Annotated in this window: 82 protein-coding genes and 1 pseudogene (1 of these 83 cut by a window edge); 53 read left to right on the top strand and 30 right to left on the bottom strand. The window is 70.7% G+C overall.

All coding sequences use genetic code 11. The features are described 5' to 3' along the window. Window positions 1-805: 805 nt before the first annotated feature. Window positions 806-1588, top strand: a complete 783-nt coding sequence (locus tag QSK32_RS14430; RefSeq protein WP_285472197.1) for a hypothetical protein — start codon at window positions 806-808, stop codon at window positions 1586-1588. 24 nt (window positions 1589-1612) lie between these two features. Here the strand turns inward: QSK32_RS14430 and QSK32_RS14425 are convergent, their stop codons facing one another. The 3 genes from QSK32_RS14425 to QSK32_RS14415 all read right to left on the bottom strand — a co-directional run bounded on the left by QSK32_RS14425 (window position 1613) and on the right by QSK32_RS14415 (window position 6543). Next, window positions 1613-3058, bottom strand: a complete 1446-nt coding sequence (locus QSK32_RS14425) for a flavin-containing monooxygenase (protein WP_285472196.1) — start codon at window positions 3056-3058, stop codon at window positions 1613-1615. A gap of 51 nt (window positions 3059-3109) precedes the next feature. After that, window positions 3110-5143, bottom strand: a complete 2034-nt coding sequence (locus QSK32_RS14420) for an alkaline phosphatase family protein (protein ID WP_157410658.1) — start codon at window positions 5141-5143, stop codon at window positions 3110-3112. A gap of 449 nt (window positions 5144-5592) precedes the next feature. Next, window positions 5593-6543: a saccharopine dehydrogenase NADP-binding domain-containing protein gene (locus tag QSK32_RS14415; RefSeq protein ID WP_285472195.1), complete on the bottom strand. Its 951-nt coding sequence runs from the start codon at window positions 6541-6543 to the stop codon at window positions 5593-5595. A 40-nt stretch (window positions 6544-6583) separates the two neighbouring features. On the opposite strand from QSK32_RS14415, the gene QSK32_RS14410 reads away from it, so the two are divergent. Genes QSK32_RS14410 through QSK32_RS14390 form a run of 5 tightly spaced genes read left to right on the top strand, consistent with a single transcriptional unit; the run spans window position 6584 to window position 10346 of the window. Then, window positions 6584-7204 (top strand): TetR/AcrR family transcriptional regulator, encoded by a 621-nt coding sequence (locus QSK32_RS14410; RefSeq protein ID WP_045739607.1) that lies wholly within the window; start codon window positions 6584-6586, stop codon window positions 7202-7204. Beyond that, window positions 7201-8139, top strand: a complete 939-nt coding sequence (locus QSK32_RS14405; protein ID WP_285472194.1) for an FtsK/SpoIIIE domain-containing protein — start codon at window positions 7201-7203, stop codon at window positions 8137-8139. The genes QSK32_RS14410 and QSK32_RS14405 overlap by 4 nt, the downstream gene beginning before the upstream one ends. Before the next feature lie 10 nt (window positions 8140-8149). Continuing rightward, entirely contained in the window at window positions 8150-8785 is a 636-nt protein-coding gene (locus QSK32_RS14400) for a GntR family transcriptional regulator (protein WP_045739609.1), read from the top strand. Window positions 8786-8795: 10 nt separating this feature from the next. Next, complete coding sequence (locus QSK32_RS14395) at window positions 8796-9800, top strand: 1-aminocyclopropane-1-carboxylate deaminase (protein ID WP_045739610.1); 1005 nt, start codon at window positions 8796-8798, stop codon at window positions 9798-9800. Window positions 9801-9818: 18 nt separating this feature from the next. Next, window positions 9819-10346 (top strand): GNAT family N-acetyltransferase, encoded by a 528-nt coding sequence (locus QSK32_RS14390; RefSeq protein WP_052720042.1) that lies wholly within the window; start codon window positions 9819-9821, stop codon window positions 10344-10346. On the opposite strand, the gene QSK32_RS14385 is transcribed toward QSK32_RS14390, so the two are convergent. Beyond that, complete coding sequence (locus QSK32_RS14385; protein ID WP_285472193.1) at window positions 10319-11134, bottom strand: SAM-dependent methyltransferase; 816 nt, start codon at window positions 11132-11134, stop codon at window positions 10319-10321. The genes QSK32_RS14390 and QSK32_RS14385 overlap by 28 nt on opposite strands. A 207-nt stretch (window positions 11135-11341) precedes the next feature. On the opposite strand from QSK32_RS14385, the gene QSK32_RS14380 reads away from it, so the two are divergent. Both QSK32_RS14380 and QSK32_RS14375 read left to right on the top strand, forming a co-directional pair. Beyond that, window positions 11342-12031: a GH12 family glycosyl hydrolase domain-containing protein gene (locus tag QSK32_RS14380; RefSeq protein ID WP_045739613.1), complete on the top strand. Its 690-nt coding sequence runs from the start codon at window positions 11342-11344 to the stop codon at window positions 12029-12031. Window positions 12032-12180: 149 nt separating this feature from the next. Next, window positions 12181-13209, top strand: coding sequence for an intradiol ring-cleavage dioxygenase (locus QSK32_RS14375; RefSeq protein ID WP_045739614.1), 1029 nt, complete (start codon window positions 12181-12183; stop codon window positions 13207-13209). Between the two features lie 58 nt (window positions 13210-13267). Here QSK32_RS14375 and QSK32_RS14370 read toward each other — a convergent pair whose 3' ends face one another. Beyond that, window positions 13268-14269: an alpha/beta hydrolase gene (locus QSK32_RS14370; RefSeq protein ID WP_211275242.1), complete on the bottom strand. Its 1002-nt coding sequence runs from the start codon at window positions 14267-14269 to the stop codon at window positions 13268-13270. Between the two features lie 190 nt (window positions 14270-14459). Here QSK32_RS14370 and QSK32_RS14365 point away from each other — a divergent pair, with 190 nt between their 5' ends. The 5 genes from QSK32_RS14365 (at window position 14460) to QSK32_RS14345 (ending at window position 21880) form a co-directional block, all read left to right on the top strand. Beyond that, entirely contained in the window at window positions 14460-15608 is a 1149-nt protein-coding gene (locus QSK32_RS14365; RefSeq protein WP_285472192.1) for a GDSL-type esterase/lipase family protein, read from the top strand. A 96-nt stretch (window positions 15609-15704) separates the two neighbouring features. Next, window positions 15705-15881: a hypothetical protein gene (locus tag QSK32_RS14360; protein ID WP_285472191.1), complete on the top strand. Its 177-nt coding sequence runs from the start codon at window positions 15705-15707 to the stop codon at window positions 15879-15881. Between the two features lie 23 nt (window positions 15882-15904). Then, the gene (locus QSK32_RS14355) at window positions 15905-16276 is read left to right on the top strand and encodes a hypothetical protein (RefSeq protein ID WP_285472190.1); all 372 of its coding nucleotides are present in this window, start codon (window positions 15905-15907) and stop codon (window positions 16274-16276) included. Window positions 16277-16452: 176 nt separating this feature from the next. Then, the gene (locus QSK32_RS14350; RefSeq protein ID WP_285472189.1) at window positions 16453-19248 is read left to right on the top strand and encodes an AbfB domain-containing protein; all 2796 of its coding nucleotides are present in this window, start codon (window positions 16453-16455) and stop codon (window positions 19246-19248) included. 139 nt (window positions 19249-19387) lie between these two features. Continuing rightward, window positions 19388-21880 carry a glycoside hydrolase family 94 protein gene (locus QSK32_RS14345; protein ID WP_285472188.1) on the top strand — a complete coding sequence of 831 codons (2493 nt, stop codon included), beginning with the start codon at window positions 19388-19390 and terminating at the stop codon, window positions 21878-21880. A 105-nt stretch (window positions 21881-21985) separates the two neighbouring features. On the opposite strand, the gene QSK32_RS14340 is transcribed toward QSK32_RS14345, so the two are convergent. After that, a complete protein-coding gene (locus QSK32_RS14340; RefSeq protein WP_045739618.1) occupies window positions 21986-22642 on the bottom strand; it encodes a hypothetical protein in 657 nt (218 codons plus the stop codon). Between the two features lie 195 nt (window positions 22643-22837). On the opposite strand from QSK32_RS14340, the gene QSK32_RS14335 reads away from it, so the two are divergent. From QSK32_RS14335 to QSK32_RS14325, 3 genes are all read left to right on the top strand, one after another. Beyond that, window positions 22838-23554, top strand: a complete 717-nt coding sequence (locus tag QSK32_RS14335; RefSeq protein WP_083448703.1) for a TetR/AcrR family transcriptional regulator — start codon at window positions 22838-22840, stop codon at window positions 23552-23554. A gap of 186 nt (window positions 23555-23740) precedes the next feature. Continuing rightward, window positions 23741-24355: a DUF6230 family protein gene (locus QSK32_RS14330; protein WP_052720043.1), complete on the top strand. Its 615-nt coding sequence runs from the start codon at window positions 23741-23743 to the stop codon at window positions 24353-24355. A gap of 4 nt (window positions 24356-24359) precedes the next feature. Then, window positions 24360-24791, top strand: a complete 432-nt coding sequence (locus tag QSK32_RS14325; protein ID WP_063775447.1) for a DUF6114 domain-containing protein — start codon at window positions 24360-24362, stop codon at window positions 24789-24791. A gap of 38 nt (window positions 24792-24829) precedes the next feature. Here QSK32_RS14325 and QSK32_RS14320 read toward each other — a convergent pair whose 3' ends face one another. Genes QSK32_RS14320 through QSK32_RS14300 form a run of 5 tightly spaced genes read right to left on the bottom strand, consistent with a single transcriptional unit; the run spans window position 24830 to window position 29433 of the window. Next, complete coding sequence (locus QSK32_RS14320) at window positions 24830-25567, bottom strand: SDR family NAD(P)-dependent oxidoreductase (protein ID WP_045739621.1); 738 nt, start codon at window positions 25565-25567, stop codon at window positions 24830-24832. Next, window positions 25558-26829, bottom strand: a complete 1272-nt coding sequence (locus QSK32_RS14315; RefSeq protein WP_045739622.1) for an enolase C-terminal domain-like protein — start codon at window positions 26827-26829, stop codon at window positions 25558-25560. Before QSK32_RS14315 ends, QSK32_RS14320 begins: the two co-directional genes overlap by 10 nt. After that, window positions 26826-27650 carry a fumarylacetoacetate hydrolase family protein gene (locus QSK32_RS14310; protein ID WP_285472187.1) on the bottom strand — a complete coding sequence of 275 codons (825 nt, stop codon included), beginning with the start codon at window positions 27648-27650 and terminating at the stop codon, window positions 26826-26828. The genes QSK32_RS14315 and QSK32_RS14310 overlap by 4 nt, the downstream gene beginning before the upstream one ends. Then, window positions 27647-28450 carry an amidohydrolase family protein gene (locus tag QSK32_RS14305; protein ID WP_285472186.1) on the bottom strand — a complete coding sequence of 268 codons (804 nt, stop codon included), beginning with the start codon at window positions 28448-28450 and terminating at the stop codon, window positions 27647-27649. Before QSK32_RS14305 ends, QSK32_RS14310 begins: the two co-directional genes overlap by 4 nt. Beyond that, a complete protein-coding gene (locus tag QSK32_RS14300; RefSeq protein ID WP_285472185.1) occupies window positions 28447-29433 on the bottom strand; it encodes an aldo/keto reductase in 987 nt (328 codons plus the stop codon). Before QSK32_RS14300 ends, QSK32_RS14305 begins: the two co-directional genes overlap by 4 nt. A gap of 75 nt (window positions 29434-29508) precedes the next feature. Here QSK32_RS14300 and QSK32_RS14295 point away from each other — a divergent pair, with 75 nt between their 5' ends. Further along, on the top strand, window positions 29509-30162 hold the full coding sequence (locus tag QSK32_RS14295; protein WP_045739626.1) for a GntR family transcriptional regulator: 654 nt from the start codon (window positions 29509-29511) through the stop codon (window positions 30160-30162). A gap of 792 nt (window positions 30163-30954) precedes the next feature. Here the strand turns inward: QSK32_RS14295 and QSK32_RS14290 are convergent. Together QSK32_RS14290 and QSK32_RS14285 are read right to left on the bottom strand one after the other, a co-directional pair. After that, on the bottom strand, window positions 30955-32052 hold the full coding sequence (locus tag QSK32_RS14290; protein WP_285472184.1) for a cation diffusion facilitator family transporter: 1098 nt from the start codon (window positions 32050-32052) through the stop codon (window positions 30955-30957). A gap of 71 nt (window positions 32053-32123) precedes the next feature. Next, the gene (locus QSK32_RS14285; RefSeq protein WP_285472183.1) at window positions 32124-33170 is read right to left on the bottom strand and encodes an LLM class flavin-dependent oxidoreductase; all 1047 of its coding nucleotides are present in this window, start codon (window positions 33168-33170) and stop codon (window positions 32124-32126) included. A 92-nt stretch (window positions 33171-33262) separates the two neighbouring features. Between QSK32_RS14285 and QSK32_RS14280 the strand changes: the two genes are divergently transcribed. From QSK32_RS14280 to QSK32_RS14230, 11 genes are read left to right on the top strand one after another with little or no spacing between them, the layout of a single operon-like run. Next, complete coding sequence (locus QSK32_RS14280; RefSeq protein ID WP_285472182.1) at window positions 33263-34999, top strand: ABC transporter substrate-binding protein; 1737 nt, start codon at window positions 33263-33265, stop codon at window positions 34997-34999. Beyond that, on the top strand, window positions 34996-35958 hold the full coding sequence (locus QSK32_RS14275) for an ABC transporter permease (protein ID WP_045739628.1): 963 nt from the start codon (window positions 34996-34998) through the stop codon (window positions 35956-35958). The genes QSK32_RS14280 and QSK32_RS14275 overlap by 4 nt, the downstream gene beginning before the upstream one ends. Further along, window positions 35955-36743: an ABC transporter permease gene (locus tag QSK32_RS14270; protein ID WP_045739629.1), complete on the top strand. Its 789-nt coding sequence runs from the start codon at window positions 35955-35957 to the stop codon at window positions 36741-36743. Before QSK32_RS14275 ends, QSK32_RS14270 begins: the two co-directional genes overlap by 4 nt. Next, entirely contained in the window at window positions 36740-38254 is a 1515-nt protein-coding gene (nikE, locus tag QSK32_RS14265; RefSeq protein WP_285472181.1) for a nickel ABC transporter ATP-binding protein NikE, read from the top strand. The genes QSK32_RS14270 and nikE overlap by 4 nt, the downstream gene beginning before the upstream one ends. Before the next feature lie 9 nt (window positions 38255-38263). Beyond that, the gene (locus QSK32_RS14260) at window positions 38264-39466 is read left to right on the top strand and encodes an LLM class flavin-dependent oxidoreductase (protein ID WP_285472180.1); all 1203 of its coding nucleotides are present in this window, start codon (window positions 38264-38266) and stop codon (window positions 39464-39466) included. After that, entirely contained in the window at window positions 39463-40317 is an 855-nt protein-coding gene (locus QSK32_RS14255; protein ID WP_285472179.1) for an LLM class flavin-dependent oxidoreductase, read from the top strand. The genes QSK32_RS14260 and QSK32_RS14255 overlap by 4 nt, the downstream gene beginning before the upstream one ends. Beyond that, window positions 40314-41492, top strand: coding sequence for an acyl-CoA dehydrogenase family protein (locus tag QSK32_RS14250; RefSeq protein WP_045739633.1), 1179 nt, complete (start codon window positions 40314-40316; stop codon window positions 41490-41492). Before QSK32_RS14255 ends, QSK32_RS14250 begins: the two co-directional genes overlap by 4 nt. 11 nt (window positions 41493-41503) lie before the next feature. Beyond that, window positions 41504-42523, top strand: a complete 1020-nt coding sequence (locus tag QSK32_RS14245) for an aldo/keto reductase (RefSeq protein WP_285472178.1) — start codon at window positions 41504-41506, stop codon at window positions 42521-42523. Then, window positions 42524-43507, top strand: coding sequence for an aldo/keto reductase (locus QSK32_RS14240; protein ID WP_285472177.1), 984 nt, complete (start codon window positions 42524-42526; stop codon window positions 43505-43507). A 1-nt stretch (window position 43508) separates the two neighbouring features. Further along, on the top strand, window positions 43509-44534 hold the full coding sequence (locus tag QSK32_RS14235; protein WP_285472176.1) for an LLM class flavin-dependent oxidoreductase: 1026 nt from the start codon (window positions 43509-43511) through the stop codon (window positions 44532-44534). After that, on the top strand, window positions 44534-45331 hold the full coding sequence (locus QSK32_RS14230; protein WP_285472175.1) for an NADPH-dependent oxidoreductase: 798 nt from the start codon (window positions 44534-44536) through the stop codon (window positions 45329-45331). Before QSK32_RS14235 ends, QSK32_RS14230 begins: the two co-directional genes overlap by 1 nt. Window positions 45332-45482: 151 nt before the next feature. On the opposite strand, the gene QSK32_RS14225 is transcribed toward QSK32_RS14230, so the two are convergent. Next, on the bottom strand, window positions 45483-45761 hold the full coding sequence (locus QSK32_RS14225) for a hypothetical protein (RefSeq protein WP_045739638.1): 279 nt from the start codon (window positions 45759-45761) through the stop codon (window positions 45483-45485). A 121-nt stretch (window positions 45762-45882) separates the two neighbouring features. Beyond that, window positions 45883-46581 (bottom strand): PilZ domain-containing protein, encoded by a 699-nt coding sequence (locus QSK32_RS14220; protein ID WP_083448683.1) that lies wholly within the window; start codon window positions 46579-46581, stop codon window positions 45883-45885. 127 nt (window positions 46582-46708) lie between these two features. Here QSK32_RS14220 and QSK32_RS14215 point away from each other — a divergent pair, with 127 nt between their 5' ends. Beyond that, window positions 46709-47830, top strand: a complete 1122-nt coding sequence (locus tag QSK32_RS14215; protein ID WP_285472174.1) for a 5-methyltetrahydropteroyltriglutamate--homocysteine S-methyltransferase — start codon at window positions 46709-46711, stop codon at window positions 47828-47830. A gap of 65 nt (window positions 47831-47895) precedes the next feature. On the opposite strand, the gene QSK32_RS14210 is transcribed toward QSK32_RS14215, so the two are convergent. Together QSK32_RS14210 and QSK32_RS14205 are read right to left on the bottom strand one after the other, a co-directional pair. Continuing rightward, window positions 47896-48852 (bottom strand): TIGR03885 family FMN-dependent LLM class oxidoreductase, encoded by a 957-nt coding sequence (locus QSK32_RS14210; RefSeq protein WP_045739640.1) that lies wholly within the window; start codon window positions 48850-48852, stop codon window positions 47896-47898. Between the two features lie 54 nt (window positions 48853-48906). Beyond that, window positions 48907-49545 (bottom strand): GNAT family N-acetyltransferase, encoded by a 639-nt coding sequence (locus tag QSK32_RS14205; RefSeq protein ID WP_285472173.1) that lies wholly within the window; start codon window positions 49543-49545, stop codon window positions 48907-48909. Window positions 49546-49673: 128 nt separating this feature from the next. Between QSK32_RS14205 and efeU the strand changes: the two genes are divergently transcribed. From efeU to QSK32_RS14180, 5 genes are all read left to right on the top strand, one after another. Further along, window positions 49674-50516, top strand: coding sequence for an iron uptake transporter permease EfeU (gene efeU / locus QSK32_RS14200; RefSeq protein ID WP_285472172.1), 843 nt, complete (start codon window positions 49674-49676; stop codon window positions 50514-50516). 7 nt (window positions 50517-50523) lie between these two features. Further along, window positions 50524-51654, top strand: coding sequence for an iron uptake system protein EfeO (gene efeO / locus QSK32_RS14195; protein ID WP_285472171.1), 1131 nt, complete (start codon window positions 50524-50526; stop codon window positions 51652-51654). Between the two features lie 13 nt (window positions 51655-51667). Then, complete coding sequence (gene efeB / locus QSK32_RS14190; RefSeq protein ID WP_285472170.1) at window positions 51668-52933, top strand: iron uptake transporter deferrochelatase/peroxidase subunit; 1266 nt, start codon at window positions 51668-51670, stop codon at window positions 52931-52933. Window positions 52934-53106: 173 nt separating this feature from the next. After that, window positions 53107-53514 carry a MerR family transcriptional regulator gene (locus QSK32_RS14185; RefSeq protein ID WP_285472169.1) on the top strand — a complete coding sequence of 136 codons (408 nt, stop codon included), beginning with the start codon at window positions 53107-53109 and terminating at the stop codon, window positions 53512-53514. Between the two features lie 53 nt (window positions 53515-53567). Further along, window positions 53568-53900: a hypothetical protein gene (locus QSK32_RS14180; RefSeq protein ID WP_045739644.1), complete on the top strand. Its 333-nt coding sequence runs from the start codon at window positions 53568-53570 to the stop codon at window positions 53898-53900. 151 nt (window positions 53901-54051) lie between these two features. Here the strand turns inward: QSK32_RS14180 and QSK32_RS14175 are convergent, their stop codons facing one another. Then, window positions 54052-54438, bottom strand: coding sequence for a BlaI/MecI/CopY family transcriptional regulator (locus tag QSK32_RS14175; protein ID WP_285472168.1), 387 nt, complete (start codon window positions 54436-54438; stop codon window positions 54052-54054). 128 nt (window positions 54439-54566) lie between these two features. On the opposite strand from QSK32_RS14175, the gene QSK32_RS14170 reads away from it, so the two are divergent. The 3 genes from QSK32_RS14170 (at window position 54567) to QSK32_RS14160 (ending at window position 56824) form a co-directional block, all read left to right on the top strand. Next, on the top strand, window positions 54567-55472 hold the full coding sequence (locus QSK32_RS14170) for a M48 family metalloprotease (protein ID WP_285472167.1): 906 nt from the start codon (window positions 54567-54569) through the stop codon (window positions 55470-55472). Window positions 55473-55566: 94 nt separating this feature from the next. Further along, window positions 55567-56220 (top strand): PadR family transcriptional regulator, encoded by a 654-nt coding sequence (locus QSK32_RS14165; protein WP_285472166.1) that lies wholly within the window; start codon window positions 55567-55569, stop codon window positions 56218-56220. Continuing rightward, window positions 56207-56824, top strand: a complete 618-nt coding sequence (locus QSK32_RS14160; protein ID WP_052720047.1) for an HAAS signaling domain-containing protein — start codon at window positions 56207-56209, stop codon at window positions 56822-56824. The genes QSK32_RS14165 and QSK32_RS14160 overlap by 14 nt, the downstream gene beginning before the upstream one ends. Window positions 56825-56882: 58 nt before the next feature. Here QSK32_RS14160 and QSK32_RS14155 read toward each other — a convergent pair whose 3' ends face one another. Then, a complete protein-coding gene (locus tag QSK32_RS14155) occupies window positions 56883-57662 on the bottom strand; it encodes an ATP-binding protein (protein WP_045739646.1) in 780 nt (259 codons plus the stop codon). A gap of 46 nt (window positions 57663-57708) precedes the next feature. Further along, window positions 57709-59859, bottom strand: a complete 2151-nt coding sequence (locus QSK32_RS14150; protein ID WP_285472165.1) for an MMPL family transporter — start codon at window positions 59857-59859, stop codon at window positions 57709-57711. 142 nt (window positions 59860-60001) lie between these two features. On the opposite strand from QSK32_RS14150, the gene QSK32_RS14145 reads away from it, so the two are divergent. Together QSK32_RS14145 and QSK32_RS14140 are read left to right on the top strand one after the other, a co-directional pair. Further along, entirely contained in the window at window positions 60002-61141 is a 1140-nt protein-coding gene (locus tag QSK32_RS14145) for a sensor histidine kinase (protein WP_285472164.1), read from the top strand. Then, the gene (locus tag QSK32_RS14140) at window positions 61138-61815 is read left to right on the top strand and encodes a response regulator (protein WP_285472163.1); all 678 of its coding nucleotides are present in this window, start codon (window positions 61138-61140) and stop codon (window positions 61813-61815) included. Before QSK32_RS14145 ends, QSK32_RS14140 begins: the two co-directional genes overlap by 4 nt. Here the strand turns inward: QSK32_RS14140 and QSK32_RS14135 are convergent. From QSK32_RS14135 to QSK32_RS14115, 5 genes and pseudogenes are all read right to left on the bottom strand, one after another. Beyond that, complete coding sequence (locus tag QSK32_RS14135) at window positions 61812-62498, bottom strand: alpha/beta fold hydrolase (RefSeq protein ID WP_045739743.1); 687 nt, start codon at window positions 62496-62498, stop codon at window positions 61812-61814. The two genes, QSK32_RS14140 and QSK32_RS14135, sit on opposite strands and share 4 nt — an antisense overlap. Before the next feature lie 122 nt (window positions 62499-62620). After that, window positions 62621-63424: a S1 family peptidase gene (locus tag QSK32_RS14130; RefSeq protein ID WP_083448686.1), complete on the bottom strand. Its 804-nt coding sequence runs from the start codon at window positions 63422-63424 to the stop codon at window positions 62621-62623. Between the two features lie 92 nt (window positions 63425-63516). Beyond that, a complete protein-coding gene (locus QSK32_RS14125) occupies window positions 63517-64386 on the bottom strand; it encodes an aminoglycoside phosphotransferase family protein (protein ID WP_045739650.1) in 870 nt (289 codons plus the stop codon). A gap of 24 nt (window positions 64387-64410) precedes the next feature. Continuing rightward, window positions 64411-65733, bottom strand: a pseudogene (locus QSK32_RS14120) (M14 family metallopeptidase); the annotation flags it as partial. 163 nt (window positions 65734-65896) lie between these two features. Then, a complete protein-coding gene (locus tag QSK32_RS14115) occupies window positions 65897-66157 on the bottom strand; it encodes a hypothetical protein (RefSeq protein ID WP_285472162.1) in 261 nt (86 codons plus the stop codon). Between the two features lie 282 nt (window positions 66158-66439). Here QSK32_RS14115 and QSK32_RS14110 point away from each other — a divergent pair, with 282 nt between their 5' ends. Continuing rightward, on the top strand, window positions 66440-66763 hold the full coding sequence (locus tag QSK32_RS14110) for a hypothetical protein (RefSeq protein ID WP_285472161.1): 324 nt from the start codon (window positions 66440-66442) through the stop codon (window positions 66761-66763). An 18-nt stretch (window positions 66764-66781) separates the two neighbouring features. Further along, window positions 66782-67654 (top strand): helix-turn-helix domain-containing protein, encoded by an 873-nt coding sequence (locus QSK32_RS14105; protein WP_353050971.1) that lies wholly within the window; start codon window positions 66782-66784, stop codon window positions 67652-67654. 7 nt (window positions 67655-67661) lie between these two features. On the opposite strand, the gene QSK32_RS14100 is transcribed toward QSK32_RS14105, so the two are convergent. From QSK32_RS14100 to QSK32_RS14090, 3 genes are read right to left on the bottom strand one after another with little or no spacing between them, the layout of a single operon-like run. After that, on the bottom strand, window positions 67662-67820 hold the full coding sequence (locus tag QSK32_RS14100; protein WP_285472159.1) for a hypothetical protein: 159 nt from the start codon (window positions 67818-67820) through the stop codon (window positions 67662-67664). Beyond that, window positions 67813-68739 (bottom strand): oxygenase MpaB family protein, encoded by a 927-nt coding sequence (locus QSK32_RS14095; protein ID WP_285472158.1) that lies wholly within the window; start codon window positions 68737-68739, stop codon window positions 67813-67815. The genes QSK32_RS14100 and QSK32_RS14095 overlap by 8 nt, the downstream gene beginning before the upstream one ends. Then, window positions 68739-69740 carry an LLM class F420-dependent oxidoreductase gene (locus tag QSK32_RS14090; RefSeq protein ID WP_285472157.1) on the bottom strand — a complete coding sequence of 334 codons (1002 nt, stop codon included), beginning with the start codon at window positions 69738-69740 and terminating at the stop codon, window positions 68739-68741. The genes QSK32_RS14095 and QSK32_RS14090 overlap by 1 nt, the downstream gene beginning before the upstream one ends. 41 nt (window positions 69741-69781) lie before the next feature. On the opposite strand from QSK32_RS14090, the gene QSK32_RS14085 reads away from it, so the two are divergent. Next, a complete protein-coding gene (locus QSK32_RS14085; protein WP_285472156.1) occupies window positions 69782-70432 on the top strand; it encodes a GntR family transcriptional regulator in 651 nt (216 codons plus the stop codon). Between the two features lie 6 nt (window positions 70433-70438). On the opposite strand, the gene QSK32_RS14080 is transcribed toward QSK32_RS14085, so the two are convergent. Then, window positions 70439-71878 (bottom strand): aldehyde dehydrogenase family protein, encoded by a 1440-nt coding sequence (locus QSK32_RS14080; protein WP_285472155.1) that lies wholly within the window; start codon window positions 71876-71878, stop codon window positions 70439-70441. 86 nt (window positions 71879-71964) lie between these two features. Here QSK32_RS14080 and QSK32_RS14075 point away from each other — a divergent pair, with 86 nt between their 5' ends. Together QSK32_RS14075 and QSK32_RS14070 are read left to right on the top strand one after the other, a co-directional pair. Next, entirely contained in the window at window positions 71965-73089 is a 1125-nt protein-coding gene (locus tag QSK32_RS14075; protein WP_285472154.1) for an acyl-CoA dehydrogenase family protein, read from the top strand. 446 nt (window positions 73090-73535) lie between these two features. Continuing rightward, window positions 73536-74534, top strand: a complete 999-nt coding sequence (locus QSK32_RS14070) for a phosphotransferase family protein (protein WP_285472153.1) — start codon at window positions 73536-73538, stop codon at window positions 74532-74534. Window positions 74535-74545: 11 nt separating this feature from the next. Here the strand turns inward: QSK32_RS14070 and QSK32_RS14065 are convergent, their stop codons facing one another. Next, a complete protein-coding gene (locus QSK32_RS14065) occupies window positions 74546-75508 on the bottom strand; it encodes an NADP-dependent oxidoreductase (protein ID WP_285472152.1) in 963 nt (320 codons plus the stop codon). 91 nt (window positions 75509-75599) lie between these two features. Here QSK32_RS14065 and QSK32_RS14060 point away from each other — a divergent pair, with 91 nt between their 5' ends. The 9 genes from QSK32_RS14060 to QSK32_RS14020 form a co-directional block, all read left to right on the top strand. Further along, complete coding sequence (locus QSK32_RS14060) at window positions 75600-76208, top strand: TetR/AcrR family transcriptional regulator (RefSeq protein ID WP_045739659.1); 609 nt, start codon at window positions 75600-75602, stop codon at window positions 76206-76208. 63 nt (window positions 76209-76271) lie between these two features. Beyond that, the gene (locus QSK32_RS14055; RefSeq protein ID WP_285472151.1) at window positions 76272-77183 is read left to right on the top strand and encodes an LLM class flavin-dependent oxidoreductase; all 912 of its coding nucleotides are present in this window, start codon (window positions 76272-76274) and stop codon (window positions 77181-77183) included. Between the two features lie 33 nt (window positions 77184-77216). Next, window positions 77217-78113 (top strand): DMT family transporter, encoded by an 897-nt coding sequence (locus tag QSK32_RS14050; RefSeq protein ID WP_285472150.1) that lies wholly within the window; start codon window positions 77217-77219, stop codon window positions 78111-78113. Next, window positions 78110-79309, top strand: a complete 1200-nt coding sequence (locus QSK32_RS14045) for an MFS transporter (RefSeq protein WP_285472149.1) — start codon at window positions 78110-78112, stop codon at window positions 79307-79309. The genes QSK32_RS14050 and QSK32_RS14045 overlap by 4 nt, the downstream gene beginning before the upstream one ends. After that, window positions 79302-80294 (top strand): alpha/beta hydrolase, encoded by a 993-nt coding sequence (locus QSK32_RS14040; RefSeq protein ID WP_285472148.1) that lies wholly within the window; start codon window positions 79302-79304, stop codon window positions 80292-80294. The genes QSK32_RS14045 and QSK32_RS14040 overlap by 8 nt, the downstream gene beginning before the upstream one ends. A gap of 80 nt (window positions 80295-80374) precedes the next feature. Further along, window positions 80375-81034, top strand: a complete 660-nt coding sequence (locus QSK32_RS14035; RefSeq protein ID WP_045739663.1) for a GTP cyclohydrolase II — start codon at window positions 80375-80377, stop codon at window positions 81032-81034. Window position 81035: 1 nt separating this feature from the next. Beyond that, a complete protein-coding gene (locus QSK32_RS14030; protein ID WP_052720049.1) occupies window positions 81036-81518 on the top strand; it encodes a deaminase in 483 nt (160 codons plus the stop codon). Then, entirely contained in the window at window positions 81515-81967 is a 453-nt protein-coding gene (locus QSK32_RS14025) for a MarR family winged helix-turn-helix transcriptional regulator (RefSeq protein WP_052720050.1), read from the top strand. Before QSK32_RS14030 ends, QSK32_RS14025 begins: the two co-directional genes overlap by 4 nt. 22 nt (window positions 81968-81989) lie before the next feature. Next, a protein-coding gene (locus QSK32_RS14020) for a dipeptidase (RefSeq protein ID WP_285472253.1) crosses the window boundary here: on the top strand, window positions 81990-82400 show its beginning. Its footprint extends 525 nt past the window's final position; 411 of the gene's 936 nt are visible here — the first part of the coding sequence; its start codon is at window positions 81990-81992; the stop codon falls past the right edge of the window.

The following is an 82400-nucleotide window of genomic DNA, read 5'->3' as shown; positions in this document are numbered from 1 at the left end:
TCGGCCGCGGTGATCGGGTGCGCTCGCAGTCTCGGGGGCCGGTGGTAGCGCCCGATCACGCCGCCGTGTGTGCTCACCCTCCCGAATCGGACGGTGAGCGCACCCAATCCCGTGGTCGGGTGCGCTCGCCGTTTCGGCCGCGGTGATCGGGTGCGCTCGCAGTCTCGGGGGCCGGTGGTAGCGCCCGATCACGCCGCCGTGTGTGCTCACCCTCCCGAATCGGACGGTGAGCGCACCCAATCCCGTGGTCGGGTGCGCTCACCGTCTCGGCCGTGGTGATCGGGTGCGCTCACCGTCTCGAGGTCCGGTGGTCGTACCCGGTCAAGGCGTTGGGTGCGGCCGCCGGCCTGAAGCGGAGGGTCTGTGTACCCGATCACGTCATTGAGTGCGCCCGCCATCCCGAAGCGGAGGGTCAGTGCATCCGATCGTGGGATCGGGTGCACTCACCGTCTTGGTGGGCGTGAACGCGTGCGGCCGCCGTCCTGCGTTGGCGTGATCGGCGCCGGCGCGCCTCGGGGTGATCGGCGCACCCGATCAAGGGGTCGGGTGCAGAGGCCGGCCTGAAGCGGAGGGTCTATGCGCCCAATGCCTTGATCGGGTGCTGTCGCCGGCCTGGTGGGTTGATCGGGTGCGGGCGCCGTCTCGGGTGGCGTTGACGGGTGGGACTGGTGCTGTTGCTGTTGCGGACGAGGGCTTGCCACTGGGGCGGATGGGGCTCCTGAACTGGGAAGACGTTGCGGAAACGGGGGCTTGCCGGGTCAGCCGGAATTATCGTGAAGTAATGGGACGAACCAAGAAAGAAGCCATGAAGATATCGGCAGGGTTCCCGGTGGCCGTTTCGCTGGGGCTCTGTCTGTCGGTGACTGCCGCGGGGATGGCGGGTACGGCGAGCGCCGCCTACGCCAAGTCGCCCGGGTCGGTGACGGCTGCCGTGAGCGGGGTGGGCCTCGGGGCGGAGGTCGGGGGGAAGCCGCTCAAGGACGGTCTGCTCGTCGAGAAGGAGCTGCCGGAAGGCTACAAGGCGACGAGTGATCTCGACTCGCTGCGGGAGACGCTCACCCCCCTCTACGAGAAGGGGCCGTCCGGGGATCCCTGCGCCGGTCAGGGCGCCGAGGACCCGATCGCGTCCACCAAGCCGGTCGTTCCACCGGTGATGCACCGGCTGGCCGAGGTGTTGCGGGGCAAGGCGACGAAACCGAAGTCCGAGTTCGCCTCGTTCCTCAAGGGCCCCGAAGGCCCGGTCGTGCTGCAGGTTCTCGTCGACACCGGCGCCACGACCGCCCGCGCCATCGTCAGCTCCAACGAGGATGTGCTCAAGCGGTGCCCGGAGTTCGAGGCCAACGGCATGAAGATCTCGATGTCGCGGGCGAAGCTGTCCGCTCTCGGTGACGCCTCGGTCGGCATCGCGATGGACCTGACCCTGCCGAATCCGAGCGGCGGTTCGATGACCGTGCACGGCAAGCTGGCCGTCGTCGCGTACAAGAATGTTTCCATGACCGTGGGTCTGATGGGCTTCCAGGATGCGCCGGACGCCGAGTTCAAGAAGATCAGCAAGACGGCCGCGCACAAGTTGACGCAGACTCTCTGAGGTTCGTGGTGGCCGGTCCGGGGCTCAGGCGGTGAACCGCAGCTCCGGGTCGGCGACCGTGGCGGCGCGCAGCAGGCGCACGTCGTCGCGGTAGTTCATCGAGGTCAGCCAGGGCATCCGGTCGCCTTGGCGGGGCAGTTCGTCCACCGCCCGGCGGATGTATCCGGCGCCGAAGTCGAGGAACGGCCGGGTCGTCATGCCGGGTGCGGCGGGTTCCGGGCGGCAGACGCGGTGCCCGTGGGCGTCCATGTGGGCGAGCAGGCGGCAGAAGTGTTCGCAGAGCAGGCCGATCTTCAGGGTCCACGACGAGTTGGTGTAGCCGATGGCGTACGCGAAATTCGGCACCCCGGACAGCATCATGCCCTTGTACGCGATGGTGTCCGCCAGCGTGACCGGTGTCCCGTCGACGGTCAGCGCGGCCCCGCCGAACGCCTGGACGCGCAGTCCGGTGGCGGTGACGATGATGTCGGCGTCGAGGGTGCGGCCGGATTCCAGGAGCAGCCCGGTCTCGGTGAACGTGGTGATCCGGTCGGTGACGACCGAGGCCGTCCCGGAGCGGATGGCGGCGAACAGGTCGCCGTCTGGGGAGATGCACAGCCGCTGGTCCCAGGGCGGGTACGGCGGGTTGAAGTGTTCGTCGACCGGATATCCGGGTGGCAGCTGCCGGGCGGTGATCCGGCGCAGGATGCGGCGGGCCAGGCCGGGGTGGCGGCGGCAGAACTTCCAGACGGCCCGCTGCTGGGTGATGTTCTTGTGCCGGGTGAGGGTGTGGCCGCGGTCCGGACCGAAGATCCGGGTGAGTGCGGCGGCGATCGGATCGTGCGTTCCCATCGGGAGTACGTACGAGGGCGTGCGCTGGAGCATCGTGACGTGACTCGCGGTCGCCGCCATGGCCGGGACGACCGTGACCGCGGTGGCGCCGCTGCCGATCACGACGACCCGTCGGCCGGTGTGGTCCAGTCCGCCCGGCCACTGTTGGGTGTGCACGATCGGCCCGGGGAACCGGTCGCGTCCGGGGAATTCGGGGGTGTGCCCCTGGTCGTAGCGGTAGTACCCGCCGGCCGCGAAGATCCAGTTGGCGGTGACGGTCCGGCGCTGCCCGTCGTGGTCCACGTCGAGGGTCCAGCGGGCGTCGGTGCTTGACCAGGCGGCGCCGACGACGCGGTGCCGGTACCGGATGTGTTCGTCCAGGCCGTTCTCGGCGATCGTCTCGTGGAGGTATTCCAGGATCCGGGGTGCGGTGGCGATCGACTCGCGGTGGCGCCACGGTTTGAACGCGTACCCGAAGGTGTGCAGGTCGGAGTCGGAGCGCACGCCGGGGTAGCGGAAGAGGTCCCACGTTCCGCCGGAGGCGGACCGGGCCTCCAGGATGGCGAAGGTCTTCGCCGGGAGTTCGGTGCGCAGGTATCGTCCGGCGCCGATGCCGGAGATGCCGGCGCCGATGACGGCGACGTCCAGGTGTTCGGCCATGGCGTTCAGGATCGTGGTCGGAGCGCCTCCATGCCAGCGCGAAATGCCTCTTTATCGTGAAAAATCCCGTAACCCGGCTCGTTCCAGCCAGCGGATCAGCTGTCGGTGCACCGCGTCGGCCCCGTACAACTCCCCGTCATCGAGGAGCTCCTCGTCGACGGTCCAGCCGGCAGGGTGCACCAGCACCGCCTGGTTCTGCCAGCCGCCCAGTCCACCGTGGCAGCCGACCAGCTCCTCGAACGCGTGCACCTCGTCGGTGCCGGTGTCGAGCGTGCTGTGCACGTACAGATCAGGATGGTTCGTCCCGGTCGCCACCCGCAGCAGATCGCGGGCCGCGCGGGGCCCGAAGGGACCCAGCGGATCCTCACCCTGGACGGTGTCCTCGGCCAGCAGGTGCACGCCGCGCGGCCCGATCGCCAGCGGTCCGCGGGCGCTGCCGGCCACCACGAACCCGATGCCCGGCTCACCGAGCAGCCCCGGGATCAGCGCCGGGAAGCGTTCCTGCAGGTCCTCCAGCGTGACGTGGTCACCGAGGCGCGGGAACCAGATCAGGCCCAGGTTGCCGGAGCCGACCACGACCAGGTCGGTGCGATCACCGCCCGGCCCGGCGTCCGGCGGTCCGACCAGCATGCCGGCGCTCTCCCCGGTGGATCGCCGGGCGGCCCATCGGCCCACCGGTCCGCCGGTGCCGAGAAGGTCGGCGAGCAGGGCGTTGACCGGTCCCCACCCCTCCACGTCGCTGGTCGCGGCGAGGGTGACCGGCGCGGGGAGAGCCAGGTGGGCACGGACGGCCTCTTCCAGGGTACGCCCGGAAAGCTGACGAAATGTCGGACCTTGACTCTGCCCGTGATCGGAGAGGACCACGAACCGGTAGTCCCGGGGTGCCGCCGCGGCGAGCTGTTCGAGCGTCCCGAGGACCCGGTCGACGCCCGCGAGCGCGTCCATCGACTCCGGCCGTGCCACCCCCGCATGGTGGGCGATCTCGTCGTAGTCGACGAAGTCCACGAAGATCACCGGTGCGCCACGCATCATGTGCTCGGCGACCAGCGCCACGTTGAGGTCCCGCAGCAGCACGTTGGTCAGGCCGCGCAGCAGCGGGTACGCCCCGTGCCGGTGGATCCGCGGCTCGACGCCCCGCATCCGCTGCTGGCGCCCCTGATGCAGCTCCTTGACGATCTCGCCGGCGGTCAGCACCAGTGACCGGACCAGGATGAACGGGCGGGCGAAGAACCGCAGGTAGTCGCCGCCCGGCCCGAGACCGCCGCGCCGCCCGGCCCGGCTCATCACCATCAGGGCGGTGTCCGCGTCCCCGCTGAACATGTTGGCGATGCTCACCCCGCCGCCGGCGAGCAGACCCCGGCCGTCGGAGACCCGCTCCTCGATCAGGGCGGCGTCGGCCGGCCGGTTGGACACCACGAGGCGGCCGAGGGCCTGCTCGTACCAGCGGAACGCCGGGATCCCGTCGTTGGAGCCGTGCAGCAGGGCGGCCTGGCTGGCCGGGGTGGTGGACGGGACGCGGGCCCACCAGCCGACGGCGTCGTGACTGCCGGACCGGACCCAGCGGGCGAGCGTGGGCAGTACCCCGCTGTGGATGCCGTGCCGCAGCAGCGGGAACGGCAGGCCGTCCACCTGCACGATCACCAGTCCCGCGGGTGCGCCGGCGGCCGGTGCGGCACGGACCCGGCGGGCCCGCCGGAGCAGGTCCGCGACCAGGTAGGAGCTGTCGTTCACCCCGAGCAGCCAGTGCACCACCACGGAGACCACACCGACCACGGCGAACGTGGTGAGCACGGTGACCCAGCTGTGCACGCGTACCCACGGCAGGCCGATCAGCACCAGACCGACGATCAGGACCTGGGTGACCACGCCCAGGATCAGCGCGGCGACCGCACCCCACCAGCGGGCCAGCACCCGCAGCACCGGACGGGACAGCCCGTCGGCCACCGCCACCACGGCGGCCACCGCCAGACCCACCCACCACTGGCCCAGGGACAGTCCGGTGAGCAGCCAGGACGCCGCGGTCAGGGCGCCCGCGGTGGGCAACAGGCCGAGCACCGCGTCCCGGACGTCGCGATGGGTCACCACGGCGCCACCTCGCATCACTCGATCATCCGGGTCCTTCGGCCCTGTCGTACGCGTATCGCCGCTGGTTGAGTGGTCCCCGGAGCCACCGACCGGTGGTTCCGCAGTGGGAAGCAAGATTCAGCAGGTGATCCCGCGTCGTGGCCGCCGCAGCGTTGCGGCCACGGCACTCTCCCGGCCCGGGGGCCGCGCTCCGGGCCGGGAACACCCGCAGCGGTGCGAAGACCCGCCCGTGTGGTGATTTCGGGCGCGTTGGACGCCCGAAGTCAACACGCCCGTGTGGGTGTGGTGATTACGGGCGCGTTGGACGCCCGAAGTCAACACACCTGTGGTGGGTGTGGTGATTACGGGCGCGCTGGACGCCCGAAGTCAACACGCCTGTGGTGGGTGTGGTGATTACGGGCGGGAGGGGCGGCTGAAGTCGCCATGCGGATCCCGATGGCGAAACGTGTCTAATCGAGCTCCAGATGGAAGCCCTGGGCCGCCAGTGCGGTCAGGAAGGTGGCCGGGTCGACCAGCTGGTCGATGTGTGCCACGCCCGCGGGCATCGTGTCCAGCATCCGGATCGCCTGCGCGGCGAACAGCCCGGTGGCCCGGCTCTGCCGGTTGCCGGTGAACCCGGCCGTGACCGATCCGGCCCGCACCGACACCGCGAAACCGTCACCGCCGAGGTGCACCGCGTCCAGCAGGCCGGCCGCGAACCGGCGGGCGGCGGGGCGGCGCAGCAGCAGGGCGACCGCGGGCCGGTTGAGCGCGCCGAGCAGGGCCGTCATCGGCCGGGAGTCCAGGGCCAGACCGTGCCGGGTGCCGGCCGGCCCGGCGAACGGGAAGGCGTGCACGGTCCGCCTGCCGTACGGGGCGGGGAACACCGCGGGCCATGATCCGGCGATCTGGCCCAGGCCCTCCAGGGTCCAGTCGATCGCCGCGGCGCCGTGCCGTTCGCCGGAGCCGAGCAGCACGCCGATGTCGACCGGGGTGCCGGGAGCACGTGCGGCGGCGTACCCGGCAAGAAGTGTCGTCACGCCGGGCGCGAGACCGACGCTCAGGATCGCGGTGGCGCCGTGCCGGGCGGCGAGGGGGCCGAGGGGTTCGATCGCGGCCAGCACCGAGGGCGTCGCGGAGATGTCCAGGTAGTGGATGCCGCGTCCCAGAGCGGCTCGGGCCAGGTCGGCGTTGCCGGTCTCGGCGCACATCAGGACCACGTCCACGCCGTCGAGGGCGGCTTCGACCTGCGCCGGGTCGGCCAGGTCGAGGCGGACCGCGGTGGTGCCCGGGACCGGCCGGGCCTTCTCCGGGTGGCGGCCGGCGACCTGGACGGTGAAGTCGCCGGCCAGAGCGGTGGCGGCCTCCCGGCCGACCGCGCCGTAGCCGCCGATGATGAGGACGCGAATTTTTGTAGTCACACTCCAAGAATGTTTCTGTAGTGCCGCTATAGTCAACACGGTGAGTGATAGCGCACAGAAGCCCGACGGGCGAGCCGCCAGGTCACGGGCGACCCGCAACAAGATCGCCGAGGCGGCCATCCCCCTCTTCGTCACCAGTGGTTATCAGGCGACGAGTGTCGGCTCGATCGCAGCGGCCGCCGGGGTCGGCGAGCAGACGATCTACTACGCGTTCGGCACCAAGCGGGCGGTGCTGGTCGCCGCCCTGGACCGGGCCATCGCCGGCGACGACGAACCGATCCCCACCCTGGACCGGCCCTGGGTTCGTGCGGCGCTCGCCGACCCGGACCCGCACGGCCAGATCCAGCGCCAGGTGGCCGGCGTCGGCGAGGTGCTGCGCCGGGCCGCGCCGCTGCTGGACATCGTGCGCGGCGCGGCGTCCGACCCGGAGCTGGCCGAGGTCTGCGCCACCAGCATCGCCCACCACCGCGAGGTGCAGGGCGTGTTCGCCGCGGCGCTGGCCACCAAGGCGACCCTGCGCGACATCGACGCGGCGGACACCGCGGTGGCGCTGCTGTCCCCGGAGACCTACCTGCTGATGGTCGACCACCTGGGCTGGAGCCACGAGAAGTGGCGGATCTGGGCGACCGACTGCCTGGCCCGGACACTGGTGGCGCCATGACGGAGATCGTCGGTCTGCTGGACCTGCTCGGCCTCGACGATCCGGAGTCGATCGACCCGGAGGTGAACTGGCGGCCGCGGCGCTGGCCCGACCGGCTGCGGGTGCCGATCGGCCGGACGGCGTACGGTGCCGTCGTCGAGCTCGACCTCAAGGAGGCGGCTGAGGGCGGCATGGGCCCGCACGGCGTGATCGGCGGGGCGAGTGCGTCCGGCAAGACCGAGTTGATCCGGACGCTGCTGACCACGCTGGCGATCACCCATGCCCCGGCCGACGTCGGCTTCGCCGGTATCGAGGCGCGCGGTGGTGACACCTTCCACGGTCTGGCCCGGTTGCCGCACGCCTTCGTGACCATGGGCGACATCGCCGCCGAGTGGCCGGGGTCGCCCCGCCTCGACCGGTTCGTGACGACCCTCACCGCCGAGATCGCCCGCCGTCAGGAGCTGCTGCGGTCCGAGGGGCACCGGTCACACACGGCCTACACGAAGGCGGTCCGGGCCGGCGCGCCGCTGATGCCGCTCCCGCATCTCCTGATCGTGATCGACGAGTTGAGCCTGATCAAGGACTCGTCCCCGGGCCTGGTCCCGCTGCTCCGGCGGGTCGCCCGCCTCGGGCGGGCGCTCGGCCTGCACCTGCTGATCGCCGATCAGACGGTTGCGGACTGGATCGACGACTTCGACCGGCACCTCTCCTACCGGGTGGTCCTCCGGACGTTCACGCAGTCGGACAGCACCCGGCTCCTGGGCATCCCGTCGGCCTGGAACGAGCTGCCGCGGGAGCCCGGGAACGGGTTCCTCAAGCGGGACAGCGACCCGGTGACCCGGTTCCGGGCGGCCTACCTGCCCCTGCTGGACCGGGTCGTCGATCAGCTGGCCGGCTGGCCGGGTGTGGAGAAGGAACTGTGGGAACCATTGCGGGACTCCACCACTGGTATCTAACATTTCAGTTGTGGAGAGCATCGGGCGTAACCTGCTGCGGGACGCCGCCTACGGGCGGATCCGCAGCGCCATCATCGACGGCACACTGCCGCCCGGATCCGCGCTGCGCCCCGACGACCTTGCCGAACGCCTCGGTCTGTCCCGCGCGCCGATCCGGGAGGCGCTGGCCCGGCTGGCCGCCGACGGGCTCGTCGAGACCAAGCCGCAGAGCTGGACCCGGGTCACCGAGGTGGTCGCCAAGCAGGTCGAGGACGCCGCCGCGGTGCTCGGCGCCATGCACGACCTTGCCGTCCGCCACGTCGCCGGGAGCCTCGACGACCACCTGGTGACCGCGATGCGCGAGGCCAACACCCGGTTCGCCGCCGCCGTCGCGACCGGTGACGTCGAGGCCGCTCTCGACGCCGACGACGAGGTGCACGCGATCCCCCTGCTGGCTTACGGCAATGCCGCGGCCATCAGCACCGTCGATCGGCACACCCCGGTGGTACGCCGTGCCGAGCGCCTGTTGTTCACCTCGGCCCAGGCGTCCCGCTCCGTGCGGCTGCACGACGACCTCATCTCGGCCCTGGCCGCGCGCGACGAGGCGCGGGCCGTCCGGATCAACACGGAGATCTGGGGCCACCTGCACCACAGCGTCGACCTATAGGAGCCCCCGCATGCCGCTCGCCGATTTCCCCCGCCATCCGCTGCTGTTCGGCCCGTCCCCGGTGCACCGCCTCGACCGGCTCACCGCCCACCTGGGCGGCGCCGCGATCTGGGCGAAGCGCGAGGACGTCAACTCCGGCATCGCGTACGGCGGTAACAAGACCCGCAAGCTGGAATACCTGGTGGCCGACGCCATCGCCGCCGGCGCGGACACCCTGGTGTCGATCGGTGGCGTGCAGTCCAACCACACCCGCCAGGTCGCCGCGGTCGCCGCCGCCACCGGCCTCAAGTGTGTGCTGGTGCAGGAGAGCTGGGTGGACTGGCCGGACGCGGTCTACGACAAGGTCGGCAACATCCTGATCAGCCGGCTGGCCGGGGCGGACGTGCGGCTGGTCAAGGCCGGTTTCGGCATCGGTTTCAAGGAGAGCTGGGACGCGGCGATCGCCGAGGTCGAGGAGCGCGGGGGCACGCCCTACGCGATCCCGGCCGGTGCCAGCGACCACCGGCTCGGTGGTCTCGGCTTCGCGAACTGGGCGCACGAGGTGATCGCCCAGGAGCAGGAGCTGGGCGTCTTCTTCGACACGATCATCGTCTGCTCGGTCACCGGCAGCACCCAGGCCGGCATGATCGCCGGGTTCGCCGACGCCGGTGGCCGCCCGCGCCGGGTGATCGGGATCGACGGCTCCGCGAAGCCGGCCGAGACGCACGCCCAGGTGGCCCGGATCGCGCGTGCCACGGCGTCCCTGATCGGCGCCCGCGACCTGACCGACGACGAGATCATCCTCGACGACCGGTACCACGCCGGGATCTACGGCATCCCGGACGAGACCACTCTGGACGCGATGCGACTCGCCGCGCGGACCGAGGGCATGGTCACCGACCCGGTGTACGAGGGCAAGTCCATGGCCGGACTGATCGACCTGGTGCGGCGGGGTGAGATCGACAGCGGATCGACGGTTCTGTACGCCCATCTGGGTGGTCAGCCGGCGCTCAACGCGTACTCCGCGCTGTTCTGACATGAAACGATGCCGGATGTGACGATCCGGAGAGCGACCATCGCCGATGCCGCCGCGCTCGCGCACGTGCACGTGCGCGGCTGGCAGGCCGCCTATCACGGGCTGATGCCGCAGGACCATCTGGACGGACTCGACGTCGCCGAACGGGAGGTCCGCTGGCGGGGCTGGCTGGCCGGTGACCACCCGTCGATCGCCGTGCTGGTCTGGGAGGACGCCGACGGCGTGGTGGGCGGTTTCGTCAACGTCGCCGCCGGCCCGGACGCCACCGGCGAGGTGAACGCGCTCTACCTGCTCCCGGAGCACTGGGACCGCGGCGCGGGCCGGCGCCTGCTGGCGGACGGCCTGCGCGTGCTCGCCGCAGCGGGCTGCGACACGGCGACGCTGTGGGTGCTGGACACCAACCGGCGGGCGCGGCGTTTCTACGAGATCGGCGGCTGGCGCCCGGACGGCGCCACCCGCATCGACGACAGTCTGGGACTGTCGCTGCCGGAGACCCGCTATCGCCGGGAGCTCGACGGTCAGGGTTTGCGGCCGACCGCGGCGTAGATGCCGATCTGTTCGGGGGTCGGGCGCTCGTCGTCCGGCACCTCGGGGAACCAGTCGGCGACCGGGACGATGCCGGGTCCGATCAGGCCGAGGCCGGTGAAGAAGTCGCCGAACTCCTTCTTGGTGCGCGGGTGGGCGTCCGACCGGCCCTGCTCGATCATCTGCCGGGCGACGGCGGCGAGCCGTGGGCTGCTGTGGTCGAGGGTGAAGTTGGTGGCGGCGAGGTAACTGCCGGCGGGCAGGGCGTCGACGAGCTCACGGACGACCGCGGTGGCCTGCGCGTGGTCGGGCAGGAAGTGCAGCACGGCGACGAGCATCAGGCCGATCGGGCGGCCGAAGTCGAGGGTCTCCTTGAGCTGCGGGTTGCCCAGGATCGCGCCGGGCGACCGCAGGTCCTCCTGGAGATAGACGGTGCGGCCCTCGGGGTTGCTGGTGAGCAGGGCCCGGGCGTGCACGCCGACCATCGGGTCGTTGTCGACGTAGACCACCCGGGTGTGCGGGTGGATGCGCTGGGCGACCTCGTGGACGTTGTCGGCGGTGGGCAGGCCGGTGCCGATGTCGAGGAACTGGTCGATGCCGGCCTCGCTCGCCAGGAAGCGGACGGACCGTTGCAGGAACGCCCGGTTCTCCCGGACGGAGAGCCGGACCGTCGGGTGCACGCTCTCGATCAGGTCGCCGGAGGCCCGGTCGGCGGGGAAGTGGTCCTTGCCGCCGAGCCAGTAGTTGTAGCGGCGGGCCGGATGCGACGTGGAGGTGTCCAGCCCCGGCGGCGCGAATTCCTCAGCCACTGTTCGTCTCCCCGTGGTCAGGCCTGCGGATGGCACCGAGAGTAACGCATCCCCGCCGATCCGTGATCCATTGTGGACGACGGATCGAGAAACATTTCCGCAACGTGATCGTCACGCGGCTGTTAGGGTGCGAGTGTCAGGCATCGATCCCCGGCGATGTCCGGCCGCTGTCGAAGCGCTTCGACGAATCCCCGTAAGGAGCTACGCATGCGGAAACTACGTGTCCTGTTCTCCCTGGTCGTCGCGGCGGTGCTGATCGCCGTCGGCCAGGCGCCGGCCCGGGCCGCCACCTGGGGGTCCTCCGACCAGTGGGCCACCTGGACCAACGGTGGCTACACCCTCTACAACAACATCTGGGGCTCGGGCGCCGGGCCGCAGAGCATCTGGGCCAACTCGTACAGCAACTGGGGTGTCTGGGCCAACCACCCGAACACCGGCGGCGTGAAGTCGTACCCGAACGCCAGCAGGAGCGTGAACATCAAGCTCAGCTCGCTCAGGTCGGCGAGCAGCAGCTTCAACGTGACGGTGCCGTCCAGCGGGGCGTACGCCACCGCCTACGACATCTGGGCGAACGGCACCACGTACGAGATCATGCTGTGGATGAACAAGACCGGCGCGGTCGGCCCGCTCGGCAGTCTGCAGACCACCGCCACGGTCGGCGGGCACACCTGGAACGTCTACTCCGGGTCCAACGGCGCCAACCAGGTGTTCTCCTTCGTCCGGACCGGCAACACCAGTGCCGGCACGGTCGACATCAAGGCGGTCCTGGACTGGATCCGCACCCGCGGCTGGTACGGCGACGTCACGCTGAGCACGATCCAGTTCGGCTACGAGATCACCTCGTCGAGCGGCGGCCTGAACTTCGTCACCAACAGTTACTCGGCCTCGGCGTCCTGACGGTTCATGCCGGGTGCACAGCCCGGCACAGGGCATCCATAGCCTTCGGTGTTTGCATAGTGCCGTACCGCGGTTCAAACGCGGTCGAAGTTGGCAATCGGCACATTGCGAACCGGCGATACCGCACGGTATCGCCGATCGGAGGACACGTGGCATCACGACAGAACGAACCGACGTACCAGGGGCGGCGCCTTCCCAAACCGCACGAGGAGGTGTTCGATCAGGGTCTCGGGTTCGACCTGGGGACCCTGATGGGACGCCGTCAGGTCCTGCGGGCGTTCGGGATCGGTGCCGCCACCCTGGGGCTCGCCGCCTGCAGCGACGGCTCCTCGACGACGGACTCCACGACGTCCTCGGCCTCGACCGGATCGTCCACCTCGACCGGCGAGATCCCGGACGAGACCGCCGGGCCGTACCCGGGCGACGGCTCCAACGGGCCGAACGTCCTGCAGGAGAGCGGCATCGTCCGCAGCGACATCCGGTCCAGCTTCGGTGACGCGAGCGGCACCGCCGAGGGCGTGCCGATGACGCTGGAACTCACCATCACCGACATGGCCAACGATGACGCCCCGTTCGCCGGGGTGGCCGTCTACGTCTGGCACTGCGACCGGGCCGGCCTCTACTCGATGTACTCCGACGGGGTCACCGAGGAGAACTACCTGCGCGGCGTGCAGGTCGCCGACGATTCCGGCAAGGTGACGTTCACCAGCATCTTCCCGGCCTGCTACACGGGCCGGTGGCCGCACATCCACTTCGAGGTGTACCCGGACCAGGCGAGCATCACCGACGCGACGAACGCCATCGCCACCTCGCAGGTCGCCATCCCGCAGGAGTACTGCGACACCGTCTACAAGGAGACCGGCTACGAGGCCTCGGTCGCCAACCTGGCACAGCTCACCCTGGCGACCGACAACGTCTTCGGTGACGACGCCGGCGCCAGCCAGCTCGCCACCGTGACCGGCGACGTGAGCGGCGGATACACCGTGAAGCTGACCGCAGCGGTGGACACCACCACGACCCCGACCGCCGGCGCCGCTCCCGCCGGTGGCGGCGGCGAGGGTGGCACCCCGCCGTCCGGTGCTCCCGGTGGTGGCGGCCCCGGCGGCACGCCCCCGTCGGGCGCGCCGGGTGGCGGCGGCCCGGGCGGCACCCCGCCCTCGGGAGCTCCCGCCCAGTGACGAGCATTGTTGTGTGAGTAGCGATGGCCCGGGGCTTCGGCTCCGGGCCATCGCGTGTTCAGTCGCCGTTGGTGAACAGCGCCAGCCAGGACTGGGCGGCCTGGATGTGTTCCCGGCTCACCGCGGCGTTCGGCGCCCAGCCCTCGAAGCCGTGCGGGGCGCCCGCGACGGTGTGCACCACGGCCGGCACCCCGGCGTCGCGCAGGCGTCGCGCGTACGCCAGGCACTCGTCGTGGAACAGGTCGACGTCGCCGACGCCGATCCACGCCGGGGGCAGCCCGCTGAGATCCTCCCGGCGGGCCGGGGACGCGTGCTCCGGAACGTCCGGCCCGCCCGGCTCGTACCCCAGATAGGCCGCCCAGGCGTAGTGGTTGAGCCGGTTGTTCCACACCAGATGACCGAGGTCGTCCAGGTCCCGGCGGGCCGCGGTGCGGTCGTCGAGCATCGGGCAGAACAGCCACTGCGCCACCGGCCGCACCCCGCCCTCGTCGTGCAGGAGCTGCACCAGTCCGGCAGCCAGATTGCCGCCCGCGCTGGCACCGCCGACGATCACCCGGTCCGGATCGACGCCCAGGCGGGGCGCATGCTTCTGCAGCCAGGTCCAGGCCGTCCGTCCGTCGTCGAGACCGCGGGGGTACGGGTGACGCGGCGCCAACCGGTAATCCACGCTGATCACGACCGTGCCCAGTTCGGCGGCGGTGGCCCCGCAGAGCCGGTCGTCCTGGGAGGCGCGCCCGATCACGTGGCCGCCGCCGTGGAACCAGAGCACCGCGGCGTCCGAACGCTGCCGGGCCGGCCGGTGCACCCGGATTCCCGGCGTCCCGCGCACGGCCTGCTCGATCGACACCCCGGGGGTCCGGACGGTCGGCATCAGGCGGACGGCCGTCTGCGCCGCCCAGCGGACCGCTGCCCGCTGGATCGGGGGAACCCGCACCCGGCGGGCCGCCCGGCGCAGCTCGGGATGGATCCGGTCCGGATCGATGGTGCCCTCCGTGGTCGCTCGTCGCGCCGGTGAACCCCGGCCGGTGACCTGGCCACTACTGATCTTGAAGGGATTCACGGGCACAGTGTGTCTGAAAACGGTCACTCTTTCGTGGCGGCGCGCTGCCGATCGTCAACTCCAGTACAGCCGTCCGGTTGTTGTCCTGCCCGCTTTTGCCCCGGATCATCGGAAACGATGCTGGTGGATCGCGGTTGTTAACCTGCGGCTCCCGGCGGAGATGCGGCCGGTACGCACGCGGGGAGAACTGGTGGCGGATCGTCGGACCTTCATCCGGGCAGGTGGCGCGCTCGCCGCGACGATGGCGGTGACCGGCGCGACGCCGCCGTCGGTGGCCCGGGCCGGTGCCGGACTCGGGCTGCCCCTGCTGACATGGCACGCCGCCCTCGCCGACCGGCGATACGCCCCCGCCGTGATCGCCGTCATCGGCTCGTCCAGCAGCGAGGGCGTCGGCGTCACCGGGTACGACCGGGGATACGTCCCGGTCCTCGCCCAGAACCTGCGCACCCGGTTCCCGGTGCCCGGCGCGGCCGGCGGCGACAACTACACGGCGGCGTGGGGCCGGCCCGGCCGCGGATACACCTGGCCGGTGACCGGGTCCGGTGGCACCCCGGGCGCGAAGGCCGGCTGGGGGATGAAGACGCTCACCCTGACGGCCGCCGGGCAGACCGTGTCGCACCGGTTCACCGGCACCGGCGTCCAGGTGTGGCACTCGGCGCAGCCCGGCGGCGGTACCTTCGCGGTCGCCGTCGACGGCGTGACGGTGGCCGCCGCGGTCACCACCGGCGCTCCCCTCGCCGACCGGGACGCCACCTGGTCGTCCGGGCCGCTCCCGGCCGGGGCCCACACCGTCACGGTCACCTGCCTGACCCCCGGCGTCGAACTGCACGGCTTCGCCACCTTCGACGGCGACGAGAGCCGCGGCATCCAGATCTACAACGGCGGCCACGGCGGCTTCACCAGCGGCGACTTCGCCCGGGGCGCCGACGCGTGGGCGCCCCGCCTGGCCTCGATCCGCCCCCACCTGGTCCTGCTCCAGCTGGGCGTCAACGACTGGCGCTCCGGTGTCCCCGCCGCGACTATTAAGGCCGACCTGCGCTCGATCATCGCCACCGTCCGCGAGAACACCCCGACCGACCCGTCGTTCGTCGTCTACGGCTCACCGCGGGTCGCCCCGACCGCGAAGGCCCAGGAGTACGCGTGGCTGAACAAGGCCTGGCGGGAGGTCGCCACCGAGGACGAGCGGGGCGCGGTCGCCTTCTTCGACCTGTCCACCCGGCAGCCCGCCCCGTCACAGGACAACACGCTGCGCTTCTACAACGACGACCTGGTCCACATGACCGACCGCGGCGCCGCCTTCACCGCCGATGCCCTCACCGCTTTCCTCTCTCCCACCTGACCGGGTGTACGGGCATGGACATCTGTCATCGCCCCCGGGCGTGATCCGGTTCCTTCAACCTGTACCCGGCCCCGGCCACCTGGTTACGCTCGGACGATGGAGCAGGACACCAGCCCCGGCGTGACCTTGGAAGAGATCCACGCGCGGATGGGCATCGCCGTCACCGCCGAGGGCAAGGCCCGCGCACGGCGACGGCTCGAGGACGCCGACACTCGCCGCGACCACGACGCTCGCGCGGCTTTCCTGGCACAGCTCCGCACCCGCTCGGCGTGACCCGGGAACGCACGATTCGGCTCGTGCTCGATACGTCCGCCATCGCGGCGTGGGTTCGCGGTTCCCTGTCCGTCGGCGAACTCCTCGCCGAGGTCGACGAGGAGGGCGGCGCGGTGCTCGTGCCGCTCTGGTGCCTGGTGGAGGCGGGGCATCACACGGCCACCGTCGACCGGGAGCGTCTGGAACTGCTGCTCGCCCACCCCGCCACCTTTCTGATCACCGACGACGCCGCTGACTGGGAGCTGCTGATTCCGTTGCGGGCTCTGACCGGCAGGGCGGACTGCACGTCGGCGGCGATGCTGGCGCTGGACGCGGGCGTGGACGTGATGACCCGGGACGCCCGCTGGTACGAGCGGGTGGCCGGCGGCGGTCTCGCGCTGGAGTTCGAGGACTGACCGGGGGCGCTGCTGTACGGCGTACCCGTGAAGGAAGGTCTGGGGGTTGGTTCCGGGAACTGTTCGGAGTCTTGACAGATGACGAATGTCGATGGGTGAATGTGTGCGACCCGAGTGTTTCCCCAGCATTCCGGCTCGATTTCCTTCCTTCGCGTCCCGTCCTTCGAAGGAGTCCGATGCGCCGCACCCTCGCCCGTGTCCTGGCCGCTCTCAGCATCGCCGCCGTTGGTGTGGTGGCCGCGGCCGCACCAGCCACGGCGGTCGAACCGAAGACGCCGCCGCTCACCACGCCCTGGACCGGTCAGGTCTCCACCACGAACCCGCTTCCGGAGTATCCGCGGCCGCAGATGACCCGGCCCGACTGGCAGTCGCTGAACGGCGAATGGCAGTTCCTCAATCCGGCCGTCGGCGCGGGCGGCGCGGTGGACCGCAATGCGGCGCCGCCGATCGGGCAGACGCTTCCGGAACGCATCCTGGTGCCCTACCCGGTGGAGTCCGCGCTCTCCGGGATCATGCGCAACGACAACCGGGACCTGATGTTCTACCGGCGGACGTTCACCGTCCCGTCCGGATGGGCCGGGCGGCGGGTGCAGCTGCACTTCGGCGCGGTCGACTACGAGGCCACGGTCTGGGTCAACGGTGTCCAGGTGACCACCCACCGGGGCGGCTACGACCGGTTCGAGGTGGACGTCACGCCGCAGCTCAACGGCGGCACCAACGAGATCGTGGTGCGGGTGTACGACCCGACCGACGGCCGCGGCGAGAAGCAGCCGGTCGGCAAGCAGACGAACAGTCCCAGCGGCATCTTCTACACGCCGACGTCGGGCATCTGGCAGACGGTGTGGCTGGAGCCGACCCCGGCGTCGTCGATCTACTCGGTCGACATCTATCCGGATCTGGCCGCGGGAAACGTGCGGGTGCGGGTGTTCACCCGCGGCGACGTCAGTGGGCACAGCGTGCTGGCCTCGGCGGTGTCCGGGACGACGGTGGTGGGCAGCGCGGTCGGCGGGTTCACCGAGTTCCGGGTGCCGGTGCCGAACGCGCGACTCTGGTCACCCGATGACCCGTTCCTCTATGACTTGAGGGTGTCTCTGCGGAATTCCGGTGGAGTGGCGGTCGATGAGGTGACCGGCTACTTCGGGATGCGCGAGGTCGGCACCAAGGTCGTCAACGGCGTGCTGCGGCCCACCCTCAACGGCGAGTTCGTCTTCCAGGCCGGCACCCTCGACCAGGGCTTCTGGCCGGACGGGCTGTACACCGCGCCGACCGATGCGGCCCGCGCCTTCGACATCCAGAAGCACAAGGACCTGGGCTTCAACATGGTCCGCAAGCACATCAAGGTGGAACCGGCCCGCTGGTACTACTGGGCGGACCGCCTCGGCCTGCTGGTCTGGCAGGACATCCCGTCCACGCCGCCGTTCGACGCGAACCGGACGGCCGCGCAGATCGCCCAGTTCGAGACCGAGGCCCGCGAGATCATCGACGAGCACCGGTTCTCCCCGGCGGTGATCACGTACGTGCCGTTCAACGAGGGCTGGGGCGAGTGGAACCTGGCCGACACGCAGCGGGTCACCACTTCTTTGAAATCCTATGATCCGACACGGCTGGTCAACGCGCACAGCGGCTTCAACTGCTGCGCGTCGAAGGGCGACCCGGGCACCGGCGACATGATCGACTGGCATGTCTACACCGGGCCGGACGCGCCGTCGCCGTCAGGCACGCGGGTGTCGATCCTGGGCGAGTTCGGTGGGCTCGGGCTGCGGACGCCGGGACACGAGTACAGCCCGGACGGGCAGTACTTCGCCTACGAGCAGATGGCGAGCGCGGCGCAGCTCAACGACCGGTTCACCGGCATGATCCGGGACTCGCAGCGGCTGATGACCGGCAAGGGCCTGTCCGGTTTCGTGTACACCGAGATCACCGATGTGGAGGGCGAGTACAACGGCCTGTTCACGTACGACCGGCAGGTCCAGAAGGTCGACACGGCACAGGTGCGGACGGCCCTGACGAACCTGATCCGGGCGTCCCGCAACGAGAACGCCGCCGTGCCGCTGAGCCTCGGGCACGTACGGTCGTTCCAGGTCACCACGGCCGGCTACACGGACCGGTTCCTGCGGCATCAGGACTCGCTGGCGCGTACCGACGTGATCAGTGGAGATCTCGCCCGGCAGGACGCGTCGTTCCGGACGGTCGCCGGGCTCGCCGACCCGCGCTGCTACTCCTTCGAGTCGGTCAACCTTCCGGGCCGGTTCCTGCGGCACGCCTCGGGACGGGTCCGGCTCGACGCGGACACCGGCGGCACGTTCGCCGCCGACGCCACCTGGTGTACGCGTGCCGGACTGGCCGCCGGCGGCATCTCGCTGGCGTCGTTCAACCATCCGGGGCAGTACCTGCGGCACCAGTCGGAGGCCGTGTACCTGGCGGCCCCGGACGGCTCCGCGTCCTTCGCGGCGGACGCGACCTGGAACCTGTCCGGGACGGCACAGTGGCGCAGCTCGGTGATCCTGCCGTTCGACGTGCGGCGGTCGCTGCAGGTCACCACCGGGAACTACACCGACCGGTACCTGCGGCACGCGGACAGTCTGGGGTGGACCGAGGTGGTGACCGCGTCCAGTAGTGCCCTTCTGAAGGGCGATGCGACGTTCACGCTGCGGCACGGTCTGGCCGACTCGTCCTGCTACTCGTTCGAATCGGTGAACTATCCGGGGCAGTATCTGCGGCACGCTTCCAGCCGGATCCGGTTGGCGGCGCCGGACTCCTCGGCGCTGTTCGCGGCGGACGCCACGTTCTGCACCCGGCCGGGGCTGAGCGGGGCCGGGGTGACGTTCGAGTCGTACAACTTCCCGGGCCGGTTCCTGCGGCACTTCGACGCGCAGGCGTGGATCGCGGCGGGCACGGGCAGCGGCTTCGACCGGCCGCTGACGCTCACCGCGGACAGCAGCTGGAACGTCGCCGCTCCCTGGGCGCCCTGACGGTTGCCGCCGCCGGGCTTTCGGGCCCTGATCGCCCGGCGGACCGGAAGCCTCTGGGGTGCAGGGCCGAAAGTTCCGGGCTTGAACCGAACTGTTCGACTGGTTCCCCGCACGTGTCCGATAGGTAAAATGGTCACGTTTGGGAGCGCTCCCAAGCACACTTCCACCCCGGGAGGACCTGTTGCGTTACGGGCACTTCGACGACGAGCAGCGCGAATATGTGATCGACCGGCCGGACACCCCGCTGCCGTGGATCAACTATCTGGGCACGGAGTCCTACTTCGGGATCATCTCGAACACCGCCGGTGGCTACTCGTTCTACCGCGACGCGCGGCTGCGCCGGCTGACCCGGTACCGCTACAACAACGCCCCTCTCGACGTCGGCGGGCGATATCTGTACGTCCGTGACGACGCGACCGGCGACTACTGGTCGCCGAGCTGGCAGCCGACACCGGAGCGCGACCTCGACGAGTACGAGTGCCGGCACGGCCTGTCCTACACGAAGATCACCGGGGCGCGTGGTGGCGTGCGGGCCGAGATGCTCTACTTCGCGCCGCTGGACGAGACGCTCGAGGTGTGGCGGGCCCGGATCACCAACACCCGGGACACCGCGGCCGAGTTGTCGCTGTTCTCCTCGGTCGAGTTCTGCCTGTGGGACGCGCAGGACGACGCGACCAACTACCAGCGGAACTTCAACACCGGCCAGGTCGAGGTGGTCGACGGGACGATCTACCACAAGACCGAGTACCGCGAGCGGCGCGACCACTTCGCCTACTTCGCGACAAATCGTGAAATATCGGGATTCGATACGCAGCGCGAAGCGTTTCTCGGCCCGTACCGCGGCTATGACCGCCCGGCCGCGGTGGAGACGGGTCAAGCGACCGACAGCATCGCCCACGGCTGGCAGCCGATCGGCTCCCATCACGTGAAAATCACGGTGAATCCGGGCGAGACCGAGGAGGTGCTCTTCGTTCTGGGCTACGCCGAGAACCCGAGAGACGCCAAGTTCGACCCGCCCGGCTCCCAGACGATCAACAAGGTGACCGTCGAACCCACCATCGACCGCTGGCTCGACCCGGCCACCGTCGAGCAGGGCTTCGCCGATCTCCGGGCCCACTGGGACGCGCTGCTCGGCACGGTCACCGTCACGACCCCGGACGACGACACCAACCGGATGGTCAACATCTGGAACGCGTACCAGAACATGGTCACGTTCAATCTGAGCCGCTCGACCAGCCTGTACGAGGCCGGCATCGGCCGCGGCATGGGATTCCGCGACTCCAACCAGGACCTTCTCGGATTCGTCCACATGATTCCGGCGCGGGCCAGGGAACGGATCCTGGACATCGCCGCGACCCAGAAGACGACCGGCGGCGCGTACCACCAATATCAACCACTCACGAAGCGCGGCAACAACGACATCGGCGAGGGTTTCAACGACGATCCGCTCTGGCTGATCCTGGGCGTGGCCGCCTACCTGAAGGAGACCGGCGACCAGTCGATCCTCGACGAGCCGGTCCCGTTCGACAACGCCGCCGGCTCCGAGGTGTCCCTCTATGAGCACCTGCGCCGTTCCCTGCGCTACACCCTGGACCGGCTCGGCCCGCACGGCCTGCCGCTGATCGGCCGCGCCGACTGGAACGACTGCCTCAACCTGAACTGTTTCTCCGACACTCCCGGCGAGCCGTTCCAGACCACCGAGAACGCCTCCGGCGGGGTGGCCGAGTCGGTCTTCATCGCCGGCCAGTTCGTGCTGGCCGCCAAGGAACTGGCCGGCATCGCCGCGCTGCGGGAGCAGGAGGGTGAGGCGGTCGTCTACCGGGCGGCCGCGGAGAAGATGTCCGGCACCATCGCCGAGCACGGCTGGGACGGCGCCTGGTTCCGGCGGGCCTACGACTTCCACGGCACGGTGATCGGGTCGGGGGAGAACGACGAGGGGCAGATCTTCGTCGAACCGCAGGGCATGTGTGTCCTCGGCGGGGTCGGTCTGGAGGACGGCCTGGCGGTGAAGGCGCTGGACAGCGTCGCCGCGCGGCTGGCCACCCCGCACGGCATCGTGCTGCAGCAGCCGGCCTACTCGAGCTACCGCATCGAACTCGGGGAGATCTCCTCGTACCCGCCGGGTTACAAGGAGAACGGCGGGATCTTCTGCCACACCAACCCTTGGATCATGATCGCCGAGACGATGGTGGGCAACGGTGACCGGGCGTTCGACTACTACCGGCGGATCAACCCGTCGGCGCGGGAGGACCTCGGCGAGGTGCACCGGTGCGAGCCCTACGTCTACGCCCAGATGATCGCCGGACGGGACGCGCCGACCCACGGCGAGGCCAAGAACTCCTGGTTGACCGGCACCGCGGCCTGGAACTTCGCGGCGATCACCCAGTGGATCCTGGGCCTGCGCCCCGACTTCGACGGCCTGCGCGTCGACCCGGTGCTGCCGGCCGACTGGACCGGCTTCACCGCGACCCGGCGGTTCCGCGGCGCCACCTACGAGATCACCGTCCGCAAACCGGCCGGGGTGCGGGGGCGGGTCACGCACCTTCTCGTCGAGGGTGAGCGGGTCGAGGGCTCGTTGGTCCCGCTCGCCACCGAGGGCGGCGTCGTCCGTGTCGAGGCGATAGTGGAATAGCCGCGGGCACGGCGGTCCCTCCCGGTCACGTGGCGGCGCGAGCCGGGAGGGGCGTCGATCCTCTTCGCGGTACGGGACTGCTTCGTCCCGTACCCGATGAGGGTCTCAGTTGACGAACACGGCAGCGCCGGAGGCGTCGGTGACCGGGGCGTACTTCGCGGTGAAGAAGACGTTGGCGCTGCACAGCGACGACCCGCTGGTCCGGTTGAACTGCTGGTTGCTGAACGCGATCGAGTTGTCGGCGTTGCTGCTGGTCCCGCTGATCGCGTTGTTGTTCGCCTGGAACACGCAGGTGATCGTGCCGAGCAGGGTCCGCAGCACCAGGGTCGCCTGGATCGGCGCCGCGGTGGTGCCGGAGACGGCGACCGTGCCGTCGCTGTCGATGGTGGTGGCGTAGGGCTGGTTGTTGATCGCCACGCTGTTGACGCCCAGCACACCGACGATGCCGCTGACCGTGCAGCCGGAGAGGCCGAGTGTGGCGGCGGCGGACGCGCTGCCCGGCGCGGCAGGGTTGTCGCCGACCGTGGCGCCCAGGCTGGAACCGGTGCAGCTCATGCCGGCGGTGCCGGTGGTGGCGTTGTAGAACGTGGCGTTGGTGCCGGTCGCCAGCGTGGACGAGATGGTGCTGCCGGTTGCGACCGCGGTGCCGCCGGCGCTGCCGGTGGTGAGGACGTTGCCGTCCGCGGCGAGGGCGGGGCCCGCGGTGAGCAGCGGCACCATGACGGCGGTGGTCAGGACGGCGGGGATCCAGTGCTTGCGCATGGGGAGACCTTCCGGAGAGCGGTGGGGACGCGGCGGGGAGGACACCACGCCGGCGCGAACCCGGTCGTCTCCGCAGGGGACCGGGGGTCGGGCGGAGGGTGACAAGCGCACCCCGGGCCCAGCACCATCGAGAGAGAAACCTGCCGATGTTCTAATCCCGACGGCGACCGGATGTCAAGACATTGGGGGATGACGATGAATGATCCGGCTTTCGCCACTCCGCTTCCCGGCTCCCGGGCCGGCCGCGATCCCGAACGGGCGATCAAGCGCGGCCCGCGCCGGGTCCCGGCCGAGGTGGTGGCGGCCACCCAGCGCGAACGCCTGTGGGACGCGCTGGTGCACACGGTGGCCGCGAAGGGCTACCCGAACGCCCGGGTCAGCGACATCTGCGCGGCGGCCGGAGTGACTCGTCCGGCGTTCTACGCGATCTTCGCCGGCAAGGAGGACGCGTTCCTGGACACCTACCGGCACGGCACCGCGGTGCTGCTGCGGATGATGGACGACGCGTACGCGGCCCGGCCGGACTGGCGGGCCGGCGCCCGTGCCGCGCTCGGTGTGCTACTGGACGTGCTGGCCAGTGTGCCCGCGTTCGCGACGATGGCGGTCGTGGAGATCGACGCCGCCGGCCCGGCCGCCCGCGCCGAGCGTGCCGCACTGCTGGAACGGTTCGCCCGGTTCTTCGCCGAGGCGCCCGCCCCGGACGGCGTGGTGGCCGCCGTGGTCGGGGGTGTCTACGCGACGATCTACGACTACGTGGCGAGTGGACGGCTCGCCGAACTCCCGGACGCCCGCCCGGTATTGAGTTTCTTCATGATGGCGCCATTTCTGGGACGCGACGCCGCCCTCGCCGAGCTGGCCGCCCCGGCCGTGTTCCCGCAGGCCAGCGCACCCTGCGCGGAGCCGGGCCGATAGTCGGACACCTCCGGGGTTTTTCACCACCCATCGAGGGCGGTCGCGGTCTTGACGATCGGGGTTACTGGGGCGTAACTTCGCCGAAATCATCGAGATGCTTCAATCGCGGGCGGTGGTCCGCGGCCCGCATCCGCAGTGCGGAGCCGAGGGACCACCGCGCCGACCGTCGCTGCAAGGAGTGCGCGCATGACCACCGTCTCCGTCACCGCAGGCCGGACACGCTGGCGCCGATTCGGCGTCATGATGTTCGGCGTCACCCTGGCGGCCCTCGGGCTGGTCCTGGTCACCGCCAAGGGTGTGCTCGCGGTGTCCTTCTCCATCTCCGGCATGCCCTTCACGGTCACCTCGCCCCGGCTCTACGGCGACGGGTTCGAGCAGTTCGCGACGCTCGATCACATGCCGGAGGGCAGCCCGAACGCGGACCCCGAGACCGGCCTCGAGAAACTGCTGATCGTCTCCGCGATCGACGACGCCAAGCTGTACGGCCTGTGCCAGGCGATCAACCTCGGCGGCACCAACCTGGTGATCCGCGCCGGCAGCGAGAGCAACCCGGTGACCGCCGACCGCCTGATCGTCGACTCCGACCTGATCACCGGTGACGCCGAGTTCAACAACATCTCGGTCGGTCAGGACGCCAGCACCCTGACCGAGGTGCCCGGCGTGACCGGTCCACTCGGCATGTTCAGCCAGCAGGCCGAGAGCGTGACCATCCGCAACCTCAAGCAGAACAACTACTCCACCACGGCGGCCACGTTCCGCCTGCCCAACCTGAACATGGGCTTCAAGTCGTCGGGCTGCTGAGCCGATGACGGGTTTCAAACACTGGCGCCGGGCCCGGCCGTTCTGGGGCGGGCTCCTCGTGCTGCTGGGCGGCGCCGAGATCATCCTGACCGTCTGGGCGCCGCTGCCGGTGGTGATGCACGTCGGGATGCAGAACTTCCTCGGCTACCTGATGCCGATCCTGATCCTGCTCAGCGGGCTGCTGCTGATGTTCCACCCGGTGCAGCGGGTGTTCTACTCGCTGCTCGCGATCATCCTGGCCTTCAGCTCGTGGATCACGTCGAACATGGGCGGATTCTTCATCGGCATGATCCTGGTGCTGGTCGGCGGCTCGCTGGCGTTCGCGTGGGCGCCGGTGGAGGAGGAGGTGGCCGTGCCGTCGGCGCCCTCGCCGGACCCGGATGATCACCACGAGGAGAAACCGTTCCCCATGGGGTTCACCGAGGAGGCTCGTTGAGGTGGTGCGGTGCCGGAGGACGTCCGGCACCGCCCTTTCTATCGGGGCAGGCGCAGCCCGGACATCCCGCCGTCGACGGCCAGTGACATCCCGGTGGTGGCCCCGGACGACGGGCTCGCCAGGTAGACGATCGCCGCGGCCACCTCGTCGGCGGTGACCAGCCGGCCGGTCGGCTGACGGGCGGCCAGCCGGGCCTTCTCGCCCGCCGGGTCGTCGGTCCGTGCCAGTAGCCGCGCCACCCACGGGGTGTCGACGGTTCCCGGTGCCACACAGCACACCCGGATCCCGTCGCCGACCAGGTCCGCCGCCATCGCCAGGGTGAGGGCGTGCACCGCGCCCTTCGACGCGGAATACAGTGCCCGCTGCACCAGGCCGGCCGTCGCCGCGATCGACGACAGGTTCACGATCACCGGGTGCGCGCTGCGCCGCAGGTACGGCAGGGCGGCCCGGCTGGCCCGGGCCACCCCGGTGACGTTCACGTCGAGGACACGCGTCCACTCCGCGTCGTCGTTGCCCTCCACCGGGCCGACCGCGCTGATCCCGGCACTGTTGATCAGGATGTCGATGCCGCCGAACCGGTCGGCCAGCTCGGCCATCGCGGCGTTCAGCGAGGACGCGTCGCTGACGTCGGCCCGGATGGCGAAACCGGGGGAGTGGCCCGGGTCCAGGTCGAGGATGCCGACCTCGGCGCCGGCGGTGGCGAGCCGGGCTGCGGTGGCGGCGCCGATGCCCGAGCCGCCGCCGGTGATCGCCGCTGTCAGGCCTTTCAGCTCCATGCCTCTCCTTCGGGGAACGCGTACCGCTTCAGGGACTCCGGGCGCATCTCGGTGGAGAAACCGGGCCGGGTGGGCGCGCGGTAGACACCGCCCTCGACGACGACCGGGTCGACGAAATGGTCGTGCAGGTGGTCGACGTACTCGATGACCCGGTCCTGGAGGCTTCCGGAGACGGCGACGTAGTCGAAGAAGGACAGGTGCTGGACCGCCTCGCAGAGTCCGACGCCGCCGGCGTGCGGGCAGACCGGCTTGCCGAACTTGGCGGCCAGCAGCAGGATCGCGATGTTCTCGTTGACGCCGGCCACCCGGCAGGCGTCGAGTTGGACGAAGTCGACGGCGTCGGCCTGCAGCAGTTGTTTGAAGACGACCCGGTTGGCGACGTGTTCGCCGGTCGCGACCCGGATGCCGGCCGGCTGGAGGGCGCGGCGGATGGCGGCGTGGCCGAGGATGTCGTCGGGGCTGGTCGGTTCCTCGATCCACCACGGGTCGTACGGGGCGAGCGCGGTCATCCAGTCGACGGCCTGCCCGACGTCCCAGCGCTGGTTGGCGTCGACGGCGATCCGGATGCCGGGGCCGACGGCTTCGCGGGCCCGGGCGAAACGGCGGATGTCGTCGTCGAGGTCGGCGCCGACCTTCAGTTTGATCTGCCGGAATCCGTCGTCGACGGCCTGCCGTGCGAGCCGGGTGACCTTCTCGTCGTCGTAGCCGAGCCAGCCGGCGGACGTGGTGTAGGCCGGGTACCCGACCTCTCGGATTCGTCGGATCCGTTCTCTGCGGCCGGAGGCGGCGGCGGTGAGGAGGTCGCGAGCCTCGTCCGGAGTCAGCGCGTCGGACAGGTAACGCCAATCAACCAAGTCGACAAGTTGATCGGGCGACATTTCCGATAAATGCTCCCAAAGCGGCAGTCCGGCCCGCCGTGCGGACAGGTCCCAGGCGGCGTTGACCAGTGCGGCCGCCGCCAGGTGCATGACGCCCTTCTCCGGCCCGAGCCAGCGGATCTGGGAATCGTGCACGAGCCGCCGATAGAAGTCGCCCAGGTCTGACAGATCCGCGTTCACGACCATCGGAGCCAGCGCGTCCAGGGCGGCCCGGACCACCTCGTTCCCCCGCCCGATGGTGAACGTGAACCCGTGCCCCTCAACCCCGTCATCGTCCTCGACCACCACGTAGGCCGCCGAGTAGTCCGGATCCGGGTTCATCGCGTCCGACCCGTCCAACTCCCGCGAGGTGGGGAACCGGACGTCATGGGTGCGGATCCTCATCCCGCCACCACGCTGCGCTGCCGGCCGAGCCCGTCGATCTCCAGCTCCACGACGTCCCCCGCCTTCAGGTAGGGGAACCGTCCGGACAACGCGACGCCTTCCGGCGTACCCGTGTTGATCAGATCTCCGGGGTCGAGAACGGTGAACTGGGACAGATGCCAGATCAGGAAACCCACGTCGAAGATCATGTCGGCGGTCGTGGAGTCCTGCCGGGGCGAGCCGTCGACCCACGACCGCAGGCGCAGCGGGAACGTGACCTCGTCCGGGCTGACCAGCCACGGCCCGAGCGGGTTGAACGTCTCGCACGACTTGCCCTTGGACCACTGTCCGCCGGACCGTTCCAGCTGGAAGTCCCGTTCGGACACATCGTTGGAGATCACGTACCCGGCGACGTGGTCCAGGGCCTCCTCCGGCGAGGACAGGTACCGGGCACGCTTCCCGATGACGACACCCAATTCCACTTCCCAGTCGGTACGCACCGCGTCGCGCGGCAGCACGATGTCGTCCTCCGGCCCGACGATCGTGTTCGGCGCCTTGTAGAAGAGGATCGGCTCCTTGGGCGGCGTGGCCCCCGACTCGGCCGCGTGTGCCGCGTAGTTCTGCCCGATGCAGAGCACCGCGCCCGGCCGGGCGATCGGCGGGCCGATCCGGCTGCCGTCCACCCCGGCCGGAGGCAGACCGTCCGGGTCGCCGTGGAAGCCGCCCCCGGCGAGGAAGGCGGCGTCGATGTCGGGGGTGACGGCCGACAGGTCGCGCAGTACCCCGTCGGCGTACAGCACCGGGCGTTCCTCGCCGGGCGGTCCGACGCGCAGATATCTCACAGGGGCTCCAATCCGTAGACCCGGGTGGCGGTGTCCCCGAAGACCGCCGCGGGGCGGCCGCCGAGAATCTCGGTCAGGGCGTCGATGACCTGCTCGTACGTGGCGACCAGTTCGCACACCGGCCAGTCGGAGCCGAACATCAGCCGGTCCGGCCCGAACAACTCCAGCGCGGTCTGGACCCAGGGGCGCAGCGCGTCGGCGGTCCAGTCCGGTCCGGCCTCGGTGACCAGGCCGGACAGCTTGGCGGTCACGTTCGGGCACTCAGCGATCGGGGCGATCATCGACCGCCAGACGGCGAGACCGTCCGGGTCGGCGATCGGTGGTTTGCCCAGGTGATCGAGGACGAAGCGCGCGTCGGGGAGTGCGGCGGCGGCGCGTGCCACCGAGGGCAGTTGGGGTGTCCGCACGACCAGTTCGTTGACCAGTCCGGCGGCGGCGACGGTGGCGAGTCCGGGATGCAGGTGATCCAGGAGGTCGTCGGGCCCGGCCTGGACCTGATCGCGGATGCCGACGAGCCATTCACTGTCCGGCAATGCTGATATATCGGATAAATCCGATAGTGACGCCCACCCGACCACTCCCGCAATCGCCGGAGTCGCGGCCGCCAACGACAGGAACCAAGCCGTCTCCGCCGACTCGCACCGCCCACCCTCGACCAGGATCGAAGCGTCCACCCCGGAGGCCGCCAGATGGGGGAGCAGATCGTCCACCCCGTAGTCGCGGCGAATGGGCTCCAACGACGGATCGGCCAGCCACGCGTAGTCCGCCGTCCAGAAATGCTGATGCGCGTCGACGATCACGGCACCGGAACCTCCGGGTCGAGCAGCCACGCCCCGACGAGATCCCGCCAGAGCTTGTCCGGGATCTCCACCGCCGCCATCGCCGCCGCGTCCGCCGCCTCGGCCGGGGACCGCATCCCGATCAGCACCGACGCCACCGCCGGATGCGCGAGCGGGAACTGCAGTGCCGCCGCCCGCAACGGCACCCCGTGCCGCGAGCAGATCCGGGCCATCGCCTGCGCCCGGGCGAGCACCCGCGACGGCGCCGGCCGGTAGTCGAACGTCGCCCCCGGCACCGGCGCCGCCAGCACCCCGGAGTTGTAGACCCCGCCGACGATCACCGAGATGCCCCGCCGCTCGCACTCCGGCAGCAGGTCGGCAAGCCCGGACTGATCCAACAGCGAATAGCGCCCGGCCAGCAGGAAACAGTCGAACTGCCCGGTCCGTGCGAACTCGGTCAGCATCGCCGACTGGTTCATCCCGGCGGAGACCGCGCCGATCGTGCCCTCGCGGCGCATCGCGGCCAGCGCCGGAAGCGCGCCGGCGACCACCTCGGCGTAGTGCTCGTCCGGGTCGTGCAGGTGCAGCACGTCCACCCGGTCCAGGCCCAGGCGCTCCAGGCTCTCGGCGTGCGAGGCACGGACGCCCTCGGCGGAGAAGTCCCAGGCGGTGACCGTGCGGGTCGGCTCGGCCCACATCCCGGACGGGTCGTGCGACCCGGCGACCAGCCGCCGCCCGACCTTGGTGGCCAGCGTGTAGTCGCCGCGGTCCCGCCCGCGCAGTGCGGCCCCGGCCCGCCGCTCGGACAGCCCCGCGCCGTAGAGCGGTGCGGTGTCGAACAGCCGCACCCCCTGCCGCCAGGCCTCGTCGATCGCGGTGACCGCCTCGACGTCGCCGACGGCCGCGTAGAGCCCGCCGATCGGGGCCAGGCCCATGCCGAGCCGGGTCACCGTGACATCGGTGCTGCCCAGCGGCACTCTTGCGAACGGGTCCACGAGCGGCATCCTTTCGTAGATCCTATAGGATCTACGAAACTGTTTAGCGTCTGTCGATGTCTCCGTCAACCCGGGGGTGGTGGCATGTCGGGGCCGATCCGCCGCTCCGTCCTCAGCGACGACGTCCACGAGTCGCTCAAATCCCTGATCCTCGAGCACCGTCTCGCCCCCGAGGAACGCCTCAACATCGACGCCCTCGCCCGCTCACTCGACGTCTCCCCGACCCCGGTCCGCGAGGCCCTGGCCCGCCTGGAGTCCGAGGGCCTGGTCCGCAAACGCCCCCTGGCCGGTTACACGGTCAGCCCGCTGCTCACCCGCGACGAGTTCACCGACATGTTCGACATGCGCCTGGTGCTGGAGTGCGCCGCCGCCCGCTGGGCCGCCACCCGCTCCTCCGCCGAGACCCGCGCGGCGCTCGTCACCGAGGCCGCCCTCCCGGTCCCGGTCGACACCACGTCACACACCCTGTTCACGACCATGGACGCCCGCTTCCACGACGCGATAGCCGAGGCCGCCGCGAACCCGCTGCTCCGCGAATCGGTCACCCGCCTGCACGCCCACCTGCACATCCACCGGTTGTACTTCCCCTACACCGAGACCGGCACCACCACGTCCGAGCACCGCGCCCTGGCCGCCGCCATCGCCGCCGCCGACCCCGACGCCGCCGAGGCAACCATGCGCCACCACCTCACCGAGGCCCGCCGCCGGCATTTGAGAGCCTTCGACGGGTACGCGTAAAGCCCCGTCCCGGCTTGCCGACATCCCCCACCCGCCCGTGCTGGCTCGATGCTCGTTCAGCGCGGCTCGTCGGCTGCCAACCGTCGCAGCCATAGCCGACGGCCCGATCGCCTCAGCCGTCGCCCGTGGTCGTTCCCCGTTGCTGGCGGAGCCGTGGACGACGGCTGAGTGACGTCGGGCCGTCACTCACGGTCCGTCCGCGTGCCGAAAACGACCCTGGACGGCGGCTGGGTGACCCTGAGCCGTCGCTGACGGCTGATTTCGGCCTCCCGGGCAGCCGTGATTGACGGCTTGGTCGGCACAGCCGTCGTTCACGGTCCACCTGCGCGCCGAAAACGACCACAGGCGACGGCCGGTGGCTCGGTAATGCCACTCAACTTGAGTCGATCATGATTCTGGCCAGGGGATCTGTCTCTTCCGGGCGCTTCGGACGTCGGCGCAGTTCAGCCACTCGGAGTCCCTGTGACCGCTGCCAAGATCAAACGGAGTGAACCGGACCGCCGTGCACGGTCTTTCGCTTGATCAGGCAGCTGTGGCCCACGGCCGGCGACTGCAGGCCGCTGTCAACGGTTGCACGGTGTCGCCGAGGAGCCCTGAAGACGCTGGATCGGTTTGCGGGCTCGGGCACCGGGCGCCCAACCGGTTCAACGACGACGGGATGCGGGCGGACGGGAGGGCCCTCGAGAAGGCGATCGCCACCCGCGCTGATCCCGGGCCGACGCTCGTCGCGAGACGCCTCGGTGTGGCGGACATCTGGTTGTGGAACGGCGGCTCCGACGTGGTGCAGCCCGGTCAGTGGGTGTGGGCATGGTGCCCGGCCGGGGTGCTGTCCGCATGGTGGTGGGCGTGATGTCCGGCCGGGGCGGGGCTGGTGTGGGCGAGGTCGGTGTGGGCCAGGGCGGCGTGGTGGGTGGGGCCCGGGTGGGTGCTGGGGTCGACGTGGACGGTGGCGGAGAGCAGCCGCGGGATGTCGTGGGTCAGGCGGTGTTCGGCCTCGGCGGCCAGCGCGTGGGCGGCCAGCAGCGACAGGTCGGCGTCGACGACGATGCCGGCCTCGGCGTGCAGGCGGTGGCCGATCCAGCGCAGGCGCAGGCCGGCCACGTCGCGGATGCCGGGCACCGCACGCAGGGCCGCCTCGGCCCGGTCGACCAGGGCGGGGTCGACCCGGTCCATCAGGCGGTGGTGGACCTCGCGGGCGGCGTCCTTCAGGACCAGGGTGATCGCCACCGTGATCAGGAGGCCGATCACCGGGTCGGCCCAGGTCCAGCCGAGCCAGGCGCCGGCGGCGGCCAGCACGACGGCCAGCGAGGTGAAGCCGTCGGTGCGGGCGTGCAGGCCGTCGGCGATCAGGGCGGCGGAGCCGATGCGGCGGCCGACCCGGATGCGATAGCGGGCGACCAGTTCGTTGCCGGCGAAACCGATGAGGCCGGCGGCGAAGACCCACGGCAGGTGGGTCATGGTCTGCGGGTTGAGCAGGCGGTCGACGGCGAACCAGGCGGAGGCCAGGGCGGACGCGGCGATCACCAGGACGATGACGACGCCGGCCAGGTCCTCGGCGCGGCCGAATCCGTAGGTGTAGGCGCGGGTGGCGGCGCGGCGGCCCAGCCAGAAGGCGACGCCGAGCGGGACGGCGGTCAGGGCGTCGGCGACGTTGTGCACGGTGTCGCCGAGCAGGGCCACCGACCCGGAGAGCGCCACGATCAGGGCCTGGGCGGCAGCGGTCACGCCGAGGACGGCCAGTGAGATCCACAGGGCGCGCATGCCCTCGTCGGAGGCTTCCAGGGCGGTGTCGACCTTGTCGGCGCTGTCGTGGGAGTGCGGCGTGACGAGGTGTCGTAGGCGATGTCCGAGTCCGTCGCCGTGATCATGCCCGTGCGAAGAGTCGTTCACTCGGCCACCATAGGCGACGGACTAGACGTGCGACAACGTTGCAAACGCCAATGAGCTGCAGAAACGTACAATCAGAAAGAGCGTAGGAGGGGCAGTAGGTCTCGACCTTGGCGTTGGATCTCAGGCAGGTACGGGGTGTCGGAGAGGACCAGGTGGCTGATGCCGAGCGCCTGGTACTTGCGCAGGGACGACGCGACGTCCTCGGCCGAGCCGACCAGCCACGTGGTGCCGGCGCCGCCCCCGCCGACCTTGCCGGGCGCGGTGTAGAGGTTGTCGTCGAGGACGTCGCCGCGGGCCGCCAGGTCGAGGAGCCGTTGCTGGCCGACGGCGGTGAACCGGTTCGGGTCGCGGGCGAATCGGCCCTGACCCTCGGCCATCAGGGCGACCCGTTCCTCGGCGGCGGCCCACGCCTGTTCGGCGGTGTCCCGGACGACGGTGGTGATCCGCAGGCCGAACTCCAGTGGCGCGTGTTCCCGGCCCAGCCGCGTGCTGAGGGTGCGCAGCCGGTCGATGCGTTCGGCGATGTCGTCGTAGGGTTCGCCCCAGAAGAGCTGCACGTCGGCCTCGGTGGCGGCCACCTTTTCGGCGGCGGGGGAGGCGCCGCCGAAGTAGAGGCGCGGTGGAGCCGCGAGGCGGGGCACGACGGTCGAGCCGGTCACCTGGAAGTACTCGCCCTGGTAGGTGACGTTCTCTTCGCGCCACAGCTTGCGCACGATCTGGAGGAACTCCCGGGTGCGGCCGTAGCGGGCGGCCTGGTCACCTTCGCTGTCGCCGTACGCGGCCAGGTCGTCCTTTCCGGACACGATGTTGACGAGGACGCGCCCGCCGCTGAGGTGGTGCAGGGTGGCGGCGGCGGAGGCGAAGTTGGCAGGCCGCCAGTACCCGGGGCGGACCGCGATCAGCGGCTGGAAGGTCGTGGTGCGCGCGGTCAGGGCGGTGGCCACGGTGAACGTGTCGGGGCGTCCCCAGCCGGTGCCGAGCAGGGCGCCGCCCCAGCCGTGTTCCTCCAGGGCGAGGGCCTGTTCGGTGAGGGTGTCGAGGCTGTTGTGCCCGTCGACGACGTCGTCACCGCGGTGGCCGGGCTGCGCCTGGTTGGGGATGTACCACAGTGGTTTCATTCGGCGTCTCCTATGTCGCAGGTCACATTCTAATCCTACTGTGCCTATAGGGTTTATATTCTAACCCTCCACCAGGCGATCGGGAGAAGCTGATGTCCGACCTTCGTGAATCCATCGAGAGAGCCGAGTCAGGCCGCCGCAAGTGGCCCTGGATATCCGGCGCCGCGGTGCTCGGCGTCCTGCTCGCCGCGGGCATCGGGCTGGCCGTCACCCGCGGCAGCGAGGACTCGGCGTCGGCCGCGTCCGGCGAGCCGGTCCGCGGCGGAACACTGCAGTTCGCGCTGATCGACTACCAGCGCAGCCCCGACCCGCAGTGGGGCACCAACTACGCCGAATCGCTGATCGGCAACAACATCACCGACAAGCTGACCTGGCAGGACCCGGACACCGGCGAGATCACGCCGTGGCTGGCCGAGTCGTGGTCCTACAACACCGACCTGACCGCATTCACCTTCAAGCTCCGCCAGGACGTCACGTTCAGCGACGGGACACCGTTCGACGCGGCGGCGGTCAAAGCCAACTTCGACCAGTACGTGCACGGCGACCAGACGCTCGGCATCAACCCGAACGGCGCGACGCTGCTGCCGGGGTACATCGAGACGCGGACACCGGACGCGTACACCGCGGTGGTCCGGTTCGAGAAGCCCCTGGCCAGTTTCCTGCAGGCGTCGGCGTTCACCGCGAACGCGCAGCCCGGCTTCCTGTCGCTGAACACGCTCAAGCTCAGCGCCGAGCAGCGCACCGACCCGACGAAGGTGATCGGGACCGGGCCGTTCGTCTACGAGTCGTGGGAGGAGCAGGTCAAGACGGTCCTGGTCCGGCGGCAGGGCTATCACTGGTCGCCGCCGTCACTGCGGCACAGCGGTGAGGCGTACCTCGACAGGGTCGTCTTCAACACGATCCCGGAGGCCAGCGTCCGGACCGGGTCGCTCACGTCCGGCGCCGTCGACGCCACCCTGGACGTCGGCACCACCGACGAGCAGCCGCTCAAGGACCAGGGCTTCGCGATCGTCTCGCGGAGCGTCTCCGGCACCTCGATCTTCTTCAACCTCAACTCGCAGCTGTTCCCGACCAACGACCTCGCCGTCCGCAAGGCGATCCAGCTCGGCTGGGACCGGTCGGCGGTGGCGAAGACGGTGCTGACCGACTCGTACTCGATCGCCACCTCGGTCCTGAACACGTCGGTGCAGGGGTACGCGGACTACAGCGGCTCGGCGCTCAGGTACGACCCCGATCAGGCGAAGGCGCTGCTGGACCAGGCCGGTTGGGTTCCGGGAACGGACGGGATCCGGGTCAAGGACGGCAAGCGGCTCGAGGTGAAGCTGCTCGGCATCAGCAACCTGGTGGTCAACAAGCCGGCGTACGAGTCGGTGCAGCAGGACCTGCAGAAGATCGGCATCGACCTGCAGTTGACCGTGGTGCCGATCCCGGACTACGCGGCGCAGGTGGCCAAGGCGAAGACGGACTGGAACATCACCGCCGCGAACCGGTCCCGCAACGACCCGGCGGTCCTGAACCTCAGCTACAGCCCGGCGCTCGGCAACGGCTCGTTCCTGGAACAGGGCGTCTCGACCGGCGTCGACGTGGCCGAGGTGACCGACGCGCTCGGCAAGCTGGAGACCACGCTCGACCCGGTGCAGCGGGCCGCGTACGCCAAGACCGCCCAGGACCTGCTGCTGGACAAGTACGCCCTGGTCAGCCCGATCTACAACCCGTCGCAGGTGATCGCGCACGCCGACTACGTGCACGGGATCGTCTTCGACGCCCAGTCCCGCAACCACTTCGTGGACGCCTGGAAGAGCGACGCCGGGAAGAGCGCCGGACGATGACCGGGGTCGCGCGGTACACGGCACTCAAGGTGGGCCGGGCCTTGTTCGTGGTCTGGGCCGCGTTCACCGTCACGTTCGTCCTGCTGTTCGTCCTCCCGGCCGACCCGGTGGACCTGCTCTTCGACCCCGCCGAACTGAACGCGATCCCGCCGGAGGTCAAGGAGCAGGTCGCCGCGAACTACGGCTTCAACGAGCCGGTGATCCTGCAGTACCTGAACCGGCTCGGGCACGCCCTGACCGGCGACTTCGGCAGCTCGGTCCAGTCCGGCAAACCGGTCACCGGCGCGATTCTCGAGGTGCTGCCCAGCACCCTGGTGCTGGCGTCGGCGGCCCTGGTCCTGGCCACTCTGATCGCGTTCGGGATCGCACTGGCCGCCACCGCCACCCGGCGGACCTGGCTGCGTGACCTGCTGGAGTCGCTGCCCTCCGGTGCGGTCTCGGTGCCGGTGTTCCTCTCCGGGATCCTGGTCCTGCAGGTGTTCTCGTTCCAGCTGGGCTGGTTCCCGGCGTTCGGCGACCAGGGCTGGCGCAGCCTGGTGCTGCCGCTGATCACCCTGGCGATCCCGGTGGCCGGGCCGATCGCGCAGCTGCTGGTGCGCAGCTTCACCACCGAGTTCGCCGCCGGCTACGTCACCACCGGCTGGGCGAAGGGCGGCACCCGCGGCGGCATCATCGTCCGCGACGTGCTGCGCAACGCCAGCCTGCCGGCGCTGACCATCGCCGGTGTCACCTTCGGCAACCTGATCGCCGGTTCGGTCATCACCGAGACGGTCTTCGCCCGCAGAGGGCTGGGCCGGATGACCCAGACCGCGATCAACACCCTGGACGTGCCGCTGGTCGCCGGGATCGTGGTGCTGGTCGCGGCCACCTTCGCCGTGATCAACCTGATCGTCGACCTGATCTACCCGCTGCTCGACCCGCGGCTGCGGGCGTCGCTGACCGCGGGCGTCGCGCCGTGAGGGCCGGCCGGGTGCTGTCCTGGGCCGTGGTGCTGCTGGCCGTCGGCTGGGCGGTCGCGCCGCACCTGTTCACGTCGTACAGCCCGTTCGCCGGGGACGCCACGGCCAGCTTCGCCCCGCCCAGCGCCGACCACTGGTTCGGCACCGACCGGCTGGGCCGCGACCTGTACGCCCGCAGCGTCTACGGCGCCCGCACCACCCTGACCGCCACCCTGCTCGCGGTGCTGATCGCGTTCGGCGCGGGTGCCGGAGTCGGGCTGATCGCCGGGTTCGCCGGCGGCGTCGTGGACACCGCGATCATGCGGGTGGTCGACGTGTTCCTGGCCATCCCCAGCCTGCTGCTGGCCATGGTGCTGGTCTCGGTCCTGGGCTACTCGACGAACAACATCGCCCTCGCGGTCGGGGTCTCGTCGATCGCCTCGTTCGCCCGGGTGATGCGGTCCCAGGTGCTGACCGTGGTCCACCAGGACTACGTGCGGGCCGCGTACGGCCTGGGCGTCAGCCGTCTCGGCGTGCTGGCCCGGCACGTGGTCCCCAACTCGCTGAGTTCCGTGGTCGCCCTCGCCGCCCTGGAGGTGGGCGCCGGGGTGCTGGCGGTCGCGTCGCTCGGCTTCCTCGGCTACGGGGCTCCCCCTCCGCAGCCGGAGTGGGGGCTGTTGGTCGCCGAGGGCCGCGACTACGTGGCCGTGCACCCGTGGGCGTCGATCCTGCCCGGCCTGGCCCTGGCGACCGTGGTGATCGCCACCCACCGGATCAGCACGTCGTTGCGAAGGGAGAACCGGTGACCGAGTCCCTGCTGGAGATCACCGACCTGGCCGTCGACTACCGCACCGGCCGTCGCACCTGGACACCGGCCGTCGACGGGGTGAGCCTGCACGTCGATCCGGGCGAGTTCGTCTCGCTGGTCGGCGAGTCCGGTTCCGGCAAGACCACCCTGATCCAGGGCGCGCTCGGACTGCTCCCGGTCGCGGCCCGGATCCGCTCCGGCGCGGTCGCCTATTCCGGCGTGGACGTGACCGGATTCAACGACCGGCGGATGGCGCTGGTCCGCGGCACCTACGTGGGGTTCGTGCCCCAGGACCCGAACACCTCCCTCAACCCGGTACGCCGAGTCGGGGCACAGGTGCAGGAGGCCGTACCCGAGAAGAAGCGGGAGGCGGCCCTGGAGAGCCTGCGCCTCGCGGGTCTCGAGGATGTCGAACGGGTGTTCCGCAGCTATCCGCACGAGCTGAGCGGCGGCATGAAACAGCGCGCGCTGATCGCGATCGCGCTGGCCGGCCAACCGAAGATCATCGTCGCGGACGAGCCGACCAGCGCCCTGGACGTGACCGTGCAGAAGCGGATCCTGGACCACCTGGTCAGCCTGCGGGAGACGCTCGGCATCGGGATCCTGCTGGTCACCCACGACCTGGGGGTGGCGCAGGACCGGTCGGACCGGATCCTGGTGATGAACAAGGGCCGGATCGTCGACGAGGACCACGAGTACACCCGGCGGCTGTTCGCGGCGAACCCGGCCCGGCAACCCGCCCGGGAACCCCGGCCTGCGGGCGGCCGGGTGGTGCTGCGGGCGACCGGTCTGACCAAGGAGTACGGCACGCTGCGGGCGCTGGACGGCGTCGACCTGGCAGTCCGCGAGGGCACCACGCACGCCGTGGTCGGCGAGTCCGGCGCGGGCAAGTCGACGCTGGCGGGCATCCTGGCCGGTTTCGCGAAGCCCGGCGCCGGGACGGTGCACGTCGGTGACCGGGAGCTGACCGGACTGAGCCGCAAGCAGCTGCGCGAGGTGCGCCGGGATCTGCAGTACGTCTTCCAGAACCCGTTCACCTCCCTGGACCCACGGTTCACGGTCCGCAGGCTGATCGCCGAACCGCTGCGGGCATACCAGCTGCCGGTTCGTGACCGGGTGACCGAGCTGCTGGCGGCGGTGTCACTGGACGAGAGCTTCCTGGACCGGCTCCCGGCCCAGCTCTCCGGCGGCCAGCGGCAGCGGGTCGCCATCGCCCGCGCCCTGGCGCTGCGGCCGAAGATCCTGGTGCTCGACGAGGCGGTCAGCGCCCTGGACGTGTCGGTGCAGGACCAGATCCTGAAACTGCTCACCCGCCTGCAGGACGAGCGGGGCCTCAGCTACGTCTTCGTCACCCACGACCTGGGCGTGGTCCGGCTGGTCGCCGACGACGTGACGGTGATGAAGGACGGCGCGGTGGTCGAGAGCGGCCCCGCAGCCCGGGTGCTGCGCGACCCGGAGCACGACTACACCCGCCACCTGCTGGACGCGATCCCCGGCGTGAAGCTTTAAGGAGCGACCGTGCTGCACATCAACGTCAACATCCTCAACGCCGGAGTCTTCGGCGGGTCCTGGCGGTTCCCCGGCACCGACCCGGCCGGCAGCTTCACCGTCGAGCATTACACCGCGATCGCCCGCAAGGCGGAGCAGGCCAGACTGGACGCGGTGTTCCTCGCCGACGGTCCGGTCCTGGACCCGGGCATCCGGCACCGGCCGGGACAGAACCTGGAACCGACCACGGTCCTCGCGCGGATCGCGGCGCAGACCGAACGGATCGGGCTGATCGGGACGCTGTCGTCGTCGTACAACGATCCGGTCGAGCTGGCCCGGCGCACCGGTGACCTGGACTTCGTCAGCGGCGGCCGGTTCGGGTGGAACGTGGTCACCACGGCCGGCCCGGCCGCGGCCCGCAACTTCGGCCGGACCAGCGAGCCGGAGCACGCGTTCCGCTACCAGCGGGCCGCGGTCGTCACCGGGCAGGTGGTGGACGCCTGGAAATCCCGGCGCGAGCTGGCCTCCCCGCAGGGCCGGCCGGTGGTCGTGCAGGCCGGCGGCTCCACCGACGGACGGCGGCTGGCCAGCCAGGTCGGCGAGGTGATCTTCTCCGCCGACCAGGACCTGGAACACGCCCGCCGGTTCCGGGCCGAGATCCGGGACGGGGCCGCGGCGTTCGGCCGCCGGCCCGAGGAGATCGTGGTGCTGCCCGGGCTGTCCACCGTGGTGGGTTCCACCGAGGCCGAGGCGCGGGCCCGGCGCGAGCTCCTCGACGAGCTCCTTCCGGATGCGTACGCCCGCCGGCGCCTCGCCGGCCAGTTGGGCATCTCCCTCGACGGCCTCTCCGACGACGAGCCGATCCCGGACGAGTTGCTCGTCGACCCGGACGAGGCGGGCGGCTCGCAGACCTTCTACCGGGTGGTCAAGTCGATCATCGACCGGGACCGGCCCACGCTCGGGCAGCTGCTCAAACGGCTCTCCGGCGGCGGCGGGCACCGGATCGTGGCCGGCACCCCGGAGCAGATCGCCGACGACATCGAGACCTGGCACCGGGCCGGCGCCGCCGACGGCTTCAACGTGATGCCGGACGTGCTGCCGTCGGGCTTCGACGACTTCGCCGACCACGTGATCCCCGAACTGCAGCGCCGCGGCCTGTTCCGCACCGAGTACGAGGGCGCCACCCTGCGCTCGCATCTCGGGCTGCCCGCCAACCAGGAGGTGCCGTCATGAGTGTGCCCGTGCAGATCGCTCTGTCCGTCGGGGGAGCGGGACTGGTGTCGCCGGCCGACGCGGTCCGGATCGCCGCAGCCGCCGAAGCGGCAGGGGTCGTGGCCCTGCGACTGACCGACACCGGCGCCGCGCTCGACCCGACGGTCGTCGCGGCATACCTCGCCGGGATCCACGGCGGCATCGGTTACCTGCCGGAGTTGCCGACCACCGGGAACGCGCCGTTCAACGCGGCACGCCGGATCCTGTCGCTGGACCGGGCCACCGGCGGCCGGGCCGGGGTGGTGCTGCGCCCGGGACGCGGGGACGCGGTGAGCGAGCTGACCGCCCCCGAACCCGGCCTGACCGACCCGGTACGCCGCTGGGGCGAGTACGCCCACATCCTCACCCGTCTCTGGGAGTCGTTCCCCCGCGAGGCCCTGATCGGCGACCGCGACGCCGGGGTGCTCGTCGACGACGCGCTGATCCGGCCGATCGGCCACGAGGGCGCCCACTACCGGGTCGCCGGCCCGCTGGACGGCCCGTCGTCGGTGCAGGGCCGCCCGGTCCTCGTCGCCGATCTGGGCGTGCTCGACCTGGCGACGGTCGCCGCGGTCGCCGACGTGGTGGTGGTCGACCTTGCGCACGCCGCGGAAGTGGACGCGGCGCTGCGCACGGCCGGCCGGGCCCGCGACGACATCACGCTGATCGGCCGGGTCACCGAGATTCCGGACCCGGCGTGGCGCGGACCGCTCGACGGCTTCGAGCTGGCGGTGACCGGCGGCGCCGACGAGATACTGGCGGCGATCGCGGCCCTGGAACCACGGCCACCCGCGGCCACCCTGCGCGGCGCGTACCAGACGGTGGCGGCATGACCCCGGCCGGCATCCGCGCCGCGATCGCCCCGATCCTGGCCCGCCTCCAGGACAGCGCGGCCTCCCGCGAGCAGAAACGCGACTACGCCTTCGACGACGTCCGGGAACTCGCCGGCCGGCGGATCACGCTGACCGGCATCGCGACGGCCGACGGCGGCGCGGGCGGCACGGTCCGCGACATCGCCGAGCTGATCATCGCGATCGCCCGGGCCGACTCCAGCGTCGCCCAGGCGCTGCGATCCAGCTTCCTCACCGCCAACCAGGTGGCCACCCGGCCGGACCTGCCGCACCGGGACGTCACCCTGGCCCGGCTGCGGGCCGGCGACCTGTTCGCCGGAAGCGGCAACGAACGCAGCGGCGGCGCCAGCGGCACGGTGCACACCACGCTGCGCCGCGACGGCGAGGCCGGTGGCTGGGTGATCGACGGCGAGAAGTACTACTCGACCGGTGGGCTCTACGCCTCCTGGTTCAGCGGATCGGCGAAGACCGAGGACGGCAAGCTCTACGGCTTCACGGTCCCGGTCGACCGGGAGGGCGTCCAGCGCCTCGACGACTTCGACGCGGTCGGCCAGCGGCTCACCGCCAGCGGAACCACCCGGCTGTGGAACGTCCGGGTGTCCGACGACGAGATCGTGTACCGCGACGACTCGATCGTGGAGAACCCGTGGCTCGGGTCGTTCGCGCAGCTCTACCTGGCGGCGGTGCAGGCCGGGATCGCCGCGGCGGCGCTCGACGACGCGGTCCGGTTCACCCGGGAACGGGCCCGCCCGATCAAGCACAGTTCGGCGGAGAAGAGCGTCGACGACCCCTACGTGCGGCAGACGGTGGGGGAGATCTCGGCGCGCAGCCATGCGGCCCGGTCGGTGGTCCTTCTCGCTGCCGAGGAGCTTCATCGCGTACGCGACAAGCACGGTGACGAAGCGCGGGCCGCGGGGGCCGCAGCGTCGGTGACCGTCGCGCAGACCGGCGTGATCGCCATCGAGAGTGCCCTGCGCGCCGCCGAGCTGCTGTTCGACGTAGCCGGCGGATCGATCACCGACCGGGAACTCGGTTTCGACCGGCACTGGCGCAACGCCCGCACCGCCGCCAACCACAACCCGCGGCAGTGGAAGGCGTCGGTCGCCGGCGCCCACCTGCTGACCGGGCAGGAACCACCCACCACCGGCCTCTTCTGAAAGGGCTTCTTGTGACCGCACGGGTATTGGGACGCACCGGGGTACTGATCTCCCCGCTCACCCTCGGCGCGATGAATTTCGGTCGCCACCAGGACGAGGACACCAGCATCGGGATCATCCACGCGGCTCTGGACGCGGGGATCACCGCTATCGACACCGCCGACGTGTACGAGCAGGGCGAATCCGAGCGGATCGTCGGGCGCGCGTTGCGGGACCGCCGCGACGACGTCTTCCTGGCGACGAAGTTCCACGGGAAGATCGGTGACGACCCACGGCACGCCGGGAACTCGCGGCGCTGGATCACCCGGGCGGTGGAGGGTTCGCTGCGCCGCCTCGGCACCGACCATATCGACCTCTACCAGGCACACCGGCCGGACCCGGACACGGATCTGCTGGAGACGCTGCGGACCTTGGACGGGCTGGTCCGGTCCGGGAAGATCCTCTACTACGGCACCTCGGTGTTCCCGGCCCACCAGCAGGTCGAGGCGCACTGGCTCGCCGCTCAGCACGGGCTGATCGCGCCGCACACCCAGCAGCTGCCCTACTCACTGCTGGTCCGCTCCGCCGAACGTGAGGTCTTCCCGGTCGTCCGGAAGTACGGCGTCGGCGTCCTCGGCTACGGGCCCCTCGCCGCCGGCTGGCTGTCCGGGAAGTACCGCCTCGGCGCCGCACAGCCGGAATCGGCCCGCGCCGACCTGATCCCCGGCCGGTTCGACATCGGCGCCGACCACAACCAGCGCAAACTCGCCGCCGCGGACGCGCTCGCCGCGCTGGCCGAGGAGAACGGTCTCAGCCTGATCGAGCTGGCGGTGGCGTTCGCGCTGAACCACCCGGCGGTCAGCAGCGTGATCATCGGGCCGCGGACGGCCGAGCATCTGGACGCCTACGTCAAGGCGTCGCAGGTCGTCCTCGACGCCGCCGTCCTGGACCGGATCGACGCGATCGTCGACCCGGGCACGCACTTCCTCGAACGCGACACCGGCGTGGACACGCCGTCCCTGCAAGCCTCTTCTCTCAGGAGGACCGCTTAGATGACCACGATTCCGTTCCGCCGCTCCGGACGTTCCGGGCTCGACCTGCCGGTGTTCTCGTTCGGGCTGTGGCAGAAGTTCGGCACCGACTACGCGTACGACACCCAGCGGGCCATCCTGCTGCGCGCCTTCGACCTGGGCATCGTGCACTTCGACAACGCCGACCGGTACGGGCCGCCGCACCGGGCCGCCCAGCAGGTCTTCGGCAAGGTGCTGCGCCGCGACCTCGCCCGTCACCGCGACGAGATCGTCCTGTCGACCAAGGCCGGCAACCCGATCGGGACCAGCCCGTACCAGCAGGGCGGATCCCGCAAGTCGCTGCTCGGCTCGCTCGACCAGAGCCTGCGCGACCTGTCGGTGGACTACGTGGACGTGTTCTACCACCATCGGGCCGACCCGAGCACCCCGCTGGAGGAGACGGTCAGCGCCCTGGCCGGCGCGGTCACCAGCGGCAAGGCGCTCTACGTCGGCGTCTCCAACTACCCGGCGACCCGGGCCCGGGAGGTGGCGAAGCTGCTGCGCGAGGCGGGCGTGCCGCTGCTGGTGCACCAGCCCCGGTACTCGATCTTCGACCGGACGCCGGAGACCAGCGGACTCCTCGACGCCGCCGACGAGGAGGGCTTCGGTCTGGTGGTGTACTCACCGCTGGCCCAGGGACTGCTCACCGACAAGTACCTCGACGGAATTCCGGTCGGAGCGCGCGCGACCGCCAGTGACTTCCTGAAACCGGAGGTCATCGACGACACGTACCGTCGACGGGCCCGCGCCCTGAACGAGCTGGCCGCGCGCCGCGGCCAGTCCCTCGCCCAGCTCGCGCTGCAGTGGGTTCTGCACCGTCCGCAGGTGACGTCGGCGCTGATCGGGGCCAGCTCGGTCGCCCAGCTCGACCACAACGTCCGGGCCCTCGACTTCGACCCGCTGTCCGAAACGGATCTGGCGGTCATCGACGAGCACGGTGTGCACGGCACCGGGCTGAGGATCTGACGTGCCCCGGCTGGGATTCCTGCTGCACCTCGACCGGGACCTGTCGCCGGCCGAGTCCTACCGGCACGCGATCGAGCTGTTCCAGCTGGCCGAGGAGCTGGGCTACGACTCCGGCTGGGTGATCCAGCGGCACTTCCGGCAGGGGAAGGAGCACGTCTCCGCCCCGCTGGTGCTGCTCGCCGCGATCGCCCAGCACACGTCCCGGATCCGGCTCGGCACCGGCGTGCTCGTGCTGCCGCTGGAGGATCCGCTGGTGGTGGCGGAACAGGCGACGACGCTCGACGCACTCAGCGGCGGCCGGCTCGAACTCGGCGTCGGGTCGGGGCCGTTCCCGGGAGCGTGGGAGGCGTTCGGGAAGGACCTCGCCGACCGGCACCGGCTGTGGGATGCCTCGGTGGCCCGGCTGCACGAGATCCTCGAGGGGAAAGCCCTGAACAGCCTCGGTGAGGTGCTGCACCCGCCGGGCGCCGGCGTGCGGGACCGCCTCTGGCAGGCGACCACGAGCGACCCCCGGCTGGCACACGCGGCGGCGATCGCGGCCGCCCGCGCCGGCGACGGCCTGCAGCTGTCCCGGGCCACCTCGTGGCGGTCCAGCTCGCCGTTCGCGGACCAGGCCTCGTGGATCTCCGCCTATCTGGCTGCGTTGCCCGCCGGCACCCCGCCGCGTATCCAGGTGTCCCGGGCCGTCTACCCGCACCCCTCGCCGTCAGCGGCTCTGGAGGCGGTCACACCGGGAGTACGCCGATGGCAGAGCTGGCAGGCGTCCGCCGCCGGACTGCCGGTGCCGGAATACCTGGCGAAGGATCACGCGCTGCTCGGGCCGGCCGCCGGGATCGCCGCCGCGCTGAACGCCGACCCGGCCCTGCGACATGTCACGGATCTGCTGGTCAGCTTCGTGCCCGGAGTTCCGGACCTGGCCGAACACCGGAGGTTGCTCACATCCACGGCACGGGACCTGGCACCCCTGCTGACCTTCGGCGGATCATGGGCTTCACCTTCGAGCCCTCCTGAGGAGGCGGCCGCCTGATGTCCGTAACCGCCCGCTACGGCGACCCCGCCGCGACCCTCGGCGTCACCAACGACGTCCTCGCCGTCCAACTCGCCCACCGGTCGGTCCGCGCGTTCGGCCCCCGCCCGGTCGGCGACGACGAACTGGCCGCGCTGATCGCCGCCGCCCAGTCCGCGCCCACCTCGTCGAACCTGCAGCCGTGGAGCGTGGTGGCGGTCCGTGACCCGGACCGCAAGAAACGCCTCGCCGCCCTCGCCGGTGAACAGGACTTCGTGGCCCGGGCACCACTGTTCCTGGTGTGGGTGGCCGACCTGGGCCGGGCCCGCCGGCTGGCCCTGCGGGCGGGCGTCGCCCTCGACGCCGCCGACTACCTGGAGTCGACGATCATCGGGTTCGTCGACACGGCCCTGGCCGCCCAGAACGCGGTGGTGGCGGCCGAGTCGCTGGGACTGGGCACGGTCTTCGTGGGCGCGATCCGCAACCATCCGGAGAAGGTGGCCGCGGAACTGGGCCTGCCGTCGCATGCGGTGGCGGCGTTCGGCCTGGCGGTCGGCGAACCCGACCCGTCCGAGCGGGCCGGGGTGAAACCTCGCCTGCCCCAGGCGGCGGTCCTGCACCACGAGGTGTACGACGCTGCGGCCGCGGACGCGTACATCGAGGTGTACGACGAGCGGCTGGCGGCCTACAACAGCAGGTACGGTCTGGCCGGCGGCTGGAGCGAGCGCGTCCTGTCCCGCCTCCGAGGGCCGTCGTCGATGGCCGGCCGGCACGTGCTGCGGGCGGCCCTGGAACGCCTCGGCCTGCCCAGCCGCTGATCCCGGCCGGCCTTCAGCGAACTCCCGGCCATGGTGGGGTGCTCGCCGGGAACTGGCGATTGCGGGAGGTGTGGGGTGGTGGGAAGGGTCTTTACGCGTACAAGAAAAGGAAGAGTGCGGGGGAGATCCTGGATCTCCCCCGGCGGGGTGCTCAGAGGACGGCGCGGAACTCCGGCCAGGTGCCCCAGAAACGCTCGACCTCTTCGATGATCGGCTGGAGGGTGGCGACGATGTCGTGCGGGACCGGCGTGCCGTCGTCCCAGCGTGGGGTGGCGGGAAGGTAGTAGAGGCCGCCGCGGACGCCTGGGTCGACACCCAGCGTCAGCACGTGTCCGTCCATCTCGAACTGGCGGGCGAAGCGACCGTGACCGCGCAGGATCGCGCCGGTGTGGTGCCGGGCCTGCCGGCGGTCCAGAGCGAGGACTGTCATCGTGGTTCCTCCTGACTAGCCGATGACAGACAGTACGCTCCGGACGGTTCAACCGTTCACTGTGAACGTGCCAGATCCTGCATCGATCTCCCTGAGTGACCGATTCTCGGGTCACTGTGTGTTACTGTTTGGCCTCTCGCTGCTTCCGGCGGCGTTCGCCGATCTCCCAGGCGACGACGTATTGGCGGATCAGGTGCGCCAGTTCGTCGCGGGTGTCGAAGACGACGACCACATGCTGACCGGGCCCGTCGGGCGAGTCGCGGACCGCATGGACCGTGCCGCCGAGGTCGGCCTCGCTGGTGCCGAGCCAGAGGACCGCGCGCATCCGGTCGCCGGCCTTGATGCCCAGGGGCTCGGTGACCCAGCAGCGCATGCCGCCCTCGCTGATGTCGAGCAGCCGCGCGTCGACCGGGTCGTTGCCGGTGGCGGTGTGCACCCGGACGGTGGTGACCGCGCCGCCGCGTGAGTACTGCCGCCGGTTGCGGACCTCCGGGGTGGCGGTCGGTGCCAGCGTCCACTGGTAGGGGGCCTCGCCGGATATCTCGACCAGCCGGCAGGACAGCACCACGCGGGTCGTCGGCGTCACCTCGGGTATCCAGAAGATGTCGAACTCGCCGCCGGGTTCGATCCCGGCAGCCTGGCCCTCCACCGGGGCGGAGACGGTGAACGATTCGGTGCCGGCCGCCTCGAGGCGGGAGCGGAAGTTCACCCCCTCGCCGATCTCCAGGAAGATGTCGGCGCCGATGTCCGGGAGTTCGGCGAGGGCTGTTTTCAGCTTGGCCCTGGAGATGCCTACCGTGCCGGCGCGCCCCTTCGCCATGATTTATCCCCTTATGCCGGATCCATGAGTTCTCGCTCCCTCGTCTGTTCGGCGCGCGGCGGGCCGACATGAGGTCCGAGTCTGGCTGGGTCGTCGTTCTCAGATCGTCATCGGAGGGAGCCCCGTCGTGACGAAACGCGCAACGCCGCCGTTCCGGGCGGATCATGTCGGAAGTCTGCTGCGCCCCGCCCGCCTGCTGGAGGCCCGGCGCAGCCGCGCACTGGGGGAGATCACCGCGGCGGAGCTGCGGGCCGTCGAGGACGAGGCGGTGGCCGAGATCGTACGCATGCAGCGTGACGTCGGCCTGCAGTCTGCGACGGATGGCGAGTTCCGGCGCACCTCCTGGCACATGGACTTCATCTACCGCCTCGGCGGGATCCGCCCCACCGACGAGAAGATCAAAGTGCACTTCCGGAACGCCTCCGGAGAGCTGGACTTCGAATCGGCGGCGCTCGCCGTCGACGGCCCGGTACGCCTCACCGAAACCATCTTCGGCGACGACTACCGCTACCTGTCGTCGATCGTCGACCCGGACGTGACGGCGAAACTGACCATCCCGTCGCCGAGCATGGTCCACTACCGCGGTGGCCGGGCGGCGATCGATCCGGCGGTCTACCCGGAGCAGGAAGCGTTCTGGGAGGATCTGTCGGCCGCCTACGCCGAGCAGGTGCGGCGGGTCGCGGCCCTGGGCTGCCGCTACCTGCAGCTGGACGACACGAGTCTGGCGTACCTGAACGATCCCGCCCAGCGCAGCCTGCTGTCGGCGCGCGGCGACGACGCCGACCACCAGCACCTGCGCTACATCCGGCAGATCAACGCGGCGATCGCGGACCGCCCGGCCGACCTGAAGGTGACGACCCACATGTGCCGGGGCAACTTCCGCTCCTCGTGGGCAGCCGAGGGCGGCTACGACTTCGTGGCGGAGGCCCTGTTCGGCTCGCTGGAGGTGGACGGCTTCTTCCTGGAGTACGACGACGCCAGATCGGGAGACTTCGCGCCCCTGCGGTTCGTGCCCAAGGGCAAAATGGTGGTGCTGGGCCTGGTGACGACCAAACGCGGCACGCTGGAGTCGAAGGACGACCTGAAGAGGCGCATCGACGAGGCGGCGCGCTACGTCCCGTTGGAGCAGATCTGCCTGTCACCGCAGTGCGGCTTCTCCTCGACGGTGGAGGGCAACGAACTGACCTACCAGGAGCAGATGGCCAAGTTGCGCCTGATCGTCGAAACAGCCGCAGAGGTGTGGGGCTGATCCCTCTCCCGGGTCGCGGCCGTCTTCCTGCTGGTCGCGACCCGAGGCAGGCTGGGGCTGCCGGCTCAGCGCAGCCGGGGCAGGACCTTGGCGCCGAAGGTCTCGATGAACGGGCCGAGGTCCTGGCCGACATGGTGCAGATAGATCCGCTCGAAGCCGAGGTCGGCGTACCCGCGAAGCAGCTCGATGTGCCGTTCGAGGTCGGCGGAGATGTTCACTACCTCACCGATCTGATCGATGCCGACCCGCTCGGACACCACGTCGAACTCCTCGGCGGTGGCGGTGTCCCAGCAGACCGGCGGCGGGAAGATGTTGCTGCGCCACTGGTCCAGCGCGATCTCCTCGGCCTCTGCCTGGGTCGGCGCCCAGCTCAGGTGGACCTGCAGGCAGACCGGCCCGCGGCCGCCGGCGTCCCGGTATGCCGCGATCATCTCGCGCAGCCGGTCCTCCGGGGCGTTGACCGTGACCAGGCCGTCCGCCCACTCGGCGCACCAGCGGGCGGTGGCCGGGCTGACCGCGGCGCCGATGAGCGGCGGCGGGGTGTCCGGCCGGGTCCACACCCGGGCCCGGTCCACGGTGACCAGGCCGTCGCGCGACACCTCGTGGCCGTCGAGCAGTTCCCGGATCACGTCGACGCATTCGCGCAGGCGGGCGCTGCGGACGTCCTTACGCGGCCACGGGTCGCCGGTGATGTGCTCGTTGCTGAACTCGCCCGTGCCCAGGGCGGCCCAGAACCGTCCCGGATACATCGAGCTGAGCGTGCCGATCGCCTGCGCGATGATCGCCGGGTGGTACCGCTGGCCCGGAGCGTTCACCACCCCGAACGACAGGTTGGTGGCCTGCAGCGCGGCGCCGAGCCAGGACCAGGCGAAACCCGACTCGCCCTGGCGTTCGCTCCACGGCGAGAAGTGGTCGGAGCACATGGCGGCGTCGAAACCGGCGCGTTCGGCGGCGATCACCGCCTTGAGGAGGTCGCCGGGCGGGATCTGTTCGTGCGAGGCGTGGATGCCGTACTCGGTCATGTCCTATCTGGTACCCACTCCGGCGCTTCCTGTCACCGCACCGTCCGCGGAGACTCAGGCGGGATCCTCCGGGACGTGGGCGGCCGCGATCGGTCCGTGGTCGGACCAGCCGAGGGTGCGGTAGAGACTGCGGCCCTCATCGGTGGCGACCAGTACTCCGGTGGTGATGCCGTGGTCGAGCGCATGGGTGGCGAGCGCGCCCATGACGACGCGGCCGAGTCCCCGGCGGCGGTGCCGGGGTTCGGTCACCACCTTGTCGATCACCGCGATGTCGCCGGTGGGGCCGTATTGGGCGGTTGCCGCGAGGTCACCGGCATGGTCGTGCACGGTGGCGATCACGACCGGGCCGTGCAGGGCGGTCCGCAGGGTGTAGGGCGCCGGCGGCTCGGCGGCCTTCGCGGTGAGGCTGGTGCTCATCAGATAGCAGGTCTCGGTCATCTGCCACACGTCCGGCAGGGCGGCCCGTAACGCCTCGTCAGTGTCGGCGATCTTGATCCAGGTGCCCGGCTCGGCGGCGGTTCTGCCGAGGTGGGCCGCCGTCGCGGTCTCGCCGGACCGGAGCACGTACCGGATCCGGTGGCCGGGGAGTCCCACCCGCGCACGAAGACCGCCCGTGACCTCCTCGGGCTCGGGGACCTCCCGGGACACGGCCCAGCCTCGTACCCACGACATGACGAACTCATCCATGGCCATGGAGTGATCTTCCACCATCGTCAAGGGTGAGGCGCGTCGCTGGAGGTGGGTGGTGAGTTGACTTCTACAACGCAATAAAAGAAAGTGGGGGCGGCCTTGTTAGGTTTGCCTTACCTTAGGAGTGGTCGGTGGCCGCTATCTACCTGATCGGTCTCCGCGAAGGCCTCGAGATCACCCTGGTCGTGTCGATCCTGGTCGCGTTCCTGGTCCGAAGCGGGCGGAAACCGTTGCTGCGCCTGGTCTGGGCCGGCGTCGCGATCGCCGCGGCGCTGTCGATCGGAGCCGCCGTCCTGCTGCAGGTCGGCGTCGCCCGGCTGTCGTTCACGCAGCAGGAGCTGTTCGAGGCCATAGCGTCGTTCGTCGCCGTCGGCTTCGTCACGTGGATGATCTTCTGGATGCGGCGGATGGCCCGGCACATCGGGGCTGAACTGCGCGGACGGCTCGAGGGTGCGATCCAGGTCGGACCGGTCGCCGTCGCCGGGGTCGCGTTCCTCGCGGTCATCCGCGAAGGCCTCGAGACCGCGATCCTGTTCTACGCCGCCGCCCAGGGCGCCGCCGACAGCACCCGGCCGATCATCGGGGTCACGCTCGGGCTGCTCACGGCGGTCGCCCTCGGCTGGCTGCTCTACCTCAGCGCCGTCCGCATCGACCTCGGACGCTTCTTCACCTGGACCGGGGCACTGCTCGTGCTGGTCGCCGCCGGGATCACCAAGTACGGCGTCCACGATCTGCAGGAGTCCGGCGTCCTGCCCGGACTCGACGACCTGGCCTTCGACGTGAGCGCCGCGTTCCCGCCCGACACGTGGTACGCCGAACTGCTCCGCGGAATGGTCAACTTCACCCCCGCTCCGACGGTGCTGGAGACCGTGGCCTGGCTCGCGTACGGCATCCCCGTTCTCGTCCTCTTCCTGAACCCGGCGGGCAGGCCCGCGTCGCGGCTCGAGAAGAACACCCCCGAACCCGCGTCCTAGGAGAACCATGCGCACCGCACGGATACTGACCGCCGCCACCGCGGCCGCCCTGCTGCTCACCGCCTGCGGCGACAACGACGGCGGCACCACCGGCGACGAGGATGCCGCCATCGCCGTGTCCGCCTCGGACACCGCCTGCGACGTCGCCGAGGGCGAGTCGGCGGCGGGCACGGTCACCTTCACCATCGCCAACAAGGGCAGCAAGGTCACCGAGTTCTACGTGTACGCCGACGGCGACCGGGTGATGGGCGAGGTGGAGAACATCGCCCCCGGTCTGTCCCGGGAACTGATCGTCGAGCTGGCCGCGGGCACGTACGAGACCGCCTGCAAGCCGGGCATGATCGGCAAGGGGATCCGCAACGGGTTCACCGTCACCGGCTCCAGCGCGCCGCTCACCGAGGACGCCAAGCTCGCCCAGGCCACCACCGACTACCAGCGGTACGTGAAGAGCCAGACCGGCGCGCTGATCGACAAGACCACCGAGTTCGTGACCGCGGTCAAGGCCGGCAAGGTGGACGAGGCGAAGGCGCTGTTCCCGGTCGCCCGGACGTACTGGGAGCGCATCGAGCCGGTCGCTGAGATCTTCGGCGACCTGGACCCGGCGATCGACGGCAGGGAGGGCGACCAGGAGGAGGGCCAGGAGTTCACCGGTTTCCACCGGATCGAGAAGGACCTCTGGACCACCGGCGACATCAGCCAGGACGGGCCGGTCGCCGACAAGCTGCTCGTCGACGTCCAGAAGATCGTCGACCTGGCGAACAGCACCACGCTCTCCCCGCTGCAGCTGGCCAACGGGGCGAAGGAACTGCTCGACGAGGTCGCCACCGGCAAGATCACCGGTGAGGAGGACCGCTACTCGCACACCGACCTGTGGGACTTCGCGGCCAACGTGGAGGGTTCGCAGGCCGCCGTGTCGGCGCTGCGCCCGGCGCTCGAGGAGAAGGACGCCGCGCTGGTCACCACGCTCGACGAGCGGTTCGCGTCGGTCGAGGCAGCCCTGGAGAAGCACCGCGACGGCGACGGCTGGAAACTGCACACCGCTCTGACCGAAGCCGATCTGAAGACACTCAGCGACGAGATCAACGCCCTGGCCGAGCCGATCAGCAGGATCGCCGCGCTGGTGGCGTCCGGCAAATAGGGGACACATCAGCATGCAACGCCGGAAGGTGATCGGGCTGGCGGGCGTCGGCGCGGCGGGTGTCGCCGCCGGTGCCCTCGCCCTGAGCAGCGACGACCCGGGCCGCGGTGCCGGTGGTGCCGGCGCCGGTGGTGACGGGTCGAGGGGGAACGCCGCCGCGGACGCGATCTCGTTCTGGGGTGACCGCCAGGCCGGCATCGTCACGTCCGCTCAGGACCGGCTGCACTTCATGGCCTTCGACGTGATCACCGACGACCGGGCAGCGCTGGTCGGCATGCTGGAGGCGTGGACGGCCGCCGCCGCCCGGATGACCGCCGGCCTCGACGCGGGCACCCGCGGCGCGGTCGGCGGCATCCCGGAGGCGCCGCCGGACGACACCGGCGAGGCGCTGGGGCTGCCCGCGTCGGGGCTCACCCTGACGATCGGATTCGGTCCCGGGCTGTTCCGCGATGCGACCGGCAAGGACCGGTTCGGCATCGCGGACCGGCGGCCCGAGGCGCTCGCCGACCTGCCCGCGTTCCCCGGCGACGCCCTCGACGCGAAGATCTCCGGCGGTGACATCTGCGTGCAGGCGTGCGCGCACGATCCGCAGGTCGCGGTCCACGCGATCCGCAACCTGGCCCGGCTCGGCATGGGCGTGGTGAGCGTGCGGTGGTCGCAGCTCGGCTTCGGCCGCACCTCCTCCACGTCGACCAGCCAGGACACGCCCCGCAACCTGTTCGGCTTCAAGGACGGCACCGCCAACCTGAAGGCCGAGGAGACCGCGCTGCTCGACGAACACCTGTGGGTCCGCGACGGTGACGGGCCGGACTGGATGACCGGCGGGTCGTACCTGGTGACCCGGAAGATCCGCATGATCATCGAGACGTGGGACCGGACACCGCTCGGCGAGCAGGAGACCATTTTCGGACGAGCCAAGGGTTCCGGGGCGCCGCTGACCGGGACCGCCGAGTTCGACGAGCCCGACCTGACCGGCGACCGCATCGACGTCGGCGCGCACGTGCGGCTCGCCCACCCGACGGTCAACGGCGGGGCGCGGCTGCTGCGGCGCGGCTACAACTACGTCGACGGGTCGGACGGGCTCGGGCGACTCGATGCGGGACTGTTCTTCATCGCCTACCAGCGGGACCCGCGAAAACAGTTCGTTCCGGTACAGACCCGGCTGTCCCGGCACGATCTGCTCAACGAGTACATCCGGCACGTCTCCAGCGGCGTCTTCGCCTGCCCACCCGGCCTGCTCGCCGCCGACGACCACTGGGGGCGGTCACTGCTCGCCTGACTCCCACGGCGGGTCGTGGAGTGGGCGCCGGCTCTGGTCGTCGCGGTGTTCACGGAGGCGCGCCCGGATGAGGCGGTCATCACCCGGCCGGTTCTCGCTGCGGTTGTGCCGGCTGCGCTTTCACGACGCGAGCCATGATGGGACGGCACCTCACCAACGGAAAGGTCGCACCCGTGGAAGCATCAGCGCTCTCCGTCGGCGCGCTGGCTGATGCCACCGGCGTCAGCACGCGCTCCCTTCGCTATTACGAGGAGCAGGGGCTGCTGGTGCCCGATCGCAACTCCGCTGGGCACCGCCGATACTCCTCGCGTTCCGTGGACTGTGTGCGGTTCATCCAGAGCCTCTACGCCGCCGGAATCCCGAGCACTCTGATCCGCGAGATCGCTCGCGACTGGGATCGTCCCGGCGGCATGGCGAGGATCGAGGTGGTCCTGGCGGCTCGCCACGCTGAACTACTCGCCGGCATCTCGGCCCAACAGGCGGCCGTGAGTCACCTCAAGGAGACGATGAGCATCGTGCGCGCTCGTCGCGACGCCGGCGAATCGGCGCCGACCAAGGGCTTGCACTTCACACCAGCGTGAACTCCTAGGTTCATGAGTGCCCCACTTCGAGGGCGGGAACAAGGAGGAATCAGATGAAGAGCTACATGCTCGCCCAACTTCAGCTCAAGTACGGTTTTGCGAACCTGGCCCGCTACGACGCGGCGATGACGACAGTCCGGGGATTGTTCGAGTCGCAGGGCATCATGCTGGTCGCCGGAGCCGTGACGCAGGTGGGGCCGCTCTACGAGAGCTGGAACCTGTGGTCCGTCGACGACCAGGGTCACCTCGAGCGTGCTCTCGCGCAGATGGCGCTCGACGACCCCGAGACGCAGGCCGCGCTCGGTGAGCTCAACGACACCGTCGTTCACGAGCAGACCCGGTTTCTCGGGTCGCTCGGCTTCGCGGCAGACCACGAGACCGCGTAGTTCTCCTCGCGTTCGGTCGGGACTGGGAACAGCGGTTCGGCATCGGGACCCTGATCAGCCGGGACCCTGATCAGCCGGGACCCTGATCAGCCGGGACCCTGATCAGCCGGGACCCTGATCAGCCCGCCCACCGCGGCGCGCCGACAAGCGGTCACGGGGCGTCGGGTTCTCGAAGCAGGTCGCGAAGGACGCGCTCGTCCGAATCGGTCAGCGTGCTCACGAAGCGGCGCAGCACCGACGCGCGGTCGGCCTCCACCGCCAGCAGGCGGCTCATCCGATCGGCCACCAGTCCCGCCGGATCGCTCAGGGCGCCGTACCGGAACGCTCGACCGTCCCGGCTCCGGGTGACCGAGCCCTTCTCGTGCAGGCGGGTGAGCGTGGTGACCACCGTGCTGTAGGACAATGACCCGGTCGGGTCCACGATGTCACGGACCTCACCGGGGGTCAGCGGGCCGGACGCGGCGCCGAGCACGGTCACGATCTCGGTCTCCAGTTGACCGGGGCGTCGCCGTCGGCCCGGCGGCTGTGCGGTGCTCACCACCCGACTGTATCGATCGGCGACGGTGCCCGCTGCGGCCCGGCCCGGTCGGATCGGCGAGGCCGCCGCGCCGGGCGGGGGTGCCGCCGGCCGGGAGTGCGGCCGGTGCGAGGAGGGCGGGCGGGGCGATGTTCGATCACTTCGTCTGGTCGGTTCTCGTGGTACCCCCGATGATCGTCGTGGTGGTGCGTCTCGTGGTCGACCGGCTCGCCCCGGGGCGTGCGGCGGTGGCGGTGGTGTGGTCGGCGGTGACGGTCGCGGTGGCGAGCACGATCAATCTGGTGTTGCTGTCCGCGCACGCGCTTGCGGAGATTCCGGCGGTGGGGCGTGGATTCGGGTGGTCGGCCCGGGTGGTTGCGGACGACACCGCCTACGTCGCCTGGGTGCCGTGGCTCAGCGTGGGATTGACGGTGGCGGCCGCGGTGTCGGTGACGATGCGGGTACGCCGGCATCGGCAGGTCCTCGCCCTGGCGCCGCCGGGACCGGGTGGCCTGGTCATGGTCGACGAGGCGGATGCGCGGGCGTTCGCCGTTCCCGGGGAGCCGGGGCACGTGGTGGTGACCACCGGGATGCGGGACGCCCTCAGCGGACCGCAGTTCCGGGCGCTGCTCGCCCACGAGAACGCGCATCTGGAAGGCCGGCATCACCGGCTGGTCCGGGCGGCCGAGGTGGCGGTGGCCGCGCATCCGGCACTGTGGTGGGTGGGGCGGCACGTGGACTACCTGATCGAGCGGGCGGCGGACGAACGCGCGGCGGAACAGGTGGGGGACCGGCGGCTCGTCGCCCATGCGATCGGGGCGGCCGCACTCGCGGGTGCAGGCGGAAGAGCCGATGGAGGGGCGGGGCTGCATCTTGCGGACCGGCCCGGCGTGGTGCCGCGGCGGGTGGCCAGGTTGCTGCGGCCGGAGCCGGCCCGGGTGCGGCGAGGACTGTACGCCCTGCCGGTAGCGGTGGCGGCGGCTTCCGTGGTGTGGACCGGTGAGGCGGCCTGGGACCTGGTCGAGTTGTTGATCCGCGCCTGCCGCGCCGTCTGAGGTCGCTCACTCCGGCGGCCGTCGGAGGCTGTTCTTCATTGATCGTCGGCCACCTGCTCTGGCTCTATATTGCAGTGCAAGGTACCTTGTTGGCGTGAGTGACGACGCGACACTGACCACGGCACTGCGCCGGGGGACGATCGAGTTCTGTGTGCTCGCGCTGCTCGACAGGCGTGAGCTCTACGGGGTCGAGCTGGTGCGACAGCTCGGCGAGACGCTCGGGATGCCCACCAGCGAGGGCACCATGTATCCACTGCTCTCCCGGCTGCGACGCCACGGCCGGATCGCCACCACCTGGCGGGAGGCTCCAGCCGGTCCGCCCCGGCGCTACTACACGTTGACCCCGGACGGGGAGGCGGCGCTGTCCCGGTTCCGGGCGGAGTGGGTCGTCTTCCGGGCCGGCGTCGACCGGGCGCTGGGCATCGAAGTGGTTCCGGCCACCGAGGGCGGAGTCGTCGGGGCGGCGACGGGCCCGGCGCGGGGTGCCGCATCAGCCCCGATGGGTGCGATGGAAGCCACCGGTGTGGCGAAGGGTGCCGCACCCGTGGTGGTGGCCTCGGAGCGGCGAGCGCTGGGAGTCGCACCCGTCCGGACCGTCGGCGGAGACGGGCATGCCGGACGAGGGGGCGCCGCCGGGACGGGTTCCGGCAAGCCGGACGGCGACGCGACGAATGACGACAAGACACCGGACTCGGTGCGGGTGACGAGCGGGACTACCGAGGGAGCGGGAGACGATGACCGAGACTGATCACCTCATCGAGGGTTATCTGGCGCGGGTCGAGTTGGCTGCGGCGGGGCTGCCGGTGGTTCGGCGGCAGGAGTTGTTGCGCGATCTGCGGGAACACATCGAGATCGCGCGGGCCGAGTCCGAGGACGGTTCGGGGGCGGCCACCGTGGCCATCCTGGACCGGCTCGGCGAGCCGCGGGACATCGCGGCGGCGGCCGAGGCCCAGGACACCGGCCGTCTGGCGGCCATCGCGGCGATCGCGGCGGGATCCGGCTACGAGGGATCCGAGGCCGCCGGGCGGGGCTCCGACGCGGCATTCGGCCCGGCGCCCATGACTCACGGCCCGGCGCCGGTGATGCCCGCGAAACGCGGTGGCCTTCCCGGCTGGGGCTGGGGGCTCGTCGGCGGCGGGGTGCTGGTCGTGCTGTTCCTGCTGTGCGGCGCCTTCGCGTTCACTGGTGCGGAGGTCAACCGGCCGGTCCCCGCGACCACGGCCTACCTGCCGGGCGGGGAGGCCGAGCCGGTGGAGGAGGCGCCGACCACTACAGAGCCGACCACGACAGCACCGGCCACGGACCCGGCCACCGTGCAACCGACGACCACGGGACCGACGCCCGCAGAGTAGACCCGGCGCCGAAGGCCCCGCCGTCCCCGGGAGCAGTGGCTGCTCCCGGGGGCTGCTTTTACGCGTACCCCACAGGGCTCTGGATCGTGGCCCAGACGAGCTTGCCGCCGGGCACCGGCATCGCGCCCCACGCCGCCGCGGCAGCCTGGATGATCTGGAGTCCGCGGCCGCCGGACGGTCCGGGCCGGACGCCGGTGCGGGGCAGTTCGCGGCTGGCGTCGGCCACCGACAGACGCAGGCCGGAGCCGCGGCGGGTGATCGCGACGCGGGCCGGTCCGGTGGTGTGTTCGACCGCGTTGGAGACCAGTTCGGAGATCACCAGGCGGGCCGGGGCGAGCAGGTCCGGAAGCCCCCAACCGGTGCACGCCTGTTCGGCGAGCCGGCGGGCCAGGCCGGGAGCGGACCGGTCGTTGGTGAGGCGGTCGCTGATCCGGGGGACCGCCGGCAGGCGCTCCTCCAGTGCGCGCCGCGCCTCGTCGACGCTGCCGCGGGTGACCAGCGCGGGACGCAGATGCGCCGCGAGGGACATGCCGGGCGGGACGGCGAGGGCGAGCGGCACCGGCGGGTCCAGGGCTCCGGCGCGTCGTCGGGCGGCGACCCAGGTCGGGACGCCGCGGCCGGTCGGGTCGTCGAGGGATGTGAGGTCGAGCAGCAGTCCGGCGGGCTGCCCGATCAGGCATCGTCGCAGGGTCACCGAGGTCTGCCGGCGCAGGGCCGCACTCCAGCGACCGTGCACCGAGACGACGGTGATGTCCGCGTGGAGATCGCCCTGCACGGCGACGGTGCCCGTCGCGGCCATGGCGTCGTGGGCGAAGAGGAACGGTGGGTGTACCTCCATACCCGACAGTGTCCCCCATGGCCTCGCGGACGTGAAAGTTGCACTTTTAGTACCGCGCCGAGGAGGAGATCTCGTCCGCTTTCGGTACGGTTTCGGGGTCTTCCGCGGAGCCTTCGACGTCCACGTTCGGAAGCAGACGGTTCAGCCGGCGAGGCAGCCACCATGCGGACCGGCCCAGCATCGAGAGGACGGCGGGCACGATCGTCATGCGTACCAGGAAGGCATCGACGGCGACGCCGAAGGCAAGCCCGAAACCGAGCATCTTGATGATCGGATCGTCGGCCATGATGAAACCGGCGAAGACGCTGATCATGATGAGGGCCGCGGCGGTGACCACCCGCGCGCCGTGGCTCATGCCGGTGACGATCGCCGCGTCGGGCTCCGCGCCGTGCACGAACTCCTCCCGGGTCCGGGTCACCAGGAACACCTCGTAGTCCATGGCCAGGCCGAACAGGATGCCGATCAGGAAGATCGGCATGATGCTGATCAGCGGCCCGGTGCTGTCCACGCCGAGCAGACCGGCCAGGTGGCCCTGCTGGAAGACGAAGACCATCGCGCCGAGGGCGGCAGCCACGCTGAGCAGGAATCCGGCGGTCGCCTTCAACGGCACCAGCAGACTGCGGAACACCAGCATGAGCAGGACGAAGGCAAGACCGACCACGATCATCAGGTACGGGACCAGAGCATCGGTGAGTGTCTGTGAAACGTCGATGTTCACCGCGGTGGCGCCGGTGACCGCGATGCTCGCACCGGAGACCGTCGCCGCGTGGTCCCGGATGTCCTGCACCAGGTCCTCGGTGGCCTCGCTGGTCGGCGCGCTCGCCGGGATCACGGTGAGCATCGCGGTGTCCCCGGCCGCGTTCACCGTCGGCGGGGTGACCAGGGCGACGTCGTCGAGTTTCGCGATCACCCGCTGGGCCTGCGCGGCGGAGTCCTGTGCCGCGCCGGCGCCGGCCGACACCACGACGATCAGCGGACCGTTGAAGCCCGGCCCGAAACCCTCGGCGAGCTGGTCGTAGGCCTTGCGCTGGGTGGAGTCCACCGCCGCGGTGCCGTCGTCGGGCAGGGAGAGCCGCAGGTCGGTGGCGGGCAGCGCGATCACCGTGAGGAGGGCGAGCGAGCCGACCAGGACGAGCCACCGGTGCCGCAACACGATCCGGGCCCAGCGCTCACCGAACGGAACAGTCCTCCTCTTCAGGGTACGAGGCAGAATCCGGTCACCCGCGAATCCCAGGATCGCCGGGACCAGAGTGAGCGTGACCAGCACAGCGATCGCCACGGTGCCGGCCGCGGCGACCCCCATCGCGGTCAGGAACGGGATGCCGGTGACGGCGAGCGCGGCCAGTGCGATGACCACGGTCAGGCCGGCGAACACCACGGCCGACCCGGCGGTCCGGTTCGCCCGCCCGGCGGCCTCCTCCCCGTCGCCGTCGCGCTGCAGTTCGTGGCGGTACCGGGAGACGACGAACAGGGCGTAGTCGATGCCGACCGCGAGACCGAGCATGGTGGCCAGCGCCGACGTGGAGCCGGACAGGTCGAGGAAACCGGTGGCGATCTGGATGGCGAACATGCCGGCGCCCACCCCGACCAGCGCGGTCAGCAACGGCAGGCCGGCCGCGACCAGGGAACCGAACGTGAGCAGCAGGACCAGGGCGGCGAACGCGATGCCGACGGCCTCACTGGTGTGGTTCTGCTCGGCGGCCGCGGTGACCGCACCGGAGTACTCGACGCCGACCCCGGCGTCGCGGGCACCGTCCCCGGCGGCCATCAGCGCGTCACGGGCCTCGTCGGTCACGTCCGCGGCGGCCACGTCGTAGGTGACGGTTGCGTACGCGGTCCGCAGATCCGCCGCCACCGTCTGCGCCTCGAAGGGGTCGGCCACCGCCGCCACCTGCGGCGACGCCTCCAGGGTGGCGATCACCCGTTCGACCGCGGCCTTGGTGGCGGTGCCGGTGAGGTCGGTGTCCGCGGTGAAGACGACAGTGGCGGTGGCGTTGCCGGAACCGCCGAACTTCTCCGCCATCACCTCCAGGGCCTGTGTCGACTCGGCACCCGGGATGGAGAACGTGTCGTCGGTCGGCCCGGCGAGGGTGAGCGCGCCGATGCCGAACAGGGCCAGCACGGTGACCCAGGCGGCCAGGGTGAGCCGGCGGCGCCGGTACGAGAACCGGCCGAGCCGGTACAGGAGTGATGCCATGCCCACCACGATCTCGGCGTCCCGGTCCGGTGGCGTCCGGCCGGCGCAGGCAGCCGTGTACCGCGGATGCGGTACGGACGGTGGTGACGGTTACTGCCGGAACAGGACGAGGTTCCCCGCTCGGCCGCATAGGTTCGGTGGCGTGCTGGAGAATCGCAGGGCCCTCGCGGGTGACGTGCTGCTCGCGGTCACGGCGTTCGTGCTGGTGCTGCGGCTCAACTACGAACTGGCGACCACCTGGACGCCGGGGCTGGCGGTGGGCGCGGCGGTACTGATGCTGCTGCGCCGGCACCGTCCGATCGGGGTGCTGGTCGTCGACGTCGCCGTCACGGCGGTGTGCATCCTGCTCGACCGTGCTCCGGCCGGCATGTTCATCACGGCCGGGGTGCTGGCCTACAACGCCGCGCTCTACAGTGCGCGGCGCCGGCCGTGGCATCTTGCGGCGGTCGCGTACGGGACATTCTGCATCTGTGGCACCATTTCCGTGGGTAACGCCTGGTGGACGTCCGCGCAGTTCGGACTGTTCGCGTTCGTCTTCGGGGGTGCGGGCGCGGGCGACTCGATCCGGATGCGCCGCGCCTACATCGCCGAGGTCACCGAACGCGCCCGGCAGGCCGAACTGACCCGCGAACAGGAGGCCCGCCGCCGGGTCATGGACGAACGCCTGCGCATCGCCCGGGAACTCCACGACGTCGTCGCCCACCACATCGCGGTGATCAGCGTGCACGCCGGGGCCGCCGACCACGCGCTGCGCGGCCAGCCGGACAAGGTGTGGCCGGTGCTGGCGCACATCCGGACCGCCGCGGACACCGTCCTCGAGGAGATCAAAGCGGTGATCAGTGTGCTCCGCGACGAGAACGAGATGGACAGCACCGAACCGGCCCCCGGCCTGGAACGCCTGCCCGAACTGCTCGACGCGTTGCGCGCCACCGGCTTCGAGATCCGCCACGAGCAGCGCGGACCGGAGCGGGAACTGCCGGCGGTGGCTGATCTGGCCGCGTACCGCATCGTGCAGGAGGCCCTCACCAATGCGCACCGCTACGGCACCGGCAGCGCCGTCCTCGACGTCGAATTCACCCCGTCGGCGGTCAGCCTGGAGATCACCAACCGGGTCGCGGCGCCGAGGCCCGAACGCGCCGGCTCCGGATTCGGCCTGCTCGGCATGCGCGAACGGGCCGCCGCCGCCCACGGCACCATCACCGCCGGCCCCCTACCCGGGGGACGTTTCCGGGTACGCGCCACGCTGCCGGCCGTGCCGGTCCTCTCCGAAAGGCCGTCATGACGATCCGGGTACTGCTCGCCGACGATCAGGCGCTCATCCGCGCCGGCTTCAAAATGATCATCGACGCCGAGCCGGGAATGGAGGTGGCGGGCGAGGCCGGCGACGGTCGCGAGGCGGTCACCCTCGCCCACACCAACCGGGTCGACGTGGTGCTGATGGACATCCGCATGCCGCACATGGACGGCATCGAGGCCACCCGGCTGATCTGCGACGATCAAAATCTTGCGGGGGTACGCGTACTGGTGCTCACCACCTTCGACAACGACGACAACGTGGTGCTCTGCCTGCAGGCCGGTGCAAGCGGTTTCCTGGGCAAGAACGTCGCACCCACCGACCTGGTCAACGCCATCCGGGTGGTGGCCGCCGGCGAGGCCCTGCTGTCGCCGAAGGCCACGAGAGGCCTGGTCAGCCGGTTCGTCGAGCAGGCCCGGACACCGTCGGCACCCCGGATGCCGGAACTCGACCTGGTCACCGACCGCGAGTCGGAGATCCTGGTGCTGGTCGCCCACGGCCTGTCCAACGACGACATAGCCCGCCGCCTGCACCTCTCACCGTTGACCGTGAAGACCCACGTCAACCGCACCATGATCAAGCTGAACGCCCGCGACCGCGCCCAGCTGGTCGTCATCGCCTACCGCAACGCCCTGCTCCACCCCGGCGACGCGCTGCCCTAGAGGAACTCGGTCACCGCGGCGAGGAAGTCGGCGGGCCGGGTGGCGTGGATCAGGTGGCCGGCGTTGATGGTGGTCAGGCGGGCGTCGCGGAGACGGGCGGCCAGCTCGGCCACGTCCGGCTGGGGGATCGGGCTGGCCGGGCCGCCGCCGATCACCAGGGTGGGGGCGGCGATGGCGGCCACCGTCGCGGACCAGAGGGCGTCGTCCGGGGAGTCCAGCTCGGGGCGGACCTGCTCCACCATCCGCCAGTCGAACGGCAGGTCGCCGGCCGGGCGGGCCGGGGGCGCGGCCGGCCGCGGGTGCGGGAACGGGATGTCCTCCACGACCAGGCGCCGGACCGTGGCGGGACGGGCCGCGGCGACCAGGCAGGCGACGAAGCCGCCCACTGAGTGCCCGATCAGGTCGAACTCGCCGATGTCGAGGACGTCGAGGAGCCCGATCACGTCGCGGGCCATCAACTCCACCGCATAGTCGCCGGGCCAGTCGCTCGCGCCGTGGCCGCGCAGGTCGACCGCGTACACCGTGCGCTCGGCCGACAACGGTGCAGCGATCGTGTCCCAGTCCGCGGCGGTCTTGCCGGTCGCCGGCAGCAGCACCGCGGGGACAGCGTTCCGGGAGGCGGCGGGCCACACCCGCAGCGCGAGAGTGAGAGAGTCGAGCGGGATCTTCCTGAGTTCCGGCATGATGCGATCGTCGACGGCGACCGCGCCGGGAACCAAGCGTTTAGGCCGACAGCAGACCGGGGGAGACATGACGCGGGTGTGGCGCCGGCAGCGGCACCACACCCGCGGAGTGGCGTGAGGCGTCAGCCGCCGAGGCTGGTGGCCGCCGAGCGGATCGCCGACGAGAAGTAGCTGACCTGGGTGTAGACGCCGGGCTTGTTCGGGCGGGCGCACCCGTCGCCCCAGCTGACGATGCCGACCTGGACCAAGCCGCTCGCACCGGTCCGGAACATCGGGCCGCCGGAGTCGCCCTGGCAGGTGTCGACGCCACCGGCCGTGTAGCCGGCGCAGATCTCCTCGGCGGCGATCACGTCACCGCCGTACATGCTGCTGGAGTTGCAGGTGGTGTCGCTGACGAACGGGACGGTGGCCTTGCGCAGGTAACGCTGCTGCGAGCCGCCCTCGGTGGCCGCGCCCCAGCCGGCGATGGTGAAGGTGCCCGAGTCGTACGCGGTGCTCGTCGCGATCGGCAGCGTGGCCAGCGTGGTGACCGGGCTGGACAGGCGGATGAACGCCCAGTCGTCGCCGTTGCCGTTGTAGCCGGGCGCCCGGTACACGTAGTTCGAGGTGCGGGTCAGGCGGCTGCTGGACTGCAGGTCGACCACGCCGAGGGTGGCGGTGATCGAGGTGTTGGTGCCGGTGGAGCCGACGCAGTGGGCGGCGGTGAGCACCAGGTTGGGGCTGTACAGCGCGCCGCCGCAGCCCATCGAGAGCCGCACCATGAACGGGAACTCGCCCTGGGTGGCCAGGGTGCCGCCGACGACGTACGGGGTGACGATCTCGTCGTCGTCCGCCGCGACGGCCGCGGTCGGTGCGACCAGGAGGCCCATCGTCGCCGCGGTGATCGCCGCGGCGGCCGTGGCCAGAAGGGTTCGCCATCTGTGCATCTGGTACTCCTCAGTCCGGTCGCGCCCGGTCGGGGCACGTCGCTGAGGGCAGCCTGACATTTACATCAGTAAATATAAATATCTCAGGTCGCTCATACCGCCGACGGATATCCGCCGAGCAGTCGCATCAGGGTGCGGCGCCCGATCCGGGACATCGTCGGATTGGTCGTCGCGTAGTACCAGACCAGGCCCATCGACTGCGCGAACGCCCATGCCCGCCCCCGGTCCCACTCCGCGTCGCCGCAGCCCAGGCGCTCCCGCAGCACCTCCCGCGGGCCGGATTCGAGCAGATGCCACGCACCCACCAGGTCCAGCGCCGGATCGGCCGGCCCGAAACCGCCGACATCAAGCACCCCGGCCAGACGTCCCCCGGCCACCAGCACATTGCCCGGCATCAGATCCTTGTGCGACATCACGTCGGGGTCCGGGCCCCGGGGCAGGTCACCCAGGGCATCCCACAAACACCGCAGATGGTGTACGGGTAAAAGTCGCTCGCTGTTGGCGAAACAGGTCTGCATCCACTCACCCTGGTCGGCGATGACACCCCCGCGTCCGCGGCCGTCGAAGGCGCGGCCGCCGGTGTCCACCGCCCGCATCCCGAGGATCAGCTCGGCAAGGTCCTCGGCGAACCCGGTCGACGCACCCGGGTCGTCGTCGGTGGCGATCGTCCCGGGCAGCCACGTCTGCACCGACCACGGGCGGGGGAATCCCGGACCGGGTTCGCCGACCGCCACCGGCGTGGGCGTGACGAACCTGGTGCGGCCGAGGAGCTGCTGTGCCGCGTACCCCTCGGCGTGAAGATCCTCGCCCTCGGCGAGCGGAAGGCGCGCCACCAGGCTCTCGCCCACCCGGAAGATGGCGTTGACCGTTCCGGCGGAACGGACCTGCCGCACCGGCAGGTCCGCCCACGCGGGGAACTGCGCCGCGATCAGATTCCGGACCGTCTGTTCGGTGATCTGCACGCGGCCATTATGTGGAGAGGATCAGCAGTACGTCGATTCCTTGCCGATCACCTTGTACGGGCAGTCGGCCACCTCGGCGACCCGCAGCGCGGCCTCCCGGTTCCGGGCGGTCTGCGCCGGGATCACGCTGGCCGGCGGGTAGAAGCCGCCGCCCGAGGCGCTGCCCGGGTACAGCTCGAAGGTGTACGCGAAGATCTTGTGCGTCCCCCAGAGCCAGTCGAGCGAGTCGCCGTCGGTGATGTAAAGGTCGCTGGACTGCTCCGGCGTGTAGCCGTTGGTTGCGGCCAGCTGCGTGCCGAACGTGGAGAACACGCTGTACTGGTCGGCGGTCATGCCGGTGGTGGTGTTCGCCGTGGTGTGCCCGAACGGCCAGAGGACCAGCTGCGAGTACGAGTGGAAGTCGATCGCCGTCTTGATCTGCTGGACGCCGCCGACCACCCGGCTGTTGACGAAGTTGCGGATGACCTGCGTCTCCGGCGCGGAGAACGCCGACGGCCCGCGGTAGGTCGCCGACGACGGGGCGCCGGACGAGCCGCCGCAGCAGCCCCACAGGTAGCCGTAGTTGCGGTTCAGGTCGGTGCCGACATAGCTGGAACCGCTGTTGGGCTGCCGGTTCTTGCGCCACGACCGGTAGCTGCCGGTGGCGACGTCGTACTCGGCGCCGTCCGGGTTCACCAGCGGGATGATCCAGATCTCGCGGCTGTCCACGATGCTCTTGATCCGGGTGTCACTCGCGTACAGGCTGGTGTACTGGGTGAGCAGGTAGAGCGCCTGCTCGACGGTGAGGTGCTCGCGGGCGTGGTGTGCCGCGTCGTAGAGGACCTCGGGTTCGCTCTCGTCGGTAGCCACGTTGTCCGAGATCTTCACGGCGACGATCTGCCGGCCCTCGTACGAGGTGCCGAGCACCTGCTTCCGCGCGATGGCCGGGTACGCGGCGACCGCGGCGTCGATCGCGGCGAGCGTCTCGGCGTAGTTGTGGTAGGCAGAGTCGGCCGGCGGGAAGTCCAGGATGCCGGCCTCGGGCTCGGCCTCCTGCACGGTGAAGCCGAGCCGCCGCAATCGGCTGACCTCGGCGCCGGTGGCGGTGACCGTGGCCACCCCGTGCTCGATGTTCTCGATCGCGGCACCGGACCGGGCGATCGTGTTGCGCTGCGCGAGCGTCCGCACGTCGTAGATCTCGAATTCGGCGGCGGGATCGGCGACCGGTTCCGCGGTCGCGGGGGAGGAGGCGCTGAACGCCCCGGTCACGCAGAGGGCGACCGCGGTGAGCACCGCCAGGGAACGCCGTCGTCTCATGAACGACCTCCGGAGTGGGGGAATGGTGCCCCCCACCCCACCATCGGGCATCGATGAACGGCAATGTATTAGGTCATGCCATTAGCCCCCTGTTCCGCACGTGATGACTGCCGGGAGAGGTGCCGGCGGCGGGCGGTGGCCGCAAGGCGCAGGGCGGGCCGGACGCGCAGTCTGCACCGGCTGTCAGCCGCGGCGAGCAGGGCCGGCGGTTCGATCAGGTGCTGAGGGCGGCAGCGACGACGAGTGCCAATGCCAGACCGAGGGTCAGAAACACGGCGGCCGTTGCGGCGATCGATTCCACGACGGCTCCGAACGGCCTGACGGCGCGCTTCATGAATTTGATCGCGATGATCAGGCAGGCGGAGGCCAGAACGAGAAGTAGTAGGGACTGGTGGTGCGGGAGCGGCAACTCTCGCAGGGGTGCTTCGATCATGTCGGCCACCTGGGTCGGGCGAGTGAGGGTTGATTCCAGCATCTATGCACGGTCGATGAATTTCCATCCGCATTCACAGGATGCGAATTCAGCCATGTATAAGTGCTGATCAGGAAGGTGGCAGGTTGGTATTCTGCAGTCGGCTATCAAGCGTTTTGAGCGCTGAGAAGGAGTTGCTGGCGCGCGGCCGGGAGGCAGGTGAGGCTGATGATGAAAATGAGTCCCCAAGATCTGAATAGGGAAGCTTGAATGTTCTAAGGTGGAAAGTTTTGGAGAAAGTGAGTTCGCGCTTGACGGTCACGCTTGAGTGAATAATATGTGTGCGTGACTCATCCGAACGGAGCGAATACCCTCCTGCTCGCGGCTCTCGTCCTTGTCCTCGCCGCCTGCGCTTTTCTTGCAGCCAAGATCGTCCTAGCGGCCCGCTCCGCCGCTTCCCCCGCGCCGCAGCCGTTTGCCCTGCGGCCCATCGCCAACGTCTGCACCGCGGGTTCCTGTCCGACGATCTACGAGACCGGCTCGGACCGGTTGGTGGTTCAAGGTTTCACGCTCTCGGCTCATCAGGCCGGGATCGACGTTCCTGACGGCGAGGCTCTCGTCGAGATCCCCGTCGAGCTACTGAAAGAGGCTTTGCAGAAGCTGTCCTGACCGGTCGAGTATTGGGGGGTGCCGATCATCGTGTCGCAAGGTGCCCCCCTTGAGCAGGAACCGGTCGGGGAGATTCTGGCCCGGATGCGGCGGGCTCAGGGACTCACCGGCGCCCAGCTGGCCCTGATGGTCGGGATGAGTCAGCCCAAGATCAGCCGTATTGAACGGGGTCGTGGTCTTCCCGATCCGGCGGACATCGGGCACATTGCACGGGCACTGGGAGCGACGGAGAGGGTGGCCCTGTCGCTGATGGACCGGGCGGAACAACAGCACGACCGGATCACCGACTGGCGGCCGACGTCGACCAGCCTCGCCAGCCGCCAGTCGGCGGTGGCCGCCTGGGAATCGTCGGTCATGGTCGTCCGGGATTTCCAGCCGGCGCTGCTGGCCGGCCTGTTGCAGACGAGCGGTTACGCCCACGCGGCGCTGCTGGCCTTTCAGCGGCTGTCGACCACCGGCATCGACGAGAGCGCCGAGACGGCCGTCGCGGCCGCGGTGACGGCGCGGATCCGGCGCCAGGAGATCCTCACCGATCCGGCCAAGTCGTTCGCATTCGTCTTCACCGAATCCGCCCTCCGTAACCGCATCTGCCCGCCGATCGGCATGCTGGAGCAGATCGAACACCTGCGTCGCCTGGCCGCCCGGCCCACCGTCGACATCCGCGTCATCCTGGACGACGCGTCGATCGAGGTGCCGCCCCTGCACGGCTTCACCATGCTCGACGACGACCTGGTGATCATCGACGTCTACAACACCGGGCTGACGTCGCGCGGGCGCAACGACGTCGAGCGCTACCGGCAGGTGTTCGACCTGTTCCAGGGCAGCGCCACCGGCGACCTGTCGCCTGTTCTCGACAAGTACCGGAAGCTTTACATCGGGCAGCTCGGATAGGGCGCCGTCAGTCCGGCGGCTCCACCTCGTCGCCGGTGACCGGGGCGGCGGGGTCGCGGTTCAGGTCCTCCACCGGCTTCTCCGGGGTCTCGTCGACGTCGGCGCCTCCGGGGCCGTCCTGGGTGGTGAACTCGGCATACTTCTGTTCAGGGTTGACGTCACTCATGATCAGGGTGGTACCCGTTGCCGGCCGGACGATTCCTCGTGTGCCGGAACTCGCCGGGCAGGTCGGGCGGCGGGGGCGGGGCGCCGAGGTCGGCGGGGGAGTAGCCCCGCGGATATCCGGGGTAGGTGCGGTTGCGGCTCTGCTGCGCCAGCACGGACCGCGTCCGCGGTGGAAAGTGGCGGACGATCCGGGCGCGGGCTTTCAGGGCGGCCTCGGCGGCGACGGTCAGCCAGCGCGGGGCGGCGTCGAAGCCGAACGCCCGGAGCATCCTCTCGTCGAGGAGGCTGCGGACACCGAGTCGCGCTGCCGGGCGCAGGAATCCCGGAAACCAGGACGCGAACAGGTCGACGGTGTAGGTGCCGACCACCCGGTTGTCCTCCGTGTACACGAAGTTCGCCTTCTCGTAGTCGACCTTGAAGTTTCGGAAAGCCTGATAAGTGTCGGGGATGTCGTGGATGCCCATCCGGGCGCCGACCTCGCGGTAATAGTGAAAAGCCGCCACCCGCTCGTGCGGGTGCAGCGGCCGCCAACCGAACCGCTCCAACCAGTCGATCGGGTCGTAGACGAACGTCGACAACACGTACAGCATGTCGTCGTTGGTGATCGCATAACGGCCGTGGGCGCGGTTCACCACCCGCAGCGCCTCCCGGCCGCGCGGCGAGTCGTACCCGTGGGCGGCGATCTCCGCCATCAGCAGGGCCGTGTCGTCGTAACGCTGCTGCGGCCGGTCGCGGAACTCCCCGGTCGCCGCCAGCAGCTTCGAGATGCTCGGCACGCAGTACGTCCGGAACAGCGCGAACTCCAGCGCCCGCGTGTAGTCCCACGGGAACTCGCGGCCCGCCGACAACCGGTAGATCTCCAGGTGGTCGTCGACCGGGTCCAGCGAGGCGATCCGGTCGCGGACGTCGTAGCGCCCCATCAGCCCAGCATCCCCTTCACCCGCTCCAGCAGCCGCTGCGGGTCGTCGCCGAGCGGGGTCACGTTCAGCACGGTCACTCCGGCCTGTGCGTACGCGGCGATCCGCTCCCGAACGTACGACTCCGGGCCGATCAGGCTGGTCGCTTCGAGCAGTTCGGCCGGCACCGCGGCGGCCGCCTCCTGTTTGCGGCCGGCCAGGTACAACTCCTGGATCCGGTCGGCTTCGGCCGCGTACCCGTACCGGCTGATCAGATCGTGATAGAAGTTGCGGTCCTTCGAGCCCATCCCGCCGACGTAGAGGGCGATCTGCGGCCGGGCCAGTTCGCGCAGCGCCGTCACGTTCTCGCCGATCGCCAGCGGACCGCCGGCCACGATCTCCAGCGGCGGCAGCCCGGCCGGCCGGTGCTTCAGCGCGTCACCCCACACCTGCCCGGCGCGTTCCGGCACGAACAGGAACGGCAGCCATCCGTCGGCGATCTCCGCGGTCATCCGGACGTTGGCGTCACCGAGCGCGGCCACGTAGACCGGGATCCGGTCGCGTACCGGATGGGTCAGCATCTTCAGTGCTTTCCCGCGGGGCGGCAGTGGAAGCTGGTAGAGGCCGTCGTGCGTGACGATCTCCCGGCGCCAGACCGCCCGGCAGATCTCGATGATCTCCCGGGTACGCGCGACCGGCCGGTCGAACGGGACACCGTGCCAGCCCTCGATCACCTGCGGCCCGGACGCGCCGAGTCCGAGGAGCGCCCGTCCGCCGGAGAGCGCGTCGAGGCCGGCCGCGGTCTGCGCGATCAGCGCCGGGGTCCGGGTGTACAGCGGCAGGATCGCCGATCCGATCTCCAACCGTTCGGTACGGGCGGCCAGATAGCCCATGATCGTGGCGGCGTCGAACCCGTACGCCTCGGCCACCCACACCACGTCCAGGCCGGCGCGTTCCCAGCCGGACACCTGGTCGGCTGCCGTCCGCGGGTCGCCCGCGTACATCAGTGTCGTGCCCAGCCGCATGATCAGCCTCCGTACTTTTGATATTTGATAGCGTCGGTCCGATGGATCGCCCGCAACTCTCCGAAGAGGTCGCCGGTGTGCTGCGCGGCCGCATCATGGCCGGTGAGCTGCGGCCCGGCAGCCGGATCCGCCTCGAGGAGGTGGCCGCCGGCCTCGGCGTCAGCATCACCCCGGTGCGCGAGGCCCTGCTGACGCTGCGCGGCGAGGACATGGTCGAACTCGAACCCCGCAAGGGGTACGTGGTCGCACCGCTCAGCCGCCAGGACATCCTCGACGTCTTCGGGCTGCAGGGCGACATCGCCGGTGAGCTGGCCGCCCGGGTCGCGACCGCGGTCACCGAGGCGCAGCTGGCCGAGCTGACCCTGGCCGACCGCGCACTGGCCCGGGCGACGAAGGCCCGCAAGGTCGCCGAGATCGAACGGCTGGAGTTCGAGTTCCACCGCGCGGTCAACCGGATGGCGCAGAGCCGCAAACTGAGCTGGTTCCTGCACGTGGCGACCCGCTACACCCCGGCCCGGGTGTATTCCGCGGACCCGGCCTGGCGGGAGTCGATGCGCGGCGATCACGAGACGCTGCTGGCCGCGTTCGGCGCGCACGACGCGGCACAGGCGCGGTCGGTGATGGTCCGGCACTTCACCGACGGCGCCGAGCACCTCGTCAAACACCTCGACGACCTGGGCATCTGGGCGTAGCGACGGTCATCGGGCGTGCCGCAGCCGGAACAGGCGCAGCGCCCGTTCCATCACCTTCGGGTCGCGGTCGAGCCGCATCAGATCCATCGGCGGCGCGAACCGCTGCCGGGTCACCGACTGCGCCCGGGAGAACTCGCGCAGCCCGTCCGCGCCGTGGACGCGCCCGAACCCGGAGTCGCCGATCCCGCCGAACGGCAGCGACGGCACGCTCGCGAACCCCAGCACCGCGTTGATCGACGCGGCCCCCACGCGCAGACGCCGGACCGTCTCGGCCGCTGCGCGACCATCGCCGGAGAAGATCGCCGCGGCCAGGCCGTACTTGCTCTCATTGGTACGCGTGACCGCATCGTCGACGCTGTCCACCGGATTGACGACCACCGTCGGCCCGAAGGTCTCCTCGGTGACGGCGGTCGAGTCCTCCGGCACCTCGGTGAGCACCACCGGGCTGATGAACGGCGGGGTGATCGATTCCGGTCCACCGACCACCGCCCGGCCACCCTTCGCGAGGGCGTCCTCAACATGCCGGCGGACGATTCCCGGCTGTTCCGGGGTGGTCATCGGACCGTAGGGGACCTCTCCCGACACCAGAGCACTGAGCCGGGAGAGGAACTCGGGATAGACGCTGCGGACCACATAGATCCGCTCGACACCGGCGCACGTCTGGCCGGCGTTGCCGAACCCGCCGAACGCGGCCGCGCGGGCCGCCGCGTCCAGGTCGGCGTCCGCAGCGACGATCATCGCGTCCTTGCCGCCGCCCTCGACGACCAGCGGCGTCAGCGTCTCGGCGCAGGCCGCCATCACCCGGCGGGCGGTCGCGGCCGACCCGGTGAACGCGATCTTGTCGACGCCGGACCGGCACAGGGCCGCCCCGGTCGTGCCGTCGCCGACCACGGTCTGCAGCACCGGATCGCCGGCCCAGGCGTCGGCCAGCCACGCCCCGACGCCGGGAGTGTGCTCGCTCGGTTTGAACACCACGGCGTTGCCGGCGGCCAGCGCGTACGAGATGGAGCCCAACGGCGTGTAGACCGGGTAGTTCCACGGGCCGATCACCCCGATCACGCCGATCGGGTGGTATTCCAGCGTGGCGGCGTGATTGGCGGCCAGCAGACCACTGCTGACCTTGCGGCGCCCCAGGACACGGCCGGCGTTGCGGGCCGCCCAGTCCAGGTGCTCGACGGCGAGCATCACCTCGAGGATCGCGTCGGCCCGCGGCTTGCCGGTCTCGGCCGCGACGATCGCCGCCAACTCGTCGACGCGGGCGGCGATCGTACGTTTGAAGCGGAGAAGACGGTCCCGGCGCCCGCGGTGACCGAGCGCGCCCCACCGCTGGGCGGCGTCGCGCCCCCGGGTGACCGCCGCCGCGACCTGGTCCGGCCCGGCGACCTCGTATTCCGCAAGCACCTCGGCGGTTGCCGGGGACAGCGACTGAATGTGTGTGCTCGTCATCGAGACCCCTCACATTTGATATTTGATATGTTACGTTCGCTGTCAATGTCTCCTCCCACCAGCACGAACCTTCGGATGGTGACGAAATGACGGTCGATCTCTCCGACGAGCAACGGGCCTTCGCCGAAGCCGTTGACGACTTCTGCCGCCGCGAGGCCGGCACCCGGGCACAGCGCGGCGACGAGGCCCACCACCCCGGGCTGTACCGCAAGATGGCCGACCTGGGATGGCTCGGCGTCACCGTCCCCGAGCAGTACGGCGGGGCCGGCGGCGCGATGGCCGACACCTGCCTCTTCCTCGAACACGTCGCCTACGGACAGGCGCCGATCGGCGGCTTCACCACCTCCGCCATCGTCGCCGCGGCCGTGGAACGCTCCGGCACCGAGGAGCAGAAGAAGACGGTGCTCGGCGGCACCGCATCCGGCCGGGTCTTCGCCATCGCCATGTCCGAACCGGAAGCCGGCTCCGACGTCGCCAACCTAGCCTGCCGCGCCGTCCCCACCGACGACGGCTACGTGATCAACGGACAGAAGACGTGGTGCTCCAACGCCCACATCGCCGACGCGATCCTGCTGGTCGCCCGTACCTCGGGCAGCGCCGGCGACCACGCCGGCCTGACCATGCTGCTCGTCCCGGCCGACTCACCCGGCCTGCGGATCAGCGGCATCGACACGATGGGCGGCCGCGAGGTCAACGACCTCTACTTCACCGACTGCGCGGTCCCGGCCGACGCGGTCGTCGGCACCGTCGACGCCGGCTGGCAGCAACTGATGGCCGGCCTCAACGTCGAACGCCTGATGCTGGCGGCCCTGATGCTCGGCACCGCCCGGAGGGCCTTCGACGACACCATCGCGTACGTGAAGGAACGCCGGCAATTCGGCCGCCCGATCGGCTCCTTCCAGGTGATGCGCCACCGTGCCGCCGACCTGGCCACCGAGATCGAATGCTGCCGCCTGCTGGTCCGGCACACGGCCGCCCTGGTCGACCGGGACCCGTCGACGGTGCTGCCCCGGGAGAGCTCGATGGTCAAGCTGAAGACGACCGAGGTCGCGCGGCAGGTGGCGCTAGCCGGCATGCAGATGATGGGCGGCTACGGCTACGCCACCGAGTACGACATGGAACGGTACGTCCGGTCCACCCTGGTCTCCACCATCTACGGCGGCACCAGCGAGATCCAGCGCGAGATCATCGGCAAGACGTTCGGCCTGTAGTCTCCATCGACGACCCTCAGCGACAGGGATCAGGCCGTCGCCCGCGAGGCCGGGATCATCGTGTACGCGGGGCGGCTGATCCTCGACGCGCAGCCGCCAGTGGACGACGACACCCTCGCGGCGGTGGCCCGCCGTTGTGCCGGAACACCGCCCGGGGGCTGGTCTCGTTGCGGCGGACCGGTTTCGGTGGTCGCGTCGAGTGGCGTCGCGTCGAGTGACGTCGCCTCGAGTGACGTCGCCTCGAGTGATGTCGCGTCGGGCGGTGTTGCGTCGGGTTCGGGCGTTCCGGGTGGGCGTTTGTGGCGGCGGGCTGAGGTCCTCAGAGGAATTGCCGAGCGCTTCGATCCGGGCGGGCATTAGGATCTCGCGTCGGGTGGGGCATGCCGCTTCGTGGCCACCCCACCTTCGTCCCCGGGCAGGCCGGTGACCTGACGGGAGGGGCGAGCATGAGCCGTGCGTTTCTGCAGCTGGAGGATCTCCACGATTTCGCGGCCGCGCAGTTCGGTTCTGAGCGACGGCTGATCCGCGTGGACCGGCTCACCGGCGGCACCAAGAAGGGCGTCTACCGCCTGCACCTCGACGACGCGACAACCGTGATCCTGTACGTGTGGGCGCCTGACGAGAGCTACTGGCCGACCTCGTCGGTGGTGCCGGACGACCCGTTCACCGACGCGTCGGGCTCCGAGCTTTTCGCCGTGAGCCACGCGGCCCTCACCGCAGCGGGCGTCCGGGTCCCCCGGCTGCTCACGATGGACCGCGAAGGTCGCCATCTCGGCACCGACATCGCCCTGGTGGAGGACGTGGGCAGCCTGAGGCTGGAAACGGTGATGGAGACCGACCCGGCCCGGGCCGCCGGTCTGCTGACCGACCTCGGCGCCACCCTGGGCCGCATGCACACCACCACCGGCCCGCGCTACGGCAAGGTAGCCGAGGTGCAACACGCCGAGGAGCGCGAGAGCACGTCTGTGCAGCGGCTCGCCGAGGACGTGATCGTGGACCGGGCGCTGCTGCACCTGGACCTGACGGCAGCTCGTGAGGAGCGGCTCGCGGCGGCGCATGGGCAGATCGCCGCACACGTGCGGGAGTTGCGCGCCGCGGTTCGGCCCCGCCAGGAATACGGCCTGGTGCACGGGGAACTCGGCCCTGACCACGTGTTCGTCACGCCGGCGGGGGAGCCGGTGCTGATCGACTTCGAGGGCCTGGCCTGGTTCGACGTCGAATGGGACCACGCCTGGATCGAGATGCGTTTCGGCGACCGCTATCCGGATCTGAACCCCGTCGCGCTGGACCCGGACCGGATGGCCCTCTACCGTTACGCCCAGGTGTTGTCGCTGATCGAGGGCCCGCTGCGGATCGCAGACACCGACTTCCCGGACCGCGACTGGATGCTGTGGCTGGCCGGCCTGAACATCGAAAAGGCCCTCGCCGCCGTCGCGCCCCTCTGACCCACGGGCCTTCACGGGATGACTATCTGTTTGCCGAGGGTGTGGCGGGTGGCCAAGTCGGCGTAGGCGCGTGGCCCCTCATCCAACTCGTAACGCCCGCCGACGGTAGGGCGGAGCAGGCCGGTGCCGGCCAACTCGGCGACCTCGTGCATGCCGCCCAACGCGCCCTCGCTGTCGAGCACCAGTTCGGCGGTCACGTCGTTGCGGCCGATCAGGTCGGGACGCGGCGCCGGGAACGTGACGGAGAAGAGACGGCCACCTGGGCGGAGGGCCGCGGCCGCCCCGTCCAGGCGGTCGCCGGGCAGGACCAGGTTGAGGACGACGTCGGTGCCACCGGGGTAGTGCTCCGCACCGTACGGAATAAGGCGGGAAGCGCCGAGCCCGCGCAGGATGCCGGCGTCAGGCGGGGTGGCGGTGGCGATCACCCGGGCTTTCGCGTCGGCCAGCAACGGGATCAGGGCGGTGCCGATGCCGCCGGTGGCGCCGATGACCAGCACTGTCTCGCCGGGCTGGATCGCGGCGCGGATCAGGAGCGCGCGGGCGACGAGGCCGGCGGTGCCCAGGGCGGCGGCGTCGGCGGGGTCGAGGCCGGGCGGGCGGTGGGTGATGAACGGTGTGTCGGCCTCGACGACGGCGAACTCGGCGAGGGTGCCGGAGCCGAGGGAGGGGCGGTGGCGGCCGGCGATCGGGCGCAGCGCCCGGGGCATCGCGTGGCCGAAGATCTCGTCGCCCGGCGTGTAGGCGGTGACGTCCGGGGCGACCGCGGTGACGGTGCCGGCGAAGTCGGTGCCGAGGGTGTGCGGGAAGGTCAGCTCGGCCACCGCCCGCAGGTCGCCCGCCGCGATCCGCAGGTCGGCCGGGTTGAGCGCGGCGGCTGCTATCCGGACCTGGAGCTGCCCGGGCCCGGGAACCGGCGTGGGAATGTCGGCCACGGTGAAGGGCGAGCCGTAACTGGTGGCGATCACTGCGCGCATCGAGAAACCCCCGGTAAGCGGACCCTGCGGTCATGTTAGGGTCAGGCTAGTCCTAAGCGGACCGGCGGGTCAACTTCTTTAGACTGGGGTGATGACGAGTGATCGACCACTACGTGCCGACGCCGCGCGCAACCGGGCCCTGCTGCTCGCCGCGGCCGAGGCGGCCTTCGCCGAGCGTGGCATGGACGTCTCGGTCGCCGACATCGCACAGCGCGCCGGCATCGGCAAAGGCACCGTCTTCCGGCACTTCGCCACCAAGGACGACCTGCTCGCCGAGGTGGTCCTCGATCGGGTCGGCGTGCTGATCCACACCGGTCAGCGGCTCCGCGACGCGGCGGATCCGGGCGACGCCCTCCTGGAGTTCCTGACCATCGCGGCCGAGCGTCAGCAGCGCGGCGACCTCTCGGTGCTGCGTGACGCGCACCCGGTCAACGACCGGCTGTCCGGCGCGCGCCTCGCGATGAACGGCGTGATCGAGGTGCTGGTGGACCGCGCCCGCCGGGCGGGGGCGATCCGTCCCGACGTCACCGCGGCCGACGTGGTGCTGCTGATGTGCGCCCCCGGGCACGTGGCGAGTTTCGCCCCGGACGCGGGGCCGGATCTGTGGCGCCGCTACCTGGCGATCATCTTCGACGGCCTGCGTCCCGCGGGCGCGACGCCGTTGCCGGTGCCACCACCGGACGCCGGCGTCACTCCGTAAGGAGGTCTCTGCCGTCCGCAGAAACATTTCCGGGACGGAGCACGCCGGTGGAACTCTCGGGCGGTGACTTCTTTCTCCCTGCAGGCCGTTCCGCAGGACGCCGCGAGTTGGAAAGCTCTCGCCGTCCGGTGTGAGGAGGCGGGCTTCGACGCCCTGCTCGTCCCCGACCATCCGGGGAGTTGCGCATCGCCGTTCGTGGCGCTCGCCGCCGCGGCCGCGGTCACCTCCCGGATCGGCCTCGGGTCGAACGTGGTCAACGCCGGGGTCCGCGAGCCGATCCTGGTCGCCGCCGACGTCGCGACGCTCGACGTGATCTCCGGCGGGCGGGCCCGGCTGGGCGTCGGCGCCGGGCACACGCCGGCCGAGTGGCGGGCGGTCGGCCGGGAACGTCCCGATGTGGCCGGCCGGGTCGCCCACTGTCTGGCCTTCACCGAGGCGGTGCGTGCCCTGCTCGACGGAGAACCGGTGCGGGGTGGCGGGCTGGACGGAGAACCGGTGCGGGACGCCGTGCTGGAGAAACCGCGACCGGTGCAGGCACGGATCCCGCTGACGCTCGGGACCGCCAACTCACGGATGCTGCGCTGGGCCGGTGAGCACGCCGACGTCGTCGGGCTCACCGGGTTCGGACGGACGCTCGAGGACGGCCACCAGCACCAGGCGCGATGGCGGCCGGACCAGATCGAACGGCAGATCGAGCAGGTCAGGACCGGTGCCGCCGGGCGGGAGACGCCACCCGAGCTGGAAGCGCTGGTGCAGATGGTCGAGATCACCGACGACGCCGAGGGGGCTGCCGCACCGCACGCCGAACGTCTCGGCATGTCGGTCGCCGATGCCCTGGCGGTGCCGTTCGTGCTGATCGGGACCGCCGGCGAGATCCGCACGAAGATCGCGCGGAACGAGGAGCAGTGGGGCATCACCCGGTACGTCGTCCGGCAACCCGCCCTGGAGTCGATCGCCGAGTCCGTTTTCCGCTAGCGCGGGACGGGCGGGAGGGGGTTGGCTGAGGGGATGCCGGAGAAACGGGCGCTCGCCGCCGCCACCGTCACCGTCGTTCTGTGGGCGTCCGCCTTCGTCGGGATCCGAGCGGCCGCGCCGCACTTCGCGCCGGGGTCGCTCGCCCTCGGGCGCCTGCTCGCCGGATCCCTCGTCCTGGTGGTGTTCCTGCTGGTCAGCAAGCAGGGGCTGCCACCGCGGGCGGCTTGGCGGGGCATCGTCATCTCCGGGGTGCTGTGGTTCGGCGTCTACATGGTCGCCCTCAACTGGGGTGAGCAGCTGGTCGACGCCGGCACCGCCGCGATGCTGGTCAACGTCGGCCCGGCGGTGATGGCGCTGCTCGCCGGCTGGCTGCTCGGCGAGGGTTTCCCGCCTCGGTTGCTGCTCGGCATCGCGGTCTCGTTCGCCGGGGCGGTGGTGGTCGGCGTCTCGATGTCCGGCGGCGGCCGGTCCTCGGTCCTCGGCGTGGTGCTGTGCCTGGTCGCCGCGGTCACCTACGCCGCCGGGGTGGTCGCGCAGAAACCCGCTCTGCGGTACGCGTCCGCGCTGCAGGCCACCACGTTCGGCTGTGTGATCGGCGCGGTGGCGTGTCTGCCGTTCGCCGGTCAGCTGGTCCACGACGTCGCCGAGGCACCGGCCGGCGTCACGCTCAGCGTCGTCTACCTGGGGGTCTTCCCGACCGCGGTGGCGTTCACGACGTGGGCCTACGCGCTGGCCCGCACGACGGCCGGGCGGATGGGTGCGACCACCTACGCGGTGCCGGTCGTGGTGATCCTGCTGTCCTGGGTGTTGCTCGCCGAGGTCCCCGGCTGGCTGGCGCTGGCCGGTGGCGCGTTGTGCCTGGCCGGCGTCGGGGTCTCGCGGTCCCGGCCACGGGTGCGTCCGGTGGAGGCGGCGCCTGCGTCGCGATGATCGCGGTCCGGGTCACGCTGGTCGCGCTGACCCTGTCCACGTTCACCTTCGTCACCACCGAGACGTTGCCGATCGGGCTGTTGCCGCTGATCGCCGCGGACGTGGGTGGCAGCCTGTCACAGGCCGGTCTGCTGGTCACCGTGTACGGCCTGGTCGTGGTGGTGGCCTCGGTCCCGCTGACCCGGCTCACCCGCCGGTTGCCGCGGCGGTCGCTGCTCTGCGGCCTGCTGACCGTGCTGATCGCCGGCAACCTGGTGTCCGCGCTGGTCGACGGCTACCTTCCGCTGATGGCGGCGCGGGTGGCCACGGCGCTGAGCCATGCGCTGTTCTGGGCGGTGGTCCCGCCCGCGACCGCGGCTCTGGTCGAGGCCCGGGAGCGCCCGCGCGCTCTCTCCTTCCTGTACGCCGGAGGCTCCGTCGCCGGACTCGCGGGCGTCCCGGCCGGCACCTGGCTGGGCCAGCAGACCGGTTGGCGGGTCGCCTTCGGGGCGCTCGCCGGGCTCGGCGTACTCCTTCTGGTGGTCGTGGTGGCAGTGATGCCGCGGGCGCCGATCGGCGAACGGGAGACGGCGACCGGCACCGCCCCGGACGCCGGACGGTACTGGGCGATCATCGTCTACACCGCGCTCGGCGTCGGTGGCGCGTTCTGCTCGTTCACCTATGTCAGCCCGTTCTTGACCGAGGTGGCCGGCCTGCCCGAGTCCGCTGTCGGCGGTCTGCTGTTCGTCCGCGGTGTCCTCGGCGTGGGCGGGGCGTTGGCGGCGGGTTACCTGGTGGCCCGCAACGGGTGGCTGACCATGACCGGGGTGCTCGGTGTGCAGACGGTGGTGCTGGCGGTGCAGTGGCTGTTCGCGAGCGAGCCGGTGCTCGTGGTGGCGTCGCTGGCGGTGTCCGGGTTCTGCCTGACGCTGATGGCCTCCGGTCTGGGCGCCCGGGTGCTGGAGACCGCGCCGGACAGTTCGGACATGGCCGCGGCCGGCGTCTCCACCGCGTTCAACGTGGGGATCACCGCGGGTGCGTTCCTGGGTGGGGTGCTGATTCCGGTCGGCGGGGTCCGGGTGACGCCGCTGGCGGGCGCGGCACTGACAGTGGCGGCGTTCGCGGTGGTACTCCTGGAACCGGTCGTCTCCACCCGGCGGCGCCCGGCGTTGGTCACGGCGACGGACACGACTGATCAGGAGACCGCCGATGGGTGAGAGCGCACGAGCCGGCGCGACCGTTCTGGGGTACGCGATCCGCGTACTCGGAAAGCTGCCGCGACCGGCGCGACGGGCGGTCCTCGGCCGGGCCACCGCGGGGGAGTTGCCGCCGGTGCCGGATTACGTCCGGATGATGGAGATCGCCGGCGACATGCCGGACACCGGTCCGACCGACGGGGAGTTGTTCGCGCGGTTCCCGGAGCTGGCCGCTGTCGAGGTCAGCGAGCCGGCCGCCGGGGTGCCGGCCCGGCTGTACCGGCCGGCCGGGGAGTCAGGCGCCTCTACGCTGGTCTGGGTGCACGGCGGCGCGTTCGTCGGCGGCAACCTGCGGATGGCCGAGTCGCACTGGGTGGGTCTGGCGCTGGCCGCGCGGGGCATCCCGGTGCTCGCACTCGACTACCGCAAGGCGCTGCACGGTGTCCGGTTCCCGGCCGCCTCCGACGACGTGCTGACCGGCTGGACCTGGGCGGTGGAGAACCTGCCGGCGGATCATCTGCATCTCGGCGGGGCGAGTGCGGGCGGCAACCTGGCCGCCGGGGTCGCCAAGCGCCTGCGCGACGGCGCCGGTCCGCTGCCGGCGTCGCTGGTGCTGGCCTATCCGGTGTTCCACGCCGAGCTACCGGAGTGGAACCCGACTGCTCTCGCGGCGATCCGGGACAACCCTGGGGTGGTCTACTTCTCGCCCGATTGGGTCCGCGACATGAGCCGGCACTACGCGGGCGACGCGAAGATCCTGGAGGACCCCTATGCGTTCCCCGCCAACGGTGATGCCGCGGGCACCCCGCCCACGATCATGCTGAACTGTGAGGCGGACACGCTGCGCAGCTCCGCGCAGGTGTGGGCGGAGCAGCTGCGGGCGGCCGGGGTGACCGTCGCCGAGCATCAGGAGCCCGGCGCGGGCCACGGATGCCTCGGTGAGCCGTTCTCGGTGGCCGGTCAAGCGATGCTCGACCGGATTACTTCCCACCTGCGGAGGTGGTGATCACCACTGTCATTCTTCTTGAGGTTTCAACATCGGCGGACGATGCTCGTCTGTGAAACTTCAACAACTAGGGGGAACGTATGACGGTCACACTGGGCCTGCCCGCGACCAAGGTGCGCACCCGGGTCGTCGTGCCGCTGCAGTTCCCGGACGGCTACACCACGACCGCCGACGTCGTCACGTTCACCGGACTGGCCGACGGGCGCGAACACCTGGCCCTCGGCCTCGGCGACTGGCGGGGCGCCGTGGCCGCCGCGGCGACCGGCGGCACCGCGCCGCTGGTCCGCCCGCACAGCGAGTGCCTGACCGGCGACGTCTTCGGCAGCCAGCGCTGCGACTGCGGACCACAGCTGCGCGAGGCGGCGGAACGCATCTCCGCGGAGGGCGGCTTCCTGCTCTACCTGCGCCAGGAGGGCCGCGGCATCGGCCTGTACGCCAAGCTCGACGCGTACGCGCTGCAGGACACCGGCCTCGACACGTACCAGGCCAACCTGGCACTCGGCCACGCCGAGGACGAGCGCGACTACACCCCGGCCGCGCAGATGCTCACCGCGCTCGGCGCCGACCGGATCCGCCTGCTCAGCAACAACCCGGACAAGGCCACCCAGCTCACCGGCCTGGGCATCGAGGTCACCGAGCGCATCCCCACCGGCGTGCACCTGTCCGACGCGAACGCGCGGTACCTCACCGCCAAGCGCGACCACACCGCGCACACCATCGACCTCCCGCTGGCCGGCTGACATGCTCGAGACCGCTGTGCCCACCACCGACATGCTCGACCGGGACTGGATGCACGCCACCATCACCGTCTCCCGGCACGCCCCGCGCGTCCCGGACCGGTACGCCGTCGGCGCCATCGTCGTCGGCGGCGACGGGATCGTGCTGGCCACCGGATACACCGGCGAGACCGACCCGCACGAACACGCCGAGGAGGCCGCCCTGGCCAAACTCCCGGCCGGCCTGGACCTCTCCGCCGCCACCATCTACTCGTCGCTGGAGCCGTGCACGACCCGCCTGTCCCGCCCGGTGCCGTGTGCCGGGCTGATCCTGGCCGCCGGAATCGGCCGGGTCGTGCTGGCCTGGCGCGAGCCGCTGCTCTTCGCCGACTGCGACGGCGTCGAAACCCTGCGCCGGGGCGGCGTCGAGGTGGTCGAACTGCCGGATCTCGCCCAGCACGTCCGGGACATCAACGCACACGTGCTGCTGCCCGGGCTGACCCCGTGACCCGCTGGCTCGACGAGGCCCAGCACCAGACCTGGCTCAACCTCGCGCAGCTGCTCATGCGGCTGCCCGCCGCCCTGGACCGGCAGCTGCGCGAGGACGCCGGCATTCCGCACGCGTACTACCAGATCCTGGCGATGCTCAGCGCGGAACCGGACCACAACATGCGGATGACCGACCTGGCCCGGGTCGTCGGCACCACACCCAGCCGCCTCTCGCACGCGGTCACCAGCCTGGAACAGCGCGGCTGGGTGGAGCGCACCGCCTGCCGCTGGGACAAACGCGGCCAGCTCGCCCAGCTCACCGACGACGGGATGGCGTACCTGGAGACGATCGCCCCCGGCCACGTCGACGAGGTCCGTCGCCTGGTCTTCGACCACCTCTCCGAGGCGGACGTCGCGTGCCTCGGCTCGATGATCGATAAGCTGCTCCCCACCCTCAACCAGACCTGACGCCGCGGGAGCCCACTTGTCCATGCTGTGGGAACAACACTGCTGCCTGCCCCTGACCCGGCAGGCCGATCTCGGCCAGCTCGACCGGTACCGCCGGACGGGCGGCAGCTACGTCTCGGTCAACGCCGGCTACGCGCCCTCGCACGGCCACGACTTCGTCACCGACCTGCTCGCCGACTGGCGCCCCCGTATCGAGGCCGACGACAGATTCCGGCTGGTCGGAGACCTCGACGACCTCGACTCCGCGCAGATCACCGTCGGGTTCGACCTGGAGAACTCCGCACCCCTCGAAGGCGACCTGAACCGGGTACGCGAGTTCTACGACCTCGGTGTGCGCACGATGCTCCCGGCGTACAACAACCGCAACGCGGCCGGCGGCGGCTGCCTCGACGCGGTCGACGACGGCCTGACCGCGTACGGCCGCGATTTGATC

Source organism: Actinoplanes sp. NBRC 101535 (assembly GCF_030269225.1).
Classification (GTDB): Bacteria; Actinomycetota; Actinomycetes; order Mycobacteriales; family Micromonosporaceae; genus Actinoplanes; species Actinoplanes rectilineatus.
This window is presented reverse-complemented; position numbering and strand designations above follow the sequence as displayed.

Excerpts from the sequence above, each read along its gene's own strand:
- QSK32_RS14030 (WP_052720049.1), top strand. The coding sequence starts at position 81,036 with ATGCTCGAGACCGCTGTGCCCACCACCGACATGCTCGACCGGGACTGG.
- QSK32_RS14085 (WP_285472156.1), top strand. The coding sequence starts at position 69,782 with ATGGATCGCCCGCAACTCTCCGAAGAGGTCGCCGGTGTGCTGCGCGGC.
- QSK32_RS14155 (WP_045739646.1), bottom strand. The coding sequence starts at position 57,662 with ATGGAGGTACACCCACCGTTCCTCTTCGCCCACGACGCCATGGCCGCG.
- QSK32_RS14350 (WP_285472189.1), top strand. The coding sequence starts at position 16,453 with ATGCGCCGCACCCTCGCCCGTGTCCTGGCCGCTCTCAGCATCGCCGCC.
- QSK32_RS14080 (WP_285472155.1), bottom strand. The coding sequence starts at position 71,878 with ATGACGAGCACACACATTCAGTCGCTGTCCCCGGCAACCGCCGAGGTG.
- QSK32_RS14295 (WP_045739626.1), top strand. The coding sequence starts at position 29,509 with ATGTCGGGGCCGATCCGCCGCTCCGTCCTCAGCGACGACGTCCACGAG.
- QSK32_RS14070 (WP_285472153.1), top strand. The coding sequence starts at position 73,536 with ATGAGCCGTGCGTTTCTGCAGCTGGAGGATCTCCACGATTTCGCGGCC.
- QSK32_RS14075 (WP_285472154.1), top strand. The coding sequence starts at position 71,965 with ATGACGGTCGATCTCTCCGACGAGCAACGGGCCTTCGCCGAAGCCGTT.
- QSK32_RS14160 (WP_052720047.1), top strand. The coding sequence starts at position 56,207 with ATGACCGAGACTGATCACCTCATCGAGGGTTATCTGGCGCGGGTCGAG.
- QSK32_RS14150 (WP_285472165.1), bottom strand. The coding sequence starts at position 59,859 with ATGGCATCACTCCTGTACCGGCTCGGCCGGTTCTCGTACCGGCGCCGC.
- QSK32_RS14360 (WP_285472191.1), top strand. The coding sequence starts at position 15,705 with ATGGAGCAGGACACCAGCCCCGGCGTGACCTTGGAAGAGATCCACGCG.
- QSK32_RS14405 (WP_285472194.1), top strand. The coding sequence starts at position 7,201 with ATGACGGAGATCGTCGGTCTGCTGGACCTGCTCGGCCTCGACGATCCG.
- QSK32_RS14330 (WP_052720043.1), top strand. The coding sequence starts at position 23,741 with ATGACCACCGTCTCCGTCACCGCAGGCCGGACACGCTGGCGCCGATTC.
- QSK32_RS14045 (WP_285472149.1), top strand. The coding sequence starts at position 78,110 with ATGATCGCGGTCCGGGTCACGCTGGTCGCGCTGACCCTGTCCACGTTC.
- QSK32_RS14180 (WP_045739644.1), top strand. The coding sequence starts at position 53,568 with ATGAAGAGCTACATGCTCGCCCAACTTCAGCTCAAGTACGGTTTTGCG.
- QSK32_RS14380 (WP_045739613.1), top strand. The coding sequence starts at position 11,342 with ATGCGGAAACTACGTGTCCTGTTCTCCCTGGTCGTCGCGGCGGTGCTG.
- QSK32_RS14255 (WP_285472179.1), top strand. The coding sequence starts at position 39,463 with ATGAGTGTGCCCGTGCAGATCGCTCTGTCCGTCGGGGGAGCGGGACTG.
- QSK32_RS14130 (WP_083448686.1), bottom strand. The coding sequence starts at position 63,424 with ATGCACAGATGGCGAACCCTTCTGGCCACGGCCGCCGCGGCGATCACC.
- QSK32_RS14225 (WP_045739638.1), bottom strand. The coding sequence starts at position 45,761 with ATGACAGTCCTCGCTCTGGACCGCCGGCAGGCCCGGCACCACACCGGC.
- QSK32_RS14230 (WP_285472175.1), top strand. The coding sequence starts at position 44,534 with ATGTCCGTAACCGCCCGCTACGGCGACCCCGCCGCGACCCTCGGCGTC.
- QSK32_RS14065 (WP_285472152.1), bottom strand. The coding sequence starts at position 75,508 with ATGCGCGCAGTGATCGCCACCAGTTACGGCTCGCCCTTCACCGTGGCC.
- QSK32_RS14250 (WP_045739633.1), top strand. The coding sequence starts at position 40,314 with ATGACCCCGGCCGGCATCCGCGCCGCGATCGCCCCGATCCTGGCCCGC.
- QSK32_RS14425 (WP_285472196.1), bottom strand. The coding sequence starts at position 3,058 with ATGGCCGAACACCTGGACGTCGCCGTCATCGGCGCCGGCATCTCCGGC.
- efeB (WP_285472170.1), top strand. The coding sequence starts at position 51,668 with ATGCAACGCCGGAAGGTGATCGGGCTGGCGGGCGTCGGCGCGGCGGGT.
- QSK32_RS14315 (WP_045739622.1), bottom strand. The coding sequence starts at position 26,829 with ATGAGGATCCGCACCCATGACGTCCGGTTCCCCACCTCGCGGGAGTTG.
- QSK32_RS14140 (WP_285472163.1), top strand. The coding sequence starts at position 61,138 with ATGACGATCCGGGTACTGCTCGCCGACGATCAGGCGCTCATCCGCGCC.
- QSK32_RS14320 (WP_045739621.1), bottom strand. The coding sequence starts at position 25,567 with ATGGAGCTGAAAGGCCTGACAGCGGCGATCACCGGCGGCGGCTCGGGC.
- QSK32_RS14170 (WP_285472167.1), top strand. The coding sequence starts at position 54,567 with ATGTTCGATCACTTCGTCTGGTCGGTTCTCGTGGTACCCCCGATGATC.
- QSK32_RS14300 (WP_285472185.1), bottom strand. The coding sequence starts at position 29,433 with ATGCCGCTCGTGGACCCGTTCGCAAGAGTGCCGCTGGGCAGCACCGAT.
- QSK32_RS14275 (WP_045739628.1), top strand. The coding sequence starts at position 34,996 with ATGACCGGGGTCGCGCGGTACACGGCACTCAAGGTGGGCCGGGCCTTG.
- QSK32_RS14395 (WP_045739610.1), top strand. The coding sequence starts at position 8,796 with ATGCCGCTCGCCGATTTCCCCCGCCATCCGCTGCTGTTCGGCCCGTCC.
- QSK32_RS14060 (WP_045739659.1), top strand. The coding sequence starts at position 75,600 with ATGACGAGTGATCGACCACTACGTGCCGACGCCGCGCGCAACCGGGCC.
- QSK32_RS14240 (WP_285472177.1), top strand. The coding sequence starts at position 42,524 with ATGACCACGATTCCGTTCCGCCGCTCCGGACGTTCCGGGCTCGACCTG.
- QSK32_RS14335 (WP_083448703.1), top strand. The coding sequence starts at position 22,838 with ATGAATGATCCGGCTTTCGCCACTCCGCTTCCCGGCTCCCGGGCCGGC.
- QSK32_RS14205 (WP_285472173.1), bottom strand. The coding sequence starts at position 49,545 with ATGGCCATGGATGAGTTCGTCATGTCGTGGGTACGAGGCTGGGCCGTG.
- QSK32_RS14220 (WP_083448683.1), bottom strand. The coding sequence starts at position 46,581 with ATGGCGAAGGGGCGCGCCGGCACGGTAGGCATCTCCAGGGCCAAGCTG.
- QSK32_RS14040 (WP_285472148.1), top strand. The coding sequence starts at position 79,302 with ATGGGTGAGAGCGCACGAGCCGGCGCGACCGTTCTGGGGTACGCGATC.
- QSK32_RS14115 (WP_285472162.1), bottom strand. The coding sequence starts at position 66,157 with ATGCTGGAATCAACCCTCACTCGCCCGACCCAGGTGGCCGACATGATC.
- QSK32_RS14050 (WP_285472150.1), top strand. The coding sequence starts at position 77,217 with ATGCCGGAGAAACGGGCGCTCGCCGCCGCCACCGTCACCGTCGTTCTG.
- QSK32_RS14280 (WP_285472182.1), top strand. The coding sequence starts at position 33,263 with ATGTCCGACCTTCGTGAATCCATCGAGAGAGCCGAGTCAGGCCGCCGC.
- QSK32_RS14090 (WP_285472157.1), bottom strand. The coding sequence starts at position 69,740 with ATGCGGCTGGGCACGACACTGATGTACGCGGGCGACCCGCGGACGGCA.
- QSK32_RS14325 (WP_063775447.1), top strand. The coding sequence starts at position 24,360 with ATGACGGGTTTCAAACACTGGCGCCGGGCCCGGCCGTTCTGGGGCGGG.
- QSK32_RS14340 (WP_045739618.1), bottom strand. The coding sequence starts at position 22,642 with ATGCGCAAGCACTGGATCCCCGCCGTCCTGACCACCGCCGTCATGGTG.
- QSK32_RS14210 (WP_045739640.1), bottom strand. The coding sequence starts at position 48,852 with ATGACCGAGTACGGCATCCACGCCTCGCACGAACAGATCCCGCCCGGC.
- QSK32_RS14285 (WP_285472183.1), bottom strand. The coding sequence starts at position 33,170 with ATGAAACCACTGTGGTACATCCCCAACCAGGCGCAGCCCGGCCACCGC.
- QSK32_RS14095 (WP_285472158.1), bottom strand. The coding sequence starts at position 68,739 with ATGGGGCGCTACGACGTCCGCGACCGGATCGCCTCGCTGGACCCGGTC.
- efeO (WP_285472171.1), top strand. The coding sequence starts at position 50,524 with ATGCGCACCGCACGGATACTGACCGCCGCCACCGCGGCCGCCCTGCTG.
- QSK32_RS14135 (WP_045739743.1), bottom strand. The coding sequence starts at position 62,498 with ATGCCGGAACTCAGGAAGATCCCGCTCGACTCTCTCACTCTCGCGCTG.
- QSK32_RS14035 (WP_045739663.1), top strand. The coding sequence starts at position 80,375 with ATGACGGTCACACTGGGCCTGCCCGCGACCAAGGTGCGCACCCGGGTC.
- QSK32_RS14430 (WP_285472197.1), top strand. The coding sequence starts at position 806 with ATGAAGATATCGGCAGGGTTCCCGGTGGCCGTTTCGCTGGGGCTCTGT.
- QSK32_RS14100 (WP_285472159.1), bottom strand. The coding sequence starts at position 67,820 with ATGAGTGACGTCAACCCTGAACAGAAGTATGCCGAGTTCACCACCCAG.